The following is a 113,400-nucleotide window of genomic DNA, read 5'->3' as shown; positions in this document are numbered from 1 at the left end:
GCCACCATTTACGTGATGGCCCATCCGTGTCCGATGTGCTTGGGCTCGCTCTACTACTGCTCACCCAAGGAAGTCGTCTTCTTGATCGAGCGCGAATCCTATGAGCAGTACTACCTCGATGACCGCAAATACTTTGAGGTCTCAACGTTTTACGATGAGTTCTCGAAGAGCTGGAACCAGTGAAGGCTGCCCATGCGATACCAGCCCCAAGACGCCGCGGTGGACGTCTACCGGTTGTGGAATGAGCACAACGGCGGCGAACGCAAATCGACGGTCGTCCCGGCGGACTGAGGTCGCGTCCTAGGAAACCTTGGGGCAGTAATGCATTGGGTTGTCGCGCTCGTCGGCCGGCGGCAGGTTGCGCGCAGGTGTGTGCACGAGCGGCGCGTCGACCGGGATCCGTCCGGACGCCCGATCCAAACCGGCCCTGCCCCGCGGGTGCTTGCGGAATCGTGCTGGCACACAAGCGAAGACGAGACGAACGAAGTCACCCAACCGCCGGTGCAACCATTCGTCGCGGCGCGACCACTGGTAGCCCATCAGTTGCCGCACTGGTGGATCGTAGAGACCGACGGTGAACCAGACGAAGAGCGGTGCCACGATTTTTCGTTGCGCCGCCCACAACCCATCCGGAAGCCATTGGGCGAAAGGAGGTTTGGGGAGCTCAGTCAGATCGAGGACGGCGCGGGCGGCCCAATTGTCCTCCAACACGTTGCTGCACATGTGATCCCAGTAGGTCTGAAATTCCTCCCAGGATGCCGGCACCGGGCGCATGCTCATGCCGTACATCCGGTACCAGTCGACGTGCTCGTCGAACAGCTGACGTTTCTGCGCCTCGGTCAGCCCGCCGCAAAACCGTTCGGCCACATGGATTGTGCCGACAAAGAATGTGGCGTGCGCCCAGTAAAAGACGTCGGGGTTCAACGCGTGATAGCGGCGGCCCTGTTCGTCAACACCCTTGATGTCGACGTGATAGTCGCGCACCTCGGCGCCAGTGACCGGCGCGCGGTCTTGGTCGAAGACGACTCCGCCGATCGGATACAGCGATCGCAGCAGTCGGGGCCAGCGTTCCCGGAAGAACGTCGAGTGGTCGATAACTGCCGCGCCCAGTTGCGGGTGCATATTCTGCATCGAGCCCGCCCACGGACCCTGCAACATGCCACGCCAATCGCCGAAGTACCGCCACGTCAGGGAATCCGGGCCGAGCGGGACCGGCGGCGCCTCATATCCCGACGGGGACACCGGACACCCGCTGGCGGCGCCGTCTGGCCCATCGAGAGAAATTGCCACCTCGCCGACAGTGGTCGCGTCGCTACCAGCTTCGGCGCTGGTCAGTGGGCAGGCTTCGGACGTATGTTTGGTCACTGTTGGGTTTCCTGTAGCTAGCAGAAATTCTGACTACGTACGTTATCAATCCAAAGCTTAGGAGCGATGTGCAGTCCGGTCAACGACGGGGCCGTTGGTCAGGCGTCCCCCTGGAAAGTCGTCACGCCCTTCGCCGCGACAACCTCATCGCCGCTGGCGTGCAGTTATTGGGCAGTGAGCGCGGACCCGCGCTCACCGTGCGTGCCGTCTGCCGCAAGGCTGCGCTCACCGAACGGTATTTCTACGAGAGCTTTTCCGACCGTGACGAATTCGTGCGTGCGGTGTACGACGACGTCTGCGCGCGGGCTATGACGGCGCTCACATCGTCGGACACCCCTCGCGAAGCGGTCGAGCAGTTCGTCGAGCTGATGGTCGACGACCCGGTACGCGGGCGCGTGCTGCTGCTGGCTCCAGCCGTCGAGCCGATCCTTACGCAGTCGGGCGCGGAGTGGATGCCCAGCTTCATCGATCTGCTGCAGAAAAAGCTGTCCAACATCGGCGATCCGGTACTGCAGAAGATGATTGCCACCAGCCTGGTCGGCGGCTTGACGAGCCTGTTCACCGCGTATTTGAACAGACAGCTCGGGGCTACCCGCAAGCAATTCATCGATTACTGCGTCAACATGCTTTTCAACACGGCCGCGCCGTATGTACCGCCCCCGGAAGGGGTATCCGAGTAGCAATCGGTCGCCCGGCCGTCACCACCCAGCATCACGACGCCAAGTTGTGATCCGGCGCGCCCGAGTGGGAACTTGATGCTACTGACCGACACAGATATATTGACTGCAACCATTAGACACAGATAACTGGGGGCGTCATGTCAGCCGAAATGACCGACCTGCAGCTTTTGCATGAGCTTGAGCCGGTCGTCGAGAAGTACCTGAACCGACACCTGACCATGCACAAGCCCTGGAACCCGCACGACTACATCCCATGGTCGGACGGGAAGAACTTCTACGCGCTCGGCGGGCAGGACTGGGACCCCGAGCAGAGCAAGCTCTCCGACCTCGCCCAGGTGGCGATGGTGCAGAACCTGATAACCGAGGACAATCTGCCGTCCTATCACCGCGAGATCGCGATGAACTTCAGCCTGGACGGTCCCTGGGGCACCTGGGTCAACCGCTGGACCGCCGAAGAGAACCGGCACGGGATCGCGCTGCGCGACTACCTTGTGGTGACCCGCGCCGTCGACCCCGTCGAATTGGAGAAGTTGCGCCTCGAGGTGGTGAACCGGGGCTTCAGTCCGGGCCAGAACCACCAAGTTCGAGCCGATCTGTTCGCCAGTAGCCTCTTCGACTCGGTCATCTATGTCACGTTCCAGGAGCTCGCGACCCGAATCTCGCACCGCAACACGGGTAAAGCCTGCAACGAGACGATCGCCGACCAGCTGCTGGGCAAAATCTCCGCCGACGAAAACCTGCACATGATCTTCTACCGGGACGTCAGCGAGGCCGGGTTCGAGATCCATCCCAATCAGGCGATGAAGTCGCTGCACAAGATCCTGCGCAACTTCCAGATGCCCGGCTATCAGGTGCCCGAGTTCCGGCGCAAGGCCGTGTTCATCGCCGTCGGCGGCGTCTACGACCCCCGCATCCACCTCGAAGAGGTCGTCATGCCGGTACTCAAGAAGTGGCGCATCTTCGAGCGCGAGGACTTCACCGGTGAAGCCGCCGCACTGCGCGACGACCTTGCCCTGCTGATCAAAGAACTCGAAGAGGCCTGCGACAAGTTCGAGGTGTCCAAGCAACGCCAGCTCGACCGGGAAACCCGCACCGGCAAGCGAACCACCGCAAACGAGCTGCACCAGACCGCCGGCAAACTGGTGATGAGCCGCCGGTAGTACTGCATGCGCATCGGTCCGATCACGCTCGCCAGCCCGGTGGTGCTGGCCCCGATGGCAGGCGTAACCAACGTCGCGTTCCGGACGCTCTGCCGTGAACTAGAGCTGGCCAGGGTCGGCACGGTCAGCGGACTCTACGTCTGCGAGATGGTCACCGCGCGTGCCCTCGTCGAGCGGCATCCCGTCACGATGCACATGACGACGTTCTCTCCCGAGGAATCGCCGCGCTCGCTGCAGCTCTACACCGTCGACCCCGGCACCACCTACGCGGCGGCCAAGATGATCGCCGACGACAACCTCGCCGACCACATCGACATGAACTTCGGCTGCCCGGTGCCCAAGGTCACCAAGCGCGGCGGCGGCGCGGCGCTGCCGTTCAAGCGCAGATTGTTCGGCCAGATCGTGGCAGCTGCGGTGCGCGCCACCAAAGGCACTGACATCCCGGTGACGGTCAAATTCCGCATCGGCATCGACGACGAACACCACACGCACCTGGACGCCGGCCGCATCGCCGAAGCCGAAGGCGCGGCAGCGGTCGCGCTGCATGCTCGCACCGCGGCGCAGCGTTACTCCGGCACCGCGGATTGGGAGCAGATCGCCCTGCTCAAGCAGCAGGTACAAACCATTCCGGTGCTCGGCAACGGCGACATCTACGACGCCAGCGACGCGCTGACCATGATGGCCAGCACCGGATGCGACGGCGTGGTGATCGGCCGTGGCTGCCTGGGCCGGCCCTGGCTGTTCGCCGAACTGTCGGCCGCATTCACCGGTAGCCCGGCCCCCACTCCGCCAACCTTGGGCGAGGTCGCCGACATCGTGCGCCGGCACGGCGCATTGCTCGCCGCCCACTTCGGCGAGGACAAGGGCATGCGCGACATCCGCAAACACGTCGCCTGGTATCTGCACGGCTTCCCGGCCGGATCGGATTTGCGGCGCGCACTGGCTCTGGTCAAGACGCTCGATGAACTCGACGAGCTGCTGGGCAGGCTGGACGGCACCGTCGCATTCCCGGAGGCGGCGGCCGGCCCGCGTGGCCGTCAGGGCTCGCCCGCCCGCGTCAGCCTGCCCGAAGGCTGGCTGAACGACCCCGATGACTGCACGGTGCCGGCGGGGGCCGATGTCATGCACTCCGGCGGCTGAGCGAACCCCGTTCGAAATCGCGCCCAACGCGATAAGTCAGTACGATGTGGGCCTTGCTGGATTGCGCTTGAGCGGCGGTTGGTTGTCCCGCTGCGCAGGGGCTACTGAATACGCGCGACCCAACGGGTAGCGAAGTTGCAGCGCTGTCAGCGCGGCGCTGTGCTGAATTGGCGCACGGACATCACTGACGGCGGCATCAGAGCTTCGGAGGCGGGTGAAATATGAGTGACGGCGAGGTAGACGCCACTTTTGGCCACCGCCGCTCTCCCGACCGCCAACCGGTCACCCCGACCCCTCCCGTCGCACGCAGCGCCGCACCGTGGGAGCGGTTCTCCGAATCACCCGCCGACGGTAGCATCCACCGTTGGCAGATCGAGCCCCGTCACCAGACCCACCCAGAAACACCCGCGGAGCTCTTTGCCGAGGCCGTCGAACCCCCACCCCGCAGCTCCGCCAGCAGCGGAAACCATTCCTCCGGCGCGGTCAGCGTCGCCGACCTGATCGCCAAGGTCGGCACCGGCGCCACCGGAACCCGTCATCGCCGCGCGGCCCTCGACGATGAACCCGCCGAACCCGATCCGGAGTGGTTCGTCGACCAGCAGGACACCCAGGTCATCGATACCCCGGCCTACTCACTCGACGTCGTCTCGGAGATTCCCGACCTCGAGCTCACGAACTACCCGAACGGCGACGACTCCGAGTCCGAACTCCCGGCCGAGGAAGCGAGTACATCACACCCGGTCAAACCGGAGCAGGCCCGCCGACCGAAATCTCCGGCAAGCCTGGCGCCGAAGCTCAAGTCCCGCCGTCGGCCGATACTGCTGGCACTTCGATCGCTGACCGCACTGTTTGCCGGGCTGGCGTTGGCCCTGACCGGGGGCGCATGGCAGTGGAGCGCGTCGAAGAACCACCGGCTCAACATCGTTAACGCGCTCGACCCGAACTCCGGCGACATCGTCGACCCCAGCGGTCAGTACGGCGATGAAGACTTCCTGATCGTCGGTATGGACTCCCGCTCCGGCGCCAACGCCGACATGGGCGCGGGCGACACCGAGGACGCCGGCGGCGCACGGTCGGACACCGTGATGCTGGTGAACATCCCGGCGAACCGCAAACGCGTGGTGGCGGTCTCGTTCCCCCGCGACCTGGCGATCACCCCGATGCAGTGCGAAGCCTGGAATCCCGATACCGGTAAGTACGGACCCCTCTACGACGAGAAGACAAAGACCTGGGGTTCCAAGAATATCTACACCGAAACCAAACTGAACTCGGCATTCTCCTTCGGCGGTCCGAAATGTCTGGTGAAGGAAATCCAGAAGCTGTCCGGCCTGAGCATCAACCGGTTCATCGCCGTCGACTTCTCCGGCTTCGCGAAGATGGTCGAGGCACTCGGCGGTGTCGAGGTGTGCAGCAAGACACCGCTGCACGACTACGAACTCGGTACCGTCCTCGAACATTCGGGACGCCAGCTCATTGATGGCCCGACGGCGCTGAACTACGTACGGGCCCGGCAGGTCACCACGGAGTTCAACGGCGACTACGGCCGCATCAAGCGCCAGCAGTTGTTCTTGTCGTCGCTGCTGCGTTCGCTGATTTCCGAAGACACTTTGACCGACCTGAACAAGCTCAACAACGTCGTCAACATGTTCATCAGCAATAGCCGGGTGGACAATGTCGGCACCAAAGACCTTGTTCAGCTGGGGCAGTCGCTGCAGGGCATGGCGGCCGGTCACTTTACGTTCGTCACGGTGCCCACCGGTGTGACAGATCAGAACGGCGATGAGCCGCCGCGCACGTCCGACATGAAGGCGCTTTTCAACGCGATCATCAACGACGATCCACTGCCTGAGGAGAACGACCAGAACGCCGCGAGCCTGGGGACGACGCCAACCTCGGGGCCGACAACCGCGCCCACGACCAAGAAAGCACCGCCGCCCAGCACGACTCCCGAAGCGCGACGCGAGCAGGTGACAACAACCTCGCCCGACGAAGTCACCGTGCGGGTGTCCAACGCGACCGCACAGAGCGGGCTTGCCGCGACCGCCACCACCGCGCTCAAGCGCAACGGGTTCAACGTCATGTCGCCCGATGACTATCCGAGTTCGCTGACCTCCACGACTGTGTTCGTCTCGCCCGGCAACGAGCAGGCGGCCGCGACGGTTGCCTCGGCGTTCGCTAATTCGAAGGTTGCGCGGGTTTCCGGCTACGGTCAGGTCGTCCAGGTGGTGCTGGGTCCCGACTTCAAGGCGGTTACCGCTCCCGCACCCAGCGGCTCGTCGCTCAGCGTCCAGATCGACCGCAGTCCGGGCAGCACGCCAACCAAATTGCCGGACGATCTGACGGTGACTAACGCCGCCGATACCACCTGTGAATAACCATAATTCGCTGACGTAGGCCGCCGTTTCCGACGCCGAGTAAGTAGGCTTGGCAGCATGCGGACCGCCTACCACGAGCAACTCTCGGAATTGTCCGAGCGCCTTGGCGAGATGTGCGGACTGGCAGGGGTAGCCATGGAGCAAGCGACCCAGGCACTCCTGCAGGCCGATCTCGTCCTCGCCGAACAGGTGATCTCCGGCCACGAACAGATCGCGACTCTGAGCGCCGAGGCCGAGGAGAGCGCCTTCGTCCTGCTGGCACTGCAGGCGCCGGTGGCCTACGACCTGCGGTCCATTGTGAGTGCCATCCAAATGGTGGCCGACATCGACCGGATGGGCGCGCTCGCGCTGCACGTTGCCAAGATCGCCCGCCGGCGCCACCCTCAGCACACATTGCCCGAGGAAGTCAACGGGTACTTCGCCGAAATGGGCAGAGTCGCAGTCGAATTAGGCAACGGCGCGCAAGAGGTTGTGTTGTCCCGCGACCCGGAAAAAGCGGCCCGGATACGCGAAGAAGACGACGCGATGGACGATCTGCACCGGCACTTGTTCTCGGTGCTGATGGACCGCGAATGGAGGCACGGCGTGGCCGCGGCCGTCGACGTGACGCTGCTGGGCCGTTTCTACGAACGCTTTGCCGACCACGCGGTCGAGGTGGCCAGACGGGTCATCTTCCAGGCGACGGGTAAATTGCCCGAAGACGAAGCGACGCCCCCGGTCGCCGCAAGCTAGCCGAAGCGACCGGAGATGTAGTCCTCGGTGGCCTTCTGAGACGGATTGGAAAAGATCTTCTCGGTATCGTCGATCTCAATGAGCCGGCCCGGTTTCCCCGCTGCTTCCAGGTTGAAAAACGCCGTGTGATCGCTGACGCGAGCGGCCTGCTGCATGTTGTGCGTGACGATGACGATGGTGTAGTCCTGTTTGAGCTCGCTGATCAGTTCCTCGATCGCCATCGTCGAGATCGGGTCCAGCGCCGAGCACGGCTCGTCCATTAGCAACACATCGGGCTGCACGGCGATCGCCCGCGCGATGCACAACCGCTGCTGCTGCCCGCCCGAAAGCCCGCCACCGGGCCGGTTCAGCCGATCCTTGACCTCATCCCACAGGTTGGCCCCGCGCAGTGAGTGCTCGGCGACGTCGTCGAGCAGTGTGCGATTACGCACCCCTTGCAGCTTCAGGCCGGCAACCACGTTGTCACGAATAGACATGGCGGGGAACGGGTTTGGTCTTTGGAACACCATGCCGATGGCTCGGCGCACGCCGACTGGGTCAATACCGGAGGCATAGATGTTTTCGTCATCGAGCAACACAGTGCCCTCGACCCGCGCGCCCGGGATGACCTCATGCATTCGGTTCAGTGTCCGCAGCACGGTCGTCTTACCGCAGCCAGAGGCACCGATGAATGCCGTCACGCTCCGCGGCAGAATCGACAGCGTCACCTCGGCGACCGCCTGAAACGATCCGTAGTAGATGTTGACGTCTTTGAGATCCAAACGCTTTGCCACCCAGCACTCCTCCCTAGGACTTTTTGGGAGCAAACATCATCGAGGCCACCCTGGCTCCGACGTTAATCACGGCGATCATCAGGATCAGTGTCAACCCTGCGCCCCACAGCCGATCCGTGGGGACCGGGTTGACGCCCGCGCCCGCCGCTGTCTGGTTGAACATCATGCCAGGCAGCGTCCCCATGAACCCCTTGAAGATGTCGAAGTTCATCGCTTGTGAATAACCGACCAGAATCAACAGCGGAGCCGTCTCGCCCATCACCCTGGCCAGCGCCAGCATGATCCCTGTGACGATGCCCGACAACCCCGTCGGAATCACCACCCTGACAATGGTTTTCCACTTCGGCACTCCCAAGGCATAACTCGCCTCGCGGAGCTCTGTCGGAACAATCCGCAGCATCTCCTCGGTTGACCGCTCGATCACCGGCAGCATCAACAGCGCCAACGACAACGACACCGCGAACCCCGAACGGGGGAAACCAAGCGTAGCCACACATAACGCGTAGATGAACAATGCCGCAACGATTGAAGGCACGCCGGACAGGATGTCCACCATGAACGTCGCCACACGCCCAAGTCGGGTACCACCGGAGTACTCGACCAGATAAACCGCGAGCATGACGCCGATCGGGACGGAGATCGCGGCGGACACCAAACCCTGCAGAACGGTGCCGACAATCGCGTGGTAAGCACCTCCCCCGGCGACGAAAGCCGTGGTACCCGCTTGGGAATGCGTCCACCACGAGCTGGACGCGATCGCCTTGAACCCCTTGGCGACAACCTCGATGAGCATCCACATCAATGGCGTCAGCGCAATCAGCATCGATAGCGAGACCAATACGGTCGCAACGATGTTCGAGATCCGGCGACGCCTGCCGAGTCCGGACAGCCGGCGCGCTTTGAGGGGGCGGTCGAAGATCGAAGTCATCGCCTGCCCCTCCTGGTTCCGGCAACCGCACCGCGCGCCACCGCGTCGACCACAAAGGTCAGCACGAAAAGCACCAGCCCGGCTGCGATATAGGCGCCGGCCTTGTATCGGTCGTCGAATTCCCATGCGGTGGCCGCGATCTTGGTCGCGAAGGTCGAGCCACCATCGAATAGCGACCAACCGAACGCCTTTTGAGTGCCGCGCAAAATGATCAGCAGTGCAACCGTTTCACCCAGGGCGCGGCCCAGACCCAGCATCGCGCCGCTGACGTACCCGGACCGCCCGAACGGCAGCACCGTCGTCTTGACCACCTCCCAGCGGGTGGCGCCGAGCGCCAGCGCGGCCTCGACCTGCTCGTGTGGTGTCTGCACGAAAACCTCGCGGGTGACCGCGGTGATGAACGGCAGGATCATCACGGCCAGCACGATGCCGCCGGTGAAGAGGGTGCCGCCACCGGCCACCGACGCCGTGCCGTCGGCGAACAGGAAGCACCAGCCCAGGTTCTGATTCAGCCAGGTCGCGACCGGTTCCAGTTGCGGGGCCAGTACATAGAGGCCCCAGGCGCCGTAGATGATCGAGGGAACCGCGGCCAGCAGATCGACGGTGTAAGCCAACGGCCCGGCGAGCCGCCGCGGTGCGTACTGGGTGAGGAAGATGGCGACGCCCAGCGCGACCGGCATGGCCAGGATCAAGGCGAACACCGAGACGAACACCGTCACCTGCAGCAGATCGAGGATGCCGAAGTGCATCGTCGAGGTGTTGGTCGTGACCCAGTTGCCGCGGTAGGTGAAGAAGTCCTCTTGATTGCGCTTGAACGCCGGTGCCGCACGCAACAGCAGGAAGCCGCCGATCGCAACGACCACGACGGCGATTAGTACCCCCGAGGACTCCGCCAATTTGCGAAAGATCCGGTCCCCGAAACGGGGCTGAGCGCCGTTCCATGAGCGGATCGGTACGACCGGTGCCCCCGCATAGCGCCCAGCAACGACCGCACCCGAAGCCGCCCGGGCCGGATCTGGCGTAGTCACTGTGAATCCATCACTGCTGGTTTTGCTGTCGCTCCTTGGGCCCGGGGGCTACTGCATCGCATCGATCGCGGCGACCAGTCGCTCCTTGACCTTATCGGTCAACGGGATGTAGCCGACCGACGAGAGGTTGGCCTGACCGGAGTTCGCGGCCACGGTCAGAAACGACTTGATCGCGGCTGCGGTCTCTGCGCTGTATCCCCTCGAGCAGACGATCTCATAAGTGACCAGCACCAACGGGTAAGCACCCCGCTGGGCGGTGCTGTACATCGAGTCCAGGTTCAGCACCAGGTCGTTGCCGGGCGCCACGAAGGTGCTGGTGTTGACAGCGTTGGTGGCCGTCTCATTGGTCAGCGGAACCACTCCATTGCCCGTGTCGAGTTGCGCGTACGGAACGCCTGCCTGGTCGGCGAAGCCTTTTTCGACATATCCGATGGCGCCGGGGGTGGTGCGCACCGCCTGGATGACACCAGACGACTTCGCTGCCCCTTCGCCGACACCGCCCTGAAATTCGGTGCCGACACCTTTGGACCAGGTCTCGGGTGCGGCGGCCGTCAGGTACTTCTGCAAGTTGTCGGTGGTTCCGGATGAGTCCGCCCGGTAAACGGGCGTGATATTGCTGCCGGGCAGCGCTATCCCGGGGTTGAGCGCCACCAGGATCGGGTCGTTCCAGACGGCGATCGTGCCGGTCAAAATCCTGGCCAGCGCATCACTGTTGAGGGTCAGCGTAGGTATCCCGGGCAGGTTGTAGACCAGGGCCACCGATCCGAATACCAGTGGCAGGTCCCACGCCGGGTTGCCGTCGCAGCGTTTGGTCGCGGGCAGGATCTGGTCGGCGACCAGCGGCGAGTCCGATCCCGCGAAGTCGACATGGCCGGCGATGAATTGCTCGCGGCCCGCACCCGAGCCGGTCGGGTTGTACGAAACCGATTTGCGCGGGCAGTACTGGCCCCAGACGTGGCTGAACACGGCGATCGCGTTCTGTTGGGCGGTCGACCCTTCCGCGGTCAGTTCGCCTTTGCCGGTACAGGTCACCGTCCCGGCGGGTCCGGAGGCGGCTTGCGCCGGATCGCGGCGATTGTCGTCGTTGCCGCAGGCGGTCAACCCCGCACTGGTCATCGTGATCGCCAACACCACTGCCGCCAGCGTCTTGCCCACGCTGTCCAGGCTCACCGATCTCGCCCTTTCTGACCCATTGCCCAAGTGGTGAACGTGCGGTGAATAGTCAACGGGCACACCACTGCTGCCTATGCTTTCTGCTCAGCTCGCCGTTGGCGCCGGCGCGTAAGCGGTATCGACGCTGTAGGTGGTGAATCCCTGGCGCTGGTAGGTCCGCAAGGCGGGAACGTTGTCCGCCTCGACGTAGAGCAGCACGGTCACCTCGTGTGCGTTTGACGGTCCGGCCAGGTGTCGAGCCAACCACTCGATGCCGACGGCCGTCAGCAGCTGCCCGAGCCCGCGGCCCTGCGCCGAGGGATCGACACCGAGGACATACACCTCGCCCAGGCGCGGTTGATCGAGGTGCACTTTGGTCCAGTGGAAGCCGAGCAGCCGGCCCGCTTCGTCGCTTTCGGTGTTGCCGAACGCCAAGAACAAACCCGCGGGGTCGAACCACGCCTCGCCGCGCCGCTCCGCCAGATCGGCCGCGGTCCACCCGCCCTGTTCCGGATGATCGGCGAACGCGGCGTTGTTGACCCGCAGCAGCTCGGCGTCATCGCCGGTGCCCGCGTAGCTGCGGACCCGCACGCCGGGCATCGGGCTTACCGGATCGGGGATCTCGCGAAGCGAGAGTCGCATCTGGACGAGTTCCCGCACCGGGACCAGACCCAGCGCGGACGCGGTCGCCCGGGCCGGCTCCAACGTGCCATGCGCCCAGAACCTGTTGCTTCCACCGGTTTTGACGATCGCCGCATGTCCCATCGCCGTGCCGATACCGCGCCGGCGGGCCTGCGGGTGCACGACGAGTTCGGCCATCCCGTTCCCGTCGTCCCGCGGCGGGCTGAGATTGAGGTAGCCCTCGACCGTGTTACCCGAGGCGCTGGTGACCAGCAGATGATCGGTACGGTTGTGCCCGAGTTCCCGCAGAACCTGCTCTCCGACGGGTGCTATCCCATCGAATTCTGTTGCCGCCGAAACCAATTCACGCACACGCTGCTGCTCATCGGTGGTCAGTGCGGAGCGCCAGTCGGGCGCGATCACTGACTGTGGAGCGGGTCGGCCAGCGGGTCTTCGAGATTCTGCACGTCGTGCTCGTCGCTTTCGGCGGCCTCGTCGGGCGCTGCGATCGGTGCTCTGCCGCGCGCCGGCCGGACGGCCTTGTAACCCACGTTGCGCACGGTTCCGATCAATGCCTCGTACTCGGGGCCAAGCTTGGCCCGCAACCGGCGCACGTGCACATCGACCGTCCGGGTGCCACCGAAAAAGTCGTATCCCCACACCTCGTGCAGCAGCTGGGCGCGAGTGAACACCCGGCCGGCATGCTGGGCCAGGTACTTCAGCAGCTCGAATTCTTTATAGGTGAGGTCGAGCGGGCGGCCGCGCAGCCGCGCGGTATAGGTGCCTTCGTCGATCACCAGCTCACCGAGACTGACCTTGCCGGCACTTTCCTGGTCGGCCAGCCCGCCGTGACGACCCACCACCAGCCGGATCCGGGCGTCGACTTCTGCCGGCCCGGTGCCGGGCAACAGAATTTCGTCCAGCCCCCAATCCGCGCTGACCGCCACCAGGCCGCCCTCGGCCACGACAGCAATGACCGGCACCGACCGGCCGGCCGTGCTCAGCAGCCGGCAAAGCCCACGCGCGGCCGACAAATCGGTGCGCGCGTCGACCAGCACCGCGTCCGCGGTCCCCGCCTCCAGCAGCGAGGAAGGTTCGGGCGGCGCCGTCCGCACGGTGTGGGGGAGCAACGACAACGACGGCAGGACCGGGTCGGGATGCAGCTCCGAGGTCAGTAGTAGTAGCTCCAACAAGCCCCTCCAGCTCGTGGGAAAGGCATCTCCCAGATTCATGCAGCCACGTGGCGTTAGTGGCCAGGTCGTCTAACGATAACGTGCTACCTGGCCTTTGTACGTGTCGTTGTCAGTTACTGTGAGCCCCACCACGAGGCGGGCCTGACCGCAATCCCCCGCCGCGCGCCGCGGCGAACTGCGCCACAATATGCGGATGCGCAGGGTGTTGATCAGTGTGATCGTCGCGGTGTCCGCCGTGGCGGTGATCGTCATCGGTGCCGTCGGCGCGGACTACGGAGCCAGCATCTATGCCGAGTACCAGCTCTCGCGCACCGTGCGCAAGGCGGCAAACCTGGGGTCGGACCCCTTCGTGGCCATCCTGGCCTTCCCATTCATCCCACAGGCGATGCGTCGCCACTACAACGAGCTCGAGATCAAGGCCAACGGCGTCGACCACGCGATGACCGGTAAGGCCACGCTGGAAGCAACCATGCACTCGATCGGCCTGACGGATGCATCGTGGCTGATCAGACCCGATGCGAAGCTTCCGGTCGGCAAGCTGGAAAGCCGCATCATCATCGACTCGACGCACCTGGGCCGATACCTGGGCATGGGCGACCTGATGGTTGAGGCACCACCCGCCGAGACCAACGACGCCACCGGTGGCACCACTGAATCGGGGATTTCCGGCAACCACGGACTGGTCTTTAGCGGTACACCGAAATCGGCCGACTTCGACCATCGGGTAAGCATCTCGGTGGACCTATCCATCGCCGCCGACGACCAGGCGACACTCGTGTTCACGCCGACCGGCGTCCTCACCGGACCGGATACCGCCAACCAAACCGTTCCCGATGACAAGCGCGACGCGGTGCTGCGCGCCTTCACCGCCAGGCTGCCCAATCAGCGACTTCCGTTCGGCGTGGCGCCTCACACCGTGGGAGCGCGCGGCTCGGACGTGATAATCGAGGGCATCACCACGGGAGTAACCGTGACCCTCGCGGGGTTTAAGCAGTCATGACCCGCGCCGGAGACCTTGCAGCGCGAAACAACGAGATGGAGCGGCGCCAGTGACCACCGTCATCGTCGCGATCGCCGCGGCGCTTGCCTTAGCGGCAGTGGTGGGCTGGTTGCTGACGCGGCGCTCGGGAGCCATCAAAGAAGTCGGTTCCAGCCCGGGCCAGGGCGACGACGCCGACACCGCGGGCCTGGGTCTGTCCCGCAGCGGACCGACCGTCGTGCATTTCAGCGCACCGTGGTGCGGACCCTGTGATCGGGTACGCCGGGTGGTCGACCAGGTCTGCGAAAACCTCGGCGATGTAGCCCACGTCGAGGTGGACATCGACGCCAACCCGGGCGCGGCACGCCAGTTTTCGGTGCTGTCGCTGCCGACAACCTTGATTTTCGATGTCGACGGACGACAGCGTTACCGGACATCGGGTGTCCCCAAGGCCGCCGACCTGCGGTCTGCCCTCGAACCGCTGTTGGCTTGATCGCAATGTCATTGGGTAAGCTAACCGACGTGTCATCCCGCATGGAGCCCATGCTCACCAACCGTCGCGCAGTCGATCTGTGCCGCATCGCGGGTTGTTGTTGTTGCTGTTGCTGTAGCTGCTGAGTAGCCGCGCCCGCCCGCGCAGCACTCGGAGCAGCCCGGAACACCACCGTGGCATGTCCCCACCGTTTCCGTGCAACAGGCAAATAGGAGTCTTTCGTGTCAAGCAGCAATACCAGTGCCGCGCTGGATCGCGTCGACGTTCGTGGACCCAGATTCGCGGCCTGGGTCACGACGGCGGTGCTGGTTGCGACCCTGATCGTCTCGGCGCTGAGTCCGTCGGCAGCCGCGATCATTCTGGGCCTGCAGGCCGTGGTCTTTGCGATCGGCGCTCTCGGCGGCCCGCGCCGGCACCCCTACGGCCGGTTGTTCGCGACCCTGGTGGCGCCGCGGCTGAGCCCGGTCAAAGAGCGCGAGCCGGTGCCGCCGCTGAAGTTCGCCCAGTTGGTCGGCCTGATCTTCGCGATCGTCGGTGCTGCCGGATTCGCCGCCGGCGCGCCTTTGGTGGGTGTCGTCGCAACGGCCTTCGCCCTGGTGGCGGCCTTCCTGAATGCGGCCTTCGGCATCTGCCTGGGCTGTCAGCTTTATCCCCTCGTGGTTCGCTTACGACCGACCGCCGGTACGGCGTAACCGCAGTTCATCGAAAGTTATCGAAAGGAATCCCTACCATGGCACGTTCCGACGTCCTGGTCTCCGCCGAGTGGGCTGAGAAAAATCTCGACGCCGCGAACGTCGTATTCGTCGAGGTCGATGAGGACACCGGTGCGTACGACGGAGGCCACATCGCCGGCGCGATCAAGCTGGACTGGCGAGACGACCTGCAGGACCAGGTCAAGCGCGACTTCGTCGACGCGGAGCAATTCTCCAAACTGCTGTCCGACCGCGGCATAGCCAACGATGACACCGTGATCCTCTACGGCGGCAACAACAATTGGTTCGCCGCCTACGCCTACTGGTACTTCAAGTTGTACGGGCACGAGAAGATCAAGCTGCTCGACGGCGGTCGCAAGAAGTGGGAACTCGACGGACGCCCGCTGACCAGCGACGAGGTGAACCGTCCGGCGACCTCCTACACCGCTGCCGCGCCGGACAACACCATTCGCGCCTTCCGCGACGAGGTGATCGCCGCCATCGGCGCCAAGAACCTGGTCGACGTGCGCTCCCCCGACGAGTTTTCCGGCAAGATCCTCGCTCCTGCGCACCTGCCGCAGGAGCAGAGTCAGCGGCCGGGGCACATCGCCAGCGCCATCAACGTGCCGTGGAGCAAGGCCGCCAACGACGACGGGACCTTCAAGTCCGACGAAGAGTTGGCCAAGCTCTGCGCCGACGCCGGCTTGGACGGCACAAAAGAAACGATTGCGTACTGCCGAATCGGGGAACGTTCGTCGCACACCTGGTTCGTTCTGCAGGAATTACTCGGGCATCACAACGTCAAGAACTACGACGGCAGTTGGACGGAATACGGCTCCCTGGTGGGCGCCCCGATCGAGTTGGGAAGCTGATATGTGCTCTGCACCTAGGCAAGGACAGACGTTGCCCGCCAGCGTCGACCTGGAGAAAGAAACCGTGATCACCGGCCGCGTCGTGGATCGCGACGGTCAGGCCGTCGGTGGCGCGTTCGTCCGGTTACTGGACTCGTCAGACGAGTTCACCGCCGAGGTCGTCGCGTCGGCCACCGGTGACTTCCGCTTCTTCGCGGCACCGGGAGCGTGGACGCTGCGCGCCCTGTCCAAAGCGGGCAACGGCGACGCCGTTGTGTCACCGTCGGGCGCGGGCATCCACGAGGTGGACGTAAAGATCGCCTGACCGCCTGCGCCGCGGCCGGATCCCCGGGCACGCCGCGGACGGAGCGAGGCGAATAGACTCACTATCGTGGTGCTCTTTTTTGAGATCATTCTGGTCGCGGCAGTACTGGTCATCTCCTGGTTTGCGTTGTACACCCTCTACCGACTCATCACCGACGAGTCGTGACTCACGCCGAGGCCCCTGAGGGTCCGTCCGGTTCTGCAGGCTCCGGCGACCGCGCGGTGGCTGCCGCCGCCGAACGAGCCAAGGTGACCGCCGCGCGCAATATCCCGGCCTTCGCCGATCTGCCGGTCCCGGCCGATACCGCGAACCTGCGCGAAGGCGCCAACCTCAACGACGCACTGCTGGCTCTGCTGCCGCTGGTCGGCGTGTGGCGCGGTGAGGGCGAGGGCCGCGGACCCGATGGTGACTACCGTTTCGGCCAGCAGATCGTGGTCTCGCACGACGGCGGCGATTACCTGAATTGGGAAGCCAGGTCCTGGCGGCTCGACAACGACGGCAACTACCAGGAACCCGGCCTGCGCGAGACCGGCTTCTGGCGTTTTGTCCTCGATCCCGACGACCCGAGCGAGTCACAGGCCATCGAGCTGTTGCTCGCCCACTCGTCCGGCTACGTCGAATTGTTCTATGGGCGACCGCGTAGCCAGTCGTCGTGGGACCTGGTGACCGACGCTCTGGCCCGCAGCCGAACCGGCGTGCTGGTCGGGGGCGCCAAGCGGCTCTACGGCATCGTCGAAGGCGGCGACCTGGCGTACGTCGAGGAGCGGGTGGACGCCGACGGCGGACTGGTCCCGCACCTGTCGGCGCGGCTATCACGATTCGTCGGCTAGCGGCCCGCTGCTGTTGCCCGACTTAGGAACTCGGGAGTAGCTAGCGAGTAATTCGGCACTCGCACGAAACCATTGCTTTCGGCCGACCTTTTGCGTGTACTGTTCGACGTCCGAACAGCCGACACCGCGCGAAGGGAGATCGGCGGATGCGTCCCAACAGGGCACCCTCGCCCACGCTGCGATGGGCCCTAACCGCGGTCGGCCTGCTCCTGATCGTCTATCTGGCTGTGCTGGATCTGAGGCCCTCGATCACCGACGCGTTGCCGCGAGGTGTGCGATAGTTCGGCCAGCCGGGATCGATGCCGACGCTCGCGATCGTTGTCATCGTGCTGATCTGGGCATCGGTGCTGACCTTCCGCTCGGGCAGCAGCCACCGAGTGGTGGGTGTTTCGTTCACCCTGATCGCAGCCCTTGTCCCGATGACAGCACTTTTGGGGCTCACCTCCTATTGGGGATGTCACGACGCCAACCACCCCGCCTTGTTCACTCCGCTGATGGCGACGGCCAGTCTGGTCAAGGGCGGCACCGGCGACTTCTCGGTGGGCGGGCGAACCTGCCCGAACCCCACGCCCGTCGGCCTGGAACTGGCCCGAATCGCGGCGTTGTCGGCGATCTTCACCGGACTGGGCGGCGTCGTGGTCGGAGTCTTCCGATCCCAAGTGGATCGGCTGCGCGCCAACGTCGCCGAATCGGTCACGGCCGTCGTCGGTGTCGACGCCGACACCCAATCGATGATCAGCGCCGTCGCACGCACCCTGGACCGGCGCAGCACCCTGGTCGTCATCACCGGTGCCAGCGACGACCGCGTGCAGCGAGCCCGTAGACAGGGCGCCCGGGTGGTGCTGGTGGACTTCAATACACCGTCGACCCTGGTATCACTCCGTTTGTGGCGCAACCTATCTCGTCTCTACCTGATGGCTCCGGACCCGGCGGTCAACCTGTTGTGGCTCGACCTGATCAGCCGCCGGCTCTCCGAGGTCGCCAACAAGCAGCGGTTGCCCCTGATCGTGCGGATGGACGATCCCTGGCTGGCCCAGGCGTGGCGCGCCCAGCAGTTCGGCGGATCGGACACCCGCTGGGCTGCCGACGTCGTCGGCAAATACGAGGTGACCGCGGGCCGGCTCCTCGACAGCGTCATCGCAACGGAGCGAACGAAGCACGTATTTATCTGCGGCACTTCACAGTTGACATTGGCACTGTGTGCGGACCTGACCCAGCGCGCCCTGGAACGCGACTTCTACACTCCGCCCGGTGCGGTGGCGCTGCCCGCGCTGACCCTCGTCGAAAGAGACGCCGAAGAGTACCTGCGCGATCACGAATTCCACCGTCAGCAAGCGGGATTCGCCTCGGAGGGGCCGACGATCGACGCGGTCGCCGAGGCGCCGACAGTACCGACCATGCTGAAGCTGATCGGCGACGCCGAGCCGGCAACAAGTGCGGTGATCTTCGTGGACGCCCTGGCCGGGACAACCGCGGCAAGGCTGGCCGCCCGCTTCCCCGACATGCCGATCTACGCCTCGGATCTCAACACCAGCATCAGCGACGACTCCATCCAGGTCGTCGGCCGGCTGCAGTCTTACTCGCTGGTGCTCGACACCCGGGAGGGTCAGGTCCAAGACGCGTGGGAGCGTGCGGCACGGCTGATTCACGAGCGCTACGTCTCGACGATCGATCCGGAAGGCCCCCGGTCTCCGGCCGCGATGCCGTGGACCGAGCTCAACGAGTTCTACCGCGGTTCCAATCGGCGCCAGGTCCGCAACGCGTTGTGGATGGTGGAGCAGATCGCGGGACACACCTGGAATACCTGGGGCAGCCCACCCGCCCAGCTGTCCGGCAGCGAGATGGCGGGATTGGCTCCGGCCGAACAGCTTGCGTTAATGGGCTTCGACCATGACTCCGCGCTGCGCATGGCCCAGGCAGAGCATGAGGATTGGTGCCGTTACTACCGCCGCAACGGCTGGAAGTACGGCTCCCCGCGCGACGACTCACGCAAGATTCACAACAAGCTCGTCGACTGGTCGGTGGTGGAAAGCGACCCGGATCTGCTCAATGCCGCGGTGCGGAGTTTGGCGGGCACGCTGTGGAGCCTGCGCCAGCTGGGTTTCCGGTCGCGGCCGCTGTGGCAGTCCTACACGCGGGTGGGAACGGTCATCGCCGAACAACGAAGCGCGCCATGGACATGGAAGTCGGACTCGGGGCACACAATGCGCGCCGCCGCCGGTGACTGGGAGATCCACGAGGACGCAAAGGTGTGGTCGGTGCGCGACGACATCTTCCGGGACACCTACGAGCCGGCGGGCGACGGGCAGTGGCAGCGCAAGGGGCGGGTGCAAGCTCGTCCGGCCTATCCGGGCGAGACCGTTAACACTTTGGAGGGTCCGACGACCGCCGCGGAGGGCGACTGGGTGGTACGTGGATCCAGCGGCGAGCAGTGGCCAGTTCCCGGGGAAGAGTTCGCGCGGCGCTACGCCGAATCTCGCTGAAAATTTGCGCATCCCGAAGAGCCCCAACACTGATACGGTATCGGCGCATGTGCGTACGGGTCGCGCAGGCAGGCTTTCGCCCCCTCTCGTTCGCTCCGCTTGACCCTAGGAGACTGCGATGGCGCTGTTTATCAGCTACTCGAGCCAAGATCGGACGACGGTCGACGCCCTGACCACCGCCCTGCGGCGCGGGCAGAATCAGGTGTGGTTCGACCAAGAGCTCGGAGGCGGCGACTCCTGGTGGGCCAAGATCCTCGAGCAGATCCGCGACTGTGAAGTGTTCATCGTCGCGCTCTCGAGTAACTGGCTGCAATCCAAGCCGAGTCAGGCGGAGTTGCGCTACGCCCAGGCGTTGGGCCGTCCGATCCTTCCCGTTCGGATCGGTGACGTCGACAGCATGCGGGTGAATCCCCTTGCCGCATTGCAGATCATCGACTACCGGGAACCGACGGTTGACGCCGGCATTCAGTTAGTCACCGCGGTGCACGGGCTCCGCAGCAAGCCGGTGCCGCTGCCCGACCCGCTGCCCGAAGAGCCGCCGGTGCCGTTCGGTTACATCACCCGGATGGGGAACACCCTCGCCGAAAAGGAGCTCAGCCCCCAGCAGCAGATCCAGCTCCTGATCGAGTTGAGGTCGGGGTTCGACGAAGACGGCGACGATCCCAGCGCGCGCAGCGACATCGCGCAGCTTCTGCGCATGCTGCGCCTACGGCACGACGTCACATACCGCACCCGAAGCGAAATCGACAACGTGCTTGCCGAAATCGAGGCCAAGGACGGGCCACCGGGCAGCGCCGCCAAGGTCCCACCGCCGGCGGCCGCGGCCACCCAGCCCAGCGGCTCGACCGCGGTCACCGTCCCGACCACGGTGAGCGGCGGAGCGAGGACCGGCGGCGGGTCTAACAAGCGGCTGATCCTGATCGGCGGTGCCGCGGTGGCTGTCATCGTCGCGATCGCGGTCGTCGTGATGCTGACGACTCAGGGCGGCAAAACCAAACCGGCTCCGAAAGCCTCCAACTCGAATTCTGCTCCGGCAGAGCTTAATTCGGGTTCGAACTCATCGCCCGGCTCGGGGAAGCTCGATTCCTATCTGATCGGAGCCGCGGAAGTCGGCACCGTCGTGGGTGACCCGAACATGGTGGCCGGCGAAAAATTCAGCCAGCTACGCAATCCCAAATGGACACTGTCCGACCCGGCCTGCGCTGGCAGCTACGAGCCCGCCCTGGCGGCGGTGTACCAGGGCGCCGGCGGCTTCAAAGCGGTGGGCGGACTGGTTGTGCACACGGCCGGGCAGGACCCGCCGAACCGGATCATCGAATCGGTCGCCGAGTTCTCGTCACCCGATGCGGCCAGCGCATTCGTCCGGGAGTCCGCGGAAAAGTGGAAGACCTGCGCCGGAAAAACGGTGACGGAGAAGCTCAATGGCAACAGCTACGACTGGGCTTTCGCGGAAGTCGGCGGCACCGTGCCGAAGATCGCGCAACAGCGCACCCGGGGTGACAACGCTAAAACCTGCCACCACGTGCTGCATGCGCAGGGCGCCACGGTCATTGACGTGACGACGTGCGGCCCGAATGCGGAGCCCGGCCAAGCGGGCAAGATCGCCGAGCAGATCGCCGGAAGAGTCGTCCAGTAACAGCGGATGACATGGAGCGGCCCCCGAGTAAGGCGCCCGGTTGGACAGACCGGGAAGCTCGGGGGCCGGGTGACTACCGGGAATTCGCCAGCGCGCGTAAAGGCCACTAGCTCTTCGGAAGCCAGTGCAGCTAGCGGGTAGCCACCTCACATGTCCATGAAGCTATCAATTTCGCGGACCACCTCCTTCCCTGTGTACGGCCGACCGTACCCGCCGTTCCCCGAGCCGACAACACAATTCAGCGCTCAGCGATCGCTGACAATGGCCGCGTCGACCAGCTCGGCGAACTCCTCTGCAATGGGTGATCGAAGTAGCCGCCGACCGTCAAGCGTGTGCACGCGGGCGGCCAGGGTCATGCTTGATACCAGCCAGATCCCTTGGGCAGCTTGCAAGTCCGCAACCCTTAGCGCGCGATAGTCGCAGTCGTAGCCCTTACTGCGCGCCACCTCGAACAGGGCCTGCTGCGTGGTGCCGCGCAAAATGGGATACCAGGGCGGCGGCGTCAGCAGGCAGGGACCCGTATCGGAATCGGTGGCGATCACCACCGTTGAGCGCGGGCCTTCCAGGATGTAGCCGTCCGAGCTGACGAAGATGACGTCACCGGCACCCTGCCCCGCGGCGTGCCGCAGCGCGGCCATATTCACCGCGTAGGACAGGGTTTTGGCGCCGGCCAGCAGCCACGGCATCTCGCCGGCACCGATCGCGGGTAGTCCCCGGTCCAGCGTGATCGCGGCGACCCCGTCGTGGCGAACCGTGGCCACCCTTTCGGGGACACCGCTGACCATCACATACGCGGTGGGTGCCGAACCGCTCTCCCGGCCCCGGCTGTAGATCAACCGCAACGCGCCCTCGTCGGTCGAGCCGTTGGTCCACTGCCGGGTAGCGACGTCGATCGCGCGCCGCCAGCTCGGCAGGTCGGGTGCCGGCAGATCCATGAATTTTGCCGATTGCGTCAGGCGCCGCAGGTGCGACTCGACCAGACAGGGACCGCCGTCGCGGACCAACAGGGTCTCGAAGGCGCCGTCACCGCGGACCGCCGCGAGATCGTCAGCGTGCAGCAGCGGAGCATCGGGTGGATGTATTTCGCCGTCCAGAGTGACGATCACACCCGTCTGACCTGCCATGCCGACAGAGCCTAGCCGTCGACGTCAGGGGCGTAGCCGGGCGGCCGAATCCGTAGAGTTGACAGGTGAGCTGCGCTCGCGACGATGCAGAGCCAAGCGATGAGGAGGAGCAGCGCACATGAGCGCAGTACCCGCACCCGATTCCGGACCCGACGCCGGCGCTATCTGGCACTACGGCGATCCGCTGGGCGAGCAGCGCGCGGCCGAGACCGACGCGGTGCTCGTCGTCCGCTCGCACCGCGCGGTCCTGACGCTGACCGGCGCGGACCGTCAAACCTGGCTGCACAACATCTCGACCCAACACGTCAGCGAGCTTCCCGACGGGGCCAGCACGCAGAATCTCAGCCTGGACGGGCAGGGCCGCGTCGAAGACCACTGGATACAGACCGAGTTGGGCGGCGTCACCTACCTCGACACCGAACCGTGGCGCGGTGAATCGTTGCTGAGTTACCTGAGCAAGATGGTGTTCTGGTCGGATGTCACGGTTGCCGCCGCCGACACCGCGGTCTTGTCGCTAATCGGGCCGCGGTTGGCCGATCAGGCGGTGCTCGACGTGCTTGGCCTGGACGCGCTGCCCGACGACTTGGTCGCAATTGCGCTGGCCGGCGGTGGCTTTGTGCGGCGGATGCCTTCGTCGGTCGCCGGTCAGATGGAACTGGAACTGCTGGTGCCGCGCGACGAGGCGGCCGGCTGGCAAACCCGCTTCACAGAGGCGGGCGTGCGACCGTCCGGGGTGTGGACCTACGAATCCCACCGGGTCGCGGCGGTGCGTCCGCGCCTCGGCGTCGACACCGACGAACGCACGATTCCGCACGAGGTGCGCTGGATCGGTGGTCCCGGTGTCGGGGCCGTCCATCTGAACAAGGGCTGCTATCGCGGGCAAGAGACCGTCGCTCGTGTGCACAACCTGGGCAAACCGCCCCGGATGCTGGCGCTGCTGCACCTCGACGGCTCGGTGGACCGGCCAGCTACCGGTGACGCGGTGCTCGCCAGCGGTCGCGCCGTGGGACGCCTCGGTACCGTCGTCGACCACGTGGATCTGGGGCCGATCGCGCTCGCGTTGCTCAAGCGCGGGATACCGGCCGATACCGAATTGGCGACCGGTCCCGAGGCCTCGGTCGCGGCCGTCATCGACCCTGATTCGCTGCCGCCGACCGAGCAGATCGGCGCCGGGCGTCTGGCCGTCGAGCGGTTGCGGGGCGGCACCAGATAATGTCCGCTGAAGTCCAACACGGCGGGCAGGGGGCACCAACGCTCGTCCATGAGGCACGGTAAGCTGTCGGCAGGACAATAACGACACCAAGAGATCGGAGCCGCCTACTTGTTAGGCCGCTCCGTTATTGCGCGAGGGGGTTCCCCCATGGGCCGCGGCCGGGCTAAGGCAAAGCAGACCAAGGTTGCTCGAGAACTTAAGTACAGCTCCCCGCAGACCGATTTCGATCGGCTTCAGCGCGAGCTGGCGGGGACCGGTGAGGACGGATCCGGCGAGCTGGATAGCGACGACGACTCTGCGGAACACGACGACTGGCGCCGCTAGAACTTCCTCCGTGCCGATGCTGCATGCATCGGCACAATGTTGTTCCCAGTTAGACGCCGGCTTTTAAAATCTGGGGTGCTGCCCAACCAGTTTTGCGCGTGGGCCTTCTTTTCCGCCCTTGCAGATTGTCCCCAACACCCAGCAGTTCAGATGCCGTGCGGTCAATATCGCCAACGCGCGGTCGGTGTCTTCGGGCGCGACGACGGCGATCATGCCGACACCCATGTTGAAGGTCTTCTCCATCTCTACGCGGGTGACCCGGCCGCGCTGGGCGATCATCGCGAACACCGGCGCGGGCGTCCAGGTCCCGCGGTCGACTTCAGCGGTCAGCCCGTGCGGGATGACGCGCTCCAAATTGCCCGCCAGTCCGCCACCCGTGACATGGCAGAACGTGCGGACATGGGTTTCGGCGGCCAGCGCCAGGCAGTCTTTGGCGTAGATCAGGGTGGGCTCCAGCAACTCTTCACCCAGGGTGCGACCGAACTCCTCCACGTAGCCGGCCAGGTTCATCCGATCGATCTCGAGTAGCACCGTGCGGGCCAGCGAGTATCCGTTGGAGTGCAAACCGGAGGATCCCATCCCAATGATGACGTCGCCGGGTTTGACCCGATCGGGTCCCAGCACATTGTCGGCCTCCACCACGCCGATCCCGGTAGCCGAAATGTCGTAGTGGTCGGGTTCCATCAGCCCGGGATGTTCGGCGGTCTCACCACCTAGCAGCGCGCACCCCGCCCGCATACATCCCTCGGCGATGCCGCCGACGATCGCGCTCAGTCGCTCCGGCACGGTTCGGCCGACCGCGATGTAGTCCTGCAGGAACAGTGGCTCGGCGCCGCACACCACGAGGTCGTCGACCACCATCGCCACCAAGTCGAGGCCGACAGTGTCGTGCTTGTCCATCGCCTGCGCGACCGCCAGCTTGGTGCCGACGCCGTCGGTGGACGCCGCAAGCACCGGCTCGCGGTAGTCGCCGCGCAACGCGAACAGTCCGGCGAATCCGCCCAGCCCGCCACGCACCTCGGCTCTGGTGGCTTTTGCCGCCAGTGGCTTGAACAGATCGACCGCGCGGTCACCGGCTTCAATATCCACCCCGGCCGACGCGTAGGTAATGCCCTGGCTGCCCGGTTCTTCTCCGGGGCTTTTTCCGGGATCGGTCATCGCGATAAAGGCTACCGGTAGGCGCTTCGCGCCGGTGTCAAACGTCTTTGAAGTACCGGGGCGAATTCCGTCAGCGGTCGACGGGAACCTCGTCGGCCGCGAGATCGCCCAGCTCGACGCCGCGCGCCGCGTTGGCGAGCATGTGCTCGATGACGTTCTTGCCCAGTGCGGTTTCGCTGGGCAGCTCGATCGGATACTTCCCATCGAAGCAAGCCGAGCACAGTCGTGAGGCCGGCTGCTCGGTCGCGGCGATCATGCCCCGCAGGGAGATGTAGCCCAGAGTGTCGGCGCCGATGGCATGCCGAACCGCCTCGAGCATCTCGTCCTCGTCCTCGACGGCGTTGGCGATCAGCTCGGCCGGCGACGGGAAGTCGATGCCGTAGAAGCACGGCCACTTCACCGGTGGCGAAGCAATGCGCACGTGCACCTCGACGGCGCCCGCCTCGCGCAGCATTCGCAGCAACGCACGCTGAGTGTTGCCCCGCACAATCGAGTCGTCGACGACGATGAGCCGCTTGCCGCGTATCACCTCGCGAAGCGGGTTGAGCTTCAGCCGGATACCCAACTGGCGGATGGTCTGGGACGGCTGGATGAATGTTCGCCCGACGTAGGCGTTCTTCATCAGGCCCTGCCCGTACGGAATCCCGGACTCCTGCGCGTATCCCACCGCGGCGGGGGTGCCGGATTCCGGCACCCCAATCACCAGGTCGGCGTCGACGGGGCATTCGCGGGCCAGCCGGCGGCCGATCTCGAGCCGGGCGCCGTGCACCGACCGGCCGCCGATCGTGCTGTCCGGCCGGGCCAGGTAGACGTATTCGAAGACGCAACCCTTGGGCGTGGGGTTGGCAAAGCGGGTGGACCGCACTCCGTCCGCATCGATCGCCAGCATTTCGCCCGGTTCGATGTCTCGCACGAACGAGGCACCGACGATGTCGAGCGCGGCTGTTTCAGAGGCCACCACCCAGCCGCGATCCAAGCGTCCAAGCGAAAGCGGCCGCACCCCGTGGGGGTCGCGGCAGGCATACAGCGTGTTCTCGTCCATGAACGTCAGACAGAAGGCCCCGCGCACGGTCGGCAACAGTTCCAGCGCCGCCTGTTCCAGGGTGGAGTCGGCCGCGCCGTGGGCGAGCAACGCGCCCAGGATGTCGGAGTCCGTCGTCGCTGGAGCCGGGCAACGCTTGGCGATCAACCCCGCGTCGCGAGCGCGTGCGGCAAGTTCAGCGGTGTTGACCAGATTGCCGTTGTGACCCAAGGCAACCCCGGTGCCGGCCGCGGTGTTGCGGAACACCGGCTGGGCGTTCTCCCAGGTGGTATCGCCCGTGGTGGAGTAACGGCAGTGCCCGATGGCGACGTGACCCGGCATGGCCGCCAGCGTCTGCTCATCGAACACCTGGCTCACCAGGCCGAGGTCTTTGAAGACCAGCACCTGAGACCCATCGGCGACGGCGATACCGGCGGCTTCTTGGCCGCGATGCTGCAGCGCGTAGAGACCGTAGTAAGTGAGTTTGGCGACTTCCTCGCCCGGGGCCCATACCCCGAATACACCGCACTCTTCGCGGGGTGAGTTCAGGTCCTGCTCGGATTCCTGGACGGTCACAGTGGGCGGCTCCCTAGCGAGGGGTAGTGACGCTACGAAGTTTACGGCTACGTAAGGCCCCCGCACGAATCTGTTGGGCGTGTTGAGCGTCGAGGTTCTCGGCGTGTCACCCTAAACCTGCAGTTCAGAGTTATATTCGGCTCGCATCGAACAACGGCAGCCAGTGGTCAATTTCACCCGCCCGAGAGCCCGACAGCGTTAGCAATCCGTTCGCCTGTGCGTCGGCGAGCGTCAACATGCCGGTGGCCAGCCAGGTCCTCGGGTCTGTCTCCACAACGTTGGGCGGCGTGCCGCGGGTGTGCTTCGGCCCGGACACACACTGCACCGCGACGAACGGCGGGACCCGGACTTCGACGCTGGCACCGGGCGCCACGGTGGCCAGAGTGCGCGCGGTGAGCCGTACCGCCGTCGCCAGTGTGGTGCGGTCCGGTGCCCGGCGCGTCTCGTCGCGCAGCCAATCCGCAACGTCCATCAGGACCTGTCGCGTCTGGACCGGATCAGCACTAGCGCGGGCGGCCATACCTTAGGGTCTCAGAATCATGGAGCCGCGCCACGGGCCGCCGTACAAGATCGTCGGCCTCGTGACGATCGCGGTCATGGGGCTCATCGGGTTGGCCCTGTACTCGGAGTTTCGTGGGGATCTCACACCGAAAACAAAGTTGACCATGGTGGCGGCCCGGGCGGGTTTGGTGATGGATCCCGGCTCCAAGGTCACCTACAACGGTGTCGAGATCGGCCGGGTGTCCGGTATTTCCGAGATCACCCGGGACGGCGAGCCCGCCGCCATGTTGGTGCTGGACGTGACGCCGAAGTACGTCAGCATGATTCCGGCCAACGTGGCGGCCGAAGTGAAGGCGAGCACGGTGTTCGGCAACAAATACGTTGCGTTGAGTTCGCCGAAGTACCCAGCGCAACAATCGATTACACCATCAACCGTAATCGACGCGACGGCGGTGACGACCGAATTCAACTCGCTGTTCGAGACGATCACCTCGATCGCCGAGAAGGTCGACCCGGTCAAGGTGAACCTGACGCTGTCCGCGGCGGCGCAGGCGCTGACCGGGTTGGGCGAGAAGTTCGGCGACTCGCTGGTCAACGGCAACGCGATCCTCGACGACCTCAACCCACAAATGCCCCAGATCCACTTCGACGTCGCGCGCCTGGCGGCGCTGGGCGACACGTACGCCGATGCCGCACCGGACTTGTTGAATGCGCTCGAACACGCGGTGGCCACCGCGCGGACACTCGACCGCCAGCAAAGCGATCTGGACGCGGCGCTGCTGGCGGCGGCGGGATTGGGCAACAGCGGTGCCGACGTGTTCAGCCGAAGCGGCCCGTATCTGTCACGCGGGGCAGCCGATCTGGTCCCCAGCGCTGCGCTGCTGGACGAGTACAGCCCCGAGATCTTTTGCACCATAAGGAATTTCAACGAAGTCGCACCAAAGATCCACAATGCGCTCGGCGACAACGGCTATGCATTGGGAGCTCACTCGTCGGGTTCCGTTGCGGGAGCACCTAATCCGTATATCTATCCGGAGAACCTACCGCGGACCAACGCCAGGGGCGGACCCGGCGGGCGACCGGGATGCTGGCAGTCGGTTACCCGCCAGCTCTGGCCCGCCCCCTATCTCGTGATGGACACCGGCGCGAGCATCGCCCCATACAACCACTTTGAGGTCGGTTCACCGCTTTTCGCCGAACATGTGTGGGGACGCCAACTCGGCGACAACACCATCAACCCCTGAATCAGACCGCCGCTGAGCCAAAGAAATGCGGCAGCACCGCTTCGGACGTCGCGCGCAGTTCAGCCAGTGGCACCGTGAACAAGCCTTGAAATTCCACCGCGTCCGAGCCCTGGTCGACGACACCGATGCGCGCGGCCGGAAGTCCTCGCGCCTCGCACATCGAACGGAACCGACTCTCCTCGGTGCGCGGCACCGCAACCAGCACCCGGCCCGCCGATTCGGAGAACAGCGTCACGAATGGGTCATCACCCTCGGGAAGCACAATGCGGCAACCGGTTTCACCCGCCAGCGCCGATTCCACGATAGCCTGGGCGAGGCCGCCCTCGGACAGGTCGTGGGCTGCGGTCACCAGCCCGTCGCGTGATGCCGCGCTCAGCACCTCGGCCAGCAGCTTCTCCTTGGCCAGGTCGACCACGGGCGGCAGACCGCCCAGGTGATCGCCGGTTACCTGGGCCCAGATGGACCCGTCGAACTCGTCGCGGGTGTCGCCGAGGAGAAGCAGGGTCTCGCCCGGGTCGGTGCCCAGGGCGGTGGGGATGCGCCGATCGACATCGTCGATCACGCCCAGGACTCCAACCACCGGGGTGGGCAGGATTGCGTCCGATCCGGTTTGGTTGTAGAAGCTGACGTTACCTCCGGTCACTGGAATCCCCAGGGCCACACAGCCGTCGGCGAGTCCTCGGACCGCTTGAGCGAACTGCCACATCACCCCGGGATCTTCGGGCGACCCGAAGTTGAGGCAGTTGGTCACCGCGACGGGGACGGCGCCGGTGGCGGCGACGTTGCGGTAGGCCTCGGCCAGCGCGAGCTGGGCTCCGGTGTAGGGATCCAGCTTCGTATAGCGGCCCGACGCGTCGGTCGACAGGGCGATGCCGCGGCCGGTGGACTCGTCGATACGCAACACCCCACCGTCGGCGTGCTCGGCCAGCACGGTGTTGCCGCGTACATATCGGTCGTACTGTTCAGTGATGAATGCGCGGCTGCACAGATGCGGGCTGCCCAGCAGCGCAAGCAAAGTCGCACGCAACTGGGCACCGGTGACCGGCCGCGGCAGGCTGCTCGACCGGTCGGCGTTCAGCGCGTCCTGCGATTCGGGGCGAGCCACCGGACGCTCGTACACCGGGCCTTGATGTGCCACGGTGCGCGGCGGCACGTCCACGACGGTCTCGCCATGCCAGGTGATGCGCAAGCGATCTCCATCGGTGACCTCGCCGATCACCGTGGCCAGCACTTCCCACTTGCGGCACACCGCCTGGAAAGCCTCGACGTTGTCGGGAGCGACCACCGCGCACATCCGCTCCTGGGACTCGCTGGAGAGGATCTCGGCGGGGGTCATGTTGGCCGCCCGCAACGGGACCGTCTCCAGTTCGACACTCATGCCGCCATCACCAGCAGAGGCGAGTTCCGAAGTCGCACAGGATAATCCGGCGCCACCCAGATCCTGGATGCCGATCACCAACCCGGCCGCGTACAACTCGAGGCAGCATTCGATGAGCACCTTCTCGGTGAACGGGTCGCCGACCTGCACCGAGGGCAGCTTCTTGCGGCCGGGACCGCCACCCTCGTCGCCACCGAACGTCTCCGACGCCAGCACGGACACTCCACCGATGCCGTCGAGGCCGGTGCGCGCGCCGAACAGGATGATCTTGTTGCCGGTTCCCGAGGCGAAGGCCAGGTGTAGATCCTCCTTGCGCAGCACGCCCACACATAGCGCGTTGACCAACGGGTTGCCCGCGTACGACGCGTCGAAGACGGTTTCACCACCGATGTTGGGCAGCCCCAGCGAGTTGCCATAGCCGCCGATCCCGCGGACCACGCCGTCGAGCACCCGGCGGGTGTCCGGCGCGTCGGCGGCGCCGAACCGGAGCTGATCCATCACGGCGACCGGTCGTGCGCCCATGGCCATGATGTCGCGCACGATGCCGCCCACGCCGGTGGCCGCGCCCTGGTAGGGCTCGACGTAGGACGGGTGGTTATGCGACTCGACCTTGAACGTGACGGCCCAACCGTCACCGATGTCCACGACACCCGCGTTCTCGCCGATGCCGGCCAGCATGGCCGCGCGCATCGCGTCGGTGGTGGTCTCGCCGAAGTAGCGCAGATGAACCTTTGACGACTTGTACGAGCAGTGCTCGCTCCACATCACCGAGTACATCGCCAGCTCGGTGTCGGTGGGCCTGCGGCCGAGAATCTCGCGAATCCGCTGGTACTCGTCGTCTTTAAGGCCCAATTCCCCGAACGGCTGCGGCTGGTCGGGGCTGGCGGCTGCGTGTTCGACGGTGTCGGCCACGTGAGTACGGGCGCCCGCTCCGGAGACAGTCACGCAGAACAGTCTAAAGAGCTACTCGCCGCGCAGCAGTCGGGCGCTTTGAGCGTCAGCCGCACAGAACAATTCCACGGCCAGTTCGGCGAGCGTGACGTCGAGCGGTGTGCCAAACGTCGTTAGAGTGGTGAACATCGATAGCCGTTGGCCGCCGCCCGCATCGAGCACGAACGGAACGAGCAGCGACGCGCCGTCCGCTGGCGTGCCCCACGCTTTCGCGGCCGTCGTGACGTCGCGATATTCGCGCACCTCTTCATCGAGGGCCCGCAACACCGGGTGGCCGGTGAGCGCGATCGAACGCCGCAGCTGGTGCAGCAAGTAGCCCGCCCATTCGGGAAAATTCACGGTCCGCCCGGCGAGGCCGTCTGGATGTAGGGACAACCGGTAGATGTTGGCCGGCGAGCCGAGCAGTTCCTCGGGCAGGCCGGCCGTCAGCGCGGACGCGGCGGCGTTGGCCCCCACGATGTTCCAGCACCGATCGATGACCACGCCCGGATAGGGATCGTGCGCATCGAGGAGGCGCTGCACGGCGTCCCGGGCCGGGGAGAGCGCCGCATCTTCGAGTCGGCGCGACTGGTAGCGCGGGGCGAAGCCGGCGGCGAGCAGCAACGCGTTGCGCTCACGCAGCGGGATATCGAGGCCCTCCGCCAGCATAAGTACCATCTCCGGACTCGGACGGGAGCGCCCGGTCTCGATGAAGCTCAGGTGCCGCGCGGACACGCCCACGCTCAGCGAGAGGTCGAGGTGGCTGACCCGTCGACGCGTCCGCCATTCGCGCAACAGGGCACCGACCGGCGCGTGGCTCACGCCCTAACGGTAGTCACGATTGCGTACCTACGGCGATGACCTCGGAGGTAATTGTGCTGCCGCACGACGCCGGGACACGCTCGTGAGCGATCGCGCTCAATCGGAGCGTCTGCCGCTGGAGGAATCATGACCGACATCGCATCCGCCGCCCCGAAGTTCAGTGCCGAGCTGTTTGCCGCGTTTTGGGCCGCTCCCGCTTTGTCGCGTGGGTTGGACATTCTGTCCGACGACGTCATCGGCTACTGGCCGGGCGACCCGGAGCCGGTCCGAGGGATCGACGCATACGCCGCAAAGATCGCCGAAATACTATATGCCGCACCGGATCTGCAGCTCGAAGTAGTCGACAGCGCGACGGTATCCGGTGCCGCCGCGGGCGAGCAGCTGGTGTTCTTGCACTACATTGGCCGGGGCACTGGCCCGGCCGGCCCGTTCCCGATCCGCGGGCTCGACCGGGTTCGCACCCGCGACGGGCTGGTCGTGGAAAACGTGATCCGATACGACCCGCCCTTCCTCGACCAGCTCTGAGCGGGTTGGGGCGGCCAGCGCCGTTGAATGACCCAACGCGACCCGATCAGAGGTCCGCCCGATCTGCGGGCCTGGCTCAACGAACACGGCGAGTTTTTGGCCGAACCACCCAACGCCGCCTTAGTGCGAGCTCTCGTTGCTGCGGCCGCTGCTCGCCCGGGCGACGGCGAGGACCTCTATCAGCAATTGAGCGCCCCGCAGCTCGCCGGGATGACGACGCGACTGCGCCAAGCCATCGACAACGGCGGAGCTGCGGGGCGGTGCGGATGTCGGTGCCGTCGCTAGTGCACTCGTCGGCACGCTGCTCTTGGCACGCGCTCACGCGTTCGGGCGAGAGCATGGGCGGAGTCGACGAGCTCGTCGACGCGGCTGGACGGGATATCGAGTTACTGACCCGTCACGCAAAACGCGTTGTCTTCGGGGTCGGCCAGGACTACCCAGCGAAAGTCCTCACCGAACTGATTCCGGCTCGCCTCGGTGGCTCCCGCGGCCGTCAGCCGCGACACTTCGCCGTCGAGGTCCTGGGCAGCGAAATCGAGGTGCACGCGATTCTTTCCCGGGGTGCGATCGGGGACGTTCTGAAATCCCAACTGCGGCCCATCCGACCGGGTAACCACAACGAACTCACCCGGGATCAGTTCCTGTGTGGTGCCTCCGAATTGGTCGGCCCACCAACTGGCTAGCTTCAGGGCATCGTCGCAGTCGAACGTGATCATCTCCACTTTGAGCGTCATACCAATCGACTCTATGCGCCGGCCAGCCGACCGCACCACGTCACCCGGGCGCAAGAAATGCACGCATCGCTGCCGAGTAGGCGGACACGTCGTGTGCGCCCATCAATTCGCGTGCGGAGTGCATGGCTAGCTGCGCGGCACCGACGTCGACGGTGGGAATACCGGTTAGCGCCGAGGCCAGCGGCCCGATCGTGGAACCGCACGGCAGGTCGGCGCGATGCTCGTAGCGCTGCAGCGCGACCCCGGCCTGATCGCAGGCCAGCGCGAATGCCGCCGCCGTACGTCCGTCGGTCGCGTACCGCAGATTCGGGTGCACCTTGAGCACCGGCCCCGCGTTGATCTCGATCAAGTGGCCGGGTTCGTGGCGCTCCGGGTAGTTGGGGTGGGTGGCATGCGCCATGTCGGCCGAGGCCAGTAGCGACGTGGGCAGCCGCCGCAGGAAGTCTTCCCGGCCACCGCCGGCCGCGAGCACGATGCGTTCCAGCACCGTGCTCAGCAGGTTGGACTGCGCGCCGTGGTCCGACGACGACCCGACCTCCTCGTGATCGAACATCACCAGCACCGCCACGTTGCCGCGCGGCTCGGCCGCAAGCAACGCCTCCAGGCCCGCATAGCAACTGGCCTGGTTATCCAACCGGGGTGCGCTGAGCAGGCCGGCGTCCGCGCCGATCACCGTCGACGGCGTCAGGTCGTGGGTCATCAGGTCGGCGGCCAGCACGTCGGCAGGAGCCACCCCGGCCCGCTCGGCGACGTAGTCCACGAACGCCCGCGCTTGGGGTCCAGCGCCCCAGACCGCATTGACGTGCCGCTGCGGATCCAGGGTCAGCGACTTGCGATCCTCGGCCAGATGGATGGCCAGCTGCGGGATCCGCAGAATCGGCTCGTCGATTCGGATCAGCCGATGATCCAGCCCTGAGCCGGCGCGCACCGACAACCGGCCGCTGATCCCCAAGTCGCGATCGAGCCAGGAGTTGAGCCACGCCCCGCCGTAGGGCTCCAGCGCCACCACCTGCCAGCCGGCGACCACCCGGTCCGGATGCTGCTTGACCCGCAGGTTGGGACTGTCGGTGTGCGCGCCAACGATCCGGAATGGACCGTCGGGACCGGTTGTGTTCCAGGCGACCAGTGAGCCGGCGCGGACGGTGAAGTAGCACCCCGGTTGCCCGGGCCAGGGGTCGGCTTCCCGGAGTTCCGCGTAGCCGGCGGCGCCCAGTCGGCCGGCGACCGTGGCGCAGGCATGAAACGGGGACGGGGAGGCGTCGATGAATTCGCAGAGGCCTGCGGCGCTGGCCGACATGTTCAACATCATGGCTGTCCGCGATTACACAGTTAACGATAGGGTCGGCCATGTGTCCCCGGTTCAGCCCCAGCCCATCCTGGCGCCGTTGACGCCCGCCGCGATTTTCTTGGTGGTCACCCTCGACGACGGCGGCGAGGCGACGGTACATGACGCGCTGCCCGACATCTCGGGACTGGTGCGCGCCATCGGCTTTCGTGACCCGACCAAGCACCTTTCGGTGATCACCTCGATCGGCTCGGAAGCTTGGGATCGATTGTTCGGCGGCCCGCGACCCGCTGAACTGCATCCGTTCATCGAGCTGAGCGGTCCGCGGCACTTTGCACCGGCCACCGCCGGCGACCTGTTGTTCCACGTCCGGGCCGAGACGATGGACGTGTGCTTCGAACTGGCCGGTCGCATCCTCAAGTCGATGGCCGGCGCGGTCACCGTCGTCGACGAAGTGCACGGATTCAAGTTCTTCGACAACCGAGACCTGCTCGGCTTTGTCGACGGCACCGAAAACCCCGATGGCCCAATCGCCGTCAGCGCCACCGCAATCGGCGACGAGGATCCCGACTTCGCCGGAGCGTGCTACGTACACATCCAGAAATACGTACACGACATGTCGTCGTGGGATTCGCTGTCGGTTACCGAGCAGGAACGGGTGATCGGCCGGACCAAGCTGGAAGACATCGAACTCGACGACGACGTGAAGCCGGCCGACTCCCACCTCGCGCTCAACGTCATCGAAGACGACGACGGCAACGAACTGAAGATCGTGCGGGCCAACATGCCGTTCGGCGAACTCGGCGCCGGCGAATTCGGCACGTACTACATCGGCTATTCGCGCACACCGGCAGTCACCGAACGGATGCTGCGCAATATGTTCATCGGCGATCCGCCCGGCAACACCGACCGTATCCTGGATTTCTCCACCGCCGTCACGGGCGGACTGTTCTTCTCCCCCACCGTCGACTTCCTCGACGATCCACCACCCCTCCCCGCGCCACTCGAGACGGAGCGACCGGACCCGCCCACCGCACACGACGGCGCAGTTTCGATCGGCAGTCTGAAAGGAACCACTCAATGAAGAACAACCTCTACCGCGATCTAGCGCCGATCACCGACCTCGCTTGGGCCGAAATCGAATTGGAGGCGACGCGGACGTTCAAGCGACACATCGCCGGGCGTCGGGTGGTCGACGTCAGCGAGCCCGGCGGTCCGGTCACCGCGGGGGTCAGCACGGGGCGCCTGGTAGACGTGCAAGCCCCCACCGACGGCGTAGAAGCGCACCTGCGCACCAGCAAACCGCTTGTCCGCCTGCGGGTTCCATTCACCCTGTCGCGCGACGAGATAGACGACGTCGAACGCGGCTCGCAGGACTCCGACTGGGACCCGGTCAAGGCCGCCGCCAAGAAGCTGGCCTTCGTCGAAGACCGCGCCATCTTCGAGGGCTACCCTGCCGCGGAGATCGACGGGATCCGCAATTGCAGCTCGAACCCCGCACTAATGCTGCCCGACGATCCTCGCGCGATCCCCGACATCATCACGCAGGCGCTGTCCGAGCTGCGGCTGGCCGGTGTCGACGGCCCCTATTCGGTGCTACTGTCTGCCGATATCTACACGAGGGTCAGCGAGACGACCGAGCACGGGTATCCGATCCTCGAACACATCAACCGGCTGGTGAACGGTGACATCATCTGGGCGCCCGCCATCGACGGTGCGTTCGTGCTCACCACGCGTGGCGGTGACTTCGATCTGCAACTGGGCACCGACGTCTCCATTGGTTACACCAGCCATGACGCCGACTCAGTGCAGCTATATCTGCAGGAGACCCTGACGTTCCTGTGCTACACCGCCGAGGCATCGGTCGCGCTGGGCGTTTAGTAAATCGGGCTAGCGCAACGGCTTTCGCTTCCTCAGAGATCCAGCACGAGGTCGCTGTCCGGCGCCGCCGAGCAGATCAGCACGCTGCCCGGGCCCGGTGCCTCCAATGGCGGCTGCACGTAGCTGGTCGCACCCGCGACCACTCCGGTCTCGCACACGTGGCAGACACCGCTTCGGCAGGAGAAACGGGTCGGCACGTCGCAGGCTTCCGCGAAATCCAGGATGCTGCCGTAGTCCGAGGACCACTGGACGGTAAGCCCGCTGCGGGCGAAGGTGATCGACGGGCCGGTCCCCGGCGGGCCGGGCGGCACGTGTGGTGGCTTGCGCGCCGCGCCATCGACGATGCCGGGGTTTATCGGTGGCAGCGCACCGAAGAGCTCGCTGTGGATGTGCGTACCGTCGAGCCCGGCGGCCACCAGCGCCTCGCGCATGTCTGTCATGAATTGGGTTGGGCCACAAAGGTATGCCGCGGCATCAGTCGGCAGTCCCAGTGCCGCGATGGCCGGCTGTCCCAAGCGCCCTTGGGTCTGGGTGTAGAACACGAGCTCTCGAGCCTGGGGCAACGACTCGACCAGAGTCGTGACTTCGGCCGCAAAAGCCTGGGTTTCGCGATCGCGGGTGGTGTGCAGCCACCATATGTCGCGGCTACTGCGGGTCGCGGCCAGCGCATGCAACATCGCCAAAACCGGAGTCACACCGATGCCCGCCGAGATCATGACCACCGGTCGGTCGTCATCGATGAGGTAGAAATCGCCACGCGGAGCCACGGCTTCGACGATCGAACCGGGTTCGATGTGCGCGTGCAGCCACCGGCTCACCAGTCCGTGGTCTTCGCGTTTGACGCTGATGCGGTAATCGCTCGCCGCCGAGGATAGGGAGTAACTGCGCAGCGGCACCGGATCGCCGGCGCCCGGGAGCCGCACCGTGAGGTATTGGCCCGGCAGTGCCGGTGGCAGCGCGGCCCCGTCTTCGGCCTGCAGACCAATAGACATCACCTGTGGGTTCTCCCGGCGTATCTCGCTGACCCGCAACGGGCGAAAGCCGTTCCACCCCGGCTCGAACCCGACGGTCGGCGCCGGACCTTCTTGCGAGGCGAGCATGTCGCGGAATGACTGCTGCCAGCCTGGGCTCAGCGCCGGAACCTCGACGACCTTGCGGAGTTGTTCGGCATTGCGGTCCGGCAGGTACAGCAGCGCGTCGACGTCGGCGACACTGAGTTCGTGACGGCCACGCCGGGTCCGCACGATGTCGTCGCCGGCCTGGACGCACCCCTCGGTGATGACACGGAAATAAAAGCCTGGACGTCGTTGCGACACAAGCAGGTTCGGCATTTCCGGTTCGTCCAGCCGCACGCCGACCCGAAAGCAGGTGACCCGCGGCTGGGTCACCTCGAATTCGGCGTTCCCGATGCGGTAACGATCGCCGATGCACACATCGTGATCGGGCAACCCGGCGATGGTGAAGTTTTCGCCGAAGTGGCCGGGTTGCAGGTCGTCGCGGTTCAGATAAGCCTTCCAGAAGTCGTAGGACTCCGTCTGGTAAACCATGACCGCGCGTTGTTCGCCACCGTGGCCGCCGAGATCGCCTTGACCGTCACCGTCGATGTTGAGACGTCGCACCATGATCGGGCCTTCGACCGGCGTCTTCCAGATCCCTGTATAGACCGTCTTGTCGCGCCATCGTACGTTTTTGGGCATGCCCACATTCACCGAAACAAGCCTGCCCATCACTTCTCCTTTTGGCCGTTCCAGAAGCCTAAATCAGCGGCTCGCCGCCGTCGATCTTCAACGTCATACCGGTCATGAACGTGTTGGTCATGGCGAACAGCACCGCGTTGGCCACATCCTGCGAGGTCCCGATCCGCCGCACCGGGTTTCCGGCAGCGATGTGCTGGAAATAATCACATTTGCCGTCCTCGCCCAGCGAATCCCAGGCGCCGGTATCGATGACTCCCGGCGAGATCGCGTTGACCCGCGTCGGTGCGAGTTCGACCGCAAGCCAACGGGTAAGGAAGTCCACGGCTCCATTGGTGATACCCACTCCGAGGTAGCCGACGTTCAGCTTGAAGGCATGAACGCCCGAGAACAAAACGAACGAGCCGCCCGGGTTAATTTGCGGTGCAACATATTTGGCTAGCATCGTCGGACCGATGACTTTGGTGTCGAACGATAGCGCAAGGTTTCCGCGCTCAAGCTCGGCCAGGTTCCCCCGGGCACGCGCCGACGCGGTCGATACCACGTGATCCACCGCACCCAACCGATCGACCATAGCGGCAATCGACGCGTCGTCGGTGAGGTCGACCACCTCGGCGGTGACGTCGGTGTCGCGGTAGGCGGTTGCAAGTTTGCCCTCGTCGCGCCCTGCCACGACGACGCGTGCACCTTCCGACCGCGCCAACAAAGCGACCGCTCGCGCGATCCCGCTGCCGCGTCCTACCACCACGACGGTCTTGTCCTGCAAAGTTTTACCCACGAAAGCTCCTCGCCGTGGCACAGAATTGGGATAGTTGACCCAGAATATTCCCGGTTAATGGAGCGGTCAACTCCAGCGGGGGCTATTGCGAGCCGGTGGATTTGATGCATACTGGGATGTATATCCCAAAAGTGCGAGTGGGTCGGCCGACGTCCAGGCTCACCTGGCGCAGGAGGAATCTCATGTCCGCTGTCCATCATCGTTACGCCACCGTCGACGGCCATCAGCTGTTCTTCCGGGAAGCCGGCGACGCGGCAGCCCCCACGTTGGTGTTGCTGCACGGATTTCCGACCAGCTCGCACATGTTCCGACGTCTGATTCCGGAGCTCGCCGACCGCTATCACGTGATCGCGCCGGATCACCTGGGCTTCGGACTCTCCGATGCTCCGGCTGTCACGGAGTTCGACTACACCTTCGATGCGCTGACCGACCTGACAACGGGCCTGCTGCGCAGCCTGGGAGTCGATCGGTACGCGATGTACGTGCAGGACTACGGCGCCCCGATCGGATGGCGATTGGCCCTGCGCGACCCGTCGACCATTACGGCGATCATCAGCCAGAACGGCAACGGCTACGACGCCGGCTTCGTGGAGGATTTCTGGAAGGTCGTGCGGGCTTACCAGTCTGAGCCGACCGCCGAGACCGAGGCTCCGGTGCGCCAATTCCTCGGCCTGGACGCGACCCGCTGGCAATACCTCACCGGCGTACCCGACGAGACGTTGGTCGACCCCGACTGCTGGCATCACGACTACGCGTTGCTGTCCCGGCCCGGTAATGACCTGGTCCAACTAAAGCTATTCCGCGACTACGCCACCAACGCGCCGATGTACCCACAAGTGCACGAGTACTTTCGCGCCAGTAGGGTCCCGCTGCTGGCGGTGTGGGGACGCGGTGACGAGATCTTCGGACCCGCCGGTGCCGAGGCCTTCGCCGCCGACCTGCCCGATGCGCAGATCCATCTGCTCGACGGCGGACATTTCCTGTTGGAGTCCGCACTCGATGAGGTCACCGAACTGATCCGCAACTTCCTCAAGGACCGCGTACCCCCCTGACCGGGGCCCGCGGGCGTCGCAGCCAGCATTGGGCCACAGATCCCATAATCGGCGGTGCTCGCGGGTTAGCCTGACGCGATGGCCCATCCCGATGTTCGCGACGAACAACGGTTGACCGCCAAGGGGCGTGCCACCCGCGACAGGATTGTGCAGGCCGCCGCCCAACTGATCGTCACCGAAGGCCTTTCGGCCTCGAATATAGAGAACGTGCGTAAGGCCGCGTCGGTCAGCGGCTCTCAGCTCGCCCATTATTTCGCCGACAAGGGCGCCCTGATTCGCGCGGTGATCAGGAGTCAGATCGGGGTCGTTCTGGACTTCCACCGCCAGCCCCAGCTACGGGAGCTGGACTCATTCGACGACTTCGAGCGATGGATCGACCTCAACATGCGCTACCTCCGGCGCATCGGAACCTCCGGTGGCACACCCACTTACCACGCGCTGACCGCGCAGTTGGCCAAGTCCGACGACGCTACCCGCACCACCCTGGCGGCCGGCTACTGGCAGTGGGTGGACTTGCTCGAGGCGGCCATCGGGCGGATGAAGGACAACAAAGTCGTGACGGCGAGCGCCGATCCACGACGGCTGGCGCTGGCGATCATCAGCGCTCATCAAGGCGGCGCCACGTTGGCGTTCACCTATCGGGCGGAATGGCCGCACGCCGACGCCACCCGATTTGCGGTCAACTACCTGCGAATGTTTGCCGCCGATCCCGATGAACGCACGCCACGGCCGCCACGGCGTTCTCGGGGTAGGCGCGCGAAGCCAAGGGCGGCAACATGACTGAAGACGGCAAGCCGCGCTTCACCCGCAAAGGACAGGCGACGCGCACTCGCATCATCGATGTCGCGGCTCGGCTGATGTTCGAGCGTGGCGTGGCCAACACCAGCATCGACGAGGTTCGTGCTAGCGCCGGGGTGGGCGGATCGCAGATCTCGCACTACTTCCGCGACAAACGCGACCTGACTCGCGAGGTCATCGCCGCGCGCCGCGACGACGTCATCGAGTTTCACAGCCAACCGCGGCTCGCTGCGCTCGACAGCATCGAGGCGCTGCAAGCCTGGGCCAACGCTTGCGTCGACGACATCGACACCGTGTATCGGCTGGGCGGCTGCGTCTACGGCTCACTGGCGGGCGAACTGATCGAAGCCGACAACGAAGTTCGCGACGACCTCGCGCGCGGCTACGACCAATGGCTGGAGCTGTTCCACACCGGCCTCATCGCGATGCGCCAGCGCGGCGGTCTGCGCCCCGACGCCGACCCGCGGCACTTGGCGGCCTCGCTGGTCATCGCGCATCAGGGTGGTGCGATGATCACGCACGCCACGGGTGACGCCGAGCCCTTACGGGTCGCCGTCAACGCCGCAGTCGACTATGTGCGTTCGTTCGCGGTCGATCCCGGGACCGGTAAAAGGGGCGCCAGGCCGTCTGCGCAACGATCGCCTCGATGACGCGGCGGCACGCCCCGCTTAGAGCAGTGGCGTCAAAGTCTCTTCAGGCCATGCACGACCTTGTTGAAAGCAAGCGTCGTAGCAAGGCCTTTGCGAAGACTCGGCTGCAGCACGCTGATATTTGCCACCACCAGATAGCGCAGGCCCTGAGCGCGCCACTGCGCCGCCTGCTCGACGACTTCGGAAGGCGTTCCGCACAGATGCGCTTGTCGCACCACCGAGACCGGGACTGCGGACGCGTAAGACCGAGCAGACTCCTCGTCCATGATGTACGGCTGAATATCCTGCAGACCGGAAAAGTCCTCTCCGAGAGGATGTATGGCGCCGCAGTCGGCGAACAGTTCGCCCGAGGCCGTCAAAGTCCAGGCTTTGACCAACTCGGACTCCATCACTTCGTTCACATCATCGCGGTTACGCCCCGTGATGACCATTGCCAACATGGCCGGAAGCACGGCCATCGGATCCCGCCCATAGTCAGAGGCCGCAGTGCGGACGATGTCAAGATGCTGGGCGTACCGGCGCGCGACATGCGGCGAGTAGGGAAACCACGCGTCGGCAAAACGACCGGTAAGCCGCAGCATGCGAGGACCATGCGCGGCCACCCATATTTCAGGCCATTTCGCAGCATAGGGCGGCAGATCGAACACCGCGTTCCGCAATGGAAAGTAGGGCGACTCGCGATTGACGAGTTCACCACCCGAGTTCCACAGCGCCCGGATGGTGGCCAGTGCCTTCTCAAACCTGGCGACGGGCTTCGACCAGTCCACCCCATAGGGCTCATTGCCTTCGCGCTCACCCGTGCCGATACCAAGAATGGCTCGTCCCTTCGTGAGCAGGTGCAAAGTGGTCACGGCCTGGGCCGTAACCGCTGGGTTGCGCCGGCCCGCATCGGTGACCGCGACGCCGAGGCGGAGTTGACCGAGCCGGTTACGAGCGGCCAGGTAACCAAGCGTCGTCCATGCCTCTAAGTGCGCGTCGCTTCGCGGAATCAGCTTCGCGGCTCCACAGAATTCCGGCTTCCACAATGACCGCGGCAGTAGACCGTTGATGTGGTCGGGGCCCCAAAATGAGTCGACACGAGCAGCCGCGGCGGCCAAGTAGTTGGATCGCATCAGTACGTCGACCGCCGGCCGTGCAGCCAGAGCCGTGTCCATTACGCCAACCCGAAATCCGGTCAAAATGATGGCCTTTCGTCGCTGGGTATGGATTCACGGAGAAAACTGTTGTTACCAAAGCGTTTTCTAACCCGCGCCGCTACCCGGCGGGGTGCATTTGGCATCGCCGCGATTCTCTAATCTTGTTGCCAGGCTACTCATCTCGGGAACCACAGGGTGATTCGACGACATGAAATCCTTGGTGTCGACGGCCAGAAATCGCGAATGTCAGTTGCGCGGCTGCCCGGGCAGCTGGCATTCGCACTACTTACTCAAACCCGCGAGGATCTTCATATCGCCGAATCAAGCGGCGGGAACCCGTGGCAGTGGCTGCCGCCGTTGCGAGCGACACGACTTGACCCGGGCCGGCAACGGCCTGGACATTTTTGGGTCTATCCGCCCATAATAATGGGTTATACAGCCCATTATGTCGATATGGACACCGGGGCATAATGCAAGATGCGGCTTGTCCGCGAAACCTCTTGGGAGGAAATTTCGATGGTGACCGCCAGCAACACGCTGCCGACTGCGCCCGCCGTGGTACGCGAGGAATCCGGCGGGGAAACGATGCGGGCGATCATCCTGTCGGGGTTCGGAGACCTCGATCGCCTGGTGTACACCGAGATCCCCAAGCCACTGCCCAAAGACGGCGAAGTGGTGATTCAGGTCAAGGCCTTCGGCATCAATCACGCCGAAATACACATGCGTAAAGGCGAGTGGGCCGAAGCCGCCGAAGTCAGCGGCATCGAATGCGTCGGCATCGTCGACTCGTGCCCGGGCGGAGAGTTCCCGGCCGGGGCCAAGGTCGCCGCCCTGATGGGTGGCCTGGGGCGAACCATCAACGGCAGCTATGCCGAATACACCCGGGTCCGCGCGGCGAATGTCACCCTGATCGAATCCGATCTCCCCTGGTCGCAGCTGGCGGCGCTGCCGGAAACGTATGCGACGTCCTGGACCTGCCTGTTCCGCAATCTCAAGCTGACGGCCGGACAGACGCTGGTGATTCGTGGCGCGACGTCGGCGCTTGGCCAGGCCGCACTCAAGATGGCAGTCATCACGGGAGCCCACGTCATTGCGACCGCGCGCAGCCAGGGGCGTTTTCGGATGCTGGAGAAACTCGGCGCCGCTCGCGTCGAGGTGGAGCGGTGCGACCTGGCCGCCCATATTGCCGAGGCCAAGCAGATCGATGCGGTCCTCGATCTCGTCGGCAACAGCACTATCCTCGATTCGCTGGACATGCTGCGCGTCGGTGGCACTGCCTGCCTGGCCGGATGGCTGGGCGGTCTCGCGCCCATCGCTGACTTCAACCCGTTGGCGCGGATGGCCAGCGGTGTGAGCTTCAGCTTCTTCGCCAGTCCAGTCTTCGGGAATCCGGGTTTCGAGGTATCCGGCATACCGCTGGGCGAAATCGCCCAGCAGATCGCCGACGGCAAGCTCGACGCGAAGCCGGCGCGCGTCTTCTCGTTCGACCAGATTCGCGAAGCTCACCGGGTTGCCGAGTCAGGAGAGGCCGGCGGCAAAATCGTCGTGGTCATGGACTGACCCGCGCGGGCGCCGAAAGATAGGATACGGCAATGGGATTGGCATGGCAGCAAGGTCCGCTGGCGACCGGATCGGTGGGACACTTCCTCACCGAACAGCCGTTGCCACCTCGCCTGCTGTACGCGGAGCCGTTGCGCCGTCGGATGCGGGTCCGGTTCGCGGACCGGTGGATAGCCGACAGCGAAGACGTGGTGTTGTTGCACGAGCCGGGGCGGTATCCGGTCGCCTATTTCCCCCAGCATGACATCGAAGACGGCATCCTGGTCGCCGAGGATCGCGTCACCACACACAAGGATCTCGGTGACACCCAATGGTTTACCGCCCGCGTCTTGAAACAGCAGGCGAACCACGCGGCCTGGCAGCACACCGGACTGCCCTCACATGCCGCGGTGTTGGGCACACGGGTGGCGTTTGCCTGGCGCGCCATGGAGGCTTTCTACGAAGAAGACGAGCGCATTGTCGGGCACGCGGCCGACGCCTATCACCGCGTCGATATCCGGTCTACCTCGAGGCATCTCGTGGTTCACGACGGCGACCGCGTGATCGCGGACACCCAGCATCCATTGGCTCTGTACGAATCCGGCTTCGCGCCGCGCTGGTATGTGCCGCGTGAGAATATCGACGAATCAGCGCTCAAACTCGCTGAGGGGCAAACTTTCTGCCCCTACAAGGGCATCGCCTCGTACTACGACGTCGGCGACCGTAAACGCGCGGCGTGGTCCTACGTCAACGCGTGGACCGAAGTGGATCGAGTCAGCAACCTGGTGTCGTTCGAACCCGACAAGATCGACGTCTACCTGGACGGCAAGCAGCTGCACCTCGAGCCCGGTCAGACCGTCATTGCGCACGGCGTTGACCGCGGACTCGACACCGATGAGGTGCTAGGGAAAACACCGCCGGGAAACATCTGATGGCTGAGCCTAAGGCCGGCGCGGAGCGCGTACAGGCGTTCTCCGACGGCGTCTTTGCGGTCATCATCACCGTCTTGGTATTGGAGCTCAAGCCGCCCAGCGCCCACACCTTCAGCGCCCTGCTGCCGCTGTGGCCCACGGGGCTCAGCTATGTGGTCAGCTATCTGTTCATCGCGATCGTCTGGGTCAACCACCACCACTTGTTCGGCCATGCGCAGACGGCGACGCCACGGTTGGTGTGGTCGAATTTCGCCCACCTCTTCTCGGTCTCGCTGATTCCGTTCACCACCGAGTGGATAGCCGACAGCAGGCTGGCCGACGCACCAGTGGCGCTGTACGCGTCCGTCTTCGTCCTGGTCAACATCACCTACATCTTGCTGTGCACCGAAATCGTCGATCGTCCTGCGCACGAAGATGGTTCACATCGCCTGCGCAGGCTGTTGCGGATGAGATCGTTCATCACGATCTTCGTCTTCGTCACGGCGGCGCTCATCGCACTCAGATGGCCGGTCATCGCGATGGTGTTGATCTGCGCGTGCCTGATCGGATATTTGCGACCAGATCTTCCGAACCCGAAGAAGGCGCAGGAGTAGGCATGCCGACGACACCGTCCGTACTTGTTTTCGACGTGAACGAGACGCTGATCGATATCGAGTCGATAGCACCACTTTTCGCGGAACTGTTCGGCCAGGAGGAGGTGCTGCACGAATGGTTCGCTCAGCTCGTTCTGTACTCGATGACGGTGACCCTGGCCGACCGCTATGTGGATTTCTTCACGCTCGGCCAAGGCGTATTACACATGCTGGCCGATGCATATCGGGTAGAGATCACCGATGCCGACGTTGGCCGGCTGCAAGAACAGATGCGCACCATGCCGGCGCATCCGGATGCACTGGAGGCACTCACATCGCTGCGCGACAGCGGTTTTCGTCTGGTCACCCTGAAGAACTCACCACACCGTTCCGGCGTCCCGACGCCGCTGGATAACGCCGGGCTCGCGGACCTGTTCGACCAGCAGCTCAGCGTGGAATCGTGTCGCGCGTTCAAGCCGTCGCCAACGGTCTATCAGCATGCGTGCGAAGCGCTCGGTGTGGTGCCCACCGATTGCATGATGGTTGCCGCCCATGTGTGGGATCTCCTCGGCGCCCAAAATGTCGGCTTCAGTACCGCTCTCATCACGCGGCCGGGCAATCCGCCACTGCCGGTGCAGGGCTTGCCGCAACCGACCCTGGTGGTCGGCGATCTGCACCAACTCGCCGAGGAACTGATCGCCGCGAGCTGACCCGCGCAAACCACCGGCGACTCGGTTACTCTTCGACGCGTGCGGGGCACTCCCCTCCCGGTTGCGCGGAGCTCCGCCGGGTGCGGGTTGGCGCGCTCGGTCGTGGCCCTGTGCGCGCTCGTTCTGGCCGTCTGGCCCAGCGATGACCCACTCTCGGTGCGGCTGGTCACCGAGGCGGTGAAAGAGCCGTTGCGCGGGCTGATTTCGATGGGCGCATACAAGTTCGCACCCGTGCTGGGCGAGCCCGAGAACTCGCTGGACACCGTGCGGCAGAAGGACGGCCTGCTGCAGGGCATCGTCATCCTGGCGTCGTGGCGTTCGCTTGAGCCGACCGCGACGTCCGGTCTCGCCGACAACAACGAGATCGATCAGGGCCTGGCCAACGTGCGAAAGTACAACCAGGACAACCCGAATGCGCCGCTCGCCGTGAAGATCCGGGTATGGGGTGGTTTCTGGGCACCCGACTGGGTGATGCAGGACAGCGGCGGCAAGATCCCCGTCGTGCACACCAACTTCCGGGGTGTCGCGAAGGACCGCACGCTGGGTCACGTGTGGGACGATCGCTACCACCTGCGCTGGGCGCACCTGCAGGAGCTCCTGGCTGCCAAGTACGACGGCGATCCGTTGGTCCATGAAGTCGCGGTCACCTCGTGCATGATGTTCACCGCCGAGCCGTTCTCCATCGACACGCGCCCGGCCGCGGTGGGTCCCCTCCGGAAGGCCGGAATGACCGACGCGAACTACAAGACCTGCCTGAACAGGATCGTCGACGACTACGCGCCGTGGAAGACGACGCGTTTCGAGACACCACTGAATCCGTTCAAGGCCACCGACAGCGGCAAGCCGGTGCACGATGTGGATTTCACGCTGGCATGGATGGCCGACTGCCGAAAGCGCGCGGGCGACCGCTGCGTGTTCGACAATCACGACCTCGACGTCCCGGCGAGGGTGGACAACGACCTCCGCAAGATCTACGCGGCGATGAAGCGCAGTGGTGCCGAGGTGGAGTTCCAGACGGGCGGGGCGTCGCCGGCGGATCTGGCAGCCGTGATCGGCTACGGCGTCGAGATGGGCGCGACCAGCATCGAGCTCTACCAGGACTACGGAGGTTTCACCCAGGTGCCGGACGACGACCTGCGCAAATACGCCGCGATGCTCGAACACAATTGAGGCAGCGGCATACCCGGGGAGAAAACCGGGACAATCAGCACCATGGCAACCACAGATGGATTTCACCCTGATTTCGCCGACGCCGAGCAGCAGGCAACGCGCAGCCGGGTGCACCACATCAAGGCGTCGGACATCAGGTCCGACACCGCACAATCGGAAGGACTGCGGCGGTTCTCGGCGCTCAGCGGCAAGTCGGTCGGCGCCGAGAAGCTGTGGATGGGCGAGACACACGCATTACCCCAGACCGTCTCGTCCAACCATCATCACGGCGAATCGGAGACCGCGATCTACGTGCGAAGCGGCCACCCGGAGTTCGTGTTTCACGACGGCGTCGACGAGGTGCGCATCACGGCCGCGCCCGGTGATTACGTCTTCATCCCGCCGTATGTACCGCACCGGGAGGAAAACCCCGATCCGAACATGATTGCGGAGGTGGTGATCGCGCGCAGCAGCCAGGAGGCGATCGTGGTGAACCTGCCCGCGCTGCGTCCGCTCGAAAGCGGTCAGTAGACGGCGATTTCGACGAGATTGCCGTCGATGTCCCGGCAGTAGTGCGAAGTCATCGGCCCGAGCGCACCGGTCCTGGTCACCGGCCCCGCGGTGATCTCGACCCCGCAGTCTTGCAGGTGAGCACGGACCTCGTCGGCAGTGGAATCGGCGATGAAGCACACGTCTTCGGAACCCGCCGCTTCCACGGACCCGGTGACCCAATCGGGGTCGTCGGCCAGCGCCCCGACAGGTCGTAGGTTGATCTTCTGATTTCCAAAACTCAGCGCGGTTCTGCCGGCCGGCCCGAACGCCTCACGCTTCATCCCCAAGACACGCTCGTACCACGCCGCGATCGCCGCAATATCGTTGCAATTGACCACGATATGGTCGAACCGTTGCACCGCGAAACCCATCTTTGGCTCTCCTAGCGTTGTGTGTCGAGTGTGCATTCAGAAATTTCAGTGTGCGCTCACGGCGCCGCACATGCACACGCGCCACCCAGAGCGCACACCCGATGCCGCCATCGCACAGTCCGGAACGTGTTTGCCCTGATGGCCTTGACCGCGCACGTACGCTAATGCTAAGCAGGTGCTCAGCACGCCTTGCTGGGGGTTGAGGAGGACACATGGCAACCGCGCACCTGGTCTTCGATCCGTTCTCGGAGCAATTCTTCACCGACCCGTATCCGACGTATCGGCGGATGCGCGAAGAGGCCCCCGTCTACTACGACGAGCGACACGACTTCTATGCGCTGACTCGCCACGAGGACGTCAGCGCAGCATTCAAGGATTACCAGACCTATTCCTCGGCGCGCGGGATCGACCTGGCCATGGTCAAGAACAACGACCTACCCCAAGAGTCCAAGTCGATGATTTTCATGGATCCCCCCGAGCACCGGCGAATGCGCACTCTGGTCAACAAGGTCTTCACCCCCCGCGCGATCACCTCGCTGAAAGACACCGTCACCGAGCTGATCGAGTACCACCTGTCCCGGATCGATCCTCACCGATTCGATGTGGTCGCCGACTTCTCCGCGCTCTTTCCCGTCGAAGTGATCAGCACGGTCCTTGGCGTGCCCGCCAAGCACCGGCAGCAGATCCGTCACTGGGTGGACACCTCGTTGCACCGGGAACCGGGACAGATCGAAATGGGCGAAGCCAACTGGGAGGCGGTCACCCAGATCGGCACGTTCTATTACCACCTGATCCAGGAACGCCGGAAAGCGCCGCAGGACGACATGATCAGCGGCCTTATCGCCGCGGAGGTGGAGCGCGAGGGCGGCGGCACCACACAGCTGGACGACTTCGAAATAACCGGCTTCGCAACACTTCTGGGCGGCGCCGGTGCCGAGACCGTTACCAAGCTGGTTGGCAATGCAATCGTGCAGTTTGCGCGCAACCCCGACCAGTGGCAGAAACTGCTCGACGACCGCGCCAAGGTGCCCGCCGCGATCGAAGAGGTGCTGCGGTACGAGGCTCCGGCGCAGTACAACGTGCGCTGCTCGCTCAAAGATGTTGCGCTGCACGGTGTCACGATTCCAGCAGGCAAGCCGGTGTTTCTGTTGGGGGGCTCGGCCAACCGCGATCCCAATGCCTTCACCGATGCCGACAAGTTCGACATCGACCGCGATCGCACCGAGGCGCAGAACCTTGGCTTCGGATACGGCGTGCACAGTTGCCTGGGCGCCGCGCTGGCCCGCCTGGAAAGTGCGATCGCGCTGAACAAGCTGCTGGACCTGATGCCGCGCTACGAGGTGATCTGGGACGACTGCAAGCGGGTGAGCATGCAGAACGTCGCCGGCTGGTCGAACGTCCCGGTGCGCGTGTTGCCCTGAGGTAATCCGTGTTGACCTGAGCGACAATCGATCGATGACAGTCGCGGTCACAACGCTGTACCCGGCCCGGCAGGTGATCACCATGGAACCGGGTTCGCCCGCCGCCACCGCGGTCGCGGTATCGGGCGACCGGATCGTGGCCGTGGGGTCATTCGAAGAACTGCGCGACGACGGCAACGCGGTCGTCGACGAGACGTTCGCCGACTCGGTGGTGTGCCCCGGGTTCATCGAGCAACACCTACATCCGGTTCTTGGAGCCACCACATTGGTCACCGAGGTGATCGCGACGGAAGACTGGGTCCTGCCCGACCGCACGTTCCCGGCCGCACACTCGGCGCACGAGTATCGGCACTCGTTGCGAAACGCGGAGCGCGCGCTGAGCGATCCTCGGGCTTGGCTGATCTCCTGGGGCTACCACCGGCTGTGGCATGGCGCGCTCGATCGCACCGTGCTGGACAGCATCAGCCGTGAGCGTCCGATCGCGGTGTGGCACCGCTCTTGTCACGAATGGTTCCTGAATTCCGCGGCCATCGATGCGTTGAGCATCACCCGCGACGAGATGGCCGGCCACGGCCCGGCTAGCGCCATGGTCGATCTCGACGGTGGGCATTGGTGGGAGACCGGGATGAACCTGCTGCTGCCCAAGCTGGCACCGATGTTCATGAGCGCCGATCGGATGAGCGCCGGCCTTCGTCAACTGGTCCGCTACCTGCACGGCACCGGAGTCACGGCATTCAACGAGCCCGGGCTCATGTGGCAGCTGGAGCCGTGGGAGCTGTCTCAGCAGATCCTCGGCGCCGAGAACACCCCGTTTCTCTCGACGTTTCTCGTCGATGCCCGCAGCCAAGCCGACGCCGCATGGATCCCGCCGACGCGGTGGCCGACGCCGAGGCTCAGATTGCCCGCGCGGGTACCGGCAAAGTGAAGCTGCTACCCAAGCACGTGAAGTTGTTCGCCGACGGCGCGATCATCAGTCAACTCATGCAGATGAAAGACCCTTACCTCGACGACGCCGGCCACCCTGACCCCCACCATCACGGTGAATGGATGATGCAGCCCAACATTTTTCGCGCTTTCGCCAAGGTGTATTGGGATGCCGGTTGGCAGCTGCACGTTCACGTCAACGGCGACGCCGGATTGGAGCTGGTGCTCGACACCATCGAGGAGTGCATGGCGGCGCGACCGCGTGCCGACCATCGAACGGTGATCGTGCATTTCGCCAACTCGACCGAAGAACAGATCGACCGGATCGCTCGCGTCGGGGCCATCGTCTCGGCGAACTCGTACTATCCGGTCGGATTTGCGGACAAGTACTCCGCGCACGGCCTTGGCGCGGACCGGGCCGACGCGATGGTGCGATCGGTGTCGGTGCTCCGGCGCGGTATCCCGTTGTCGTTTCACTCCGACCTGCCGATGGGTCCAGCCGATCCTCTCGCCCTGGCCTGGTGCGCGGTGAATCGCCGCACTCCCAGTGGACGGATCGCCGGTCCCGAACAACGCATTTCAGTCCATGAGGCGTTGCGTGCGATAACGATCGAGGCGGCGTACTCCTGGCGGATGGAGCACGAGCTGGGCAGCATCGCGATCGGAAAACTCGCCAGCTTCACCGTTTTGGGCGAGCATCCCTACGTCGTCGACCCGGAACGGCTGAATCGTATTCCGGTGCGGGGCACCGTCTTCGCGGGACGCTGGTACCCGTTGTCTGCCAGCGCGTGACCGGATCGTGACAAACTCAGCGAATTCTCACCAGATTCTTGGGCGACGCACTGCTCGGCTCAAAGCAACCGTAAAGCCGCAGGCATCATCATTTATTTCATGACGACTGAAGCGTTGTCCGCAAACCTGATCGAACGCTACCTGTGCACCCGCGGCAGCCGGTACTTCCGCGGCCAGCACGACGGCGAATTCTTCTACGTAGCCAACACCCGTCCGCGGCGGCTGCACGTCCACCTCGGGATCTCCCGTTGGCACGGCGACGAATTCACGATTCAAGTCACGCCTGGCTGCTTCTTCCCCGCCGCCGACGGCGTTGAACTGGCGGAGCTTGCCGATGCATGGAATCACGCCAACCGCGACGTTGTGGTGACCGTCCGTGGATCCTCTGACCCGCAGCGGATCGGCGTCGTCGCGCGCAGCTCCCGCAAGGTCCGCGAGCCCGTCGCCTTCGAGGAGTTCGCCACCTACATCGACCACAGCATCGCGGCGGCGATCGAGTTCTTCGCCGAGCTGGGCTCGGTCGCCGCATGCGCAGTGCAGCCATTGCTGCTGGACGCCGGCTAACCGGCGTCAGTTGCCGTCGGGCCGGGGCTCGCCGAATTCGGCGCGGATCGCGCCCCAGGGGTCGGCATAGTCTCCGGACGAATTCCGGTAGGCGTCACGGCGTTTGAGGAACTGGCGCGCGATCGGAGAGACCAGCCGCATCGGATAGCGCTGCCATCCCGCCGCCGCGCGCATCTCGGCCAGCATGTCCGGCCAGGGATGGCGCTGGAAACGCAAAGCCTGTTGCGCGCGTGCGGTATCCATCCAATCCGTCACGTACCAGTCGTCTTCGCTGTCGGGGTCACCCGGCCGGCCCGCGGGCAGCACGTTCACCAGACCCCTGCTGGCCGCCAGCGTCTTGCCGACATCTGACTGCCGGAGCAGATGCGACTCGTCGCCCCCGATCAGCAAGGTCTCACCGATCACATCTGCGGTGGTCGCATTCGAGAACGCGACCGCGACATCGCGCACATCGACGGTGTGAATTCGTCCGTCGGTCGGCAACGCGCTCTCCAAAAAGGGTGCATCCATACTTAGCGGCATCGCACCAAGATCGACGCTCATCACACCGGCGAGACGCAAGATCACCCAGTCCAGACCCGAGGCCCGGACCAGCTGTTCCGCTTCGACCTTGTGGGCGCCGTAGAGGTCCGCTGGCCGAACCGGGGTATCCGCGCGCAACCACTCGCGGTGCCGGCGCGGATTGCGGGAGCCGTGCACCGCATTGCTCGAGGCCTGGATGAAGCGCACCGGGCGCGGGCAGGCCTTCGCGGCCCGCAACAGCGCCGCGGTCGCGTCGACGTTGACTCGCCTGGCCAGCTTCGGGTGGCGATAGATCCCGGGCGGGATCATCGCGGCCAGATGAATGATCGTCGCCGGGGCCGTCTTGGCAACGAGACGGCCGACCTCGGCCGGGTCGGTCAGGTCCGCCCAGTACGGCGCGGCTCCCGCGGGCAACGACCTGGCGGCCTTGCGCTGGGCAGACGTGCCGAGGTCGGACGCGACCACCCGATGGCCGTCGGCGACCAACTGACGCACGGTCTGCGAGCCGACCAACCCGAAACCACCGGTAACCAACCAGAACATCTTCGGTCATTTCCCCCTCGATGCACGGCTACCCATAGCAAACGGATATGACATTCTCCCGAACAGAGAGTACTCTATGTCACACGCGGTGTGCCCTAGGGGATCGGCCTCGCGCTGGCAACGATAGGCAGGAACATAACCGCGGGGGAATCGCGATGGGCAACGCGCAGGCAGACAATCACGAAACCGCCAAATGGGATCCGGCGTTTACCGAACAGGTCAAGAACACGGTCGGCCCGGTGGTCAACCGCTGGCATCGGGCGCAAGTACGAAACCTGGAGAACGTCCCTTCGGCGGGCGGCGCGCTGGTGGTGTCCAACCACTCCGGCGGCATCTTCACGCCCGACGTACTGATCTTCTCGTCGGCCTTCTACGACAAATTCGGGTACGACCGGCCGGTGTACACCCTGGCTCACTACGGGGTGTTCATGGGGCCACTGGACGGCTGGCTGCGTCGGGTGGGGGTTATCGAAGCTAGTCGCGAAAATGCCGCCACCGCACTGCATTCGGGAGCGGTAGTGCTGGTGTTCCCGGGCGGTGACTACGACTCTTACCGGCCCACGCTGAACGCGAACAACATCGACTTCAACGGACGCACCGGCTACGTGCGGACTGCCATCGAGGCCGGAGTACCGATCGTGCCCACTGTTTCGATCGGCGGGCAGGAGACCCAGCTGTTCCTCACCCGCGGCAACTGGCTGGCCCGCAAACTGGGAATCACCAAAGCCCGCATGGACATTCTGCCGGTGAGCTTCGGCGTTCCGTTCGGGCTCAGCGTCATCTTCCCGCCGAACCTGCCGTTGCCGTCCAAGATTGTCACCGAGGTGCTCGAGCCGGTCGACGTCGTCGCCCAGTTCGGCAAGGATCCCGACATCGACGAAGTGGACGCACACGTGCGTTCGCTGATGGAAACCGCGCTCAAGCGGCTGGCCGGCCAACGCCGGTTCCCCATTCTGGGCTGACCCGTAGCAAACGCGGAATCACTACGGCGAGGTGACGTGTGAAAAGACTCAACGGCATGGACGCCATGCTGCTGTACAGCGAGACGCCCAACCTGCATACCCACACGCTGAAAGTAGCGATTCTCGACCCGTCCGATTTCGACGGTGAGTTCGACTTCGAGGCCTTCCGGCACCATGTGCGCCGTCGGCTGCATCTGCTGGAACCGTTGCGCTACCAGCTCGTCGACATCCCGTGGCAGCTGCACCACCCGATGTGGCAAGAGGACTGCGACGTCGATCTGGACTACCACTTGCGCCGAGTGCAGGTGCCCGCCCCGGGTGGCCGGTGCGAACTGGACGAGGTCATCGGGCGCGTTGCCTCCACGCCGCTGGACCGCAGCCGCCCGCTGTGGGAATTCCACTTCGCCGAAGGCTTGACCGGCGGCCGGTATGCGTTGATCGGCAAGGTGCACCACGCGTTGGCCGACGGCGTCGCCTCGGTCAACCTGCTGGCGCGCGCAATGGATCTCGAGGGCATGGTGCAGGACGAGCGCGACAACGACGAGGTGGGCAGCACCGCGACGAGGGGCGATCTGCTGCGCGCGGCCGCGCGCGACCATGCCCGGCAGATCGCCGAGCTGCCCCGGCTGCTCATGGACGCCGCGGTGGGGATGAGCCGGGTGCGGCGCCGGTCCAAGCAGCGCGGGGATCACCCGGATCTAGCCGACGCCTTCGACGCACCGTCGACCTTCCTCAACCACGTGGTGTCCCCGCAGCGGCGGTTCGCCAGCACCACGGTGCCGCTGGCCGAGGTCAAGGCGACCGCCAAGGCGTTGGGCGTCACCGTCAACGACATGGTGCTGGCAATAGCCACCGGCGGGCTGCGCACGCTGCTGTTGGACTACGACGGCCAAGCGCAGCGCCCGATCATTGCTTCGGTGCCCACCGCGACCGACAAGTCGGGCCGCGTTACCGGCAACGAGATCAGCGGTCTGATGATCTCGCTGCCGGTACACATCGCCGATCCCGCCGAGCGGGCGCGGCTGGTCTCTTTGGCGACCCGGATCGCCAAAGAGGACCACGAAATCATGGGCCCGGAACTCTACGGGCGGCTGATGGCCTATCTGCCCACAGCGTTCGCTCCGGCCGCCTTCGGCTGGCTTGGCCGTCATGACGTGCCGAACAAGCTGATGAATGTGGCGGTCTCCAGCGTGATCGGACCGCGCGAGCGAGGGCATTTCGGCGGCGCCACGGTAACCGAGATCTACTCCACCGGGGTGCTCTCACCGGGCGCGCCCGTCAACATCACGGTGTGGAGCTACGTCGACGGACTCGGCATCGCGGTACTCACCGACGACCAGACGTTCAAAGACCCGCATGAAGCAACCGATGCAATGACCAAGGCCTTCGCTGAATTACGCAGTGCCGCGGGAATTCCCGCGCAGAGTACGTCAGGCGGCGAGAACGGCATCCAGCGCTGAGTAGAACAAACCCAGACCGTCGTCGGAGGGGCCGGTCAACGCTTCGATGGCATGCTCGGGGTGCGGCATCAACCCGACGACGCGACCATTGGCCGAGCTGATGCCGGCGATGCCGCGCATCGAGCCGTTGATGTCGTCGTGATACCGAAACACCACGCGGCCCTCGCCCTCGAGTTCGTTGAGCACGTTCTCCGGTGCCACATAGCGACCCTCGCCCGATTTCAGCGGAACCAGCAGGTCCGCGTCGGGCTCGAAGCGCGACGTCCACGCCGTCGAATTCGATGCCACCCGAAGCCATACGTCGCGGCAGATGAAGTGCAAACCCGCGTTGCGGGCCAGTACCCCGGGCAGCAGCCTGGTCTCACAAAGCACCTGAAAACCGTTGCAAATTCCCAATACCGGCATACCGCGGCTCGCCGCATACACCACTTCGGACATCACCGGGGCGAATCGGGCGATCGCACCGGCCCGCAGATAGTCGCCGTAGGAAAACCCACCCGGCACCACTACCGCGTCCACCGCCTTGAGGTCGGCATCAGCGTGCCACAGGCTGACCGCTTCCGCGCCGACACGGCGCACCGCACGCGCGGCATCCACGTCGTCCAGCGTCCCGGGAAAGGTGATGACCCCGATCCGCGCTGTCACAACACTTCCCGGCTGATCGTCCAGTCCTCGATGACGGTATTGGCCAACAGCGACTCCGCTATCTCGGCGAGCGCGGTGTCATCGACGGTGTCGTCGACTTCGAGCTCAAACCTCTTGCCCTGACGGACATCTGAGATCCCGGGATGTCCGAGTCGGCCCAGCGCGCCGACAATCGCCTGGCCCTGCGGGTCGAGAATCTCCGCTTTGGGCATCACATGAACGATCACCCGCGCCACCGGCGTTCCTCCTCCTCGGATCTTTGTCGGCGCCAACTCTACCGGCGGCAGCTACCGGGTGCGGCTCACGGGCACGAGGCGATATAGGCCTCGCACAGCGGCGCCGTCAGCGAGTCCAGCACCTGAGCGTCTGCCATCGACGGCCAGGGCACCTGCGGCGGCGCGGCAGACCACAGCGTCAGTTCGCTGATAGTGCTGCTTGAAGCGTGTGCGACCAGGTAGGTATGCATGATCACCGGCCCGCTGATCACGGCGGCCATCCGGTTCGGCTCGTCGGTGGTGATCGACGGCGACTGCAATGGCGCCCCCTGCTGGCAGCCACGCAGCACCGCGACGGCATTGCCGAACACCGAGGACGCGATCGAGCCGCCACGGGCCGTGTCGCCGCGCCAGTGCACGATCTGGGCCTGCAGCTGCCATTGGCCGTCCGGGTGGACCACCGTCGCGCGGGCCGCGACCGCCGACGCGCGTGGGTCCTGCGCTAGTGGCTGCGTGCCACACAGCTCCTCGAACCGGAAACGCGGGCCTGCCCCGACGCCGGTCACCTGCACCGCCAGGCCCGCCAGCGGGGGCCAGTTGTAGGTCGAGTTCAGTGGCACGGCGCGCTGCTGTATCCAGGCGGTGGCCGGGATTTGGTCGCAGACCGGTGGGCAGCTCTCCGGTTCGGCCGGTGCCGGGACAACGAAAACCAGGGCGGCCACCAAGCCGCCGGCGACCAGTATCGTCGCGAAAACTACCCGCACACGACCACCCCCGTCAGGGCACAATCGTAGACATGCAATTGACGCATTTCGGCCATTCCTGCCTACTTGCCGAGTTCGACCACACTAGCGTGCTCTTTGATCCCGGAACCTTCGCGCATGGTTTCGAGGGAATCACCGGGCTGGACGCCATCCTGATCACACACCAGCACCCGGATCATGTCGACCCGGCGCGGTTGCCGGCGCTTATTGCGGCCAACCCCGGGGCCGCGCTCTACACCGATTCGCAAACCGCGGCACAACTGGACGCGCCCTTCCGGGCGGTTCACGCCGGCGACGAGCTGACGATCGGTGAACTGACGATTCGGGCGCTCGGCGGGCAGCACGCCGTGATCCACCCGGAAATCCCTGTGATAGAGAACCTTTCGTATCTGGTAGGCGACGGCGACCACCGCGCCCGGTTGATGCACCCCGGCGATGCATTGTTCGTGCCCGACGAACCGGTGGATGTACTGGCCGCGCCGGCGGCGGCCCCCTGGATGAAGATCTCCGAGGCCATCGACTACCTGCGCGCGGTGGCTCCGACACGCGCGGTTCCCATTCACCAAGGCATCCTCACTCCCGAGGCCAGGGGTATCTACTACGGCCGCTTCACCGAGATGACCGACACCGACTTCCAGCCGTTGCCCGAAGAAAGCGGCGTCACCTTCTAGCTCGCTCAGCGCACCAGGGCTAGGTTATGTCGTCGGCGGTGCCGCGGCCCGCTGCCCGGCCGCTGAAAATGCAGCCGCCCAGGAACGTGCCCTCCAGGGCCCGGTAACCGTGCACACCGCCACCGCCGAACCCGGCCACCTCACCGGCCGCATACAGGCCCGTCAGCGGCGTGCCGTCATCGGTGAGAACTCGCCCAGCAAGATCAGTCTCGATGCCGCCCAGCGTCTTTCGTGTCACGATATGCAGTTTGACCGCGATCAACGGCCCGGCTTTCGGATCGGTCAACCGGTGCGGCGCCACCACCCGGCCCAGCCGGTCGCCCAAATATCCGCGGGCGGCGCGGATCGCGGTGATCTGACCGTCTTTGCTGAACTTGTTGGCCACCTCGCGATCGCGGGCGGTGACCTCGGCCTCCACCGTCGCATAGTCCAGTGGGACCACATTCGGCAGCTTATTCATGCCGGTTACCAACTCGCGCAACGAATCTGCGCTGACGAAGTCCACACCCCGATCGATGAAGGCTTGAACCGGGCCGGGCGGGCCGGAGCGGGCCCGGTTACGTAGCAGCGCGCGCACGCTCTGGCCGGTCAGATCGGGGTTCTGCTCTTGCCCCGAAAGCGCAAATTCCTTCTCAATGATCTTGGCGTTCACGATAAACCAGGTGTAGTCGTACCCGGATTTGGTGATGTACTCACATGTGCCCAGCGTGTCGAAGCCGGGATACAGCGGAACCGGCAACCGATTGCCGTCCGCATCCAGCCATAGCGATGACGGGCCGGGGATGATCCGGATGCCGTGCAGCGGCCAGATCGGGTCGTAGTTGGTGATGCCCTCGGTGTAGTGCCACATCCGGTCGGGATTGATCACGCGGGCCCCGGCCTGCTGGGAGATGCCGATCATCCTGCCGTCCACGTGGGCCGGCACGCCGCTCAGCATCTGCTCGGGCACACGGCCCATTCGCTTTGGCCAGTTCGCGCGCACCAGATCGTGGTTACCACCGATACCGCCGCTGGTCACGAGCACTGCGGACGCACGAAATTCGAATTCCCCCAATGCCTTTCGCGATGAGGATACGCCGCGCGGTTCGGTCGATGGCTGCAGCACGGTGCCCCGAACGCCGGTCACCGCGCCACCCTCGACGATCAACTCATCGACTTGGTGCCGGTGGGCGAAGCGGACGGTCGAGCGATCGCGCAGCTGACGCGCGAAAATGTCGACCAGGGCGGGCCCGGTGCCCCAGGTGATGTGGAACCGCGGCACCGAGTTGCCGTGCCCCTGCGCGTTGTAACCGCCACGTTCGGCCCAGCCGACCAATGGAAAGATCTTCAGACCCCGGTCGCGCAGCCAGCCGCGCTTCTCCCCCGCCGCGAAATCCACGTACGCGTGCGCCCACTGCCGTGGCCAGTAGTCTTCTTCCCGATCGAAAGCCGCTGTGCCCAGCCAGTCCTGCAACGCAAGCTCATGGCTGTCCCGAATGCCCAGCCGACGCTGCTCGGGACTGTCGACAAAGAACAGACCGCCAAAAGACCAGAACGCCTGTCCACCCAGATTGGCGCTGTTCTCCTGATCGAGGATCAGCACCCGCAAGCCGCGGTCCACCAACTCGCAGGCGGCCACCAAACCAGCCAGTCCCGCTCCGACGACAATCGCGTCAGCGGCGAAGCCTGCCGCCGAAGAATCGCTCATGTCGCACCAGGGTAATGCCCCCGATCAAGCGATTAATCAGATGGCTTAGTCAGGCCGCGTCGAGAACCGCCCTGTCGGGTCGCCAGCGATACACCGTCGGCGTGCACCCGTGCATCGACGCGAGGTCGACGGCGTCCAGCATCGCCTGTAGCGGACCCGGCTTACGTAACTGACGGGCCGCGACCGCCACCCGCACGATGCCGCCGCGACGGGCGATCCGCTCAGCGGACAGCACCACCAAGCGGCACCACCACGGCTCGGTGAGGAACCCCTCTCCAATGCCGAGTACACGGCTGCGCGCGGTGCTGTGGCGGACCAGATCGGTAATGCCGTGCAAATCCGCTAGAAGACGAAAACCGTTGCCCGGTAATGCCTTAACGACACCGGGCGAGACGGTCCAGCCCGGCGCGGCGAACAGCCGGGTACGCAGCCCCAGGTGTTCGAGCACGCGGTCGGCAGCCATCAGCCGAAGGTTGGCCTCGTGTGCCCGCAGCATGGCGAACTCGGCACGCCGCTTCTTGGTCGCGGCGTCGTCGTAACCGTGCAGCACGATGGCGTCACCGGAGGCCCGCCGGGCAGTCAGCCACTCGACGGTGCGCGGATCGTGGTCAAGCCGGTAGTCGCCGGACAGGCGTGGAGCCACCAGCAACGAAACAGGCACCTTACGCGAATCCATTTGTGCACAGAACGCGTCGACGTCGGCCCGGGTGCGCTCGCCTATCCCTGAGACCGAGACGATCAATTTTCCAGACACACCCGCAGTTTGACGAGCGCAGGTGTCGAGATGGTGAAGGACACGCAGACGGCAAGCGTATATCGGCGCGTATGCCAGATGTCACTCGCGGGCTGGAATGCGGCTTTCGCGCAACGGAGTTGGGCCGTCGACCGGATCGCGGCGCGCACCACGCAACGCACCACCGCGCGATCGCCGCACAGCGGCACGCCGGCAGCTGGCGCGTACCAGCCCCAGATTCCGATATCGGTTCGATATGCTAAGCAACGCCATGGACAAGGCCCGTTCCGCAGCGGGCGACGCTGCGCTGCCCACCGCCCCCGCCGGGCTGTTGGGCGCCGCGGAACGTAGTTATCCTGACAAGCTCGACGCCCAGCTGTTGCGGATTTCCGGCGTGTGCCTGCTCGCCACGATCATGGCGATCCTGGACGTCACGGTCGTCACCGTCGCGCAGCGCACTTTCATCGCCGAGTTCGGATCCAACCAGGCGGTCGTCGCATGGACGATGACCGGCTACACGCTCGGGTTGGCGACCGTCATCCCACTGACCGGATGGGCGGCCGACCGGTTCGGTACCAAACGACTCTTCATGGGCTCGGTGGTGGCGTTCGTGCTGGGTTCGCTACTGTGCGCGATAGCATCAAATATATTGCAGCTCATTATATTTCGCGTGATTCAGGGTATCAGTGGCGGCATGTTGATGCCGCTGGGATTCATGATAATGACGCGCGAAGCGGGGCCCGGGCGGCTCGGCCGGCTGATGTCGATATTGAGCATCCCGATGCTGCTCGCTCCGATCGCCGGCCCAATCCTGGGCGGCTGGCTGATCGACACCTCCAGTTGGCGGTGGATCTTCTTGATCAACCTGCCAGTCGGGCTGGCCACATTCCTCGCCGCCGGAATCGTGTTCCCCCGGGATCACCCCGCTCGGTCGGAGACATTCGATGTTATCGGCGGGCTGCTGCTCTCGCCCGGACTGGCGACGTTTCTGTTCGCGGTTTCGTCGGTCCCACGCTGCGGGACGATCGCCGATCGGCGTGTCTTGATCCCCGCGGCAATCGGCGTGGCGCTGATCGCCGCATTCGTTGTGCACGCGTTGCGCCGCGCGGATCACCCACTCATCGATCTGCATCTGTTCCAGAATCCGGTGCTCACCAGGGCCAATGTGACGATGCTGCTGTTCGCCGCCGCCTTCTTCAGCGCTGGCCTGCTGCTTCCGAGCTATTTCCAGCAGGTGCTGCACCAGACGCCGATGCAGGCCGGAGTGCACCTGATCCCGCAGGGGCTCGGCGCGATGGCGACCATGCGGTTGGCGGGTCCGCTTGTGGATAGACAGGGCCCGGGCAAGTTCGTGCTGATCGGTATCGCGCTGATCATCGCGGGACTGGGCACGTTCGCTTTCGGCGTGGCTAGGCACGCCGGCTACGCACCCACCCTGCTGGTCGCGCTGACGATCATGGGCTTGGGGATGGGTTGCACCATGATGCCGCTTTCGGTGGCCTCGGTGCAGGCACTGGCGCCGCACCAGATCGCCCGCGGGACGACTCTGATGAGCGTCGGCCACCAGGTGGGCGGGTCGGTGGGCACCGCGCTGATGGCGATGATCCTGACCAACCAGTTCGACCGGAGCGAAGACATCGTCGCGGCGAACAAGCTTGCGGCGCTGCAACAGAAGGCCGCGATCAGCGGTGTCCCCGTCGATTCGTCACAAATACCACACCAGTCACTGGCCCCCGGCTTTTCGACTAATCTCTTGCATGATCTTTCGCACGCCTATACGTCCGTATTTGTGGTCGCCGCGATATTGGTCGCATTTACCATCATCCCGGCGTCATTTCTGCCAAAAAAGCCGGCGACTCAAACAATCGCACAATAGCATTGATCGATGCTTGAACAGCACTATTGCCCTCCGTGAATGGTGTTACAGAAATGGTCGCGAACACTGATTAGACAGCTCCTGAGAAGATGACGGATGCGCACAAATCGCAACCCGGCGGGCCGTAAATAGCCGATTTTCCCCGGGAATTACAGCTTGGGGATACCTGGAAAGCCGCAAAATCGCAGGTCCGTCTTCGATATGCTCGGCCGCATGCTCAGCGACGCCATGGAAGGAGCCCATTCCGCAGCCCCCAGCGTCGCGGTGTCCTACGCTTCCACCGGACAGGCGGTTGCGAGCGGTCGCGACTATCCCGACAAGCTAGACGCCAAGCTGCTCCGCGTCGTCTTTATCTGCGGGCTCGCCGCTGTGATGGCGGTGCTGGACAGCACCGTCGTCGCGGTCGCCCAAGGCACCTTCGTCACGCAGTTCAATTCCAGCCAGGCGGTCGTTTCCTGGACGGTGGCCGCCTACATGCTCGCCTTTGCGACCGTGATCCCGGTGACCGGATAGGCGGCAGACAGGTTCGGCACCAAACGTCTGTTCATCGGTTCGGTACTGGTGTTCATGCTGGGCTCGCTGCTGTGCGCGATAGCGCCAACCATCATGCTGCTCATCGTATTTCGGGTGATTCAGGGTATCGGTGGCGGCATGTTAATGCCGCTGAGCTTCGTGATCCTCACTCATGAAGCGGGTCCGAAGCGCGTCGGCCGGTTGATGGCGATCGGGGGAATTCCGATCCTGCTCGGTCCGATCGGCGGGCCGATCCTGGGCGGCTGGCTCGTCGGCGCCTACGGCTGGGAGTGGATCTTCCTGATCAACCTGCCGATCGGGCTGCTCGCGATCGTCCTCGCAGCAATCACCTTTCCCAAGGATCGCCCGGCCCCGGCCGAAAAACTCGACATCGTCAGCGTGCTGCTGCTGCCGCCGGGTGTCACGCTGTTTTTGGCCGGAGTGTCATCGATCCCGGCGCAGGGCACGATCACCGCTCCCGCCGCGTTGGTGCCGACGATCATGGGGCTGTTGCTGGTCGCGGCATTCGTCCTGCATTCCTTCCGCACCGACCATCCGCTGATCGACCTTCGCCTTTTCAAAAATCGCGTGGTCACCCACGCCAACCTCGCCCTGCTGGTATTCGGTGCCCCGTTTGTCGGGCTCGGGCTGCTGGTCCCGAGTTACTTCCAAGTCGTGATGCACCAAACACCGATGCATTCCGGGCTGTATCTGCTGCCGGTCGGCCTGGGCGCGGTCTTGACGATGCCGCTCGCCGGGGCATTCATGGACAAGCGCGGACCCGGCCTGATGGTGCTGATCGGCCTTCCGACGATGGCGGTGGGTCTAGGCATCTTCACCTACGGTGTCGCCACGGAAGCCGCCTACAATCCGACGCTGCTGATCGGGCTCGCGGTGATGGGCCTGGGCGTCGGCTGCACCACGACGCCGCTGTCGGCGGCGGTCCTGCAATCACTGGCCCCGCATCAGGTCGCTCGCGGCACCACGCTGGTCACCGTCAACCAGCAGGTGAGCGGATCGATCGGGGCTGCGCTGCTGGGCGTGATTCTGACGCAGCTGTTCGCTCACAACGAAACTCTGGTGACGGCAAGCAAGCTCGTCGCGGCCCAACAGCAAGCCAGCGGGCAACGCATGCCGATCGAGGCCTCGTCATCGGCCTGGAAAAGCATGGGCCCCGATTTCGCGAACAACGTGACGCACGGTTTCTCCCACGCCTACACGGCGGTGTTCGTGGTGGCGGTCGCGTTGCTGGTGCTGACGATCATCCCGGCAGCGTTTCTGCCGATGAAGCGGCCGGAGCCGGAGCGGGACCCCGAGCCCGCAGAAGCGCCGGCGGACTGACCCGGCTCAGCCCTCGAATAGCATCGTCGCGATCCGCAGTACGGATTCCATCGGGTCGGTCTCTTTGACCTGAGCACTCACCGCGTCGTTGAGCCACAGCATCGAAAACCCATGCACCAGAGACCATGCCGCCAACTGCGCAGCCGCGGGGTCGGCCTGCGCATGGGGATCGCGCAGCGTCGCCACGCCGCGCGCCAACTCGGCACCGGCGGCGGCTTCCGCGGCGGCCAGGTCGGCATCCTCGGCGTCGAGCAGCGACTTGTTCAACATCACCTGATAGTGGCCGGGATGGTCTAGAGCGAACCGCACGTAGGCCAGCGCCGCGTCGGCGAAGTGACCGCGAGCGCTTTTCAGCGCCTGCGCCAGCAGCGCAAAGCCCTGTGCGGCGAGCGCGGTGAACAGGCCGCGACGATCGATGAAGTGGTGAGCCGGCGCGGCATGTGACACGCCCGCGTCGCGGGCCAGTTCGCGCAACGACATCCGGTCCGCGCCGCGCTGCGCCACCAGGCGCGCGGCTTCGCTCAAGATCACCGTGCGCAGGTCACCGTGGTGGTAATTCGGACGGTCCATAGCGGCGAGCATACCGACCGAACTTGACAGTGGCTAGATAAGGGTTCTAGCGTGAGCGTTAATCTTGTCGTTGTCTAGATTGGAGAACTGAGATGGCTCCGCTGATCACCCTGCTGCTCGGCAGCATTGCCGCTTGGGTTGTCGGCCGGCTCGGCGTCGATTACGTCACCGGTTGGACCGCGGCGATCACCGTCGGGCTGGCCGCCATGTTCGTCCTGACCGGAATCGCACACTTTGCGCCGCCGATGCGTCGCGACCTGATCGCGATCGTGCCGCCCCGGTTGCCCGCGCCGGGCCTGCTCGTCACCGTCACCGGCGTGCTGGAACTGCTGGGCGCCGCGGGGCTGCTGCTCACCGCGACCCGAACCGCGGCGGCCGTGTGCCTGCTGGCGCTGATGCTGGCGATGTTTCCGGCCAACGTCTACGCGTCCCGGATGCCCAATCCGCCCAAGTCGATGACCACGCGGCTACCCGGGCGAATCGCCACCGAGATTGTTTTCCTCGCCGCCGCCATCGCGGTTGCCGTCGGCAGCGGCTAGCAGCCACGCATATTGGAATGCCGTTTCCTGCCAGCCCCGGTAGCGCCCACTGACGCCACCATGGCCCGCGGCCATCTGCGTCTTGAGTAGCACCGGGTTACCGCCTGCGTTGGCGTGCCGCAACGAGGCGACCCACTTCGCCGGCTCCACGTAGAAGACCCTGGTGTCGTTCAACGACGTCATCGCCAGGATGGCTGGGTAATTCTTGGTCTCGACGTTCTCGTAGGGCGAATACGACTTCATGTATGCGTAGACTTCGCTGTCGCTCAAGGGATTTCCCCATTCGTCCCACTCGGTGACGGTCAATGGCAACGAGGGGTCCAGGATCGTGGTCAGCGGGTCGACGAACGGGACCTGAGCGAGAATTCCGGCGAACAGATCCGGCGCCAGGTTGGCCACCGCACCCATCAGCAGCCCGCCCGCACTGCCGCCCAAGGCCACGAGCTGCCGCGGGCGCGTCACTCCCGAATCCACCAAATGCTTTGCTGCCGTGACGAAGTCGGTAAAAGTATTCTTCTTTTCCAGCAGCTTTCCGTGCTCGTACCATAGCCGGCCCATCTCTCCCCCACCGCGGACGTGGGCGATGGCAAAAGCCATGTCCCGGTCCAGCAACGACAATCGCGCGATGGAGAAGGCAGGGTCCGTGCATATCTCGTAGGCGCCGTAGCCGTAAATGAGTGTGGGTGCCGGAAATTCGAGGCCGGCCCGGTGCACGATCGACACCGGAATCCGAGTGCCGTCGGCAGCCACTGCCCAGTCGCGTCGTTCGACGTAGTCGGTTGGACGGTAGTCGCCGAGTACCGGTTGTTCACGTAGCAGCGTGCGCTCCCCGGTATCCAGGTCGACGTCGTAGACCCGCAACGGCGTGACAAGAGACCCGGCCCTGATCCGCAGCTTGGGCGAAACCCAGTTCGGATTGCCACCCAGCCCCGACGACATCAGCTCCGAATCGAACCCAATCTCCTCGGGCTCCCCGTAGTCACCATCGGAACTGATGGGCCACAACTGGATTCGCGGCAACGCCGCACGCCGATAGCTGACCACTAGATGGCCGGCAAAGGCATCCGCAGCTTCCAGCCGAACGTCGTCGCGATGCTGAATCAGGGTGCGTTGCTGCGTGGGATCGCTGACCGGCGCTTCGGTCAGCGTGAAGTTCACCGCACGATCGTTGTGCAGGATCAGGAATCGGTCCTGCCCTCCGACCACCGCGTGCTCGACCGAGTATTCGATACCTTCTCGACGTGGCAGCACGACAGTGAACTCAGCCTGCGGATCCGCGGCATCGGCGTAGCGGACCTCAGAGGTGACCGACGATCCCGAGGCGATGAAGACGTACGCCTCGCTTCGGCTCAGGCCGGCCCCGACCCAGAATCGTTCGTCGGCTTCGTGATACACCAATTCCGACGGCTCCCCGGAGCCCAGCTGATACCGCCACACTTTGTCCGGGCGGTGGGCATCGTCCAGGGTCAGGTAGTACACGGTGCGATCGTCGGCAGCCCATGTCACCCCGCCCGCGATGTCGGCGATCTCGTCCGAGTACTTCTCGCCGGTGCGTAAGTCCTTGAACCGCAGTGTGTACCGCTCGTCGCCGATGATGTCGACCGAGTAAGCGAGCAGATTGGCATCCAAGCTGACCAGCGCAGCGCCCAGGGCGAAGAAGTCGTGACCATCGGCCTCTTCATTCGAATCCAGCAGAATCTGCTCGCCCGGTATTTCCGTGTTCTCGTCCAGAACTGGCGGATTCCAATCATCGGGATCTGTTACCGGGCAACGACACTGGACGCGGTACTGCTTTCCCTCGAAAGTTCGCGCGTAGTACCACCAGTCACCTTGTCTGGTCGGCACCGACAGATCGGTCTCCTTGGTGCGCGCCTTGATCTCGTCGAAGATCTTTTGCCGCAACGGTTCAAGGTGGGCAAGGCTCTGGTCGACGTAGTCGTTCTCGGCCTCGAGGTAGGCGATGACTTCGGGGTTCGACTTTTCGCGCATCCACTCGTACGGATCGACGAATACATCGCCGTGGTGTTCGCGTGTGGTCTCGACTCGTTTAGCTAAGGGTGGTGACGGGATCTGGGTATCGGACCCTGTCATGCGCTCGGGCCAATCCAGTCGCCGAAACTCAAACCGGAAATCCGTTCGTAGGCATTGATATAACGGTCGCGAGTGGCAGCGATAATGTCATCGGGCAGCGGTGGCGGGGGTTCCGAGCCGTGGCGGTCCCAGCCAGATTCGGGGCTGGTGAGCCAATTGCGGACGAATTGCTTGTCGAAACTGGTCTGAATCACCCCCACCCGGTAATCCTGGGCGGGCCAGTACCGCGAGGAGTCCGGGGTGAAGATTTCGTCGGCCAGCAACAGGTTGCCATTGCGGTCGGTGCCAAATTCGAACTTGGTGTCGGCGATGATGATTCCCGTCGTCAGCGCGTGATCGGCGGCCTGGACATAGATCTGCAGCGTGCGGTCGCGCAATTGGTTCGCGACCACCGGACCCACCAACTCGATCACCCGGTCGAAGGCGATGTTCTCGTCATGGTCGCCCAGTGCGGCTTTGGTCGCAGGAGTGAACAACGGTTGGGCGAACTTGCTTGCCTCGACCAGCCCCGGCGGCAGCGTGATGCCGCAGACCTTGCCGGTCGCCTGATAGTCCAGCAGCCCCGAGCCGGTCAGATATCCGCGGGCCACACACTCCACCGGCATCATCTCGAGCTGGCGCACCACCAGCGCGCGTCCCAGCACCTCGCCGGGGATGCGCGGGTCGTCGGGGGGACCGGCCAGATGGTTGGGGGCCTCGACGAGGCCGAAGAAGAACACACTCATCGCGGTCAGGATGCGGCCTTTGTCCGGGATCGTGCTGTCCAGGACAAAGTCGTACGCCGATATCCGGTCGCTGGCGACCAGCAAGAGGTGCTCTTCATCGACGCGGTACAGCTCGCGGACCTTGCCGCTGGCCAAATGCTGATAGTCGGACAGTGCAGGGCGCATCCGGTCAGCCTATCGGGAAACCCACCCCGGGCCCGGAGCTGTGCTGGGATCGAGGTTATGAGATCGCGCTTTTTGCCCTACGCCACCACGCCCGGCCGATTGCTGGCCCAGCTGTTCAGCGACGCCGCCATCGTCGTATGGACGGCGATCTGGTTGCTTGTCGGCACCGCCGTCTACGACGCCATCTCGACGATCGCGCAAGCCGGCCGTCAAGTCGAGGACGGCACCCACAGCATCGCGGGCAACCTTGCCTCAGCGGGTCATGGCGCGCAACACATTCCGGTCGTCGGCGATACCGTCAGCAAACCGCTCAATTCGGCAAGCCAGGCGGCCGTCAATATCGCGGGCGCCCTACACGAGCTCGACACCACGGCAGGCTGGCTCGCGATGCTGCTTGCCTTGGCCGTCGTTGCACCGCCGATCCTCATCGCAACCGCGCCGTGGCTTTACCTTCGGCTGCGGTTCTTCCGGCGCAAGTTGACGGTGACCGCCCTGGCCGCCACCCCGGCCGGCGAACAGCTGCTGGCGCTGCGGGCACTGACCAACCGTGCACCGGGGAAACTGGCCGCCATCAATGCGGACCCGGTCGGCGGGTGGCGGCGCGAGGATCCTTTCACGATCCGGGCGTTGGCAGCCCTCGAGCTGCGCTCGGCGGGGATCGCGCTTCGCGCGCGCTAATCCCCCGCGATCGCACGCCGGGCGCGTAGCAGCCCGGCGATCGCCACAATCAGCCACGCCGCCAACGCGTCCCAGCAGAAGACCAGCGACACGGTGATCAGCGATCGATGCCCAAGTTCCGCCGCCATCGTGTAGCTGGCCGCCGAGTACATGCCCAGCGGGAACACGAACGCCCACCACACACCGGCGAAGTGCAGCATCTCGGGGCGATGACTCATCCGATGCAATCCGAAGTAGATCAGGGGCGGTATCCACAGTGTGGCCGCCAGCCAGGTCACCACCGTGACGACAAGCACCGGCCCGGACAGCCAAGCGGGCGCCAGGCGGTGGATGTTGTCGCCGGCCAACGTCGCAATGGCCAAGCCGCCCATCAGGATCCAGGTATCGGGCTCGAACCCGGCCCGGTGCTGCCGCTCGGCGACCGTGCGCCACAGGATCAGCCAGGTCATCAGCGCGTAGATGCACAGCGCCGCCACCCAGACGAACACCGCCGCCGAAAGCCACCAGTGCCGCGGCGGGTACCGGGCAACCTTGCTGGCGACGATCGCCAGACCGGAGGTCCCCACGCTGGCCAGCTCCCACGCCCCATGGGCCTGCCGTCGCAGCGCCGACCACCCTCGCGTGGACATGTTACGGGCACTGAGTGCGACCAGCACCAGCCAGGACGCCAGTGCGGCCAGTCCCAGCACCCATAGCAATGCCGGCTGGGTTGCCAGCCGGCTGTCCAGCACCGCGCAGGCGGCAACAAACGTGAACAGCCGCAACGTGACATCGGGATCGGTGAAGTCCCAGCGCGCAAGCCGGCGCGTCACGATGACCAACGCGACCAGGACCAAAAAGCCGAGCGAAGCGAGGACGCCGAGTGCTTGGTTGATCACCCCGTAGTGGTGGTTACCCGCAGCGATCGACAGAATTCCGGTCGCCATCACCGCGGCGAACACATCGGGTGACGGCTCGAAGTCGGCGAGCCGGAACCTCACGATTCCTCGAGCAGTTCCACGACCAGATGCCGGATGCCGGTGTGGCGGTTACTTCGCGTCCATTCGACAGGCCGCACCACCCGCACGGCGCCGAAGCGTGACAGCAGCTCCTCGAACAGGACCCGCAGTTCCAGGCGCGCCAAGTTCGCGCCCAGGCAGTAGTGCACGCCCTGGCCGAATCCTAAGTGCGGATTGGGCTTTCGGCCGATGTCGAACTCGTCTGCGCGGTCGAAAACGTCGGCGTCGCGGTTGGCCGAGCCCTCCCAGATCTGCACCTTCTGTCCGGCTGCGATCGACTGGCCGCCGAGTACGACATCGCGGGCGGCGGTGCGCCGCTTGGATGGCGACGGCGATGTCCAGCGCACCATCTCCTCGACCGCCGTCGGGAGCTTGCCGAAATCCGCTCGCAGCGCGTGTAATTGGTCGGGATGTTCGGCCAGTGACAGCAGCCCGCCGGCAACCGCGTTACGGGTGGTCTCCGCACCGGCGCTGAACAGCAGGCTGAAGAACAGATAGACCTCAAGATCGGACGGCGCCGGCCCGTCCACCTCGTCGACCGTCGCGTTGGCGACGACCGACAACATGTCGTCGGTCGGGTTGGCGCGTTTCGAGGCGATCAGCTCCTGGCCGTAGCCGTACATCCGTGAACCTGCTTCTTCGGCGGACAGCTGGGAAAGCGCCGCCTTGCGCGCGCCACCGAAGTCGAACTGCGGCTCGATAGCCTCGAATAGCCAATGCCGTTCGGATTCAGGCACTCCCAGCAGGATGCAGATCATCTGCATCGGCAGTTCCGCGGCGATATCGACGAGGAAGTCGAACGGTTCGCCCGGTACCACGGCATCCAGCAGCCGTCGCGCCCGGGCCCGCAGGTCGTTCTCGACGGAAGAGATCATTCGCGGCGTCAGCCCGGAGCTGACCAATCGGCGGATCTGTGAGTGCCGCGGGTCGTCCATCATGTTGAGCACCTGGCCCGCGATGGCCAGGTCCTGCAACAGCGTCCCGCCGAACGGCCGAGCGCCGCCGGTCACCGATGAGTACGTCACCGGATCCTTCAGCACCGCAAGAGTTTCCGCGTAGGACGCGACCGACCAGAAACCCTCTGCGTCGGGGGTGTTATCGGTCGGCTCGTGCCAATATACCGGCGCCTCGCGGCGGTGCACGGCGAACAACTCGTGCGGAAAACCGTTGGCGAAGTTATCCAGGTCGGTGAAGTCGATCCCCGACAGCGCGGCAGCCAGCGTCACAGGATCGCGCCCGGTGCGTATTTGGCCGCATCCGGGTAACGGCCCACCAACGTGTCGACCATCGCAGCGACCTCATCGACCTGATCGGCGGCGGCGCCCGTGAACGCCTTTCTGTCGGCCAGCGCGGCGTCCAGCGCCACACGGTTCAGTGGCAACCGCTCGTCGGCGGCCAACCGGTCGAGCAGATCGGGTTCGGCACCGCGTTCTCGCATCGCCAGCGCCGTTGCCACCGCGTGTTCGCGGATCACGTGATGCGCGGCCTCGCGGCCCATGCCCGCGCGCACAGCCGCGATCAACACCTTGGTGGTGGCCAGGAACGGCAAATAGCGATCCAGCTCGCGCTCGATCACCGCCGGGTAGGCACCGAACTCGTCGAGCACCGTCAAGAACGTCTCGATCTGGCCGTCGATGGCAAAGAAGCTGTCCGGCAAGGTGACTCGGCGTACCACCGAGCAGAACACGTCGCCTTCGTTCCACTGCGCGCCGGCCAGCTCGGCGGCCATCGAGGCGTAGCCACGCAGCACCACCTGCAGTCCGTTGACGCGTTCGCAGCTGCGGGTGTTCATCTTGTGTGGCATCGCCGACGAACCGACCTGCCCTTCCGCGAACCCTTCGGTGACGAGTTCGTGCCCGGCCATCAGCCGGATGGTGTGGGCCATCGACGACGGCCCCGCGCCGAGCTGCACCAGCGCTGAGAGCACATCGTGATCCAGCGAACGTGGATACACCTGTCCGACGCTGGTCAAAACGGTTGCAAAGCCCAGGAATTCAGCGACACGACGCTCGAGCGCGGCCAGCTTGGCTGCGTCGCCGTCCAACAGGTCGAGCATGTCCTGCGAGGTGCCCATCGGGCCCTTGATTCCGCGCAGCGGATAGCGGTCGATCAACTCGCGCAGCCGCGTCAACGCGATCAGCGTCTCTTGTGCCGCCGAGGCGAATCGCTTGCCCAGCGTGGTGGCCTGCGCGGCGACGTTGTGGCTGCGTCCGGCCATCACCAGATCGCGATAGGTCACGGCCCGCTCGGCGAGCCGTGCGACCACCGCCACGCCATGGGAGAAAACCAGCTCCAGCGACCGTCGGATCTGCAGCTGCTCGACGTTCTCGGTCAGGTCACGACTGGTCATCCCCTTGTGCACGTGCTCGTGACCGGCCAGGCCGTTGAATTCCTCGATGCGCGCCTTGACGTCATGCCGGGTCACCCGTTCGCGCGCCGCGATCGAGGCCAGGTCCACGTCCTCGAGCACCCGCTCGTAATCGGCGACCGCTTCGGCGGGTACCGGAACACCGAGTTCCGTCTGCGCCCGCAACACGGCCAGCCACAGCCGCCGCTCCGCGACGACCTTGGCCTCCGGCGACCAGATCCCGACCATCTCGGCACTTGCGTAGCGGGCGGCCAGCACATTCGGAATGCTCACAAGCACACAGTTTACGGTCGCGGTCATACCCTGTGGGGATGTACTACGCCGGGGTCGACCTCGCGTGGGGCACTCGCAACCCGACCGGTGTCGCCGTCGTCGACTCCGAGGGCGACCTGGTGAGTGCCGTCGCGGTCGGCGACGATGACGAAATCCTCGCGGCATTGCGCCCTTACGTAAACGGGCATTGCGTGATCGGATTCGATGCACCCCTGGTGGTGAACAACCCCACTGGTCAGCGCCCAGCCGAAACCGCGCTCAACCGCGACTTCCGCAGATTCGAGGCCGGCGCGCATCCGGTCAACACCGGGAAGCCCGAGTTCGCCAACGGGCCGCGCGGGGCGCGGCTGGCCGAGAAACTGGGGCTCGACATGGATCCACGGTCGTCGACCGCGCAGCGCGCGATCGAGGTCTACCCGCACGCGGCAACCGTCGCGTTGTTCCGGCTGGAGCGGACCTTGAAATACAAGGCCAAGCCCGGCCGTACCCTCGAGCGGCTCAAGTCCGAGCTGCTGTTGCTGATGGACGGCGTCGAGCGGCTCGCCACTACCGACGTGCCGTTGCGCGTCACCGACCACCGCGACTGGGTTGCACTACGCAAACAGGTGACGATGGCGCAGCGCAAGAGCGATCTACGTCGCGCCGAAGACCCGATCGACGCCGTGCTCTGCGCTTACGTGGCGCTGTACTCCCAGCGCAGCCCGGGCCGCATCACGATTTACGGAGACGCCGCCAGTGGGTACATCGTGACGCCGTCATTGCCTGCCGAGCTGACCGGCCAGTGATTGGTCAGATCCGCACGGGTCGTTCGTCGATGGGTGCGAGCACGTCGATGATGTCGATCACGGTGCCCATTGCCGAGGTGCGCGGATCGCGGCCCTCGACCAGCGCGGAAACCACCGAACCATCGACGGCGCAGATCAGCGTGCAGATCAACTCGATACGCACGGCGCGGCCGGATCGCTCGATCGCCTCGGCGACCGCATCGGCACGCTGCCGCAAACTGCGACGCATGGTTTCGCGCAAGGCGGTCAGGCGGGTGCAGGCGATGTTTCGCTCGTATCGCGATATCAGCTGCTCGACGAGTGTCTGATCGGAGAGGTCGCCCACCAGCAGGTCGACCAGCACCTCGGCGGTGGTCTCAGGGCCGCGGCGCCGGCGGGACAGCGCGTTGACACGCGCGCGCAGCTGAGCCACCTCGATCATCGCGATGTGTTCGACTGCCCGTGCGATCAAGTCGTCCAGAGAAGAGAAGTAGTAGGTAGTGGACGCCAATGGCAGGCCGGCCCGCTGTGCGACCGCTCGGTGCCGCACCGCTTCGAACCCGCCTTCGGCAAGCAGCTCGGCGGCAGCGCTCACCAGCGCATACCGTCGACGTTCTCCTTTCGGAGTAACCGCTGCAGTCACGAGTAGCCATCGTGCCAGCCAAAGTGGTACTGCATTGCCATTTCCGCTAAACGCCCATGGCATGATGGCCCGCATGCCCGACTTGAGCCGCCGCTCCGTGCTCGGTCTTGGTGCCGGCGCGGCCATAGGTGCAGCGGGCGCATTTGCGCTCGACAACCTATTGCACAGCACAACATCTCGCAGCATCCCGGTATCGAGGGCCAGCACGCAGGTTCCAATGGCGCCGCCCACCGCACCGCTCGACCCGGCTCCCGCGGGGGACCCGGCGCCGACCATGACGACCGGCTCCTTCGTATCGGCGGCACGGGGTGGGATCTCGACCAACTGGGCGATCGCACGGCCGCCGGGACAGACCAAGCCGCTGCGGCCGGTGATCGCGCTGCACGGCAAGGGCAGTGACGCGGCCACCGTGATGGCCGGCGGTGTTGAGCAGGGGCTGGCCCAAGCCGTCAATGCCGGACTACCGCCATTCGCGGTCGTCGCCGTCGACGGCGGCGGTAGTTACTGGCACAAGCGGGCTTCCGGCGAGGACTCCGGTGCGATGGTGCTGTCAGAGCTGATTCCGATGCTGGACAGCCAACATCTGGACACCTCGCGAGTGGCGTTCCTGGGTTGGTCGATGGGCGGCTATGGCGCCTTGCTGCTCGGCGGTCGGCTGGGACCCGCACGCACCGCGGCGATCTGCGCGGTGAGCCCGGCGCTGTGGATGTCTTCGGGCGCGGCGGCACCCGGCGCATTCGACGGCTCCGATGACTTCGCGGCGAATTCGGTGTTCGGAATGCCGGCGCTGGCGTCGATTCCGATCCGGATTGATTGTGGCGACAGTGATCCGTTCTACGACGCGACCAAGCAGTTCATCGCCCAGCTGCCCAACCCGCCCGCGGGTGGCTTCTCCCCCGGGGGGCACAACCCCGCCTTCTGGAGTTCGCAGCTGCCGGCCGAACTCACCTGGATGGCACCACTGCTGACGGCCTAGGCCGTCGAGCCGCGAGCGTAATGTCACACGGCGGAGTATGGCGCCGAAAATCGCCGCGGCGCTACGCTCGCGAACGTGAGCGCACCCTTCGACTGGAACTTCCCGTATGCCTGGCCACGAACGCCCGTTCTGGGGGCAAACGTCGTGTGCACATCGCAGCCACTCGCCGCCCAAGCGGGTCTGCGGATGCTCGCCCAGGGCGGCAGCGCCGCCGACGCGGCGATCGCCACCGCCATCACGCTGACAATCGTGGAGCCGGTGTCCAACGGCATCGGCTCGGATGCCTTCGCCATCGTATGGGATGGCAAACAGCTACACGGCCTCAACGCATCTGGCCGTTCACCGGCCGCGTGGACGCCAGAGTATTTCGGCGACAACGGCGTTCCCGCACACGGCTGGAACTCGGTGACCGTGCCAGGAGCGGTGTCGGCATGGGTTCAGTTGCACGCCAAATTCGGCAAGCTCCCCTTCGATCGCCTCTTCGAGCCGGCGATCTCCTATGGCCGCAACGGCTTTCCGGTCTCACCAGCCATTGCGAAGCAATGGGATGCGCAGGTGCCGCTGTTCAAATCTCAGCCTGGGTTCGCCGACGCCTTCCTGCCCGGCGGACGAGCACCCAAGGCCGGTGAGCTTTTTCGGCTTCCTGCGCACGCGGACACACTCGAGAAGATCGCAGCCACCCACGGCGAGGCATTTTATCGCGGGGAACTTGCGGCCCGACTCGACGCGCACGCAACGGCGAACGGCGGCGCAATGCGGGCCGACGACCTTGCCGCTCACCGCGCCGATTGGGTGAGCACGATCAGCGGTGCCTACCGGGGCTATACCGTCCACGAGCTACCGCCCAACGGGCAGGGCATCGTGGCGTTGATAGCGCTCGGGATCCTCCAACAGTTCGACATGGCCTCGCTACCAGTCGATTCCGCGGACAGCGTGCATCTGCAGATCGAAGCGCTCAAACTGGCGTTCGCGGACGCGCAGGCCTACGTCTCCGACATCGACCACATGCCGCTGCGCCCCGAGGACCTGCTGGACGCCGAGTATCTCAAACAGCGGGCCGCGCTGATCGACCGCAACCGAGCCAAGCCGGCGTCGGCGGGTACCCCGACCGGCGGCACCGTATATCTCACCGCTGCCGACGCCTCAGGCATGATGGTGTCGATGATTCAGTCGAACTACCTGGGATTCGGGTCCGGCGTGGTGGTACCCGGCACAGGCATCTCACTGCACAACCGCGGATCGGCTTTCGTTGCGAATCAAGGACATCCGAATCAGGTCGGGCCGAATAAACGCCCCTACCAGACGATCATCCCCGGCTTCGTGACCAGAGATGGCGCGCCGGTGATGAGCTTCGGCGTGATGGGCGGTCCGATGCAACCCCAGGGCCACGTGCAGGTGATGGTTCGTATCGCCGACTATGGCCAGAACCCGCAGGCGGCCTGCGACGGCCCGCGGTTCCGCTGGGTGCAGGGCATGCAGATCAGTTGCGAGCAGGGCTTTCCGGCGTCAACGCTTGACGAGCTGCGGCAGCGCGGGCACGACCCGCTCACCGTGGACGACTACAACGCATTCGGCAGCTGCCAAGCGATCTGGCGCCTCGACGACGGGTACCTTGCGGCCAGCGATCCGCGTCGCGACGGCCAAGCTGTGGCTTTCTAAAGTCGGATCTTGCCCTCTTGCGCGACTGGATCCGGTTGCCGGATAACCGGATTGACGCGCTCCCCGCTACAGCACTATCTCCGACACCCGGTGCCCGATTGCGGTGAGACTAGCGGGCCGATCGGCCCCGACGACGCCGTCACCGAAATCCATCAGCGCTCATGCGGCACCTACAGCGGCAAAATCCACCGCTGCGCGATCCTGGACTGCTGCTACCAGACGGTCGCGGACCAAACATTTCACGACAACGCCGACTTTCGGCCGGACCACATGTGCTGTCAAGAATTGGAGAAGGTCGCTGTGCCGGTGGCGGGAACCGCAGACGTGTAGAGAATGTTGCTGAGGAACACACTTCGTGAGCCCGGAACCCAATCGTAGGTCCGTTGCGTGGTGTTGTGCTGAAGGAGCTGAGTGTACAGGTATCCCTGGTAGAGAAAGCCTTTCTTGCCAGCCGGGACGGTAAAGGTCATCGTCTCGGAGATCGATTTATTGTATTGAGCAGTGAACGAGATGCTCATGCCGAGCTTGATCGAATCTTTCTCGACAATGAAATTTACTTCGGCTTGAAACTCGATCGAGAAGGTGACTGTCGTGGACAGGCTGAATCCAGTTGTGACGGTCTTGCCCCAGGCACTTTCCACGCTCGAGGCGGTGTTATCGAGACAGCCGATGTTCTGCAGATCAGGTGCGTAGAGCACCGCTGCCATCGGGTTGGGGTCAGACGGTGCGATCTGGAGCGAGTTGTTGAAGGTGTCCTGGCTATTGGGGGGAAGCGTCGTATAAATCTTGAGCTGATATTGAGGAACGGGTTCAGGCCTCGCCATTTGTGTCGAGAGAGAAGTCATGATCAATTACTCCTTACCGGGCAGAGGTTGCAGTCATCTGTGAGCTGATTACCGATCGTGGTGGTGTTATTGTCGCCGTAAACTGAGGGGTAAAACATGGAGCGAGTCCACACCTCGAAGGAGGTGGTGTGGGTTTTATGCTTCTTCGATTTGTAGTTTTGGACTTGCAACCGCCATGTAACGTCGATCACCCCGACGCCGTCGCATTCGGTCACATCGCCCTGACTGTTGAATGTGGGATTGTCGGCGAAAAAGATGACCCGCTCCGAATCCTTTCCACCATTTGCTGTCCGACTGTCATAGTCGGATGAGCCTTCGTGCATGGTCGGATTCATCACGTTGGCCAACGCAGCTTCCAGGCTAGGGTGGTCCATACCCTTCACGGTGGTCGCCGAAATATTGTCGGCCAATTCGCTGTACTGCTTGGTGACCGCGTCAGAGGTGGACAAATCGTTGGTGTAGGGAAAGTACGCGCTATAGTTCAGTCCCCACCGCTTGTCCGGTTGCTGGCCCTTATGGCAGCTGTACCTATCGACCTTCCCGCTCTTGCTGCTCAGACAATTGAATGTGGCCTGATTAATCACGTCTGAGAGCCCGTCGGACCACGGACCGATTTGCGGTCCGTCTTCAGCCATCCAATCTGCAGTCGCGACAGCCTGGATGTCTTTAAGGCTCAACTTCACCAGCATGAGAACACCGTAGGGATTGTCCCGGGCTAGGTCGTGGGCGAAAGCGGCGGCATCGGACTCTTCCCACGTCGCCTTGGTGAGCTGATTCACGTACTCCACGCCGCCCGGGTTGTCCTTCAAGATATGGCGGTAAAAGTTGGCCGCATCAGGCAGCGACGCGGCCTCGGCAACGCGCGCATGGCTGACGGAATCAAACCCGAGGTGCGACACTGCGTCGATGAACTGACCCGCCTCGGCCTGCAATGCTTTCCTTAACCCCTCAACTCGCGCGCCGATGAAGAAACCTTGGCTATCACCTGGCTGCTGCTGTGGGAAATTCGAACGCACCTCACCAATGAATTCCACAAGTTGACTATCGGAGGTCTGCTCACAGGTCAGGCCGACGTCGTTTAGCGACTGTTTCAACACCGGAACTCTGACCTGGCTAGCCGTGGCGGGCGTGATCTCGATTTGTTCACTACAACCGGGTACCGGCTCAGGCTTTCGAGTCGATTTCATACCTCATGATCTCCTTACCTTGTAGCATGAAAAAGCTCCACTGCAAAATGTTCGAATATGCGCAAAGATCACAGAAGCCCTCAAAAATCTTCGAGTGACGCTACGGATTTAATGGCGGGACCACCCGCATCTCCTTCCTTACGCAGACATATTGATATGGACAAGTCGACCTGGCCTGCCAATGTGGACGAGATCGCCTGACGATACGTATCCAGAAGTTCTCAAATCACAGGCATTTACTTTGCGTCTGCTTATTGCACACCCTGATAAATTCGATGCGCAACGGTCCGGTCCGCTGAGCGGACGGGTAGCAGCTCGTGTTGGATTTTTTTAACGCAGCGCTCGCCCGGTGTCGCCGTCTCAGACAGCAGCTTTGAGCACGAACAAACCGTCGGCAACATCGAACGAATCTTGGAGATAGCAGCCTTCCGCGTTGATGCACCTTCATTCTTACGAGGGTGCATGTAGTGACGCACCAGGGTCTCCCGGAGACGCTGCCAGCATCAAATCGATGATGGCCAGCCTAACGCCGAGGTTGAGCAGATCATTGAAATGGTCGAGACAGCAACGTCGTATTCGTGCGAGAGAGCAACCCTCAGCTAACCGCTTCGATATACGAGTTGCCCGCCCTGTCGGGGCCGCCATCACCGAGATCTGGGGCCGGAGTCGTTGCGCGGGAATTGCTGCACAGCAGCAGAATTGGCCGCAAATGCGAAACCGGTACGCACGCGTCGCGCAGATGCTGAACTCCACGCCGCGGGAACTGACCTCCGATCCGCGGCGAGATCGTGCTGCCCTTGGCGGGCACGACTACCGGGTTCCCCGCGTGAGTGTGCCCGGTGGATTCAACCAGCGCTATGCACACCGCGTGTTGCTTCCAAATGAAGCCGTTGGCTGATGTCTTTAGCAGCGCGCACGACAAGGTCTTTGAGGCCCGAAGGCAGCACGGGGCCGACAACTAGCGCAGAAACCGCGGCGGCACAACGGTCGTCGCTACGCCAGATCGGCGCGGCCAACCAACGGATACCTTCGGTGGTGTCCTGGTCGTCGGTGACGAATGGTCGCCAATCCCTGAGATCTGACTGCAGACGTTGGTGCCAACTGCTTCCGCATTGGCCACTACTCGCACCATTGTCGCCGGCCGTGGCGAGGAGTACCCGCGCAACCGCAGTGCCCGGCAAGGATTCTGCATCCAGGTCACTCGGCGGTAGCCAGAAGCGACCCCGGGCCGCTGCCGCGGTGACAAGCTGGACGCGCTCTTCGCATAGCACGTATGCTGCTGCTGCAGTGTTGGCCGTCTCAGCAAGGCTGCGGATTGGCCCGTAAGCCGCATTGCGCAGCTGTGGATCGGGTTGCCAACGCCGGCCCAGCCGGGCAACCGTCGGTCCGATGAAGTAACGGTGGTCAATGCTTTGGGCTGCACCAACTTTGACGAGTTGCTCGACCAGCCGATACACGGTGGTTTTGGCCAATCCGGTTTCGCGAGAAAGCTCCGTCAGACCCAGTCCGTTGTCGGCTTGGCTGAGCACGTTGAGTAGCGTGAAAGCACCCTCGAGAACGCCTCGGCCGCATGGCACTTTCGCGACATTGCCGTCCCCGACCATCAACAGGCCTTACGCCGCGCTGGCGCCGGCAACGGCGCGCGGCGGAGTCGGGAACAGAAATTGTGCCTTGCGACACTGCGCTTCTCCAAGATTCACCCTTCCGCGTTGCTAGTCCGCCGCGTCTTACAACGGAAAATCGAGGCGCCGTCCCGTCGCTGATGCTGGCCGTGGGACGTAGTGGCGCTTTGATCGCATGAAGGAGATGTATGCATCCGCCTAACATGGCCCCACTCGCTGTGTTGATGATGACATCGAAAGCAGCGGCACCAGAAATCTCCGATCTCCCTATCCGTTCGGGCAGGACTACTTTGGCTCGACCATTCAGCACTGAGGTACGGCCATTACGCGCGCATATATTGCGTGCCTTCACATTTAGCACGCAATAGTGTGGTCCGCTGAACGGACCGTTCGCGGCCTTCGGAAGATCCTCGCTGCATCAGTTCGCCGACACCGCTGCACAACGGCATGCGCTTGGCTGTAACATCGAGGAAAAGACCATGTAAATCCCGTCTCGTCACCAGCATTGCAAAGACACATCAGACAAAGTCCGATCGTCGTCGGACCATTCACGATCTACGTTCGCACCGAGTGTAGTGCCGCATCGCGAGTTGCACTGACCCAGCCGAGTACTCATAGGATTTGACAAATCAGTGCTGCGCTACGCGCTGCGCGCCGCCAACGTTTCTGCCGTACATAACCGTGCCCGTGATTACCGGTCCGCTCAGCGGCTCGCGCTCTTTTGCGTGCACACGGCTGGGTGTGCAATTGAGCACGCACGGAAATATTGATAGGTGAAAATCCCTCACACAGTGCAACCTGCGCAGATCGCTTTCGTGCTGGCGGGCGCAATCTGATGGGTCGTCATCTGAATCGGCCGGAGGTTGCCCTGCCCATGGGATTCTTAATGTCGCCCACTGACGCGCTGTTCCTTATAGCCGAGCGACCGCAACGTCCGCTCCACGTCGGCTCCGTTGCGTTACTCGGGCCGCCCGAGGACGCCAAAGGATGGCACTTGCGAGACATGGTCACTGCAGCGCTAGCTCGCGAACGGGCCGCGCCCGAGTGGAGGCTGCGCCCGCATCGATCGCTTCGTTCGCTCGGACAGTGGCATTGGCGCACCGACCCCGAAATCGATCTGAGCTATCACGTAAGGATTTCGGCATTGCCCGCGCCAGGTGGCCTCACCGAGTTGTGGGATCTGGTTTCGCGCCTGCATAGCGAGCTGCTCGACCGTACCCGCCCGCTGTGGCAGTTCCACTTGATCGAAGGCCTCCACGATCACCGGTGCGCCGCCTACATCAAGACTCATCCTTCATTACTTGCTAGGGTCTCGCCGGCACGGCTGGTGCAGCAAATCGTTGGCACCGACCCGAATCGGCGTGGCATGCCAGCCTTCTGGGAGACGGCCGAGCAGACTGGGCCACACAGCCTAACCCCACCCGTGGGCGGCAGCGATTGGCTGGACACGATCCAGGCTACGTGGGTGATGCCGAAGATGCTCGCGGGCGACGGCCTGCGCAACGCTGCTCGGGGCGCACTTGCCGCGGTCGCAGGGATGGCGGGGATGGCATTACCGCTCGCAGATACCACCTGGCGTGCAGCGTGCCGCCGAGGCGGTCCCCTGACACTGGCCGCCCCGCGCAGCCCGCTCAACGTGCCAATCAGTGGCAATCGGGCCTTCGCGGGCTGTAGCTTCCCGATCGAGCGGCTGCAGCGAGTTGCCAAGCGCACCGATGCCACGATCGACGACATTGTGCTGGCTATGTGCGCCGGGGCACTACGTCAGTACTTAACCGCTCGCAACGCGTTACCATCAATGCCACTGGTGGCGATGGTGCCAATCGTAGTGCCCGGCAACCACTCTACCGACAGGACAAATCCGGACACCGACTCCAAGCTCGGATTGCTGATGTGCTCATTGGCCACGCACTTGGCCAACCCGGCAGAGCGCCTGCAGGCCGTATGCGAGGGCATGCGCGAAGGCTTCACCGCGCTCGCCGCCCGTAGCCAAACACAGGTACTGGCGATGAGCGTGCTCGGCGCTACACCACTCGCATTGGCAATAACTTTAGGCCGTCCGATAACACTCTTGCACCCTCCAAATGTCATGATCTGCAATCTGTTCGGTCTTCGCGGCCCGCTGTACTGGAACGGTGCTCGCCTCGAAGCGCTCTACCCGTTGTCGGTTCCTGTCAGCGGGCAGGCGCTGAACATCAGCTACACCCGCATCGATAACCAGCTAACCTTCGGCCTGACCGCCTGTCGGTCGGCAGTCCCCGCGATCAACAACCTGGCTGATCTCCTTAGTCGTGAACTTGACATCCTGGACACTGCTTCACGATTCAAGATGAGACGCCAAATAAATTGAGGCCGAAGCTGTGGCGTTCTAAAGTTGGATCTTGCCCTCTTGCGCCAACAATCCAATGTCGCTACGAAAATGACTGCCCGGCAGCCGAATTGAGCGCAGAATCTGGTAGGCGTGCTCGCGCGCAGCGGACAGGTCGGCGCCGGTGCCCACCACTGACAGCACCCGGCCGCCCGAAGAGACGATTGCGCCGTCGTCGCGGCGCGTCGTTCCGGCGTGCAACACACCGTCGGCTTCGGACCCGGCGATGACGTCACCTACCCGGGGACGCCCCGGGTAGTTCTCGGCCGCCAGCACCACGGTCACCGCGGCACCGTCCCGCCAGCGCAACTCGCCGAAGCTAGCGAGTTCGCCGGCGCCGGCGGCATGCAGCAGCTGCCCGAGTGGTGATTCCAGCAAGGCCAGTACGGCCTGGGTCTCCGGATCGCCGAAGCGGCAGTTGAATTCGACCACTGCCGGCCCGTTGGAGGTGATGGCGAGTCCGACATAGAGCAGACCGGAGAATGGGCATCCGCGCCGAACCATCTCGGCCGCAACGGGTTCCACGATCGCGGTGAGCACTTGCCGGTATACATCGTCGGGAAGCCATGGCAACGGCGCGTAGGCGCCCATGCCACCGGTGTTCGGGCCCGCGTCGCCGTCACCCACCCGTTTGAAATCTTGCGCCGGCAGCAGGGGGACCACCGTCTTGCCGTCGACCACACAGAACAGCGAAACCTCCGGGCCGTCCAGAAAGGACTCCAGCAGCACGGGATGACCCGCTTCTAGCAGGCCGGCACCATGGGCGCGGGCGGCGTCGCGATCCGGAGTCACCACCACGCCTTTGCCGCCCGCCAGAGAGTCGTCCTTGACCACCCAGGCCGGATCCCCTGCCGGCGGGCCGAAGCGATCGAGGGCTGCATCCAAATGTGCGGGATTGTCCACGATTTCGCTAGACGCAGTGCGCACCCCGGCGGCCGCCATGACCTCCTTGGCGAATGCCTTCGAGCCCTCGATGCGAGCCGCATCCTTGCCGGGCCCGAAGCACACGATGCCGGCGGCGCGCACGGCGTCGGCTACCCCGAGCACCAAGGGGACCTCGGGCCCGATGATGACCAGGTCGGCCCGCACCTCGCGTGCCAAAACCACCACAGCCTCGCCGGAGGTGATGTCGACGTCGTGTTGCTCGGCCAACCGGGCGGTGCCGGCGTTGCCGGGAGCAACGGCAAGCCCTGTGACCTGCGGATCTCTACTGAGAGCCAACAGCAGGGCATGTTCACGGGCACCGGAGCCGATCACCAGAACGCGCACGAGAGGTCAGACTAGCGCCACGGCGTTACAGAATTTTCTCGAGCAGGTTTTTGAGGTCCTTTTGCTGCGCTGCGCTCAGACGTCCCAGACGCTTGTTGAACTCGTCGGACAGCAACGACAGGCCTTTCTTGGCCGCTTGCCTCCCGGACGCGGTGAGCAGCAATCGATGACGCCGCAAATCGGACGGATCGATCTCGCGGGTCACGAACCCCGCGGCCTCAAGCCGTTTCAGGTAAAGCGTCACCGTTGCCTTGGGCATGCTCAGCGTCGCGGCCAGTTCGGCCGGGTAGGGGTGCTCGTCGACCTCGGCCAGCAGGAACAGTTCCTTGGACTCGAGCCCCAATGCGCAGATATTGGGCTCAGCGCACGAGATGACGGAGAGCAGCACCCGATAATTCAGTGACCAGATCTTGGCCGCATCAACCGCAGACATCGACTTGCCAGATCGTTCAGTCGTGAACTAGTTTAGCAATGAACAACCTCATATCCGAACAATGTACCAGGAAGTGGGCACCATGCCGCTGGATCGATACGTGACACTCGGACGGTCCGGTTTGCGCGTCAGTCCGCTGTGCCTGGGCGCAATGACGTTCGGAGAGGATCTCGGCTGGGGTACCAGCGTGGAGGAGTCCCAGCAGATCATCGATCGGTACACCGAACTCGGCGGCAACTTCATCGACACCGCCAACTTCTACACCCGCAGCCACTCCGAGAAGATCATCGGCGACCACATCGGGCGCCACACGGACCGCCGCGATCGCATGGTGATCGCGACCAAGTTCAGCGGCAACCTGTATCCCGGCGATCCCAACGGTGGTGGCTCGGGACGCAAATCGCTGATCAACGCCTGCGACAACTCGCTGCGACGACTACAAACCGACTACATCGACCTGTACTGGCTGCACATGTGGGATCCGAACACTCCCATCGAGGAAACGATGGGAGCGCTCGACGACCTGGTTGCGGCCGGAAAAGTTCGCTACATCGGCGTCTCGGACACCCCGGCGTGGAAGATCGTCGAGGCCAACCTGATCGCCCGCTTCCGCGGCTGGTCGGCATTCGTCGGTCTGCAGATCGAGTACTCGCTGCTCGAACGCACCGTCGAACGAGAGCTGGTTCCGATGGCCAGCGAATTCGGCCTCGGCATCACACCGTGGTCACCCCTGAAAAATGGTGTGCTCAGCGGCAAGTACACCCGGCGAAATGTCGGTCAGCACAACGCCGATCGCGGCGCGCTGGTGGAGGCCACCCTCACCGACAGGACCTACGCGGTCATCGACGAACTCGAGGTCATCGCGAAAGCGCATCACACCAACGTGGCCAGCGTGGCGCTCGCGTGGCTGCACGCACGGTCCGCCGTCTCGTCGATCATCATTGGGGCACGCAGACTTTCGCAGCTCGAAGACAACGTCCGCGCCGTCGACGTCAACCTCAGCGCCGAGGAACTAACCCGGCTCGACAAGCTGACCAAACCGAGCCTTGGTTTCCCGCAAAACATGCTGGGCATGGCTCCGGGCATGATCCAAGGCGGAACAACGATCAACGGGGTTTTCGGGCCGACCTCCGAATACGTGATGCCCGAAGGCGGCCAGCCTTACTGAAGCGATCGCCCACCCCGGCGAGCCGACTTAGTCGGTCTTGCCCGAGTGCATCTTCAGCGCACCCTCGACGTTGGCCTTCTTGTCCTCGCCGACACCCTTCGCGGCGGCTTTCTTGCGTTTTGCCACCACGGCTGAGACCGCCCCATTGAGCGCAGAACCGAGCGGGAACCCGAGATAGTGGGTGAGGAAGACGGCCATCTCCTTGAGCTCGTCCTCGGTGAGTTCTCCATTCAGCAGTGCCGCATTGATCTGGATCTCGGCCAGGTCACGGCTTCCGACTGCCGTCACGGCCGTCACGGCCGTCAACGTCATGATCCGCTTGTCGCGCATCGACAAACCCGGCCGGTTCCAGATACTGCCGAACAGGTGGTCGACGGTCAGGTCGAAGTACGCGTCGCCCTCTATGTTGGGCATCTCCCACCCGTAGACCTCATTCATTTTCTCGAGGCCCTTGCGGCGCAATTCGTCCATTTACGTCTCTTTCTGTGTGTGCGGCACCCCGAGGCCGCCCGCCAGCCGATCATATGCCAGCTGGGCGAGCGGCAGGTCAACCGATACGGCTTCGCCCAGACCTAACGCCAGGCTCAGATCTTTCTCCCCCAAGCCACGAGTGTGCAAGAACGGCTCGTACAGGAAGTTGCCCGGCTCAAGGTCTTTCATGTCCTCGCGCACCATGATGGCTCCCGGCCCGCTGGTCAGCGCGTCGGTGTGGCGCACCACCCGGCCCAGCGCCTGTAGATCCAGCCCCGCCGCCTCGGCCAGCTTCATGGCTTCGCATGCCGCCGCGTACGAGGTGAACGTCAACATGTTGCGCGCCAGCTTCATTCGCGTCCCGGCACCAGGCTCGCCGGCGTGGATGACCATCGCCGCCCAGTGTTTGAATGCCGGCTTGATTCGCTCGTACACCTCGCGCTCAGCGCCCACCATCGTGGCGAGCTCGCCCTTCGCCGCCGCGGCCGCCCCACCACTGACGGGCGCGTCGACGACATGGATGCCTTGCGGTTTGAGCTCGGCGGCCAGCTCGACGGCGGTGGTGTCGCTGATGGTGGAGTGGATCGCGATGACGGTGCCGGGCTTCGCATTGGCGGCCAGCTCGCCGACGACCTCACGCACCTGGGCATCGTTGAGCACGGTGATATGGATGATGTCGGCGGCGGCAATGTCGGCGACGCTGTCGGCGATGCCGGCACCTTTTTCTATCAGCGGCGTCATCGCCTCAATCCGGATGTCGTAAACCGTTACCCCGCCCGGCCATTCGGTCATCTTCGTGGCCATCGGCGCGCCCATGTTTCCCAGCCCGATATACCCCAGCTTCAGCTCGCTAGTCATATACGCCGCTCTTCCTCATCACTTCGTTCTGCATCGTCGTCGGCGCGCTATGACCGTATTATCTGTCCACCGTCAACGTTGAAGATCTGCCCAGTGATCCATTTGGCCTCATCCGACAGCAGGAACAGGCACATGCCCACCAGATCCTCGGGAGTTCCCATGCGCGACAACGGAAGACCCTTGACGATGTCGTCGACCATCTCCTTGGGCGTGGTGGTGCGGTTGGCCTCGGTGTCGATGGGGCCGGGTGCGATCGCGTTGATCCGGATGTTGCGGCCGCCCAGCTCGCGCGAGAGCTGCTGGGTCAGGCCGTTGATGCCGACCTTCGCCAGACCGTAGTAGTTCGCGTACAGCCAGGCCGCGGTAGACGACTGGTTGACGATCGCCCCGCCGCCGCGTTTGGACATTCTTTTGTAGACCGCACGGGTACACCACAGCGCGCCATCGAGATTGACGCTCATGAATTTCTTGTAGTACTCGGGATCGATGGTGAGCAGGAAGTCCAGCTTCATGCCGCCGCCCGATCCGGTGACGATGGCGACCTTGTTCTCAAATCTCATGCTTGCAAGCTCCTCTGGTTAAACCGCTGTCGCGATGGTCTTGGTCTCCAAGTACTCCTCGAAACCGGCCAATCCCATCTCGCGACCGTTTCCGGACTGCTTGTATCCGCCGAACGGTGCGTCGGCCGAGTACCACACGCCACCATTGACATTGATCGTGCCGGCGCGGACCCGCGCGGCCGCCCGCGCCGCCCGCTCCGGGTCGGTGCCGAATACCGTGCCCGACAACCCGTATGCCGAATCGTTGGCGATACGCACGGCGTCGTCGTCGCCGTCGTGCGGAATCACAGTCAGGACAGGACCGAAGATCTCCTCGCGCGATACCCGAGCGTCGTTGCCCAGGCCCGCGATCAGGGTGGGCTCGATGAAGAAACCGACTTCGCGGCCGGCCGGCCGGCCGCCTCCGCACGCGAACGTCCCGCCCTCGGCGGTCGCCGAGTCGAGGTAACCCTGGATGCGATCCCGCTGGCGCGCCGAAATCACTGGGCCGCAGATGGTTCCGGGGTCAGTCGGGTCACCGGCCTTGATGCCGCCCATCGTCGCGGCAGCGATCGAGACGGCTTCGTCGTACTTGGCCCGTGGCACGACCAGCCGGGTGGTGATCGCGCATCCCTGCCCGGCGTGCATGCACACCGAGAACCCGGCCATGCTCACCGCACCGCCCAGATCGGCGTCTTCGAGGACGATGAAGGCCGACTTGCCCCCCAGCTCGAGGAACACCTTTTTGATGGTCGCGGCGCCATCGGCCATCACGGCGCGGCCGGTGGCCGTCGACCCGGTGAACGAAACCATATCCACCCGAGAGTCTTTCGACAACATCGCACCCACGCTGTGATCACTGGAGGTGACGATGTTGATCACACCGGGCGGAAAATCGGTGTGCTCGGCGACGAGTTCGCCCAACACGGCAGCACACCAGGGGGTATCGGGGGCGGGCTTGAGCACCACGGTGTTTCCGGCGGCCAGCGCGGGCCCGATCTTGGCGAGGTTGATCTGGTGCGGAAAATTCCACGGGGTGATAGCGCCGACGACACCAACGGCCTCACGGGCGATGGTGCGCCGGGTGGGGATGCCCATCAGCTTTGCCTCGCCGAGATCTTGGCTGTATTCATACGATTCGGCGGTATCCGCCGCGAACGCCAGGTCGTTGACCGGGACCTCGAGCTGAGCGATTCCGGTGAGCATCCGTGGCGCGCCGACTTCGGCGATGGTCATGTCGCGCAGTTCCTCGAGGTGCTGCTGCATCGCCTCGCGCAGCTGGCGCACGCACCGGACCCGTAACTCGGTGTTGCGCGACCAGTCCGTCTCGTCGAAGGCGCGGCGTGCGGCATCGATCGCACGGCTCATGTCCTCGGCGTCGGCGTCGGCAGCCACGCCGAGTACTTCCTCGGTCGCCGGGTTGATGGTCGGGAAGGTACCGGCACCGCCGGCCGACATCTTGCCGTCGATGAAGAGTTCACTCACGCCGCCGGCCAACAAGGCCATCTCTCACTCCCGTCTATGCGTGGTCTACGCGTGGCAAATCGAAGGGGGAATCCATCCGCCCAATCGAATGGACAGTTGTCCGATAATGTTCCATCGCACCATAGCCGTCGGGCCATCCAGGGTGCAAGAGCCGATCTGATAACCAGCTGCAAAGTGCCGCGTAAATGCACATTAAGCTGTGTATTTTCCGGTCGGGCTTGCTTCGCTTCCCATCCGTCCGATAGCTTGGACATGTGTCCAGCGATGCCCTGGTTACGGCCACAGCCCAGGCCGAGCAACCGACCGGTCAGGCGCCGCGCAATCGCCGCCAAGAGGAGACCTTCCGCAAGGTGCTTGCCGCGGGCATCGAAACCCTGCGCGAGAAGTCGTACGCCGACCTGACGGTGCGCGCCGTCGCGGCCCGGGCCAAAGTCGCCCCGGCCACCGCTTACACCTACTTCTCGTCGAAAAACCACTTGATCGCCGAGGTGTACCTGGACCTGGTCCAACAGGTCCCGTTCTTCACCGACGTCAACGACCCCATGCCGGTCCGGGTGGACAAGGTGTTGCGCCATCTGGCCCTGGTGGTTGCCGATGAGCCCGAGGTCGGGGCGGCATGCACGATCGCCCTGCTCGGCGGCGGCGCCGATCCCGCGGTAGGCGCCGCGCGCGACCGGATCGGCGCGGAGATCCACCGCCGCATCGCGACGGCAATCGGGCCCGGCGCCGACGCCGGCACCGTGTCCGCGCTCGAGATGACGTTCTTCGGCGCACTGGTACAAGCCGCCAGTGGCCAATTCACCTATCACCAGATCGCCGACCGGTTGGCCTATGTAGTGAGTCTGATCCTGCCCGGCACCGGGGAGACGAGCCAGGAGACAACAACTTAAATGACCGTCCATGTTGGAGACCACGAATTGGTCCTCGATCCTTACGACTATGACTTCCACGAAGATCCGTATCCGTATTACCGGCGGCTGCGCGACGATGCTCCGCTATATCGCAATGAGGAATTGAACTTCTGGGCGCTGTCCCGGCACCAGGATGTGCTGCACGGATTCCGCAACAGCACAACGCTTTCCAACAAGTTCGGCGTCGCGCGGCCCGCACGCCAGCAAGACGATGAGCTTCCTCGCGATGGACGACCCGGGCCACCTACGGCTGCGCACCCTGGTGTCGAAGGGTTTCACGCCACGACGCATCCGCGAGCTCGAGCCACGGGTCACCGAGATCGCGGTCAAGCATCTCGACACCATGCTGCAGGCAGCCGCATCCGGCGCCGCCGTCGACTACGTCGACGAGTTCGCCGGCAAGTTGCCGATGGACGTGATCTCCGAACTGATGGGCGTCCCCGAGGCGGACCGCGTCCAGGTCCGAGCCTGGGCCGACGGCGTGATGCACCGCGACGAGGGCGTCACCGACGTGCCGCCGGAGGCCGTCGAGGCGTCCATCAACCTGATCGTCTATTACCAGCAGATGGTGGCCGAGCGACGCAGCACGCCGTCCGACGATCTGACCACCGCGCTGCTCGAAGCCGAGATCGACGGCGACCGACTCACCGACGACGAAGTCATCGGGTTCATGTTCTTGATGGTGATCGCCGGAAACGAGACCACCACCAAACTGCTTGCCAACGCCGCATTTTGGGGGCACAAGAATCCCGATCAGCTGGCCGGGGTCTACGACGACACCGAACTGGTGACGCCGTGGGTCGAGGAGACCCTGCGCTACGACACGTCCAGCCAGATCCTCGCTCGCACCGTCGCCGGCGAGCTCACCCTGTACGACACCACGATCCCCGACGGGGACGTCCTGCTGCTGCTCCCCGGTTCCGCCCATCGCGACGAGCGGGTGTTCGACAACCCGGACGACTACTTGATTGGTCGTGAAATCGGCTCCAAATTAATGAGTTTCGGTAGTGGCGCGCACTTCTGCCTGGGTGCCCATCTGGCCAGGATGGAAGCCCGGGTCGCGCTCACCGAGTTGTTCAAGCGAATCCGCGGATATCAGGTGGACGAGGCCAACGCCGTCCGCGTCCACTCCAGCAATGTCCGCGGATTCGCTCACCTACCCATCACCGTGGAGACCCGCTGATGCCTCGTTTTGCCCCCCTGCCCGAACGTCGACCGGCGATCGTGGCCGGCGCCTCCGCCGGCATCGGGGAAGCCACCGCCATCGAACTCGCGGCGCACGGCTTCCCGGTCGCCCTGGGCGCCCGCCGGGTCGACAAGCTTGACGACATCGTCGGCAAGATCAACGCTGGCGGTGGCGAGGCGGTCGGATTCCACCTGGACGTCACCGACCCTAACTCAGTGAAATCCTTTGTCGCACAATCGGTCAACGCACTCGGCGACATTGAGGTGCTGGTGGCCGGCGCCGGTGACACCTACTTCGGCAAGCTCGCCGAAATCACTACCGACGAGTTCGAGTCGCAGCTGCAGATCCACCTCGTCGGCGCCAACCGGCTGGCCGCGGCGGTGCTGCCGGGCATGCTGGAGCGCCAACGTGGCGACCTGATCTTCGTCGGCTCCGACGTGGCGCTGCGCCAGCGCCCGCACATGGGCGCCTACGGAGCGGCCAAGGCAGCGCTGGTCGCGATGGTCACCAACTTCCAGATGGAGCTCGAGGGCACCGGCGTGCGGGCCTCGATCGTGCACCCCGGCCCGACGAAGACGTCGATGGGCTGGAGCCTGCCGGCCGAAAAGATCGGCCCCGCCCTGCAGGACTGGGCCAAGTGGGGCCAGGCCCGCCACGACTACTTCCTGCGCGCGTCGGACCTGGGGCGAGCCATCACGTTCGTCGCCGAGACACCGCGCGGTGGCTTCATCGCGAACATGGAGCTTCAGCCCGAAGCCCCGTTGGCCGACAACACAGACCGCCAGAAGCTCGCACTCGGCGAAGAGGGGATGCCGTCATGACAACCGCTATCGTGCCCCGGGTTTCCGGCGGCGAACAAGAGCACGGCCATCTTGAGGAATTCCGCACCGACCCAATCGGTTTGATGAAGCGCATCCGCGAGGAGTGCGGTGACGTCGGCTGGTTCCAGCTGGTAGACAAGCACGTCATCCTGCTCTCCGGCTCGGGCGCGAACGAGTTCTTCTTCCGGTCCGCCGACGAGGACCTCGACCAGGCCGAGGCGTATCCATTCATGACGCCGATCTTCGGCAAAGGTGTCGTGTTCGACGCCAGCCCCGAGCGGCGCAAGGAGATGCTGCACAACTCGGCGCTGCGCGGCGAGCAGATGAAGGGCCACGCCGCCACCATCGAGGGCGAAGTCAAGAAGATGATCGCCAACTGGGGCGACGAGGGCGAGATCGAGTTGCTCGACTTCTTCGCCGAGCTGACGATCTACACGTCGACAGCCTGCCTGATCGGGCTGAAGTTCCGTGAGCAGCTCGACCATCGGTTCGCGGAGTACTACCACGAACTGGAACGCGGGACCGACCCGCTGTGCTACGTCGACCCGTACCTGCCGATCGAAAGCTTCCAGCGCCGCGATGACGCACGGGTCAAACTCGTTGCGGTGGTGCAGGAGATCATGGACCATCGGCTGGCCAATCCGCCCAAGGACAAGGCCGACCGCGACATGCTCGATGTGCTCGTGTCGATCAAAGACGAAGAGGACAATCTTCGGTTCTCGGCCGACGAGGTCACCGGGATGTTCATCTCGTTGATGTTCGCCGGGCACCACACCAGCTCGGGGACCTCGGCGTGGACCCTGATCGAGCTGATCCGCCATCCCGAGGTCTATGCGGAGGTGCTCACCGAGCTCGACGAGCTCTACGCCGACGGTCAAGAGGTGAGTTTCCATGCGCTGCGGTCGATTCCGAAGCTGGACAACGTGGTCAAGGAGACGTTGCGCCTGCACCCGCCGCTGATCATCCTGATGCGGGTCGCCAAGGGCGAATTCGAAGTCGAGGGTTTTCCGATCCACGACGGTGACTTCGTCGCGGCGTCCCCGGCGATCAGCAACCGCATCCCGGAGGACTATCCGGACCCGGACGCGTTCAAGCCGGACCGCTACAACAAGCCCGAGCAGGCCGACATCGTCAACCGGTGGACCTGGATTCCGTTCGGTGCGGGCCGGCATCGCTGCGTGGGTGCCGCATTCGCCCAGATGCAGATCAAGGCGATCTTCTCGGTTCTGTTGCGCGAGTATGAGTTTGAGATGGCACAGCCCGCCGATAGCTACCACAACGATCACTCGAAGATGGTGGTGCAGCTGGCCCGACCCGCCAAAGCCCGCTACCGCAAGCGCACCGCCTAGGGGTTCTGGCATGGCATTTCGCATCGAAGTCGACCTGGATCTGTGCCAGGGCCACGCCATGTGCGAACTGGAGGCGCCGGATTTTTTCCAGGTGCCCAAGCGGGGCAAGGTCGAGATCATTGACCCCGAGCCGCCCGAAGACGCCCGCGATGAAGTCCAGCGCGCGGTCGATATGTGCCCAACGCAAGCACTATTCATCAAAGAGAAGGAAGACTGAGGACAATGGCGTCACACTCTCGCGCAGATCTCGAGGCATGGGTCGACCGCTGGCTGCAGGCCAACAAGGACTGCGAAAAGGCCGGTGACTGGAAGCCGCTGGCCGACTTCTACACCAAAGACGCGACCTACGGCTGGAACATCGGCCCCAAGGAAGATGTGATGTGCGTGGGCGTCGACGAGATCCGCGATGTCGCGCTCGGCCTGGAGATGGAGGGCCTCGACAACTGGGTCTACGAGTACCAGAAGGTGCTCATCGACGAGAAGCAGGGCGAAATCGTCGGCTTCTGGAAGCAGATCGTCAACAAGACCGACGGCAGCCAGGACGAGATCTACGGCATCGGCGGCAGCTGGTTCCGCCTCAACGGCGAGGGGCTCATCGAGTGGCAGCGTGACTTCTTCGACTTCGGTCACGTCGCGAAGATGTTCGCGAAGCTCATCGAGTCCGGCGATCTCAGCGCCGGAATGCGCAAGCGCATCGAACGCAGCATCGCCGGCGAGAAACTGCCCGGCTACTACCCGCTCGGCCAGGCTCCTGTACCGATCTGGTGATCTCCCGACCGGATGGTGGTCCCCCACTTGTCGACGGCCCGGTGATTCAGGTCATAATGGTCTGCGAATGAGAACACGTTCTAAAATTGCATCCGGCCGTGGCCGGTCCCTTTCACCGGTATTCGGGTCTGGGCACGTTAGTGGAGGTCCTTCATGAAGACAAAAGGCGCGCTGATCTGGGAATTCAACCAGCCGTGGTCGATCGAGGAAATCGAGATCGGCGACCCGGCCAAGGATGAAGTCAAGATCCAGATGGAAGCGGCCGGGATGTGCCATTCGGACCACCATCTAGTTACCGGTGGCATCCCGATGGCGGGCTTCCCGGTACTCGGCGGCCACGAGGGCGCCGGCATCATCACCGAGGTTGGCCCGGGCGTGGAAGACCTCGCCCCGGGCGATCACGTGGTGCTGTCGTTCATCCCGTCCTGTGGGCAGTGTCCGACGTGCCAGTCGGGCATGAGCAACCTGTGTGACCTGGGCGCCGGCCTGCTGGGCGGCCAGGCGGTTAGCGACGGCACCTTCCGTATCCAGGCCCGCGGGCAGAACGTCTTCCCGATGACGCTGCTGGGCACCTTCTCGCCGTACATGGTCGTGCACCGCGCCTCGGTGGTGAAGATCGACCCGTCGGTCCCCTTCGAGGTGGCTGCCCTGGTGGGTTGTGGTGTCACCACCGGGTATGGCTCCGCGGTCCGCACCGCGGATATCCGGCCGGGGCAGGACGTCGCGATCGTGGGCGTCGGCGGGGTCGGCATGGCCGCTTTGCAGGGCGCGGTCAATGCGGGCGCCCGCTACATCTTCGCGATCGACCCGGTGGAGTGGAAGCGCGACCAGGCGCTGAAGTTCGGCGCCACGCACGTCTACCCGGACATCGACGCCGCGCTGATGGGCATCATGGAGGTCACCTACGGCCTGATGGCCCACAAGGTGGTAGTCACCGTCGGTGAGCTGCATGGCGCCGACGTCGACAACTACCTCAACATCACCCAAAAGGGCGGCACCTGCGTGCTGACCGCCATCGGCAGCCTGCTGGACACCAACGTGAACCTGAACCTGGCGATGCTGACCCTGATGCAGAAGAACCTGCAGGGCACCATCTTCGGCGGCGGCAATCCGCAGTACGACATTCCGCAGCTGCTGTCGATGTACAAGGCCGGCAAGCTCAACCTGGACGACATGGTCACCACCCAGTACAAACTGGAGCAGATCAACGACGGCTACCAGGACATGCTGGACGGCAAGAACATTCGCGGCGTCATCCGGTTCACCGACGCCGATCGGTAACCCGACCGGTCCTGAGTGACCAGCTTTCCGCACCTCTTGGCGCCGGGACGAATCGGCGCCATGGCGGTGCGCAATCGGGTCGTCATGTCTCCGATGGAGACGATGTATGGCACCCCGGATGGGATGCCCTCGCAGCGCACCCGCGACTACTTCGCCGCGCGCGCCCGTGGTGGGGTTGGGCTGATCACATTGGGCGCCACCGGAGTTGACCATCGCCATCCCGAGACTCCAGGTGGGCTGCACCTTGGGACCGATGAGGCGGTGGACGCCCATCGGGCGCTGGTGGAGGTCGTGCACGAACACGGCGCCAAGATCCAGCCTCAGATCGTGCATGCCGGTCCCGATGGCCTAGGCCCGGAGATCTTCGGCGTCACGTCGTTGGGGCCGTCGGTGATCCCGTCGTATCTCACCGGCCGTCCATCGAATGAGATCAGCCGCCAACAGCTGTGCGAGGTTTTCGACTTGTTCAGGGCCGCGGTGCGCCGCGCCGCCGAAGCCGGCTACGACGGTATCGAGCTGCATGCCGCACACGGCTACATGCTGCTTGGCTCTTTCCTTGCCCCGCAACGTAATCGGCGTACCGACGACTACCGGGGCGACTCGACGCGGGGCCGGCTGCAAGCGGTACTGGAGGCGCTGGCCGCAATTCGGTCCGAGGTCGGCGAGGCGCTGCCGATCACCCTGCGCATCTCCGGGTACGAACGCGTCGCGGGCGGCCGTCCGATCTACGAAACCGCCCGAATGGCACCCGAACTCGTCGCCGCCGGGGTGAACGCTTTCCACGTCAGCGGCGGGGTGATCGATCGACTGGTCACCGGGATGGTCAATGCCGCCGACGACGGCGACGCACTCAACGTCGGCGCCGCCGCCGCGGTCAAGCAGGTGGTCGACGTGCCGGTGATCGCCGTCGGCCGAATCCATGACCCCTCCCGGGCCGAACAGATCCTGGCCGACGGACGGGCGGACTTCATCGCAATGGGGCGTCCGCTGCTGGCCGATCCCGACCTGCCGCACAAACTGCAATCTGGTCAGGCGCACCGGGTCCGCAAATGCATCTCCTGCGAAAACTGCATCGATGCAATGGAACAGCGCTTCTCCGTCGACTGCGCCGTCAACCCGCGCACCGGCAAGGAGCGCGAACTGGCGGCGCCCCGCGCCGGGCGCGCCAAGCGTGTCGTGGTGATCGGCGGCGGGCCGGCAGGCCTGGAGGCCGCCCGGGTGGCTGCCGAGCGGGGCCACCGCGTCACGCTTTTCGAACGCGCCGGCCAACTCGGCGGCGCGATGCGATTCGCCTGCATGCTGCATCCGGAAAACCAGCCGTTCCTGAGCTACCTGCGCGACGAGATCAAACTGAGCAGCGCCAAAGTCTATCTGGGCCATCCTGTTTCGGCTGAAGATGTCGCAGCGCACGCGCCCGACGCGGTGGTGGTGGCCACCGGCGGCCACGTCGCGGTTCCTACGATTGCAGGAGCCAACCTGCCACACGTGCACACCGGGCCGGGATTGCGTGAGTTGCTCGGCGGCCACGCCGAATCCACCGATCCTGTCTGGCAGCGGTTGGGCGCCTCGCTGTTGGCGGGCTGGCGGCAGCGGCTGATTCATCCCGCCGTGGTCCGGCTTGCCACCCGTGCCTGGATGCCGGTCGGCCGGCAGGTCGCCATCATCGGCGGCGACCTGGTCGCCCTGGAACTCGCCGAGTTTCTGGCGAGCCGGGACCGGCTGGTGTCGATCATCGAGGGCAGCAAGGACATCGCCCCGGAAGTGGGCAACAAACGTAAGACCGAACACATGGACCGGCTCGACCGCCTCGGCGTCACGGTCCACGTCCGTGCCGCTGTCGATTGCATCACGACGGCGGCCGTCGCGTTCACGCCCGCCGGTGGAACATCTCGAGAGCTGCCCGCCGACAGCGTCGTGATCGCCGGATCGGTCGAACCCAACACCGCGCTGTTCGACACGCTCAAAGCCGCCTTGCCCGGCGCGGACGTACACGCCGCCGGCGATTGCAGCGGCCTGGGACTCATTCGTAAGGCAACAGAGGAAGGCGCACGGGCCGCGTGCGCGATCTAGTGACAGGAGAAGAGCACCATGACCCAAACCGCCCAATCCCCGGCACTGACCGCGTCGCGGTCGTCGTGGCGCTGCGCCCAAGGCAAAGACCGGGACGGCTGGCTGGCACTGATGACCGACGACGTTGTCATCGAGGACCCGATCGGTAAGTCCGTCACCAACCCGGACGGAACCGGTGTGCGCGGCAAGGCGGCCGTCGGCGAGTTCTTCGACAGCAACATCGCCAAGAACCAGCTGACGATCACCTGTGAGGAGACCTTCCCGTCGAGCACACCCGACGAGATTGCTCATATTCTGGTGCTGCAGAGCAAGTTTGAGGGCGGCATCACCAGCAAGGTGCGCGGCGTGTTCACCTACAAGGTCAACGAAGCGGGCCTGATCACCAACATGCGTGGGTACTGGAACCTCGACGTCATGGAGTTCGGCCAGCAGGACTGACTCCGGGTCGTCCGATCGCCGAACCTATGCTGGGGTCATGGCGTCGATCTTCACCAAGATCATTAACCGTGAACTACCCGGCCGATTCGTTTATGAGGACGACGACGTCGTCGCATTCCTGACGATTGAGCCAATGACGCAAGGGCACACGCTGGTGGTGCCGCGCGCCGAGATCGATCAGTGGCAAGCCGTCGACAGCGCAGCGTTCGGTCGCGTGATGTCGGTGAGCCAGCTGATCGGCAAGGCCGTGTGCAGGGCCTTCCACGCCGAACGTGCCGGCCTGATCATCGCCGGGCTGGAAGTGCCGCACTTGCATGTCCACGTGTTCCCCACCCGCAGCCTGAGCGACTTCGGATTCGCCAACGTCGACCGCAACCCGTCGGCGGAGTCGCTCGATCAAGCGCAGGCCAGGATCAAGGCGGCGCTGGAGCAGCTGGCGTAGGCCTCAGCCGACCTGGGCGGGTACGTCACTGACGCGCGGCAGGCTGACGCGAAAGCAGCAGCCCTCCCCCGGTGCGGTGCGCACGGTCACGTTGCCGCCATGCGCCTGCACCAACGAGTCGACGATGGACAGCCCCAGTCCGGTACCACCGCTGGCCCGGGCGCGGGACGAGTCGGTGCGATAGAACCGCTCGAACACCCGTGACGCACCCTGCTGACTCATGCCAGGGCCCTTGTCGGCGACTTCGACCACCGCGTCGTCACCCGAGGTGCCGACCCGGACGATGACGTCCGCGGTTACCGGGGTGTGCTGCAAAGCATTGGCCACCAGGTTGCTCAGCACCTGACGGATCCGGGGCTCGTCACCGAGCACCTCGGGGGTGCCGGGGCCGTCGAGAACCTCCATCGTGATGGATCGCTTGGGGTCGATCGCCTGCCCGTCGTGCACGGCGTCGCTGGCTAGCGCCAGCAAGTCGACGCGATAGTGATCCAGCGGGCGTTGCACGTCGAGCCGCGCCAACAGCAGCAAGTCGTCGACCAGCAAGCCCATCCGGCTGGCTTCGCTTTCGATGCGCGATAGCAGCATCGCTACGTCGCGCGCCGCGCCCTGCCGATACAGTTCGGCGAACCCGCGAATGGTGGTCAGCGGGGTGCGCAATTCGTGGCTGGCGTCTGTGATGAACCGGCGCATCCGGTCCTCCGAGCCGCGGGCCGTCTCGGCCGAGGACTCCGAGGACGCCACCGCTTGCTGAATCTGGGTGAGCATTCCGTTGAGCGCCAACGAAAGTCGGCCCACTTCGGTTCGGGGATCACGTTCTGGGAGACGACGATCCAGTTGCCCCGCCGCGATCGCGGCAGCAGTCTGTTCGACCTCGATCAGCGGCCGCAGGCTGCGGTGTACCACCGCGAAGCCCGCGATCCCAACCACGACCAGCACCGCAACCCCGATGCCGAACTGCAACCACACCAGTGACCGCACCGTGTGCTGGACGTCAGACAGGTCTATCGCGACGGTTGTCAAGCCATTTGGCCCGCGTACCGTCACCGCGCGCCACTGGATGTCGGAGCCGTGGATTGAGGGCAGGGTCGTCGGGTTGGGGCCGACGTCGTTGTCGGGTGGCAGCGCCGGTTCGGCGTTGCGGTCGTTGATCGCCGTGAACGGTTTGCCGTCGGTGCCGACGCCGCGCACGTAGTACTTCGACGGCGGCCGGCCCGGGTCCGGGCCTTCGTAGGAGGGCGCCGTCAACTGCCGCCGCGGCGCCAAGGCCCAGCCGCGGGATGCCTCCAGCAGCGTCTGGTCGATTCGGCTGATCAGACTGTGTCGCAGGATCGAAGCGACCATGATGCCCGAGGCCGCCAGACCGCAGGCCACCAAGACCAGGGTAGCCGCGACCAGCCCCACCCTCAGGGGCAGTCCACGCCGAACCTGGGTGGCTGTTTCCGTTTTCGTCGCCACCGATTACTACTTTCGCCGAGTTGCCGAGTGCGTGCTCAGCGCGGCTCCCGCAGAACATAGCCCACCCCGCGCAGAGTGTGCAGCAGCCGCTTGTCCCCAGTATCGATCTTGCGACGAAGATACGACACATAGGACTCGACGACGTTCACGTCGCCACCGAAGTCGTAGCGCCACACGTGGTCGAGGATTTTCGGCTTGCTCAATACCGTGCCCGCGTTGATCACGAAGTAACGCAGCAGCGTGAATTCAGTGGGCGACAACGACACTGGTTCGCCGGCCTTCCACACTTCATGGGTCTCTTCGTCCAACTCGATGTCAGCGAACGTCAGGCGGGCGTTGTGCGTTTCGGTGCTCCCCTTGCCGGCCCGCCGCAAGATGACCCGCAGCCGTGCGACGACCTCCTCCAGGCTGAACGGCTTCGTCACGTAGTCGTCGCCGCCCAACGTCAGGCCGAGGATCTTGTCCTGCAGGGAGTCGCGGGCCGTCAGGAACAAGGCCGGGGCGTCGATGCCATCGGCACGCAGTCGGCGCAGCACCCCGAAGCCGTCCATCCCGGGCATCATCACGTCCAGGATCACCGCGTCGGGCCGCGCTTCACGCGCGCGGTCCAGAGCTTGTGCCCCGTTGGTAGCCGTGGCGACCTCGAATCCCTGGAACTTCAGACTCACGGAGAGCAACTCGACGATATTGACTTCGTCGTCAACAACGAGGACACGCGCCTCCGGTCTGGTTTCGCCTTGGCTTGCCGCTGTCATCCGCCTATATCCGCCCTTGGTTGAACGTTTGCTTTGCAGTCATTGTGTAAAACCTGGGAGCTCGGTAACAAGACTCTGCTAGTAGTCTGCCAGGAATCATCGCATCAGCTTGGACTGGTCCCGGTTTTCCGGGGGCGCGTCGTGCATAGACTCGGGCTATGGATCTCGCCAAAAGCATGGTTGCCGTCGCGACGACGCCCGCGCGGGTCGGCCTTGCGGCTGCGGAAGCGAGCCTGAACCTCGCGAGCGCGGCAGTCGGGGTGGCGAAGCGATCGTTGGGCGAGGGCGGACAAACGCGTACCAACGCCGTCACTACCATGCTCGGGCTCGACGACACGATCAATCGGGCCAACCGCCTGGCCAGAATGATGGACGACGACGCGCCGCTGGGACGCGCGATGGCGGCCGACGGGCCGCTCGACCGGCTACTACGCCCGGGCGGCGTGGTCGACCTGTTGATGTCGGAGGACGGTCTGGTCGACCGCCTGACCGCCGACGGCGGCGGCCTGAAGCGCGCGCTGCAGCCGGGCGGGCTGGCCGATCAGCTGCTGTCCGAGGATGGGCTGATCGAACGGGTGCTGGCCGAGGATGGTTTGGCGGACCGGCTGCTTGCCGAAGGTGGTCTGATCGACAAGCTCACCGCCAAGCACGGTCCGTTGGATCAGCTCGCCGACGTTGCCGACACCCTGGCGCGGTTGACACCCGGAATGGAGGCGCTAGAGCCCGCCATCGCGACTCTGCAGGATGCCGTCACGGCACTCACCATGGTGGTCAACCCGTTGAGCAGCATCGCCGAACGCATCCCGCTACCCGGACGCCGGCGCTCCGTGTCGCGTCCGGTGACCTCACAGCGCATCATCGACAGCGACTCGTGACCCGTTAGGCTGGCAGCCGATTTACCCGGCCTCCTTAGCTCAGTGGTAGAGCACTCGCCTTGTAAGCGAGCGGTCGTCAGTTCAATCCTGACAGGGGGCTCAAGCCCTGATGATCGGGTTCACGGGTGGCCGGGGAGGCCGTCCAGACCTCCCTGGATACCGTGCAGATCGTCTTGGATGCCTTGCAGTTTTCCTTCGATGGCCTGCAGATCGGAAAGGGTGTTCTGATACGCCGGCTGCGACTCGTCCGTCATGGAGGGTTGTGACTGCGGGCAGTACGCAACGACGGCACCCGCGGTGACGTCGGCGCTTTGATCGGCGTCCCAAATCGACGATCGCTGCACGAATGCCACCGCATCCGCGAAATTGTGTTGATGTGCCAGGAAATCGCAGACTGCGTGTCCTTGGGCCATCACGTATTCCTGGCTGGGAACCGGTACGCCTTCGTGCTTCAGCGCGCCGATCAAAGCCATGTCGGCCATGTCAATCCGGGGAGCGGGCGGTTTCGGCGCAACCGGCTTGGGCGGCGCGGCCGACGGCGGGGTTTGCGCGGGCTGCTCGGGCGAACTCTGGTGGTGCGCCCCGAACATCACCACCACCGCTGCGAACACAGCTACCAGAGATAACGGCAACGCCGCGAACAGGCTCCAGCGGCGCCGCGCGGCCGGACGCCCGCGAGGCGTGGTTTTCGCTGTCTTGTTGTCGCGCAACCAGGCGTCGGGGACGAACACGACTTCACCCGCCGAAACCGGGCCCCGGTGAGCGATCCCCGCACTGTGGGCCAGCAGCTCGTCGAGCAGTCGGTCGGCCTCTCGAGACGAGGGCTGACCACCCTGGGCAGCGATCCGCCGCAATTCTGACTCGATGGTCTCGCGGTCGCGCACATCATCCAGTTTGCGAGTGTCACGACATTGTGACAAGTCCGAGTCAGCACCAGCGCACGGCGGCGGCATGCATGGTGGCATTTCCGCTGGCCACACCACACCTTTGACTCCGCAGAACCCACCGGGCCCAAGCGAAACGACGCCGCGCCAGTCATGGCTTGTGGGGCGGGCAGCAAACGCTGGTTAGTTGGCTGAACTACGTCTTGAGGCAGCGTGATTCGCCAAACACCCACACAGTGACAACACAGTTAACTCTCGGTTAACGCCCATAGCATGGCCCGCCATGAAGAAGTTGCTTTCTGCGTTGGCGCTGATGATTCCGCTGGCCGCAATGCCCGACGCAATCGCTACGGCTCACGCCGACGCCGTCATCTTCCTTCCCGACTGGCCCAACCATCGCAACCAGACGGAAAAGACCATATGCGCCGCCCTGGCGCAGGGTTGGTCACGCCGCCAGATCGTGAACACTGCGGAAAATGCGAACAATTCCGAGCTGACCGGGCTAGGTTACGACGAAGCAGCAGAGCGCGCCGACGCATACATCGATGCCGCTCGCTACGACGACTGTCCGACGCTCAACGCGAGCTGATCGATCCACGCCTTGGGCATAGCGCCGAGTTTACCCGCACGGCGCGTCGGGTAACTCCCCCTAATGCCGCTGACTCGGTGGGCCCCGGGCCCGTCGGTTCCAGGTTGGGAAAAGAGGGGATTAATTGTGCGGGCCAAACACCGACTGGCCGGATCGCGCAGCCAACGCCGATCACTCGTCTACGGCGCCGCCCCCATTTCCATTCTGTGTGCGGCGAGCTTCGCAGCATGGGTGATCGACACCGAAAAGCCAACGGCACCTGAGCATGTGACTTCAGCGATACCTGCGGCGGCGGCTCCCCAGCCGGTGAGTCAGGAGGGAATCCTGATCGCGGTGTCCGCGGACTCGGTAACCGCGATCAGCGCCAGCGGGTACATCCAAACCTACTTCCTTACCCCTGACACCACCGTAGTCACCGGAGGTTCCAGCCACCCCGTCACCGCCACTTCATATTTCATGGTAAATGACGCAGTCGACATTGTCGGGACCGTCCATGATGGCCGAACCTTCGCCACCAGCCTGACTAACCACAATTTGGGACATGGTGAGGGCCCGCCGATGGATACCATTGCCAGCTAGTAGCTAAGCGCCACAGTCAGATTGGCGCCTAGTGAATAGGGGTACTCCACTTTTCACGGCAAACTCCTCAAGAGTCGCCACGCCCGAAAGGTAAAGCCCAGCAATGACTTCGGCCTATCCGATAGACGTGCTGCTTGTCGAAGACGATCCAGGTGATGAACTGATCACACGAGAAGCGTTTGAGCACCACAAGATCGCCAACCAGCTCCATGTGGCCCGCGATGGCGCAGAGGGCTTGGATTTCCTCTACCGCCGCGGTGAATTCCGCAATGCGCCACGCCCCGATCTCATTTTGCTGGATCTCAATCTACCCAAATTCGACGGCCGCCACGTCTTGGAAACCATCAAATCAGACCCTGAACTGCAAGACATCCCGGTCGTGGTGCTCACCACGTCGTCGTTACAAGAGGACGTCTTGCGCAGCTACAACCTGCATGCCAATGCCTACGTCACCAAGCCTGTCGACCTCGATCGGTACATGGCCGCCATTCGGCAGATCGACAACTTCTTTGTCCAGATCGTGCGGCTACCGTCACGCCGCTAGCTTTGCCTGCCAGCAGGTTTCGCGGCGTGTGATGATCTGTCGCTGAAGCGATACGCGGCCCTGGTTTTTTCCAGGATCGACGGGGTATGCGAAAGCTTATGAGTGTGGAGCTTCAAACAGATTCGACCGCACCGGGCCCGCTACGTTGCGGGGGCGCAGCCGACGCCACTACTGCGTACAAGTTGCGCCATACCCTGCAGAGCTGGCTTCAAGAGGTGCCGCAGGCGTCGGCGGAGGTCGGCGAGGACATCATCCTCGGCGTCAACGAGGCGCTCGCCAACTGCGTCGAACACGCGTACCGCGCTCAAGACACGATCGGCATATGACACTGCGGGCCGGCTACGACCCGGCCGCGCAGACCCTCAGCGTGTGCGTCAGCGATCGCGGAAGTTGGAATCGGCGCTCGCCGCGCCAACCCCACGACCCCCGTGCGTCCCGCGGCATCATGTTGATGCATGCCTTGGCAGACCACTGCACCATCGACTCTCGCCCTGACGGCACCACCGTGTGCCTTGATTACTCTGCAAGCCAACATGATTGATTCGCACGACGGCTGTTCATGCCCGGTAAGTGGGTTATTGACTGTCTTTGAAGGCAATCATCAGGCTCGCGGGCCCACGGATGGCGGGAGTGTCCCGCCATTTCGGCTCGCCACACAGTGCCGGCCGTCGCGCCAGCACGTGTTGCAGCGCCACCGCAATTTCAAGGTGGGCGAGCGCTGCGCCGAGGCAATAGTGCGATCCGTAGCCGAATGTCAGCGGTGCCGGTCCGGGGCGAGCTACCTGAAGTCTTCTGGGCCAGCTGAATACCTCCGGATCGCGGTTGGCGGCACCGATGACGGCGAAGACCAGCTCCCCCGCGTGGATGGCAACGCCGCCCACGATCTGGTCACGCGTGGCGGTGCGCCCCACAGCTTGTACGGGTCCGTCGAGCCGCAGCAACTCGTCGACAAGGCGGTCGTCGATGGTCTCGATCGCGTCGGCGGGACGAACACCGGTGGGCCCGGGCTTCAGGAGGCGAATCATCGCCGAGCCCAACAGGTTTGCTGTTGTTTCGTGTCCGGCCACGGCGATGATCGCCGCCGTGGTGACGACGTCGCCTAATTCGAGGCTCGGGTCGGCGGCGATAAACCCGAGTAGGTCGTCGCGGCTGTGGGTACGGCGGTCGGCCGCCCTTGGGAGAAGCTCGGCGAGCAAAGCCGCGAACGCCGCTGTTCCGGCATCGACGGCGCTGGTGTCTGCGATGTCACTGACCATTGCGCTGATGGCCGGAGATACCTCACCGACCAATCGTGCCGCGTCGACATCGAGGCCCAGCCAGGCCGCGACGACGGCGATCGGTAGTGGTGATGCGATTTCGGTCATGAAGTCGAACTCGACTCCGGTGGGTATGCGGTCGATCGCTTCCGTGGCGATCGCTTCGATGCCCTCGCGGAGACCGGCGATGAAGGAACGGGTGAAGACGTCGCGGACCGAATCGCGCAGTCGCTGATGATCCACGTCATCAGTGAATAAGATATTGCTGCGCAAGATATCTCGATCTACGGCACGAAAGACATCCCGCGACTTGGGGTTCGCCAGCGGGCTGCTCGTCCAGCCGGGTTCGGAGAGGATCTGTTGCGCACAGTGATAGCCGAGGACTAGCCACGCCGACATCCCGTGGTCCCAGACCACGTCGCCCTCACGGCGTCGGCTCTCGTAGTGGGAGAAGGGGTCGGCCGGATCCCACGGCAGCCGCGCCGTCGCCGCGATGTCAGGGGTGGTCATGGTGGTCCAATGCCGACGGTAGTCGGCGCTCGCGGACCCAGGCATGGTGCAGCTTGCCTATTTCAGTGCTCGGCTCGGCTACCCCGTCCATGTCGTCGATGATGGCTCGGGCCGGTGCCGTGGCGCCCAGGCCGGCGCACACGCTTAAGACGGCGAGCTGGAGGCGCGGGCCGAAGACGTAGTCGTCGGGCGAGTTCATGCGATTCAGTGGATGGTCGGCGTCGCCGAGGCCGAATAAGCCGCGAAGGGTGCGCGCCGTGGTCTCGGGTGTGTAGGTCGCCGGCTGGGGTGCCGCGATGACTTCGTAGAGCATCTCCGACTGCCACCGATATAGCTCCTCGGCGGTCAAATCCGAGTCGGCGGCCAGGAAGCCGGCCCGCACCATGAGCTCGCGGTAGTCGTGTTTGCGTCGCTCGATGACGGCACGGGTCATCGCGACCCAGAGCCAACGCTGTCGTTCGGGCAGGACCTTGACGCAGCCGAAGTCCACGAAACCGACGGTGCCGTCGTTGTTGAAGCGATAGTTGCCGGGGTGCGGGTCGGCGTGCAACAAGTTCGCGTGCCGGAAATTGCCTTGGCTGAAGCGAAGGATGGTCTCGGCCCAGCTGTTCTTGAGATCCTGATCGGCTCGTTGCGCTTGCGCCCAGTCCATCCCGTCGAGGTAGCTCATCGTCAAGACGCGGTCGCTGGATGCCTCGGGAATGACGTCGGGCACTCGGATGAATGGGTGACCCCGATAGAGCTCGGCGAACGTCGCGATGACGGTCGCCTCATGCCGATAGTCCACCTCTTCGGAAATCCGCGCCGCCGCCTCCCGCGCCACCGAACGAAAGTCCGGCTTCATTCCCGACGCCGAGGTCAAGAAACGAAGGAACGTCACCAGCAACTCGGTGTTGGCCAGATCCTCGCGGATAGCTTGGGCCACACCGGGATACTGAATTTTCACGGCCACATGACGGCCGTTACGCAGCACCGCCCGGTGCACCTGACCGATCGATGCCGCGGCCATCGGCTCGTCGGCGAACTCACCGAATTGGTGGACTGCTGAACCGAGTTCGGCATCGAGGAGTTCCCGAACCAGCGCGGGATGCATCGGCGGAGCGTCGGCATGCAGCCGGCTCATGGCTTGCTGATAGGGCCAGAACCCACCGGTGCCGACGGCACGGCTGTCGATCATCGACATGATCTGGCCGAGCTTCATCAGCACACCCTTGGAGTGCCCGAGTAATTCGGAGTAGCGCTCGGCAGTGCGCTCGTGAAAGCGTTCGACGGCGTCGTCTTCGCCCGCTCGTCGGCGCAATCCCGCGACGAGTCGGTCCCCGGCGGCCCTCGCGGTGAAGCCCACCAACGGCATGGTGCGGCGGACCCGACCCTGCGGGAGCGGGCTGTCCTGATGCGGCATCTGGCCTCTCACCAAACCCTGCCTAGTAAGTGGTACCTTGTACAAGGTAAGTGATCACTTTGGAGGCGTCAATGACGGCACCCACGTCAACACGGGACCGGCTGGTCGGCGAGGCGATGCGGCTTTTCAGCGCCAAGGGATTCGACGCCACCAGCGTCTCCCAAATCGAGGCCGCCGCCGGACTGGCGGCCGGCTCGGGAGCCCTGTATCACCACTTCAAATCCAAAGAAGAGCTACTGAACGCCGGCATCGATCGCCAGCTGGACCGCCGCCGGGCCATGCGCGATATCCGCAGCCTTTTCGCGGGCCTGGGCGACATGCACGCCGAGTTGACCGTCCTTGGTCGCTATCTGCTCTCGGTTGTCGACGACGAAATCGAGCTGCTGCAGATCGCGGTTCGCACCTCGGCGGGCCGCTCCGCTCGCCTCGATACCGCCTACGCCGCGCTTGTCGAAACTCTTAATTCCGAACTGGCAGAGTGGATTACCGTCTGGGCGCCCGTAATGACCCGGGAACAGGCCACGGTTTTGGCGGCGCTCGGCGTCAACGGTATCCTCGGCGCGCGCTTTGCCACCAACCTGTTTCACCAGCCGCAGGCACAGGTCGCCGACGATCCCTACCTCGCCGAGTGGACCGAGGTGCTGGGTGCCCGCATCCAAGCGATCAGCGGCGACTAGTTAGTAGACATCGCGCAGATAGCGGTGGTTCTTCATTAAGTCGTTGACATACGCGTGCGCGGCGGCGTCGTCCATCCCGCCGCGGCGGGCCACGATGCCGCGCAGTGCCACATCGACATCCTTGGCCATTCGCTCGGCATCACCGCACACGTATACATAAGCGCCGTCTTGCAGCCAGCGAAAGATCTCCGCTGAGTTCTCCCACATACGTTGCTGAACATACTGTTTCGGGTCGCCGACCGCTCCATCGCGGGAGAAAGCCAGGTCAAGTCGGGTCAGCGTGCCGCAGCGGATGAAGGCACCGAGCTCGTCGTCGTAGAGGAAATCGCAGCGGCGCCGCCGATCCCCGAAAAACAGCCACGAGCGACCGGATGCGCCGACGGCCTGTCGTTCCTGCAAAAAGCCACGGAACGGCGCGATGCCGGTACCGGGGCCGATCATGATGATCGGCACGTCGGCCGCCGGCAGCCGAAACGAATGATTGGGGCGCAGCTGTACCCGTACCGCCTCACCACGCTCCGCCAGGAACGTCGAGGCCACGCCGCCATGCCGACGATCGCCGACCGTATAGCGCACCGTCGCCACCGTAAGGTGCACGTGGTCGGGATACACCAGCGGGCTCGAGGCGATCGAATAGTCGCGCGACTGAAGAGGACGCAGGGTGTCGACGACTTCATCGACAGTCAGCTCGCCCAGCCTGATCAGATCGAGCACGTCCTTGCCGTACCACCACGAGCCCGGTGCGGCAACGATGTCGCCGCCCGGCGCGCTTGCCGCGCCCGGGGTTCGGGAGGCGACCAGGCTCTGCAGCGCTCGCGACGGTGTCCGGATCTCGAGGTGTTCGGCGAGCAGCGTGCCGAGCCGCTCGTCATAGCCGGCCACCGCGTGTTCGGGCCCCACACCGAGCTGGCTCAGGATCTCGTCGACGAGAAGTGGATCGTTGCTGGCATGCACGGCGATTGAATCGCCTGTGCGGTAGGCGATCCCGGATCCGAAGAGGTCCATCTCATAGTGGCGGACCTCCTTGTCTGACTCGGTCGTGGTGAGCAGTCGGTTGACCGCGATTCGGGCTTCGAAAAGCGGATGACTGCGATCCCGGCGTGCCGGCTCAGCGGTGTCGGCCGCACGTGGCTCCGGTGCGCTGATGACAGCCGCGGGGGCGGGTTCGGTGTGGTCGGCGGACAGCAGCTTGACCAGATCGTCCGTCCACGCCTCGGCCGCCTGGGTATAGACGCCGTCGACGTCGACACGTTCCACCAGCCGGATGCCGCCCAGGGCCTCCAGCCGCTCGTCAAGCAGGCGCCCAGCGTTGCAGAACAGCTCGTATCCCGTGTCGCCGAGAGCAAGCACCGCGAACCTCAAATGTTCGAGCCGCTCGGCGCCGCCGGCGTTGATCGCCTCCCAGAACAAGGAGGCGTTGTCCGGGAACTCGCCCTCGCCCCACGTCGAACACACGACGATGAAGTGGGACGCGGATTGCAGATCAGCCAGTTCGATCTGGTTGAGTTCGATAGCCGTGGCGCTGACACCGAGAGATTCCTCGGCTGCTTCGGCGAACGACATGGCGGCGTCTTCGGCATTGCCCATGTCACTGCCGAAGCCGACGACCAGCGAGAATTCCGGTTGAGAAGTCATGATCGCTCCCGTTGTTGTCGCGCGCGAGGCTTCGCGTCCCTAAGTTTAGGCTTACCTTAGTTTTACCTAGCTGGCGCCGCAACAACCCCGGCCGCGCATGCACGCGGTCGGCGGATGTCGAGACTAGCTTTTTGCCGCTCTCACGGGACCGCAGCGCATGTGTTGCTGCGGCTCCCCCGTCAGCAGCGGCAGACCGCACACGACTCCACCACCGGCTAGACAGCATCAAGCTCTTTGCAAACCGCAGTTGTCACTTCAATTATGCTGCGCTAGAACGTATTTGGCGACTCGGCCTGTTCCGACTCAGTTTGCGGAGGGGCGGCGTTGACAATCGCCGACCGACGCGACAAAGTGAATACACATTATCGATCGACGCATAGGCGCCGACCGGATGGTCGGGTCAAGAACTACCGACCGAAACACAAACCACACGAGGAGGATCCGAATGCAATTCGCCGAACAAACAGTGCTCGCCAATCCGCTCGGTGCGAAGCCGCTCGATCGACATGACGTGTGGCGCGGTCTCGAGCGGAAAGCGCGCGACGCGGTGCCTTACGTCGCCGCCATCACCAGCTGCAAGATCGTACGGGAATACACCCCCACCTCATTCGATCGCGCGGTCGTCATTCAGGGTGAAGTTTATGTCGAACGGGTGGACCTCGACCCGCCCAACCGCGTGATCTTCACCCGACTCAAAGGCCCCGTGCTCGGCGTAATAACCAACGAAATTCTCGATGGCCCTGAGCACTTGCAGCTTCGGTTTAAGTTCGCGCTTACTTACGCGCCCGGCGCCCAGATGCCCGTCGAAGAGGAGCAGTTGATAAGGGTGATGAGCGCTGACTATTGCGCCGCTGTGAAAACCACATTGTCGACATGCCGTGCGCAGCTTGAGGAGTGAGTCACAGAAGCACTGTGCTGGCGGCGAAAAGCCAAGCGACACAAAAATGTTGCATTAGATCGCCCCGATGGCGCACCGCAGGGTGCACATATGAGCAAGCATCTCCGTTGACCACGCCGGACTGCAACGTATAGGACCTAGCGTGGGCCCGGCATGCTGGCGTTCGTGGCGTCGGTTTACCACAATCGACTCGAGGAGTGGACGAAGTGGGCCACACCGGGATGCCATTGAGTCGAGACAGAGCCTACGGTTCAGATTTCTACACTCAGCGGTCATAGCCGAGTAGAAGCGTTGACCGCCAAGGATTTTGGCCGAAGTCACAACAGATGCTTACCTTGCGCGAGGTGCTGCGCCGCTACGTCCGTTGGGCCCTTCACACGTCCTGCCGCCCTCGGCAGGCCATGTTCAATGCTTCCTGAACCGAAAGGCCTTCGACGTTGCCATCCAAGTCGGCTAACACTCGCAACGCCGTGCTGGCCAGGTGCTGTGCCATTAGCGAACCAGCGTGATCGGGCTGCCCTGCGATAAGTGCGTCAAGGATTCGGATATGTTCCTGCTCGGCGACCTCAAAGGCGTCGGGATGCGTTTGCTGCGCGAACCGCAGATAGCGTTCGCTTCGCTCGGAGTAGGACAGAATAATGCGCGCGAGAGGCTCGCCAGCACGCGCCGTGCACAAACTATGAAAATGTCGGTGCAGCGGTATCCAACTGAGCATTTTGCCATCGCGCTTTGCGGATCGCATCTGACGCAGGCAGCGTTTGGCGTCCTTTGCTTCCTCAGGCGTCAACCGGCCCGCAGTGATCCGAGCGCCCAGAGACTCGAGTGCAATTCGAACCCCGTAGAGCTGATCGACCTCGCTCGCTTCCAAGTCCCGAACTACCGCCCGTTGGTTCCGTTGGACGTCAACCAACCCTTCTTGTTGCAGCATTTTTAACGCTTCGCGAATCGGTATTCGGCTGATCTTGAACCGCCGCGCAAGCTCAGCCTGATTCAATTCAGTTCCAGGAGGGATACTTCCGGTAATGATGAGGCTGCGCAGATGCGTATGCAGTTCCGAACTAGTGGCCCGCGGATCCAAGAACTGGGGCGCCGTCAGCTCGCCCAGCGCGGCCTCATCTATGCGAACAGGCACCTCAGCCCCCTACGCCATAGACGGACGCTACTGGTCTTAGTGATGTTCCCAATCCTCTGCGGCGGCGGCGCTGAGCGCAACACGGCCCAGAGTGTTGGCTTCCGAGCAACGGTCAGGGGCTGCCGAGACTAACTTTCGCCGCTCTTACGGGACAGGAACGCCCGCATGTGTTGCTGCGGCTCCCCCGTCAGGAACGACAGACCGAACTGCTCGATGCTGTCCTCGATCGCCCCGTGAACGGTCATGTCGAACCACTTGTTGAGTAGGCGCTTTTGCTGCCGAACCGCCGACGTGCCGAATCCACCGAGCCTCGTGGTGAGTTCGGCGATGCGACCGTCGAGTTCCTGAGTTGTGACGACCTCGTGCACCAGCCCCCAGCCGGCCGCCGTCTCGGCATCGATCGTTTCACCGGTGAGTAACAGCCAAGCCGAATGCGACGCCCCGATCAGCGCCGGCAACAGGGCCGAATGAATCACCGATGGGATTCCGACGGCCACTTCCGGCATTCCAAATTTGGCCCCCGACTCCGCGATTCGCAGATCACACGAGATCGCGACTTCCAAGCCGCCGCCGAGACACCAACCCGCAAGGCGGGCGATGACAGGAACAGGGCAGTCGCGGATCGCCTCACACAAGCCCGCGAGCCGGCGGATGAAAACCTCGCCGGTGGATCGGTCCAGGGCGGCCATCTCGTTGATGTCGGCTCCACCGATGAACGCCTTCTCACCCGCCCCACGTAGCACCACGACACGGACGTCACTGTCCTGGCTGATCGTGCCGAAGGCGTCGGTCAGCTCCTCGATAGCGGCGCTACCCAAGATGTTGAGCGTCTTGGAATTGATCAACTCGACGACGACCACGCCGTCGTCGCGGCCCAGCCTGACGAATTGTCTTTCCAACTAAGGAATGTCTCTGTTGCCGTCAGTAAAGCGGGACCCACACACCGAAGAACCAGTAACCCCAACCGCCGAACTGCCAGTTGAAGACCGGGACGACGGTGAAGGTGTTGTAGGCGAACGGCCCGAAGTCGGCACGCGCATAAGCCACGTCACGCGGCGGCCCGGCCCATGGACGGTTCCAGCCACCCGCAGGCGGCGGCCCGTTCCAGCCACCCGGAGGCGGCGGGCCTTGCCAGTGTGGCGGCGGGTGGCCCGGAGGCGGGCCGTCGTTCCAGCCCCAGCCCCGTGGCGGCGGCGGAGGCGGCGCACCGTGGCCGACAATGCTGAAACCGACGTTCGAGTCCATCGGACCGCCGACGTCGGCGCTGGCCGTCAGGTAGGTGCCGCGCGGCTGGTAGGGCTCGTGCGGCGGTTGGGTGCTCGGCGCCACCAGCGCCCGGGTGGGCCGCTGTCCGGACGGCGACGTCGTTTGGCTGCCGGCCGGCGTCGTGGTTTGCGCACTCGGCGCCGTGGTGGTCTGTTCGGCCGGCGTCGTCGTTTGGGTGGCCGGCGGAGTCGTGGTCTGCGTGGCCGGCGCGGTCGTTTGGGTGACCGGAGGAGTCGTGGTCTGCGTGGCGGGCGCGGTCGTGGTGGGCGCGCTCTGCGACGCCGTGGTTTGCGGCGCGGTGGTCTGCGGGCTCTGTTGCTCAGTGGTCTGCGGCGCGGCCGTCGTCTGCGGTGCGGCCGTGGTTGTGGGCGCGGCAGTCGTTGCGGGCGCGGCGCTGGTCTGCGGGGGCGCGGTGGTCTCCGGTGCCTGCGGGCTGTGCGGTCCACCCGGCCCACCGTGGCAGCTGCCGTTCGGGCACGGCGGTGGGTCGAGCGGGGCCGAGTTGGCCAACCCCTGGCTCAACATCAACGCGGAGATGCTGAGCCCCGCCGCGACCGCCACCGCGCTAACACGCTTCCTGGAAGACATAGCTGCGTCCCCTCTGGGGCTTGGACCCCGATGATGTCTGGTTGGCCCGCGCTACGGGCAGGTCACGTCCAGCTCGAACGGCTTGGTTACTGCCTGCGGCTGCTGCGGATTGCTCATGTCGGTACCTGTCGCGGTGCCCTTGATGGCGTAGTTCTTGCCGTCCACCGCGGCTCCGGCATTGCTGCCTTGGTTCGGCGCGGCATCGGAGAAACCGAACGCGATGCCGTTGACGTTGCCCAGTCCGACCGCATGAACGATCGGCGGATTGCCGTTGCTGATTACCGCGCCGACACCGGCGCTGGCGTCGCCGATTCCGATATTGATGTTGTCCCCGGCCGGGGTGCACGTGACCGCACCAGTCACGTTCTGCTTTTGGCCGTCCACGATGACCTGCGGGCCCGACGGCGCTGCGGCCGTGCTCGACGCACCGGTATTGGACTTGTTGCTCGAACAGCCGACACAGCTTGCGACCACCATTGCCACGCCTGCCGCGCCGATCACGATCCCACGTTTCAGCGCCCACTCCTTCGTGCTGCTGGTGCCGCTACCTTCGCGTTCGCCTCTGTCAACGCCTACGGACCCTACCGGTCCCCGCCCATTCGTAGGCAAGACACCGCAGCGGCTTGTACCCAATACCCACCACGACGAAACCACCGCTCTGACGCGGCCTTTGCTGA

The 113,400-nt window shown here is 64.5% G+C and carries 111 protein-coding genes, 1 tRNA gene and 5 pseudogenes (1 of these 117 running past the window's edge); 66 read left to right on the top strand and 51 right to left on the bottom strand.

The genetic code is table 11. From position 1 onward, the window contains the following. Positions 1-291, top strand: a pseudogene (locus tag H7K34_RS12130) (nucleoside deaminase) (it extends 270 nt beyond the left edge of the window). A gap of 9 nt (positions 292-300) precedes the next feature. Here H7K34_RS12130 and H7K34_RS12125 read toward each other — a convergent pair. Further along, positions 301-1,365 carry an oxygenase MpaB family protein gene (locus tag H7K34_RS12125; RefSeq protein ID WP_264062163.1) on the bottom strand — a complete coding sequence of 355 codons (1,065 nt, stop codon included), beginning with the start codon at positions 1,363-1,365 and terminating at the stop codon, positions 301-303. 68 nt (positions 1,366-1,433) lie between these two features. Here H7K34_RS12125 and H7K34_RS12120 point away from each other — a divergent pair, with 68 nt between their 5' ends. The 5 genes from H7K34_RS12120 (at position 1,434) to phoU (ending at position 7,452) form a co-directional block, all read left to right on the top strand. Then, on the top strand, positions 1,434-2,045 hold the full coding sequence (locus H7K34_RS12120) for a TetR/AcrR family transcriptional regulator (RefSeq protein ID WP_108920511.1): 612 nt from the start codon (positions 1,434-1,436) through the stop codon (positions 2,043-2,045). A 137-nt stretch (positions 2,046-2,182) separates the two neighbouring features. Continuing rightward, positions 2,183-3,205: an acyl-ACP desaturase gene (locus H7K34_RS12115; protein WP_264062161.1), complete on the top strand. Its 1,023-nt coding sequence runs from the start codon at positions 2,183-2,185 to the stop codon at positions 3,203-3,205. A gap of 6 nt (positions 3,206-3,211) precedes the next feature. Then, positions 3,212-4,345, top strand: a complete 1,134-nt coding sequence (gene dusB, locus H7K34_RS12110) for a tRNA dihydrouridine synthase DusB (protein WP_264062160.1) — start codon at positions 3,212-3,214, stop codon at positions 4,343-4,345. A gap of 221 nt (positions 4,346-4,566) precedes the next feature. Beyond that, positions 4,567-6,720 (top strand): LCP family protein, encoded by a 2,154-nt coding sequence (locus tag H7K34_RS12105; RefSeq protein WP_264062159.1) that lies wholly within the window; start codon positions 4,567-4,569, stop codon positions 6,718-6,720. A 57-nt stretch (positions 6,721-6,777) separates the two neighbouring features. Then, a complete protein-coding gene (phoU, locus tag H7K34_RS12100; protein ID WP_264062153.1) occupies positions 6,778-7,452 on the top strand; it encodes a phosphate signaling complex protein PhoU in 675 nt (224 codons plus the stop codon). On the opposite strand, the gene pstB is transcribed toward phoU, so the two are convergent. The 6 genes from pstB to H7K34_RS12070 form a co-directional block, all read right to left on the bottom strand. Further along, a complete protein-coding gene (gene pstB / locus H7K34_RS12095) occupies positions 7,449-8,225 on the bottom strand; it encodes a phosphate ABC transporter ATP-binding protein PstB (protein WP_108920506.1) in 777 nt (258 codons plus the stop codon). The two genes, phoU and pstB, sit on opposite strands and share 4 nt — an antisense overlap. A 13-nt stretch (positions 8,226-8,238) precedes the next feature. Next, entirely contained in the window at positions 8,239-9,153 is a 915-nt protein-coding gene (gene pstA, locus H7K34_RS12090; protein ID WP_264062151.1) for a phosphate ABC transporter permease PstA, read from the bottom strand. Next, a complete protein-coding gene (gene pstC, locus H7K34_RS12085) occupies positions 9,150-10,181 on the bottom strand; it encodes a phosphate ABC transporter permease subunit PstC (protein ID WP_108920504.1) in 1,032 nt (343 codons plus the stop codon). The genes pstA and pstC overlap by 4 nt, the downstream gene beginning before the upstream one ends. A 48-nt stretch (positions 10,182-10,229) precedes the next feature. Further along, a complete protein-coding gene (pstS, locus tag H7K34_RS12080) occupies positions 10,230-11,297 on the bottom strand; it encodes a phosphate ABC transporter substrate-binding protein PstS (RefSeq protein ID WP_264062450.1) in 1,068 nt (355 codons plus the stop codon). Between the two features lie 141 nt (positions 11,298-11,438). Beyond that, positions 11,439-12,377, bottom strand: a complete 939-nt coding sequence (mshD, locus tag H7K34_RS12075) for a mycothiol synthase (RefSeq protein ID WP_264062149.1) — start codon at positions 12,375-12,377, stop codon at positions 11,439-11,441. After that, positions 12,374-13,147: a winged helix-turn-helix transcriptional regulator gene (locus H7K34_RS12070; protein ID WP_108920583.1), complete on the bottom strand. Its 774-nt coding sequence runs from the start codon at positions 13,145-13,147 to the stop codon at positions 12,374-12,376. The genes mshD and H7K34_RS12070 overlap by 4 nt, the downstream gene beginning before the upstream one ends. A 187-nt stretch (positions 13,148-13,334) precedes the next feature. Between H7K34_RS12070 and lmeA the strand changes: the two genes are divergently transcribed. From lmeA to H7K34_RS12025, 10 genes are all read left to right on the top strand, one after another. After that, on the top strand, positions 13,335-14,147 hold the full coding sequence (gene lmeA, locus H7K34_RS12065; protein ID WP_264062147.1) for a mannan chain length control protein LmeA: 813 nt from the start codon (positions 13,335-13,337) through the stop codon (positions 14,145-14,147). A 49-nt stretch (positions 14,148-14,196) separates the two neighbouring features. Beyond that, complete coding sequence (locus H7K34_RS12060; protein WP_264062145.1) at positions 14,197-14,619, top strand: thioredoxin family protein; 423 nt, start codon at positions 14,197-14,199, stop codon at positions 14,617-14,619. A 5-nt stretch (positions 14,620-14,624) separates the two neighbouring features. Continuing rightward, positions 14,625-14,744: an Ms5788A family Cys-rich leader peptide gene (locus tag H7K34_RS26915; RefSeq protein ID WP_372510743.1), complete on the top strand. Its 120-nt coding sequence runs from the start codon at positions 14,625-14,627 to the stop codon at positions 14,742-14,744. Between the two features lie 96 nt (positions 14,745-14,840). Then, positions 14,841-15,311 carry a DUF4395 domain-containing protein gene (locus tag H7K34_RS12055; RefSeq protein ID WP_264062144.1) on the top strand — a complete coding sequence of 157 codons (471 nt, stop codon included), beginning with the start codon at positions 14,841-14,843 and terminating at the stop codon, positions 15,309-15,311. A 38-nt stretch (positions 15,312-15,349) separates the two neighbouring features. Beyond that, complete coding sequence (locus H7K34_RS12050) at positions 15,350-16,183, top strand: sulfurtransferase (protein WP_264062142.1); 834 nt, start codon at positions 15,350-15,352, stop codon at positions 16,181-16,183. Position 16,184: 1 nt separating this feature from the next. Continuing rightward, positions 16,185-16,487, top strand: a complete 303-nt coding sequence (locus tag H7K34_RS12045) for a DUF1416 domain-containing protein (RefSeq protein WP_108920498.1) — start codon at positions 16,185-16,187, stop codon at positions 16,485-16,487. A 161-nt stretch (positions 16,488-16,648) separates the two neighbouring features. Continuing rightward, positions 16,649-17,317 carry a nitrobindin family protein gene (locus H7K34_RS12040; protein WP_108920497.1) on the top strand — a complete coding sequence of 223 codons (669 nt, stop codon included), beginning with the start codon at positions 16,649-16,651 and terminating at the stop codon, positions 17,315-17,317. Positions 17,318-17,463: 146 nt separating this feature from the next. Then, positions 17,464-17,598, top strand: coding sequence for a hypothetical protein (locus H7K34_RS12035; RefSeq protein ID WP_264062139.1), 135 nt, complete (start codon positions 17,464-17,466; stop codon positions 17,596-17,598). Positions 17,599-17,616: 18 nt separating this feature from the next. After that, positions 17,617-19,800, top strand: coding sequence for a hypothetical protein (locus H7K34_RS12030; RefSeq protein WP_264062137.1), 2,184 nt, complete (start codon positions 17,617-17,619; stop codon positions 19,798-19,800). A gap of 118 nt (positions 19,801-19,918) precedes the next feature. Further along, the gene (locus H7K34_RS12025) at positions 19,919-21,436 is read left to right on the top strand and encodes a sensor domain-containing protein (RefSeq protein WP_264062134.1); all 1,518 of its coding nucleotides are present in this window, start codon (positions 19,919-19,921) and stop codon (positions 21,434-21,436) included. 245 nt (positions 21,437-21,681) lie between these two features. On the opposite strand, the gene H7K34_RS12020 is transcribed toward H7K34_RS12025, so the two are convergent. Beyond that, a complete protein-coding gene (locus H7K34_RS12020) occupies positions 21,682-22,542 on the bottom strand; it encodes an aminodeoxychorismate lyase (RefSeq protein ID WP_108920582.1) in 861 nt (286 codons plus the stop codon). A 136-nt stretch (positions 22,543-22,678) separates the two neighbouring features. On the opposite strand from H7K34_RS12020, the gene ygfZ reads away from it, so the two are divergent. Then, positions 22,679-23,773, top strand: a complete 1,095-nt coding sequence (ygfZ, locus tag H7K34_RS12015; protein ID WP_264062133.1) for a CAF17-like 4Fe-4S cluster assembly/insertion protein YgfZ — start codon at positions 22,679-22,681, stop codon at positions 23,771-23,773. 147 nt (positions 23,774-23,920) lie between these two features. Continuing rightward, positions 23,921-24,097, top strand: a complete 177-nt coding sequence (locus H7K34_RS12010; protein ID WP_264062131.1) for a DUF3073 domain-containing protein — start codon at positions 23,921-23,923, stop codon at positions 24,095-24,097. A 63-nt stretch (positions 24,098-24,160) separates the two neighbouring features. On the opposite strand, the gene purM is transcribed toward H7K34_RS12010, so the two are convergent. The 3 genes from purM to H7K34_RS11995 form a co-directional block, all read right to left on the bottom strand. Beyond that, entirely contained in the window at positions 24,161-25,255 is a 1,095-nt protein-coding gene (gene purM, locus H7K34_RS12005) for a phosphoribosylformylglycinamidine cyclo-ligase (protein ID WP_108920492.1), read from the bottom strand. 70 nt (positions 25,256-25,325) lie between these two features. After that, positions 25,326-26,852 (bottom strand): amidophosphoribosyltransferase, encoded by a 1,527-nt coding sequence (gene purF / locus H7K34_RS12000; RefSeq protein ID WP_264062127.1) that lies wholly within the window; start codon positions 26,850-26,852, stop codon positions 25,326-25,328. A 130-nt stretch (positions 26,853-26,982) separates the two neighbouring features. After that, positions 26,983-27,372 (bottom strand): sterol carrier family protein, encoded by a 390-nt coding sequence (locus H7K34_RS11995; RefSeq protein WP_264062124.1) that lies wholly within the window; start codon positions 27,370-27,372, stop codon positions 26,983-26,985. Between the two features lie 19 nt (positions 27,373-27,391). Between H7K34_RS11995 and H7K34_RS11990 the strand changes: the two genes are divergently transcribed. After that, complete coding sequence (locus H7K34_RS11990; protein WP_264062123.1) at positions 27,392-28,597, top strand: MCE family protein; 1,206 nt, start codon at positions 27,392-27,394, stop codon at positions 28,595-28,597. Position 28,598: 1 nt separating this feature from the next. Here the strand turns inward: H7K34_RS11990 and purL are convergent, their stop codons facing one another. Together purL and H7K34_RS11980 are read right to left on the bottom strand one after the other, a co-directional pair. Further along, complete coding sequence (purL, locus tag H7K34_RS11985) at positions 28,599-30,887, bottom strand: phosphoribosylformylglycinamidine synthase subunit PurL (protein ID WP_264062449.1); 2,289 nt, start codon at positions 30,885-30,887, stop codon at positions 28,599-28,601. A gap of 51 nt (positions 30,888-30,938) precedes the next feature. Continuing rightward, positions 30,939-31,727 carry a helix-turn-helix domain-containing protein gene (locus tag H7K34_RS11980; protein WP_264062121.1) on the bottom strand — a complete coding sequence of 263 codons (789 nt, stop codon included), beginning with the start codon at positions 31,725-31,727 and terminating at the stop codon, positions 30,939-30,941. Between the two features lie 126 nt (positions 31,728-31,853). Between H7K34_RS11980 and H7K34_RS11975 the strand changes: the two genes are divergently transcribed. Both H7K34_RS11975 and H7K34_RS11970 read left to right on the top strand, forming a co-directional pair. Continuing rightward, complete coding sequence (locus tag H7K34_RS11975) at positions 31,854-32,252, top strand: nuclear transport factor 2 family protein (protein ID WP_264062119.1); 399 nt, start codon at positions 31,854-31,856, stop codon at positions 32,250-32,252. A gap of 27 nt (positions 32,253-32,279) precedes the next feature. Next, on the top strand, positions 32,280-32,537 hold the full coding sequence (locus tag H7K34_RS11970; protein ID WP_264062118.1) for a TetR/AcrR family transcriptional regulator C-terminal ligand-binding domain-containing protein: 258 nt from the start codon (positions 32,280-32,282) through the stop codon (positions 32,535-32,537). Between the two features lie 101 nt (positions 32,538-32,638). Here the strand turns inward: H7K34_RS11970 and H7K34_RS11965 are convergent, their stop codons facing one another. Together H7K34_RS11965 and H7K34_RS11960 are read right to left on the bottom strand one after the other, a co-directional pair. After that, positions 32,639-32,986 (bottom strand): VOC family protein, encoded by a 348-nt coding sequence (locus H7K34_RS11965; protein WP_264062116.1) that lies wholly within the window; start codon positions 32,984-32,986, stop codon positions 32,639-32,641. Positions 32,987-33,026: 40 nt separating this feature from the next. Then, positions 33,027-34,283, bottom strand: coding sequence for a M18 family aminopeptidase (locus H7K34_RS11960; RefSeq protein ID WP_264062114.1), 1,257 nt, complete (start codon positions 34,281-34,283; stop codon positions 33,027-33,029). A gap of 10 nt (positions 34,284-34,293) precedes the next feature. Here H7K34_RS11960 and H7K34_RS11955 point away from each other — a divergent pair, with 10 nt between their 5' ends. After that, positions 34,294-35,355, top strand: coding sequence for a Dyp-type peroxidase (locus H7K34_RS11955; protein ID WP_264062448.1), 1,062 nt, complete (start codon positions 34,294-34,296; stop codon positions 35,353-35,355). Beyond that, positions 35,352-36,152: a family 1 encapsulin nanocompartment shell protein gene (locus H7K34_RS11950; RefSeq protein ID WP_264062112.1), complete on the top strand. Its 801-nt coding sequence runs from the start codon at positions 35,352-35,354 to the stop codon at positions 36,150-36,152. The genes H7K34_RS11955 and H7K34_RS11950 overlap by 4 nt, the downstream gene beginning before the upstream one ends. Positions 36,153-36,184: 32 nt before the next feature. On the opposite strand, the gene H7K34_RS11945 is transcribed toward H7K34_RS11950, so the two are convergent. Beyond that, a complete protein-coding gene (locus H7K34_RS11945) occupies positions 36,185-37,879 on the bottom strand; it encodes an MOSC and FAD-binding oxidoreductase domain-containing protein (protein ID WP_264062110.1) in 1,695 nt (564 codons plus the stop codon). A gap of 28 nt (positions 37,880-37,907) precedes the next feature. After that, positions 37,908-38,624 carry an SDR family oxidoreductase gene (locus H7K34_RS11940; RefSeq protein ID WP_264062108.1) on the bottom strand — a complete coding sequence of 239 codons (717 nt, stop codon included), beginning with the start codon at positions 38,622-38,624 and terminating at the stop codon, positions 37,908-37,910. A 182-nt stretch (positions 38,625-38,806) separates the two neighbouring features. Between H7K34_RS11940 and H7K34_RS11935 the strand changes: the two genes are divergently transcribed. From H7K34_RS11935 to H7K34_RS11925, 3 genes are all read left to right on the top strand, one after another. Next, positions 38,807-39,676 carry an alpha/beta fold hydrolase gene (locus H7K34_RS11935; RefSeq protein ID WP_264062105.1) on the top strand — a complete coding sequence of 290 codons (870 nt, stop codon included), beginning with the start codon at positions 38,807-38,809 and terminating at the stop codon, positions 39,674-39,676. Positions 39,677-39,754: 78 nt separating this feature from the next. Then, positions 39,755-40,456, top strand: coding sequence for a TetR/AcrR family transcriptional regulator (locus H7K34_RS11930; RefSeq protein ID WP_264062102.1), 702 nt, complete (start codon positions 39,755-39,757; stop codon positions 40,454-40,456). Beyond that, positions 40,453-41,124: a TetR/AcrR family transcriptional regulator gene (locus H7K34_RS11925; RefSeq protein ID WP_264062101.1), complete on the top strand. Its 672-nt coding sequence runs from the start codon at positions 40,453-40,455 to the stop codon at positions 41,122-41,124. The genes H7K34_RS11930 and H7K34_RS11925 overlap by 4 nt, the downstream gene beginning before the upstream one ends. A gap of 32 nt (positions 41,125-41,156) precedes the next feature. Here H7K34_RS11925 and H7K34_RS11920 read toward each other — a convergent pair whose 3' ends face one another. Then, positions 41,157-42,302: an LLM class flavin-dependent oxidoreductase gene (locus H7K34_RS11920; protein WP_264062099.1), complete on the bottom strand. Its 1,146-nt coding sequence runs from the start codon at positions 42,300-42,302 to the stop codon at positions 41,157-41,159. A 474-nt stretch (positions 42,303-42,776) separates the two neighbouring features. Between H7K34_RS11920 and H7K34_RS11915 the strand changes: the two genes are divergently transcribed. From H7K34_RS11915 to H7K34_RS11890, 6 genes are read left to right on the top strand one after another with little or no spacing between them, the layout of a single operon-like run. After that, the gene (locus H7K34_RS11915) at positions 42,777-43,820 is read left to right on the top strand and encodes a zinc-binding dehydrogenase (protein WP_264062097.1); all 1,044 of its coding nucleotides are present in this window, start codon (positions 42,777-42,779) and stop codon (positions 43,818-43,820) included. Between the two features lie 32 nt (positions 43,821-43,852). Beyond that, the gene (locus H7K34_RS11910; RefSeq protein ID WP_264062095.1) at positions 43,853-44,731 is read left to right on the top strand and encodes a DUF427 domain-containing protein; all 879 of its coding nucleotides are present in this window, start codon (positions 43,853-43,855) and stop codon (positions 44,729-44,731) included. Further along, positions 44,731-45,324: a TMEM175 family protein gene (locus tag H7K34_RS11905; RefSeq protein ID WP_264062093.1), complete on the top strand. Its 594-nt coding sequence runs from the start codon at positions 44,731-44,733 to the stop codon at positions 45,322-45,324. The genes H7K34_RS11910 and H7K34_RS11905 overlap by 1 nt, the downstream gene beginning before the upstream one ends. A gap of 2 nt (positions 45,325-45,326) precedes the next feature. Further along, positions 45,327-46,013 (top strand): haloacid dehalogenase type II, encoded by a 687-nt coding sequence (locus H7K34_RS11900; protein WP_264062091.1) that lies wholly within the window; start codon positions 45,327-45,329, stop codon positions 46,011-46,013. Between the two features lie 39 nt (positions 46,014-46,052). Next, the gene (locus H7K34_RS11895) at positions 46,053-47,183 is read left to right on the top strand and encodes a hypothetical protein (RefSeq protein ID WP_264062089.1); all 1,131 of its coding nucleotides are present in this window, start codon (positions 46,053-46,055) and stop codon (positions 47,181-47,183) included. Between the two features lie 42 nt (positions 47,184-47,225). Continuing rightward, positions 47,226-47,693 (top strand): cupin domain-containing protein, encoded by a 468-nt coding sequence (locus H7K34_RS11890; RefSeq protein ID WP_264062087.1) that lies wholly within the window; start codon positions 47,226-47,228, stop codon positions 47,691-47,693. Here H7K34_RS11890 and H7K34_RS11885 read toward each other — a convergent pair. After that, on the bottom strand, positions 47,687-48,085 hold the full coding sequence (locus tag H7K34_RS11885) for a VOC family protein (RefSeq protein ID WP_264062085.1): 399 nt from the start codon (positions 48,083-48,085) through the stop codon (positions 47,687-47,689). The genes H7K34_RS11890 and H7K34_RS11885 overlap by 7 nt on opposite strands. Positions 48,086-48,297: 212 nt before the next feature. Here H7K34_RS11885 and H7K34_RS11880 point away from each other — a divergent pair, with 212 nt between their 5' ends. From H7K34_RS11880 to H7K34_RS11865, 4 genes are all read left to right on the top strand, one after another. Then, entirely contained in the window at positions 48,298-49,506 is a 1,209-nt protein-coding gene (locus tag H7K34_RS11880) for a cytochrome P450 (protein ID WP_264062083.1), read from the top strand. A 34-nt stretch (positions 49,507-49,540) separates the two neighbouring features. Further along, positions 49,541-50,431, top strand: a complete 891-nt coding sequence (locus H7K34_RS11875; RefSeq protein WP_264062081.1) for an imidazolonepropionase-like domain-containing protein — start codon at positions 49,541-49,543, stop codon at positions 50,429-50,431. After that, positions 50,365-51,222, top strand: a complete 858-nt coding sequence (locus tag H7K34_RS11870) for an amidohydrolase (protein ID WP_264062079.1) — start codon at positions 50,365-50,367, stop codon at positions 51,220-51,222. Before H7K34_RS11875 ends, H7K34_RS11870 begins: the two co-directional genes overlap by 67 nt. 99 nt (positions 51,223-51,321) lie before the next feature. Continuing rightward, on the top strand, positions 51,322-51,786 hold the full coding sequence (locus tag H7K34_RS11865) for a type III secretion system chaperone family protein (RefSeq protein WP_264062078.1): 465 nt from the start codon (positions 51,322-51,324) through the stop codon (positions 51,784-51,786). Positions 51,787-51,792: 6 nt separating this feature from the next. On the opposite strand, the gene H7K34_RS11860 is transcribed toward H7K34_RS11865, so the two are convergent. Beyond that, on the bottom strand, positions 51,793-52,851 hold the full coding sequence (locus tag H7K34_RS11860) for an NAD-dependent epimerase/dehydratase family protein (protein WP_264062077.1): 1,059 nt from the start codon (positions 52,849-52,851) through the stop codon (positions 51,793-51,795). A gap of 155 nt (positions 52,852-53,006) precedes the next feature. Between H7K34_RS11860 and H7K34_RS11855 the strand changes: the two genes are divergently transcribed. Both H7K34_RS11855 and H7K34_RS11850 read left to right on the top strand, forming a co-directional pair. Continuing rightward, the gene (locus H7K34_RS11855; protein ID WP_264062076.1) at positions 53,007-53,813 is read left to right on the top strand and encodes a lysophospholipid acyltransferase family protein; all 807 of its coding nucleotides are present in this window, start codon (positions 53,007-53,009) and stop codon (positions 53,811-53,813) included. Positions 53,814-53,851: 38 nt separating this feature from the next. Then, positions 53,852-55,273 (top strand): WS/DGAT/MGAT family O-acyltransferase, encoded by a 1,422-nt coding sequence (locus tag H7K34_RS11850; RefSeq protein WP_264062075.1) that lies wholly within the window; start codon positions 53,852-53,854, stop codon positions 55,271-55,273. On the opposite strand, the gene purQ is transcribed toward H7K34_RS11850, so the two are convergent. The 3 genes from purQ to H7K34_RS11835 form a co-directional block, all read right to left on the bottom strand. Beyond that, positions 55,244-55,918, bottom strand: a complete 675-nt coding sequence (gene purQ, locus H7K34_RS11845; protein WP_108920466.1) for a phosphoribosylformylglycinamidine synthase subunit PurQ — start codon at positions 55,916-55,918, stop codon at positions 55,244-55,246. The genes H7K34_RS11850 and purQ overlap by 30 nt on opposite strands. Further along, positions 55,915-56,154, bottom strand: a complete 240-nt coding sequence (gene purS, locus H7K34_RS11840) for a phosphoribosylformylglycinamidine synthase subunit PurS (protein WP_108920465.1) — start codon at positions 56,152-56,154, stop codon at positions 55,915-55,917. Before purS ends, purQ begins: the two co-directional genes overlap by 4 nt. Before the next feature lie 65 nt (positions 56,155-56,219). Continuing rightward, positions 56,220-56,897, bottom strand: a complete 678-nt coding sequence (locus tag H7K34_RS11835) for an ATPase (protein ID WP_264062074.1) — start codon at positions 56,895-56,897, stop codon at positions 56,220-56,222. A gap of 32 nt (positions 56,898-56,929) precedes the next feature. Here H7K34_RS11835 and H7K34_RS11830 point away from each other — a divergent pair, with 32 nt between their 5' ends. Then, complete coding sequence (locus tag H7K34_RS11830; RefSeq protein ID WP_264062073.1) at positions 56,930-57,568, top strand: MBL fold metallo-hydrolase; 639 nt, start codon at positions 56,930-56,932, stop codon at positions 57,566-57,568. Between the two features lie 19 nt (positions 57,569-57,587). Here H7K34_RS11830 and H7K34_RS11825 read toward each other — a convergent pair whose 3' ends face one another. Both H7K34_RS11825 and H7K34_RS11820 read right to left on the bottom strand, forming a co-directional pair. Beyond that, on the bottom strand, positions 57,588-59,255 hold the full coding sequence (locus H7K34_RS11825) for an FAD-binding dehydrogenase (RefSeq protein WP_264062072.1): 1,668 nt from the start codon (positions 59,253-59,255) through the stop codon (positions 57,588-57,590). A gap of 49 nt (positions 59,256-59,304) precedes the next feature. Beyond that, positions 59,305-60,009, bottom strand: a complete 705-nt coding sequence (locus H7K34_RS11820; RefSeq protein ID WP_264062071.1) for a DUF2334 domain-containing protein — start codon at positions 60,007-60,009, stop codon at positions 59,305-59,307. A gap of 235 nt (positions 60,010-60,244) precedes the next feature. Here H7K34_RS11820 and H7K34_RS11815 point away from each other — a divergent pair, with 235 nt between their 5' ends. Together H7K34_RS11815 and H7K34_RS11810 are read left to right on the top strand one after the other, a co-directional pair. Then, positions 60,245-61,864, top strand: coding sequence for a DHA2 family efflux MFS transporter permease subunit (locus tag H7K34_RS11815; RefSeq protein ID WP_264062070.1), 1,620 nt, complete (start codon positions 60,245-60,247; stop codon positions 61,862-61,864). A 213-nt stretch (positions 61,865-62,077) separates the two neighbouring features. Then, positions 62,078-63,718, top strand: a pseudogene (locus H7K34_RS11810) (DHA2 family efflux MFS transporter permease subunit). Between the two features lie 6 nt (positions 63,719-63,724). Here the strand turns inward: H7K34_RS11810 and H7K34_RS11805 are convergent. Further along, complete coding sequence (locus H7K34_RS11805) at positions 63,725-64,288, bottom strand: TetR/AcrR family transcriptional regulator (protein WP_264062069.1); 564 nt, start codon at positions 64,286-64,288, stop codon at positions 63,725-63,727. A 92-nt stretch (positions 64,289-64,380) separates the two neighbouring features. Between H7K34_RS11805 and H7K34_RS11800 the strand changes: the two genes are divergently transcribed. Beyond that, the gene (locus H7K34_RS11800) at positions 64,381-64,827 is read left to right on the top strand and encodes a DoxX family protein (protein WP_264062068.1); all 447 of its coding nucleotides are present in this window, start codon (positions 64,381-64,383) and stop codon (positions 64,825-64,827) included. Here the strand turns inward: H7K34_RS11800 and H7K34_RS11795 are convergent. Both H7K34_RS11795 and H7K34_RS11790 read right to left on the bottom strand, forming a co-directional pair. Continuing rightward, positions 64,756-66,918, bottom strand: a complete 2,163-nt coding sequence (locus tag H7K34_RS11795) for a S9 family peptidase (RefSeq protein WP_264062066.1) — start codon at positions 66,916-66,918, stop codon at positions 64,756-64,758. The two genes, H7K34_RS11800 and H7K34_RS11795, sit on opposite strands and share 72 nt — an antisense overlap. After that, a complete protein-coding gene (locus tag H7K34_RS11790) occupies positions 66,915-67,808 on the bottom strand; it encodes a phosphoribosylaminoimidazolesuccinocarboxamide synthase (RefSeq protein WP_264062065.1) in 894 nt (297 codons plus the stop codon). The genes H7K34_RS11795 and H7K34_RS11790 overlap by 4 nt, the downstream gene beginning before the upstream one ends. A 57-nt stretch (positions 67,809-67,865) precedes the next feature. Between H7K34_RS11790 and H7K34_RS11785 the strand changes: the two genes are divergently transcribed. Beyond that, the gene (locus tag H7K34_RS11785; RefSeq protein ID WP_264062064.1) at positions 67,866-68,486 is read left to right on the top strand and encodes a hypothetical protein; all 621 of its coding nucleotides are present in this window, start codon (positions 67,866-67,868) and stop codon (positions 68,484-68,486) included. Here H7K34_RS11785 and H7K34_RS11780 read toward each other — a convergent pair. The 3 genes from H7K34_RS11780 to purB are packed head-to-tail and all read right to left on the bottom strand — an operon-like array spanning position 68,483 to position 72,125. Then, positions 68,483-69,466 carry a tellurite resistance/C4-dicarboxylate transporter family protein gene (locus H7K34_RS11780; RefSeq protein ID WP_264062063.1) on the bottom strand — a complete coding sequence of 328 codons (984 nt, stop codon included), beginning with the start codon at positions 69,464-69,466 and terminating at the stop codon, positions 68,483-68,485. The two genes, H7K34_RS11785 and H7K34_RS11780, sit on opposite strands and share 4 nt — an antisense overlap. Continuing rightward, positions 69,463-70,710, bottom strand: a complete 1,248-nt coding sequence (locus H7K34_RS11775; protein WP_264062061.1) for a cytochrome P450 — start codon at positions 70,708-70,710, stop codon at positions 69,463-69,465. Before H7K34_RS11775 ends, H7K34_RS11780 begins: the two co-directional genes overlap by 4 nt. Beyond that, positions 70,707-72,125 carry an adenylosuccinate lyase gene (gene purB, locus H7K34_RS11770; protein WP_264062060.1) on the bottom strand — a complete coding sequence of 473 codons (1,419 nt, stop codon included), beginning with the start codon at positions 72,123-72,125 and terminating at the stop codon, positions 70,707-70,709. The genes H7K34_RS11775 and purB overlap by 4 nt, the downstream gene beginning before the upstream one ends. A gap of 38 nt (positions 72,126-72,163) precedes the next feature. Here purB and H7K34_RS11765 point away from each other — a divergent pair, with 38 nt between their 5' ends. Next, on the top strand, positions 72,164-72,910 hold the full coding sequence (locus tag H7K34_RS11765) for a DUF429 domain-containing protein (RefSeq protein ID WP_264062059.1): 747 nt from the start codon (positions 72,164-72,166) through the stop codon (positions 72,908-72,910). A gap of 4 nt (positions 72,911-72,914) precedes the next feature. On the opposite strand, the gene H7K34_RS11760 is transcribed toward H7K34_RS11765, so the two are convergent. Beyond that, positions 72,915-73,532, bottom strand: a complete 618-nt coding sequence (locus H7K34_RS11760; protein ID WP_372510740.1) for a TetR/AcrR family transcriptional regulator — start codon at positions 73,530-73,532, stop codon at positions 72,915-72,917. A gap of 61 nt (positions 73,533-73,593) precedes the next feature. Here H7K34_RS11760 and H7K34_RS11755 point away from each other — a divergent pair, with 61 nt between their 5' ends. Both H7K34_RS11755 and H7K34_RS11750 read left to right on the top strand, forming a co-directional pair. Next, positions 73,594-74,508, top strand: coding sequence for an alpha/beta hydrolase-fold protein (locus H7K34_RS11755; RefSeq protein ID WP_264062057.1), 915 nt, complete (start codon positions 73,594-73,596; stop codon positions 74,506-74,508). Positions 74,509-74,583: 75 nt separating this feature from the next. Further along, a complete protein-coding gene (locus H7K34_RS11750; protein ID WP_264062056.1) occupies positions 74,584-76,167 on the top strand; it encodes a gamma-glutamyltransferase family protein in 1,584 nt (527 codons plus the stop codon). A 278-nt stretch (positions 76,168-76,445) separates the two neighbouring features. Here H7K34_RS11750 and H7K34_RS11745 read toward each other — a convergent pair whose 3' ends face one another. From H7K34_RS11745 to H7K34_RS11735, 3 genes are all read right to left on the bottom strand, one after another. Then, entirely contained in the window at positions 76,446-77,012 is a 567-nt protein-coding gene (locus tag H7K34_RS11745) for a hypothetical protein (protein ID WP_264062055.1), read from the bottom strand. Positions 77,013-77,014: 2 nt separating this feature from the next. Further along, the gene (locus H7K34_RS11740) at positions 77,015-78,199 is read right to left on the bottom strand and encodes a lectin (RefSeq protein WP_264062054.1); all 1,185 of its coding nucleotides are present in this window, start codon (positions 78,197-78,199) and stop codon (positions 77,015-77,017) included. An 845-nt stretch (positions 78,200-79,044) separates the two neighbouring features. Continuing rightward, positions 79,045-79,803 carry a helix-turn-helix domain-containing protein gene (locus H7K34_RS11735; RefSeq protein ID WP_264062053.1) on the bottom strand — a complete coding sequence of 253 codons (759 nt, stop codon included), beginning with the start codon at positions 79,801-79,803 and terminating at the stop codon, positions 79,045-79,047. A gap of 892 nt (positions 79,804-80,695) precedes the next feature. On the opposite strand from H7K34_RS11735, the gene H7K34_RS11730 reads away from it, so the two are divergent. Next, the gene (locus H7K34_RS11730) at positions 80,696-82,171 is read left to right on the top strand and encodes a wax ester/triacylglycerol synthase family O-acyltransferase (RefSeq protein ID WP_264062447.1); all 1,476 of its coding nucleotides are present in this window, start codon (positions 80,696-80,698) and stop codon (positions 82,169-82,171) included. An 18-nt stretch (positions 82,172-82,189) separates the two neighbouring features. On the opposite strand, the gene purD is transcribed toward H7K34_RS11730, so the two are convergent. Both purD and H7K34_RS11720 read right to left on the bottom strand, forming a co-directional pair. Beyond that, on the bottom strand, positions 82,190-83,458 hold the full coding sequence (gene purD, locus H7K34_RS11725; protein WP_264062052.1) for a phosphoribosylamine--glycine ligase: 1,269 nt from the start codon (positions 83,456-83,458) through the stop codon (positions 82,190-82,192). Positions 83,459-83,483: 25 nt separating this feature from the next. Next, positions 83,484-83,891 carry a MarR family winged helix-turn-helix transcriptional regulator gene (locus tag H7K34_RS11720; RefSeq protein WP_264062051.1) on the bottom strand — a complete coding sequence of 136 codons (408 nt, stop codon included), beginning with the start codon at positions 83,889-83,891 and terminating at the stop codon, positions 83,484-83,486. A gap of 73 nt (positions 83,892-83,964) precedes the next feature. Here H7K34_RS11720 and H7K34_RS11715 point away from each other — a divergent pair, with 73 nt between their 5' ends. Beyond that, positions 83,965-85,059, top strand: a complete 1,095-nt coding sequence (locus H7K34_RS11715) for an aldo/keto reductase (RefSeq protein ID WP_264062446.1) — start codon at positions 83,965-83,967, stop codon at positions 85,057-85,059. Positions 85,060-85,086: 27 nt separating this feature from the next. Here H7K34_RS11715 and H7K34_RS11710 read toward each other — a convergent pair whose 3' ends face one another. Genes H7K34_RS11710 through H7K34_RS11695 form a run of 4 tightly spaced genes read right to left on the bottom strand, consistent with a single transcriptional unit; the run spans position 85,087 to position 88,433 of the window. After that, positions 85,087-85,530, bottom strand: coding sequence for a carboxymuconolactone decarboxylase family protein (locus tag H7K34_RS11710; RefSeq protein ID WP_264062050.1), 444 nt, complete (start codon positions 85,528-85,530; stop codon positions 85,087-85,089). Further along, positions 85,531-86,388 carry an NAD(P)-dependent oxidoreductase gene (locus H7K34_RS11705; protein ID WP_264062049.1) on the bottom strand — a complete coding sequence of 286 codons (858 nt, stop codon included), beginning with the start codon at positions 86,386-86,388 and terminating at the stop codon, positions 85,531-85,533. A 47-nt stretch (positions 86,389-86,435) separates the two neighbouring features. Further along, the gene (locus H7K34_RS11700; RefSeq protein WP_372510739.1) at positions 86,436-86,948 is read right to left on the bottom strand and encodes an SDR family oxidoreductase; all 513 of its coding nucleotides are present in this window, start codon (positions 86,946-86,948) and stop codon (positions 86,436-86,438) included. An 18-nt stretch (positions 86,949-86,966) separates the two neighbouring features. After that, positions 86,967-88,433: an aldehyde dehydrogenase gene (locus H7K34_RS11695; protein ID WP_264062048.1), complete on the bottom strand. Its 1,467-nt coding sequence runs from the start codon at positions 88,431-88,433 to the stop codon at positions 86,967-86,969. Between the two features lie 233 nt (positions 88,434-88,666). Between H7K34_RS11695 and H7K34_RS11690 the strand changes: the two genes are divergently transcribed. The 10 genes and pseudogenes from H7K34_RS11690 (at position 88,667) to H7K34_RS11645 (ending at position 97,678) form a co-directional block, all read left to right on the top strand. After that, positions 88,667-89,302, top strand: a complete 636-nt coding sequence (locus tag H7K34_RS11690) for a TetR/AcrR family transcriptional regulator (protein WP_264062047.1) — start codon at positions 88,667-88,669, stop codon at positions 89,300-89,302. Next, positions 89,303-90,506 (top strand): annotated as a pseudogene (locus tag H7K34_RS11685) (cytochrome P450). It abuts the gene before it with no gap. Next, on the top strand, positions 90,506-91,330 hold the full coding sequence (locus H7K34_RS11680) for an SDR family oxidoreductase (protein WP_264062046.1): 825 nt from the start codon (positions 90,506-90,508) through the stop codon (positions 91,328-91,330). The pseudogene H7K34_RS11685 and the gene H7K34_RS11680 overlap by 1 nt, the downstream one beginning before the upstream one ends. Next, positions 91,327-92,679, top strand: coding sequence for a cytochrome P450 (locus H7K34_RS11675; RefSeq protein ID WP_264062045.1), 1,353 nt, complete (start codon positions 91,327-91,329; stop codon positions 92,677-92,679). Before H7K34_RS11680 ends, H7K34_RS11675 begins: the two co-directional genes overlap by 4 nt. A 10-nt stretch (positions 92,680-92,689) precedes the next feature. Then, a complete protein-coding gene (locus H7K34_RS11670) occupies positions 92,690-92,896 on the top strand; it encodes a ferredoxin (RefSeq protein ID WP_264062044.1) in 207 nt (68 codons plus the stop codon). Between the two features lie 5 nt (positions 92,897-92,901). Next, entirely contained in the window at positions 92,902-93,447 is a 546-nt protein-coding gene (locus H7K34_RS11665) for a hypothetical protein (protein WP_108920434.1), read from the top strand. A gap of 153 nt (positions 93,448-93,600) precedes the next feature. After that, on the top strand, positions 93,601-94,728 hold the full coding sequence (locus H7K34_RS11660) for an NDMA-dependent alcohol dehydrogenase (RefSeq protein WP_264062043.1): 1,128 nt from the start codon (positions 93,601-93,603) through the stop codon (positions 94,726-94,728). Positions 94,729-94,743: 15 nt separating this feature from the next. Then, positions 94,744-96,798: an FAD-dependent oxidoreductase gene (locus H7K34_RS11655; RefSeq protein WP_264062042.1), complete on the top strand. Its 2,055-nt coding sequence runs from the start codon at positions 94,744-94,746 to the stop codon at positions 96,796-96,798. Between the two features lie 18 nt (positions 96,799-96,816). Then, the gene (locus tag H7K34_RS11650) at positions 96,817-97,236 is read left to right on the top strand and encodes a ketosteroid isomerase family protein (protein ID WP_264062041.1); all 420 of its coding nucleotides are present in this window, start codon (positions 96,817-96,819) and stop codon (positions 97,234-97,236) included. Between the two features lie 37 nt (positions 97,237-97,273). Continuing rightward, the gene (locus H7K34_RS11645; RefSeq protein ID WP_264062040.1) at positions 97,274-97,678 is read left to right on the top strand and encodes an HIT family protein; all 405 of its coding nucleotides are present in this window, start codon (positions 97,274-97,276) and stop codon (positions 97,676-97,678) included. Here the strand turns inward: H7K34_RS11645 and H7K34_RS11640 are convergent. Beyond that, a pseudogene (locus H7K34_RS11640) lies at positions 97,650-99,133 on the bottom strand (sensor histidine kinase). The gene H7K34_RS11645 and the pseudogene H7K34_RS11640 sit on opposite strands and share 29 nt — an antisense overlap. 35 nt (positions 99,134-99,168) lie before the next feature. Continuing rightward, positions 99,169-99,888, bottom strand: a complete 720-nt coding sequence (locus H7K34_RS11635) for a response regulator transcription factor (RefSeq protein ID WP_264062038.1) — start codon at positions 99,886-99,888, stop codon at positions 99,169-99,171. 158 nt (positions 99,889-100,046) lie between these two features. Here H7K34_RS11635 and H7K34_RS11630 point away from each other — a divergent pair, with 158 nt between their 5' ends. After that, positions 100,047-100,763, top strand: a complete 717-nt coding sequence (locus H7K34_RS11630; RefSeq protein ID WP_264062037.1) for a hypothetical protein — start codon at positions 100,047-100,049, stop codon at positions 100,761-100,763. A gap of 28 nt (positions 100,764-100,791) precedes the next feature. Next, positions 100,792-100,863, top strand: a tRNA-Thr gene (locus H7K34_RS11625). Between the two features lie 19 nt (positions 100,864-100,882). Here the strand turns inward: H7K34_RS11625 and H7K34_RS11620 are convergent. Continuing rightward, positions 100,883-101,647 (bottom strand): DUF732 domain-containing protein, encoded by a 765-nt coding sequence (locus H7K34_RS11620; RefSeq protein ID WP_264062036.1) that lies wholly within the window; start codon positions 101,645-101,647, stop codon positions 100,883-100,885. Positions 101,648-101,930: 283 nt separating this feature from the next. Here H7K34_RS11620 and H7K34_RS11615 point away from each other — a divergent pair, with 283 nt between their 5' ends. The 4 genes and pseudogenes from H7K34_RS11615 to H7K34_RS11600 all read left to right on the top strand — a co-directional run bounded on the left by H7K34_RS11615 (position 101,931) and on the right by H7K34_RS11600 (position 103,900). Beyond that, a complete protein-coding gene (locus H7K34_RS11615; RefSeq protein WP_264062035.1) occupies positions 101,931-102,236 on the top strand; it encodes a hypothetical protein in 306 nt (101 codons plus the stop codon). Between the two features lie 126 nt (positions 102,237-102,362). Beyond that, positions 102,363-102,815, top strand: coding sequence for a hypothetical protein (locus H7K34_RS11610; protein WP_264062034.1), 453 nt, complete (start codon positions 102,363-102,365; stop codon positions 102,813-102,815). Between the two features lie 103 nt (positions 102,816-102,918). Continuing rightward, positions 102,919-103,359 (top strand): response regulator, encoded by a 441-nt coding sequence (locus tag H7K34_RS11605; RefSeq protein ID WP_108920425.1) that lies wholly within the window; start codon positions 102,919-102,921, stop codon positions 103,357-103,359. Between the two features lie 98 nt (positions 103,360-103,457). After that, a pseudogene (locus H7K34_RS11600) lies at positions 103,458-103,900 on the top strand (ATP-binding protein). Between the two features lie 34 nt (positions 103,901-103,934). On the opposite strand, the gene H7K34_RS11595 reads toward H7K34_RS11600, so the two are convergent. Then, positions 103,935-105,125 carry a cytochrome P450 gene (locus H7K34_RS11595; protein WP_264062033.1) on the bottom strand — a complete coding sequence of 397 codons (1,191 nt, stop codon included), beginning with the start codon at positions 105,123-105,125 and terminating at the stop codon, positions 103,935-103,937. Next, positions 105,112-106,527, bottom strand: coding sequence for an ABC1 kinase family protein (locus tag H7K34_RS11590; protein ID WP_264062445.1), 1,416 nt, complete (start codon positions 106,525-106,527; stop codon positions 105,112-105,114). The genes H7K34_RS11595 and H7K34_RS11590 overlap by 14 nt, the downstream gene beginning before the upstream one ends. Before the next feature lie 71 nt (positions 106,528-106,598). Here H7K34_RS11590 and H7K34_RS11585 point away from each other — a divergent pair, with 71 nt between their 5' ends. Then, on the top strand, positions 106,599-107,204 hold the full coding sequence (locus tag H7K34_RS11585; RefSeq protein ID WP_264062032.1) for a TetR/AcrR family transcriptional regulator: 606 nt from the start codon (positions 106,599-106,601) through the stop codon (positions 107,202-107,204). Here H7K34_RS11585 and H7K34_RS11580 read toward each other — a convergent pair whose 3' ends face one another. Beyond that, positions 107,205-108,839, bottom strand: a complete 1,635-nt coding sequence (locus H7K34_RS11580; RefSeq protein ID WP_264062031.1) for a diflavin oxidoreductase — start codon at positions 108,837-108,839, stop codon at positions 107,205-107,207. Positions 108,840-109,284: 445 nt separating this feature from the next. Between H7K34_RS11580 and H7K34_RS11575 the strand changes: the two genes are divergently transcribed. Then, positions 109,285-109,737, top strand: a complete 453-nt coding sequence (locus tag H7K34_RS11575; protein WP_264062030.1) for an SRPBCC family protein — start codon at positions 109,285-109,287, stop codon at positions 109,735-109,737. 373 nt (positions 109,738-110,110) lie between these two features. Here the strand turns inward: H7K34_RS11575 and H7K34_RS11570 are convergent, their stop codons facing one another. The 4 genes from H7K34_RS11570 to H7K34_RS11555 all read right to left on the bottom strand — a co-directional run bounded on the left by H7K34_RS11570 (position 110,111) and on the right by H7K34_RS11555 (position 113,239). Then, positions 110,111-110,869, bottom strand: a complete 759-nt coding sequence (locus H7K34_RS11570; RefSeq protein WP_264062028.1) for a GntR family transcriptional regulator — start codon at positions 110,867-110,869, stop codon at positions 110,111-110,113. 128 nt (positions 110,870-110,997) lie between these two features. Further along, complete coding sequence (locus H7K34_RS11565; protein ID WP_264062027.1) at positions 110,998-111,768, bottom strand: enoyl-CoA hydratase; 771 nt, start codon at positions 111,766-111,768, stop codon at positions 110,998-111,000. Between the two features lie 22 nt (positions 111,769-111,790). After that, complete coding sequence (locus H7K34_RS11560) at positions 111,791-112,723, bottom strand: MAP_0585 family protein (protein ID WP_264062026.1); 933 nt, start codon at positions 112,721-112,723, stop codon at positions 111,791-111,793. Positions 112,724-112,774: 51 nt separating this feature from the next. After that, positions 112,775-113,239 (bottom strand): lipoprotein LpqH, encoded by a 465-nt coding sequence (locus tag H7K34_RS11555; protein ID WP_264062444.1) that lies wholly within the window; start codon positions 113,237-113,239, stop codon positions 112,775-112,777. Positions 113,240-113,400: the final 161 nt, after the last annotated feature.

Source organism: Mycobacterium montefiorense (assembly GCF_025823255.1).
Classification (GTDB): Bacteria; Actinomycetota; Actinomycetes; order Mycobacteriales; family Mycobacteriaceae; genus Mycobacterium; species Mycobacterium montefiorense.
The sequence above is the reverse complement of the archived record's forward strand: the minus strand, read 5'-3'. Positions and strand labels throughout refer to the sequence as shown.

Bases quoted from the DNA above. Each gene is read 5' to 3' on its own strand.
- H7K34_RS11995 (WP_264062124.1), bottom strand. From the start codon at position 27,372: ATGGCCGCCCGCGCTAGTGCTGATCCGGTCCAGACGCGACAGGTCCTG.
- H7K34_RS11885 (WP_264062085.1), bottom strand. From the start codon at position 48,085: ATGGGTTTCGCGGTGCAACGGTTCGACCATATCGTGGTCAATTGCAAC.
- H7K34_RS11825 (WP_264062072.1), bottom strand. From the start codon at position 59,255: ATGAGCGATTCTTCGGCGGCAGGCTTCGCCGCTGACGCGATTGTCGTC.
- H7K34_RS11855 (WP_264062076.1), top strand. From the start codon at position 53,007: ATGGGCAACGCGCAGGCAGACAATCACGAAACCGCCAAATGGGATCCG.
- purM (WP_108920492.1), bottom strand. From the start codon at position 25,255: ATGACCGATCCCGGAAAAAGCCCCGGAGAAGAACCGGGCAGCCAGGGC.
- pstS (WP_264062450.1), bottom strand. From the start codon at position 11,297: ATGACCAGTGCGGGGTTGACCGCCTGCGGCAACGACGACAATCGCCGC.
- H7K34_RS11935 (WP_264062105.1), top strand. From the start codon at position 38,807: ATGTCCGCTGTCCATCATCGTTACGCCACCGTCGACGGCCATCAGCTG.
- H7K34_RS12050 (WP_264062142.1), top strand. From the start codon at position 15,350: ATGGCACGTTCCGACGTCCTGGTCTCCGCCGAGTGGGCTGAGAAAAAT.
- ygfZ (WP_264062133.1), top strand. From the start codon at position 22,679: ATGAGCGCAGTACCCGCACCCGATTCCGGACCCGACGCCGGCGCTATC.
- H7K34_RS11650 (WP_264062041.1), top strand. From the start codon at position 96,817: ATGACCCAAACCGCCCAATCCCCGGCACTGACCGCGTCGCGGTCGTCG.
- H7K34_RS11605 (WP_108920425.1), top strand. From the start codon at position 102,919: ATGACTTCGGCCTATCCGATAGACGTGCTGCTTGTCGAAGACGATCCA.
- H7K34_RS11925 (WP_264062101.1), top strand. From the start codon at position 40,453: ATGACTGAAGACGGCAAGCCGCGCTTCACCCGCAAAGGACAGGCGACG.
- H7K34_RS11615 (WP_264062035.1), top strand. From the start codon at position 101,931: ATGAAGAAGTTGCTTTCTGCGTTGGCGCTGATGATTCCGCTGGCCGCA.
- H7K34_RS12115 (WP_264062161.1), top strand. From the start codon at position 2,183: ATGTCAGCCGAAATGACCGACCTGCAGCTTTTGCATGAGCTTGAGCCG.
- H7K34_RS11695 (WP_264062048.1), bottom strand. From the start codon at position 88,433: ATGGCCTTGTTGGCCGGCGGCGTGAGTGAACTCTTCATCGACGGCAAG.
- H7K34_RS11970 (WP_264062118.1), top strand. From the start codon at position 32,280: ATGACCCAACGCGACCCGATCAGAGGTCCGCCCGATCTGCGGGCCTGG.
- H7K34_RS11645 (WP_264062040.1), top strand. From the start codon at position 97,274: ATGGCGTCGATCTTCACCAAGATCATTAACCGTGAACTACCCGGCCGA.
- H7K34_RS11865 (WP_264062078.1), top strand. From the start codon at position 51,322: ATGACGACTGAAGCGTTGTCCGCAAACCTGATCGAACGCTACCTGTGC.
- H7K34_RS11720 (WP_264062051.1), bottom strand. From the start codon at position 83,891: ATGTCTGCGGTTGATGCGGCCAAGATCTGGTCACTGAATTATCGGGTG.
- H7K34_RS11665 (WP_108920434.1), top strand. From the start codon at position 92,902: ATGGCGTCACACTCTCGCGCAGATCTCGAGGCATGGGTCGACCGCTGG.
- H7K34_RS11870 (WP_264062079.1), top strand. From the start codon at position 50,365: ATGGATCCCGCCGACGCGGTGGCCGACGCCGAGGCTCAGATTGCCCGC.
- H7K34_RS11905 (WP_264062093.1), top strand. From the start codon at position 44,731: ATGGCTGAGCCTAAGGCCGGCGCGGAGCGCGTACAGGCGTTCTCCGAC.
- H7K34_RS11990 (WP_264062123.1), top strand. From the start codon at position 27,392: ATGGAGCCGCGCCACGGGCCGCCGTACAAGATCGTCGGCCTCGTGACG.
- H7K34_RS11910 (WP_264062095.1), top strand. From the start codon at position 43,853: ATGGGATTGGCATGGCAGCAAGGTCCGCTGGCGACCGGATCGGTGGGA.
- H7K34_RS11860 (WP_264062077.1), bottom strand. From the start codon at position 52,851: ATGTTCTGGTTGGTTACCGGTGGTTTCGGGTTGGTCGGCTCGCAGACC.
- H7K34_RS11735 (WP_264062053.1), bottom strand. From the start codon at position 79,803: ATGGTCGGGGACGGCAATGTCGCGAAAGTGCCATGCGGCCGAGGCGTT.
- H7K34_RS11765 (WP_264062059.1), top strand. From the start codon at position 72,164: ATGTACTACGCCGGGGTCGACCTCGCGTGGGGCACTCGCAACCCGACC.
- H7K34_RS11950 (WP_264062112.1), top strand. From the start codon at position 35,352: ATGAAGAACAACCTCTACCGCGATCTAGCGCCGATCACCGACCTCGCT.
- H7K34_RS11790 (WP_264062065.1), bottom strand. From the start codon at position 67,808: ATGCGCCCTGCACTGTCCGACTATCAGCATTTGGCCAGCGGCAAGGTC.
- pstA (WP_264062151.1), bottom strand. From the start codon at position 9,153: ATGACTTCGATCTTCGACCGCCCCCTCAAAGCGCGCCGGCTGTCCGGA.
- H7K34_RS11755 (WP_264062057.1), top strand. From the start codon at position 73,594: ATGATGGCCCGCATGCCCGACTTGAGCCGCCGCTCCGTGCTCGGTCTT.
- H7K34_RS12030 (WP_264062137.1), top strand. From the start codon at position 17,617: ATGCCGACGCTCGCGATCGTTGTCATCGTGCTGATCTGGGCATCGGTG.
- H7K34_RS11965 (WP_264062116.1), bottom strand. From the start codon at position 32,986: ATGACGCTCAAAGTGGAGATGATCACGTTCGACTGCGACGATGCCCTG.
- H7K34_RS11875 (WP_264062081.1), top strand. From the start codon at position 49,541: ATGACAGTCGCGGTCACAACGCTGTACCCGGCCCGGCAGGTGATCACC.
- H7K34_RS12105 (WP_264062159.1), top strand. From the start codon at position 4,567: ATGAGTGACGGCGAGGTAGACGCCACTTTTGGCCACCGCCGCTCTCCC.
- lmeA (WP_264062147.1), top strand. From the start codon at position 13,335: ATGCGGATGCGCAGGGTGTTGATCAGTGTGATCGTCGCGGTGTCCGCC.
- H7K34_RS11710 (WP_264062050.1), bottom strand. From the start codon at position 85,530: ATGGACGAATTGCGCCGCAAGGGCCTCGAGAAAATGAATGAGGTCTAC.
- dusB (WP_264062160.1), top strand. From the start codon at position 3,212: ATGCGCATCGGTCCGATCACGCTCGCCAGCCCGGTGGTGCTGGCCCCG.
- H7K34_RS11705 (WP_264062049.1), bottom strand. From the start codon at position 86,388: ATGACTAGCGAGCTGAAGCTGGGGTATATCGGGCTGGGAAACATGGGC.
- H7K34_RS11805 (WP_264062069.1), bottom strand. From the start codon at position 64,288: ATGGACCGTCCGAATTACCACCACGGTGACCTGCGCACGGTGATCTTG.
- H7K34_RS11580 (WP_264062031.1), bottom strand. From the start codon at position 108,839: ATGACTTCTCAACCGGAATTCTCGCTGGTCGTCGGCTTCGGCAGTGAC.
- H7K34_RS11955 (WP_264062448.1), top strand. From the start codon at position 34,294: ATGGCTGTCCGCGATTACACAGTTAACGATAGGGTCGGCCATGTGTCC.
- phoU (WP_264062153.1), top strand. From the start codon at position 6,778: ATGCGGACCGCCTACCACGAGCAACTCTCGGAATTGTCCGAGCGCCTT.
- H7K34_RS11675 (WP_264062045.1), top strand. From the start codon at position 91,327: ATGACAACCGCTATCGTGCCCCGGGTTTCCGGCGGCGAACAAGAGCAC.
- H7K34_RS11960 (WP_264062114.1), bottom strand. From the start codon at position 34,283: ATGTCGGCCAGCGCCGCAGGCCTCTGCGAATTCATCGACGCCTCCCCG.
- H7K34_RS11585 (WP_264062032.1), top strand. From the start codon at position 106,599: ATGACGGCACCCACGTCAACACGGGACCGGCTGGTCGGCGAGGCGATG.
- H7K34_RS11830 (WP_264062073.1), top strand. From the start codon at position 56,930: ATGCAATTGACGCATTTCGGCCATTCCTGCCTACTTGCCGAGTTCGAC.
- H7K34_RS12025 (WP_264062134.1), top strand. From the start codon at position 19,919: ATGGCGCTGTTTATCAGCTACTCGAGCCAAGATCGGACGACGGTCGAC.
- H7K34_RS11975 (WP_264062119.1), top strand. From the start codon at position 31,854: ATGACCGACATCGCATCCGCCGCCCCGAAGTTCAGTGCCGAGCTGTTT.
- H7K34_RS11660 (WP_264062043.1), top strand. From the start codon at position 93,601: ATGAAGACAAAAGGCGCGCTGATCTGGGAATTCAACCAGCCGTGGTCG.
- H7K34_RS11730 (WP_264062447.1), top strand. From the start codon at position 80,696: ATGGGATTCTTAATGTCGCCCACTGACGCGCTGTTCCTTATAGCCGAG.
- H7K34_RS11740 (WP_264062054.1), bottom strand. From the start codon at position 78,199: ATGAAATCGACTCGAAAGCCTGAGCCGGTACCCGGTTGTAGTGAACAA.
- H7K34_RS11945 (WP_264062110.1), bottom strand. From the start codon at position 37,879: ATGGGCAGGCTTGTTTCGGTGAATGTGGGCATGCCCAAAAACGTACGA.
- H7K34_RS11900 (WP_264062091.1), top strand. From the start codon at position 45,327: ATGCCGACGACACCGTCCGTACTTGTTTTCGACGTGAACGAGACGCTG.
- H7K34_RS11880 (WP_264062083.1), top strand. From the start codon at position 48,298: ATGGCAACCGCGCACCTGGTCTTCGATCCGTTCTCGGAGCAATTCTTC.
- H7K34_RS11635 (WP_264062038.1), bottom strand. From the start codon at position 99,888: ATGACAGCGGCAAGCCAAGGCGAAACCAGACCGGAGGCGCGTGTCCTC.
- H7K34_RS12045 (WP_108920498.1), top strand. From the start codon at position 16,185: ATGTGCTCTGCACCTAGGCAAGGACAGACGTTGCCCGCCAGCGTCGAC.
- H7K34_RS11800 (WP_264062068.1), top strand. From the start codon at position 64,381: ATGGCTCCGCTGATCACCCTGCTGCTCGGCAGCATTGCCGCTTGGGTT.
- H7K34_RS26915 (WP_372510743.1), top strand. From the start codon at position 14,625: ATGTCATTGGGTAAGCTAACCGACGTGTCATCCCGCATGGAGCCCATG.
- H7K34_RS11745 (WP_264062055.1), bottom strand. From the start codon at position 77,012: ATGACTTCTCTCTCGACACAAATGGCGAGGCCTGAACCCGTTCCTCAA.
- H7K34_RS11785 (WP_264062064.1), top strand. From the start codon at position 67,866: ATGAGATCGCGCTTTTTGCCCTACGCCACCACGCCCGGCCGATTGCTG.
- H7K34_RS11575 (WP_264062030.1), top strand. From the start codon at position 109,285: ATGCAATTCGCCGAACAAACAGTGCTCGCCAATCCGCTCGGTGCGAAG.
- H7K34_RS11670 (WP_264062044.1), top strand. From the start codon at position 92,690: ATGGCATTTCGCATCGAAGTCGACCTGGATCTGTGCCAGGGCCACGCC.
- H7K34_RS11630 (WP_264062037.1), top strand. From the start codon at position 100,047: ATGGATCTCGCCAAAAGCATGGTTGCCGTCGCGACGACGCCCGCGCGG.
- H7K34_RS11700 (WP_372510739.1), bottom strand. From the start codon at position 86,948: ATGAGATTTGAGAACAAGGTCGCCATCGTCACCGGATCGGGCGGCGGC.
- H7K34_RS12035 (WP_264062139.1), top strand. From the start codon at position 17,464: ATGCGTCCCAACAGGGCACCCTCGCCCACGCTGCGATGGGCCCTAACC.
- H7K34_RS11795 (WP_264062066.1), bottom strand. From the start codon at position 66,918: ATGACAGGGTCCGATACCCAGATCCCGTCACCACCCTTAGCTAAACGA.
- H7K34_RS11890 (WP_264062087.1), top strand. From the start codon at position 47,226: ATGGCAACCACAGATGGATTTCACCCTGATTTCGCCGACGCCGAGCAG.
- H7K34_RS11930 (WP_264062102.1), top strand. From the start codon at position 39,755: ATGGCCCATCCCGATGTTCGCGACGAACAACGGTTGACCGCCAAGGGG.
- H7K34_RS11815 (WP_264062070.1), top strand. From the start codon at position 60,245: ATGCTAAGCAACGCCATGGACAAGGCCCGTTCCGCAGCGGGCGACGCT.
- H7K34_RS11560 (WP_264062026.1), bottom strand. From the start codon at position 112,723: ATGTCTTCCAGGAAGCGTGTTAGCGCGGTGGCGGTCGCGGCGGGGCTC.
- H7K34_RS11915 (WP_264062097.1), top strand. From the start codon at position 42,777: ATGGTGACCGCCAGCAACACGCTGCCGACTGCGCCCGCCGTGGTACGC.
- H7K34_RS11590 (WP_264062445.1), bottom strand. From the start codon at position 106,527: ATGCCGCATCAGGACAGCCCGCTCCCGCAGGGTCGGGTCCGCCGCACC.
- H7K34_RS11680 (WP_264062046.1), top strand. From the start codon at position 90,506: ATGCCTCGTTTTGCCCCCCTGCCCGAACGTCGACCGGCGATCGTGGCC.
- H7K34_RS12010 (WP_264062131.1), top strand. From the start codon at position 23,921: ATGGGCCGCGGCCGGGCTAAGGCAAAGCAGACCAAGGTTGCTCGAGAA.
- H7K34_RS11595 (WP_264062033.1), bottom strand. From the start codon at position 105,125: ATGACCACCCCTGACATCGCGGCGACGGCGCGGCTGCCGTGGGATCCG.